The following is a 115,343-nucleotide window of genomic DNA, read 5'->3' as shown; positions in this document are numbered from 1 at the left end:
ACTGGTTCAGAAGAGCATATGGAAATTTACACCGATTAAAAATAAGTTATATAAAACACAGTGAATCAACAGCGGTTTGGTCTTGGTTTGTTCCTATTCTTTTTCTTTTCCGTCCTGTTCAAATTATGAATGAGATTTGGACAGAAACTCAAGAAAAAATAAAAAAATATAATTCTTCTTATGTTTTAAAAAGTGGTGGTCTAATAATCGGACTATGGTGGACATTTTTTATCTTTTCAAATTTTATAGGAAAGTATGTATTAAAAACCGCGTTTAAAGACAGTACAATTGATCAATTAATTGAAGGGGCTCAAGCATTAATAATATCGGATATTATGCAAATACCAGAAGCTTTACTAGTTATATTGATCGTATATAAACTTTCGGAAATGGAAACAAAACTAGCTACAGAAGTAAAAAAATCTGGCGGGAATATTGTATTTAAATAAACCTATGGAAAATTATTAATTCATACTTTAATCTGAAAATATTTATTTTACGGTTTTACCTTACTTTTTTTACGGTTTTTTATTCTTTTATTTATTAAACTCTAAGTAATTTCGCATCACTTAAGAGACGTCTTAAGTTCTTTTTCATAGCAATTTCCCACTCAATCTTTGAGTGGGTTCTTTTTTATTATTCGTACTACTGTTTTTCTTTATTTTACTTTTAACTATCATTTTGTTAATATTATCTTAAATAAATGTTAATCAATTAGGGTAAACTCATCATAACTAGTTAAACAAACGTGTACCCCTTGAATTAAATAAAATAGAGGGTGTTTATTTTAAGCACTCTTTATTTTTAAAACACATTTTCAGAAAATTCAGTTTTTAATAGTTAGTGAAAAAATGCTCCTGAAGGAGCATTTTTTATTACACTTATTTTAATATATATATCCTTAAATTTTTGACCTAAAAAACAACACTTATTAGATGTTGATCTGTGGTAGATAATATTTTAATTCTAACATTTAGTATAAGATGTCATAGCCAACCCGAAAGGTTCAATATATATTTTATACCATATGTATTACTTGTTAAATATTTAGCCATACCTCTTTTTCTATTTTCACCTCCAATTTCAAAGAGAACATAATTTTGTTGTTATCAAAATTCCTAATAGATTGATTTTTATTTTCTCCTTTGGTATTTGAAAAATACACATACTAAGCTTTCTCATCCCATGAAACATATCCCAAAACTGGGCTAGCATCTACTAATTCTTCTACATTACTTCCGTCTGGATTCATTAGGTATATTTTTTTAGTATCTCCAAAAGCAATTTTATATCCTTTCATATTAGATGATACACCTGTTTGAAGAATTAGGTCTTTTTACAACTATAAAGAAATAAAAAAACAATACTCATTAATAGTTCATATTTATAAGTCATCAAAATTATTATTTTTAATAAACAGTTTAAATCAATAATTATTCTAATGATTTTAGTTAAACAAGGTGAAACCTTACTTTTATTACGGTTTTTTTTAACTCTTTTTTTTTATTTATCTCTAAGTTTGAGAAACTTAAAAATTTATATCATGTTAAAGAACATTTCAAACTTAGGTTCAACTTTAAACAAAACTGAACAACAATCGATTAATGGTGGTGGAGACCCTGCTGTTAATGAATTATGTGTTCCATTACCAAGAGAAGCAACTATTTGTCTTTTACCTATTAATCCTCACTGCTGTGGTTTATGGGATTAAATTTTTAAAATGCGAGCTTCGGTTCGCTTTTTTATTTTACACTTGTTTTAATATTCGTTTTCTAAATTTTTAATATAAAATTCAATACTCATTAGCAGTTAACTTATTGTAAACAACACATAATTAGTATACTTTTTTTTTATTTTAAGGATCAATAACTTGTAATGAAAAGGCAATCTAGATCCTCAAAAATACAAGTTTTCTCATCTTATTTAAATTTTACGGCTTATCCTTACTTTTTTTACGGTTTTTTACCTCTCTTATTCTTCAGTAGTATATATTTTTGCACCCCTCATATTTTATTTGAAAAATTACAATAACGATTTTATCGTTATGAAAAATTTAATTCCCTTTTTTATCAGCTCCTTCGGGAGCTTTTATTTTAACTACACTTATTTTAAGTTTATAGCTTTATTAAAACTTTTAATGTTATGAAAAGAACTTTAATTTTTCTTTCCTTAATATTCTTACTAATCAGCAACAATGACCCTGTGTTCTTTTTTTATATAAAAAAACAAAACGTTTAAAATATTGGATTAGAATAGTACTAGTATTTAGTCATTATTTGAGTAAATAAAAAATTTATATTATGTTAAAGAATATTTCTCTCTTAATTCAACATTAAACATAAAAAACAACAATCTATAAATGGTAGTGCCAACTATTTTATTAAACTTAAATACTATTATTTTTTAATAAATTTTGTAAGTCACAAATAATTTCTCGTCTAAAGTTTAAGAACAGAAATAGATTTGCTGGGGGGCATTTCTTTTACATTTTGAAGGGAGCATAATTATGCTCCTTTTTTTCTATACTTATTTGTTTATTATACTTAAGTAAGGTTTTACTTTTCTTATGTTTTCACCCCTTAATTACTTTTCTAATATCTTTAATTTTCTGTTTTTATTTAATGATTTAAAAAAAACAAAAACATTTACCAAATCTAGTCTACTTATAAAAACTCTTCTAGATTTTTTAGTTGGTTTTGTATTTATTAAATTAGATGTTTTAACTCCTTGTTCTATATTTTTAAAACAACTAAAAGAGAAACAAATCTGGTTCGTATAATTATGACTAGTAAGAAAGAAATAATATCAAAAAGGTTCTTTAAAATTAAAGCATTATATTTTTTATTTATAATTTTTTTAGTTCCCGTCATTTCTTGTAATGGGCAAAATAAGTCAAATACAAAATCTATCGATTCAACAAAAAAAAGAGCTCAGCTAAATAACGAAAATTTTAGAGCTCCTTTTCTGAATACTAATAATGAACAAATAAATAGAGTTATTCGTAAAGTATTTCAAGACAGTAAAGGAAATCTTTGGTTTGGAACTGAAAAGGGAGCATATCGCTATAATAAAAAATCACTTGATTTTTTCAACAATATTAAAAACTACAAAGGTCAAGGCGTTACTATAAAAGATATTACAGAAGATAAATATGGTAACATTTGGCTTGGTCATACAGGAGGGCTTAGTAAATACGATGGAAAAACAATAACAAACTATTATGAAAGTGACGGTTTAATAAACAATGATGTTTGGAGTATAGCTACTGACCATAATGGAATAGTATGGATAGGAACTTTACAAGGTGTTTGTTTCTTTAATGAAAATAAATTTGTTCCTTTCACTATTCCTGAATCTAAACCTGATAATACAAGAGGTGTTACTAGTTCCAAGATAGTACATTGTATTATTAAAGATAGTAAAGAGAGAATTTGGTTTGCTACTAATGGAGGTGCGTATATCTACGATGGAAAATTACTTTCGAATATCTCCGAGAAAGATGGTTTGAATGACAATAATGTGATTAGAATTTTAGAAGACAATAAGGGTAATATATGGTTTGGCACTGCACATAAAGGCTTGTGTCGTTTTGATGGTAAAACATTTATCAATGTTAGTCAATTAAACAGTTTAAATGGTAAAGAAGTTTGGGATGTTTATCAAGATAATTCGGACAATATTTGGTTTGCTGTTAAAGGTTTTGGAGTGTATCGATACGATGGAAAATCATATGTTAATTTTAATGAAGAAAATGGCATTCAAAGTCACGTTATCATGAGTATTTTTCAAGATAAAGAAAGTCGTCTTTGGTTTGGAGGCTTGAATGGACTTTCTCGTTTTGATGGTAAATCATTTATTACTGTTGGAAAGAATGGCCCTTGGACTAAATAAAAAAGAAGCTATAATGAATGAAACGAGACAAGAGTATCTTAAACGAGTTAATTTCGTCTTGGATTATATTGAAAATAATCTTGATTTTGAGCTATCTCTTGAATGTTTATCTCAAAAAGCTAATTATTCTCCTTACCATTTTCATAGAGTATTTTTAATTGTAGTAAATGAAAGATTAAACGAATTTATTAATCGAAAACGGATGGAAAGGATTGCTTCAATTTTACTCGTTAAATCAAATATTTCTTTAAAAGATTTAGTTTACAAATATGGTTTTAATAGTGACAGTTCATTTTCAAGAACTTTTAAAAAACACTATGGTGTAAGTCCTACCAAATTTAAATCTGAAGGTAAAAAAATACTTAGCAAGATTGGTATAGAATCTTTTTTACCTGAAAAATACATTTGTTCTATTAATAACACTAAACAATGGATTAGAATGAATGCACAAATAGCAATAAAAGACCTTCCTGAACTTAAACTTGCAAGTATATCGCATATTGGAGAATTTGAAAATTCTGGTAATATGTTTCAAAGGTTAATAGAATGGGGACATCTAAAAAAAGTATTAGACTCTTCTAATTTCAAAGCTATCACTGTTTATCATGACAACCCTAATGTTACTCTAACTTCAAAACTACGGTTTAGTACTTGCGTAACAATCAACAAGAATATAAATACTGATGGAGATATTAGGCAAATAACCTTACAGAAGGGGATTTATTTAGTGGGTAGTTTTGAAATTAAGGCTGAAGAAATTTCAAAAGCATGGAAAGCTATGTGCATTTGGGTCATCGAAAACGGATATGAATTTAGAGATGGAGATTATTTTGAAACATATCACAATGACCATAATAATCACCCTGAGCAAAAGTTTATATTAGACATTTGTATTCCTCTTGAAAAAACTAACAATATTAAGATCGATAAAATAAACAATGTAAGTTTTATAGAGAATGTCGAAAAAAATAATCTATCTGAAAAAAAAATGGATTATCATCAATTGATAAATTACATGAAAAATTTAAGGGCTTTTTTTCATAAAGAATATGAAGCTTCCCTTAAACTAGGTAGTATTTATAAAGAAAATCCCAACTACTCTTATTTTTCTTTAACTACTGATAAATTAAAACAACAAAAACTTAAATTTGTTATTGTCCTAAATCACAAAACGTTGTGTTTTTCTATTTGTTTATCTGGTCAAAATAAAGATGTTAGAAAAAAATATTGGGAAATATTTAGAAACAGTGATTGGAATAAATATCATTTGGCTGAATCGATTAATAAAAGTTTGTCTATTGTTGACCGAGTTATTGTAGAGAAACCTAATTTTAAAAGCAAAGAAAAATTAACAGAACTGATTGAAAGGGAATCATTAAAATTTATAAACGAAATTAAAAGTTTACTCGAATAACAAGACCTAACAAAAATACTTTCTAAGTACTAAAAATAAAAGCCAGTATTTAAATACTGGCTTTCTTTTAATATGCTTTTACTAATCGTATAAATTCTTTCCTATACCCCTCTTTATCATTAACACTTCCTAAACTCGCCAATTTTAATACATCTTTCTTTTTACTTCTATTTTTAAATTTAGATTTTTGTAACTGCATTCCAAATAATGCTACCGAAGCTGCAAAATTCATATCTGCTGATGCTTCTTTTGTTTCATCTTTCACTACTTTAATAATTTCTTTACTAACGCTACTTGAAGGCTTTTTATATCTAAACTTCACCGTAAATAGTTCTTCGCTATACTTTTCTAGGCTTTGATTTTTCACATATTTTAATTTTGGTAAATTCTTTAAATACTTACTTTTTACTCCTATAGGAATTACTTCATATAAAGCGGTAACCGTATGTCCACTACCTAATTCTCCTGCATCTTTAGTATCATCCACAAAATCTTCAGCATTCAGTAAACGATTTTCATAGCCTATTAAACGATAACCTTGTACTTTTTTTGGATTAAATTCTACTTGAATTTTCACATCTTTTGCTATGGTATATAAAGTTCCTCCAAACTCTTTTCCAAAAACTTTTTGAGCTTCTTGCATGGTATCTATATATGCATGGTTTCCATTTCCTTTATCTGCCAATATTTCTAATTTATCATCTTGATAATTTCCATAACCAAAACCTAAAACCGATAAAAACACTCCTGATTTTCTTTTTTCTTCTATTAATTTTTCCATAGCATCATTATCTGAAGCTCCTACATTAAAATCTCCATCGGTTGCTAAAATCACTCTATTATTACCATTTTTAACAAAATTCTTTTCAGCTAATTTATAGGCTAATTCTATACCTTCTCCCCCTGCTGTTGATCCTCCAGCTTCTAAATTATTTAATGCTGTAATTATTTTCTCTTTATATGTACCAGATGTAGGCTCCAACACTACCCCTGCTGCTGCTGCATATACTACAATTGCTACTTTATCTTTTTCTCTTAATTGATTTGTAAGTAATTTAAATGCTTTTTTTAACAATGGTAACTTATTTGATTCTCCCATAGAACCTGAAACATCTATTAAAAAAGTTAAATTAGATGCTGGTAATTTATCTTGTTTATACTCTTTCCCTTTTAAACCAATTCTTACTAATTTAGTTTTTACATTCCATGGAGTTCCTACTACATCTGTAGTTATAGAAAATGGATGTTTCCCTTTTGGTTGTGGGTAATCGTAATCAAAATAGTTAATCATCTCTTCAATCTTCACAGCATCTTTTGGCACTTTACTTCCTGCATTAATTAATCTTCTTATATTACTATACGCAGCTTTATCTACATCTATAGAAAAAGTTGAAAGTGGACTTCCTTGAACTCTTTTAAAAATATTTTCGTTTCTCTTTCCATAGGAGTCTCTATTTTCAACTGTAACTTTATTTCTACTTCTTATTCTCGTTGCAGAACTTGTTGAATAAAATTTCTTTTTTGATACTCCATATGAAACAACCACAACTTCATCTAATACATTATCATTTTCTAATATTACATTAATAGTAGTTATATCTCCTACTTTTTTCTCAACAGTTTTCATACCTACAAATGAAAATACTAAAACCGCTCCTTTAGCTACTTTTATAGAATATTTTCCATCAAAATTTGTTTCTGTTCCGTTTGTAGTTCCCTTTTCTAAAATTGTAACTCCAGGTAAAACGTCTGAATCATCAGAAACAATACCTGTGATAGTTTTCATTTGCCCTTGCATTAAAAATGCACTAAAGAATAAAATTGTTAAAGTTATTTTTTTAAACATAGCTCATAGTTTTAAAGTTTAAAACAAACCTAATTGTTACTATGTAGCTTTAAAACTTAAAATGAGTGAAATCGCTTTCTATACGAGTAAACCTTTACTCTTATTGAGTAAGCGCTTTTTAGAATGCATTGTTTCTCTAAATATCATTTAATAATTATAGAAAAACCGTATTAAAATTACGGTTTTTCCTTTTTTCTTTTTTTTTCAATATCCTATTTTTGAAAAGTTTAAAAAAATATTTTCTTATTATGAAATATCAAATTGGTGAACAGTTAGGTTATGATTCTAATACCAATAAAAACCCTTTTGAAACTGAAACAGATGTAGTTGTTATTCTTCAAACTAAAAACAATTTTCAAAAAGAAAACAATAAACTAAAAGGTAATTATGATTATTATGTACAATCGCTTATAAATAACAATGAGTTTTTTTGTGTAGAAAGTGAACTTAGTTTCCTGCCTCAGTTTTAAAAATAAATGTGCCTTGCTTTCTTCTCTTAATTATTAATATATAAATTCTTAAGAGTTCTTTTTCTTCTAATAAATTATAACACTAATATTCATTAAAATAACACCTAAACTTATTACCATTGGATACTAAAACTGTATGCTGAAATAAAATAAAAACCCACTCAATAGAATTGAGTGGGAAAATTGCTATGAAAAAGAAGTCTTATGACGTCTCAATAAGACTAATACAATATACAATTTATTTTGTTAAAAACAATATTTTTTTCAATAAATCTACTTTTTTATAAAAACTGTTTTACAGTCCTTATCTATTTTCACTTTACTATCTGTACAGTTCCTTTCATCTATACATTAATTCACTTCGTCTAATTTTATAAATATCAACCTTATTTCAATACTATCTTTGAAGTATAATTAAAGGTTTTGTTTTTCCATTAAAAGTATATTGATTAGTTAGTTTTTAGAAAAGAAGTGTCTGGATGTGATAACTTCTTTTCTTTTTTATTTATTTTAAATTTATTTGTGACCTATCATAAAACACTGTGTCTTAATTATGTAAAATTGTGACACCCCTTTTTTTCATGGCTCCCCCGGGAGCTTTTTTTTATTTCTGTGACTATCCTTTATTTATTGTGTCTTACCTATATGCTTACTTAGTGTTATGGGGATATTACTAATAAGTTTTATTTAACTATTAAAGGAGTTCTATATAGAACTCCTTTTTATTTTTACAATACAATCTTAACTTAAAAAGTATGGTATCTCCTTACTTTTATTACGGTTTTATTTCAGCTCGATTATTTGTTTATCTCTAATTTTGAGAAACTTAAAAACTAATTATCATGCTAAAAAACATTTCAAATTTAGGTTCAGTCTTAAAGAAAGTAGAACAACAAGCTATTAATGGTGGGCTTTCAAGCATATGTCCTAGAGAAGGACTTAGATGCAATGCTTTATTTCCTAGTCCAGTTCATTGTATTACTATTTTTCCATATTGTTGTATGAATGGTGTTTTTGAAAAATGTTAGTTTAAAATCGAGTAAACCGCATTTTAATATTTTGCATAAAAAATCAGCACTTAATAAGTGTTGATTTCAAATAAATCTTATTTTATCTTTTATTAATTTTTCTTCTCAATCAGTTTTTTTACTAGATATTTTAATTCTTCTATTTCTTTTTCTTGCTTCTCTAATTTAGAATTTTGTTTCTCCAAAACTGTAATTTTCTTCTCTTGCTCAATAGTATACAACGTTAACTCTTCTATCTTTTGCAATAGTTTAGCATCCATTTCTCCAAGGTAAAACCCATTTTTTTCTACGTCTTTAGCACTAGGTATATCTTTTAAATGTCCCTTTTCTTTAATGTGGTTTTCAACTTCCATTAAACTTGGTAACTTATAGTCATTGTAAAACACAAAATCTGACCATCCTGTTGCCTCTACTTTAATTTCTCTCGCTCCTATTGAACCTTCTACTGCCAATCTATGACTTCCTGTAGAAGTTGTTCCGATACCAACTTTTCCTCCCGAATCAATAGCCATTGCTGTTTTTGATCCAACTGCATATGAATTTGTTGTTGAAAAATACATTTTTGTTCCATATCCACCATCACTACGTACGTAAATTCCTGCTTGGGCTGTTTCTCCTGCATTTGAATCAGAAGCTCCAAATGTTATTGCATTTCCAAAATTATTGCTTGCGTTTTCTGGATCTAAATGAATTGTACCTAAAGCATGTCCTTGACTTAATTCATTCCAATCACTTGAACCTCCTGTAATATGCAGTTGAGATTTTGGATTAAAAGCTCCTAATCCAATTCCTACCTTACCATCAGCATCAATAGCCATCGCTGTTTTTGATCCAACGGCGTATGAATTTGTTGTTGAAAAATACATTTTTGTTCCATATCCACCATCACTACGTACATAAATCCCAGCTTGAGCTGTTTCTCCATCACTTGAATCAGAAGCTCCAAATGTTATTGCATTTCCATAATTATCACTAGTGTTTTCTGGATCTAAATGAATTGTACCCAAAGCATGCCCTTGATTAAAATCATTCCAATCATTTGAACCTCCAGAAATATAAAATTGTGATTTCGGATCTGATGTTCCAATCCCTACATAACCTCTTGGAGATATTGTCATTCTATCTTTAACTTGATCAAGTGTTGATGTATTTCTATTTTGAAGTGAAAAAACCATTTTTGGATTTACATATCCTGGATTTGAATTTGTATTTTCTATTCTTATACCTCCTGAATAACTATCTGAATTTAACTCTCCAAAAATTAATTCAGCTTTATCTCCTTGTGTTCTTGCATTACCTGACTTTAAAATTTTAATATTATTAAGTACTGTCAACTTTTTATCAGGAGTTGTTGTACCAATTCCTACTTTCCCTTCTTTATAAACAAAATCTGCCTTATCTCCATTTTCTGTAGTAACTTTTTCTTGAGCATTTAGTACCAAACTCATTCCCATTACAGCTAATGCTGCAATTTTAAATCTCTTTTTCATAATAATTTATTTTTAAATTTTAGAATGTAAAAATATACTTTTCTATTAATCGTAATTTATCTACATCCATTTTTATTTTATTTAAACAAGAGTGCACTTCATCTATATCTTTATACATCTAATCGAATTTTGAAATTATTTACTTACTTCTAATACTATCTTTACTATATAAATTAGAATTAAAAGTTTCATTATAGTTTGTTTATTTGATTAGTTAGTTTTTAGAAAAGAAGTATCCTCTACAATGGATTACTTCTTTTCTTTTTATGCTAATTTTCACTCCTTTTAATATTTTTTTCTTTTTAATGAAAAACATATAGTTTTTTCATTATATTTATCTGGCAATGAGGCACTGATAAATTAAATTTGGTCCCCTGATTAAATTAAAATTTTAAAGCTTTTATATTTTATTTTTTCTAATGAAAACGTAATTTTATATAAGCTTCGTAAAAATTCTTTATTGAGTTTTTATGAAAATTATCGTTTAGGTGAATAACTTCACAGAGTTTTAAGGGAATAAAAATGAGAATTCACCTAAAACAAGATAGTTATCAATATGCCTCATTGCTTTTTCTTTAATTCAAATTTTTTAATTTTCGCTTATACACTCTCTTCTTGCTTTTTTGAATTGGTTTCATTTTATCTTTATTCATTATATAATTTTGATAAAATTTAAAATTATATAATATGTTAAAAAACATTTCAAACTTAGGAACTACCCTAGGCAAATCTGAACAAAAATCTATTAATGGAGGATTTACTTTTCATGAATGTGCTTTTAGTGCTGATTCTAGCACAGATTGGTGCTGTCATTTACCTCAAGGTTGCCCTCAATAATACTTACTCGTATTAAAAAGATTTTAAGCGGGATAACCCCGCTTTTTATGTTAGTATCTAATAAAATAATTAACTAGTTATCAAAGTCTATTATTCTTTTAATTATAGTAAAATACTTTTCACCTATACTTTAATTCACTTCATCTAAAACTTCAAAAATTAACTTTATTACTCTACTATCTTTGAAGTATAAATTAAGATTTTTCATTTTTAATAGTTTGATTGATTAGTTAATTAGGAAAAGAAGTATTCCGGGGGGACAGCTTCTTTTCCTTTTTGTTATTTCTACAATTTATATTTATAAAAAATAAGGAAAAACCTTACTTATATTATGGTTTTTTAGCAATAAATTTACTTTTAACTACTTAGATTTGAGAAACTTAAAAAAAACTAACCATGTTAAAAAACATTTCAAACTTAGGTATTACCTTAAACAAAAAAGAACAAAAATCTATTAATGGAGGTGCTGGTTGGCAACAATGTGGACCTTCAACTTGTTGTCGTACATTACCTAATGGATACGTATTAAGAGAACCTTGCAGATGCTATGCTTGGGGTGGATGTATTTTATTATAAAAATAAGATATCACATTATTGAGTAGGGTATTTATACAATTAATTGTTTATATAATAGTGTATTACACTTTCCTCTTTATTTAAAAAGAAGGTTCTTAATGGAACCTTCTTTTTTATTTAATTTACCCTATAAACTCTATTAATTAAATTTTAATAAACACTCCTAAACCTAGGGTAAAACCTTACTTTTATTACGGTTTTTAAACTCAATTTATTTTTCTTTTTATATAAGTTTGAAGAAATTAAATATCATGTTAAAAAACATTTCAAACTTAGGTTCACCTTTAAACAAGTCTGAACAAAAATCTATTAACGGAGGTAAAGCTTCAGGATGTAACTTAAATTACTTATGGTGCCCTCCAGGATGTGAATGTCATGTAGATCAAGTACTTTGCGAGCTTGTTCAAGTATGTGGAGGTAGTAATTCTTCTTTCTAAAGTTTTATAAAAGTGGGCTTGTCCCACTTTTATTTTTTACGAGTCTTCAACAATAAATAGTAATTATTTCCCCTACTCTTCCTTTATATTTTTTTTATAACATTCTGTTTATTAACATATTTTTTTAATCATTTATTTTAAAGTTCATACCTTTGTAATCTATTATGAAGCATATAAGTCATAAAATAGTATCTTTTTTAATGGCAATTGTAGTCTTATTTTCTACAATGTCATTTAGCATTGATATGCATTTTTGTGGCGATACGTTGATTGATACAGCTATTTTTAGTTCAGCTACAACTTGTGGTATGGAAATGCAAAAACCTAGCCCTAAAGAATGTTCTATTACTAAGAAAAATTGCTGTAATGACAAACAAATTAGTATTGAAGGCCAAGATGAACTAAAAACATCTTTTGATTCTCTTACTAAAGATCAACAATTATTTACGCTATCATTTATATATACTTATTCTAATCTTTTTGAAGAAGTTAATGAAAATACTACTTCATATAAAGATTATGTACCTCCTTTAGTCGTCAAGGAAATTTACAAACTTGACGAGACTTATTTAATCTGATTTTTAAACTGTAGACTGTATTATTCTAATGAATCTTAACTCATTGGGATAATTTCTTGTATTCGATGTTTTGTAACATCTATTAACTAACATGTTTAAAATTCATATACAATGCTAAATAAAAGCATCAAATTTCTAATAGAAAATAAACTCATTGCCGTTTTATTATTTCTTCTTTTTATTGGATGGGGAACTGTAAATGCTCCTTTTAATTGGAACACTGGCTTTTTACCAAGTAATCCGGTAGCTGTGGATGCAATACCAGATATTGGAGAAAATCAACAAATTATATTCACAAAATGGAATGGTCGTTCTCCCCAAGACATTGAAGATCAAATTACTTACCCTTTAACTACTTCTTTACTTGGAATTCCTGGAGTGAAAACCATTCGTAGTTCTTCTATGTTTGGATTTTCAAGCATCTATATCATTTTTGAAGAAGATATCGAATTTTATTGGTCTAGAAGTCGAATTCTTGAAAAACTAAATTCCTTACCAAGTGGTTTATTACCCGTAGGAGTTAATCCTACTTTAGGTCCTGATGCTACTGGCTTAGGTCAAATATATTGGTATACACTTGAAGGACGAGATAAAGATGGAAATGTTACTGGTGGTTGGGATTTACACGAACTACGAAGCATTCAAGATTACTATGTAAAATATGCCTTATCTGCTGCGAGTGGTGTTTCAGAAGTAGCGTCAATTGGTGGTTATGTTCAAGAGTATCAAGTTGATGTAAATCCAGAATTAATGCGTCAATACAGTATTAATTTACATCAGGTTGTAAAAGCAATTAAAGAGAGTAATAAAGATATTGGTGCACAAACCTTAGAAATAAATCAGGTAGAATATTTAGTACGTGGGTTAGGTTATATAAAATCTATTGCTGACATAGAAAATGCAGTAGTTACGTCACAAGATTATACAGCTATTAAAATAAAGGATATCGCAAAAGTATCTTTAGGACCAGCAACTAGAAGAGGTATTTTAGATAAAGAAGGAGCCGAAGTTGTTGGAGGTGTAATCGTAGCAAGATATGGTGCAAACCCAATGGAAGTTATTACCAATGTAAAAGAAAAAATTAGTAAATTAAGTACAGGGTTACCTTCCAAAGTCTTAGCAGATGGAAGAATATCGCAAATTACCATTGTTCCTTTTTATGACAGAACTGAACTTATTCAAGAAACTTTAGGTACGCTTAATGAAGCTTTAACTTTAGAAATACTTATTACCATTTTAGTAATTATTGTAATGGTTTTTAATTTACGTGCTTCTATTTTAATTTCTGGTTTATTACCTGTAGCTGTTTTAATGGTTTTTATAGCTATGAAATTATTCAATGTAGATGCGAATATTGTTGCTTTGTCAGGTATTGCCATTGCCATTGGTACTATGGTAGATGTTGGCGTTATACTCTCCGAGAATGTAATCCGACATTTAGATGAAGATCAAAAAAAATTACCCATAAATACTTTAGTTTATAATGCTACTTCTGAAGTTTCTGGGGCTATTGTTACTGCTGTAATGACAACTATTATAAGTTTTGTTCCAGTATTTACAATGATTGGTGCAGAAGGAAAACTATTTAGACCCTTAGCATTTACAAAAACCTTTGCCTTAATTGCTGCATTGATAATTGCTTTGTTTTTAATTCCACCTTTTGCAGCCTATTTATTCAGAAAAAGAAATATTAGAAAAACATCTAAATATATTATTGGTGGGCTTTTAATCGCATTAGGAATTAGTACTGTTATCTATGGAAATTGGTTAGGGTTAGTAATATTAGGGTTCGGTATAACATCCTTAATAAAACAAGAATCGTTTCTTTTAAAACTTTCATCTTTTCAATTTTCACTTTCCAAAAATGTTATTAATATTATTATTTCCGTAATAGCAATTGTATTTCTTTTAGCAACTTATTGGAGGCCTTTAGGAGTTGATAAAAGTGTCTTTTTAAACCTTGTTTTTGTTTCAATTATTTGTTTCGGTTTGTTGGGAATCTTTACTGTATTTCAGAATTATTATACACAAATTTTAAAATGGGCATTGCAAAACAAACTACTGTTTTTAACCATTCCAACTGCAATTGTGCTTTTCGGATTCTATATTATGAAAAACACAGGAAAGGAATTTATGCCCTCTTTAAACGAAGGTTCTTTCTTACTTATGCCAACCTCAATGCCGCATTCTGGAATAGAAGAAAACAAACGTGTGTTGCAACAATTAGATATGGCTGTAGCTAGTATTCCAGAAATTAAAACTGTAGTTGGTAAAGCTGGTAGAACAGCATCTGCTTTAGATCCAGCTCCATTATCAATGTATGAAAACATGATTCAGTATAAACCAGAATATATGCTGAATACACATGGAAAACGACAACGCTATAAAGTTAATAGTAATGGTTTATTTGAACTAAAAGATGGAAGTTTTGCCACAAATCCTAATAATACAAATGATACTTCAATATTGAATCCTGAAATAAATAGCATACAATTAATTGAAGATAATGACGGTGAGTTTTATCGTAATTGGCGACCTGAAATCAAAACTCCTAATGATATTTGGAAAGAGATTGTAAGAGTAACCAAATTACCAGGTGTTACATCTGCCCCTAAATTACAACCCATAGAAACACGTTTGGTTATGCTGCAAACTGGTATGAGAGCACCAATGGGTATTAAAATAAAAGGGCAAGATTTAAAACAAATTGAAGCTTTTGGTGTACAACTAGAAAACATTTTAAAACAAGTAAAAGGTGTAAAGAAAGAAGCTGTTTTTGCTGACCGAATTGTTGGTAAACCTTATTTATTAATTGATATAAACAGGGAGAAAATAGCTCGTTATGGTATTTCAATTGCCACTGTTCAGAATGTTTTAAAAGTAGCAGTTGGCGGAATGCAAATTACTCAAACCGTTGAAGGACGCGAACGCTATGGTATTCGTGTGCGTTACCCAAGAGAATTAAGAGCAAATCCAACCGATTTAGAACAAATTTATATACCTGTTGAAAAAGGAAGTCCTGTGCCTTTAAGTGAATTTGCAACTATTCGTTATGAACAAGGACCACAAGTTATTAAAAGTGAAGACACTTTTTTAGTAGGTTATGTATTGTTTGATAAGTTAGATGGTTTTGCAGAAGTAAATGTTGTTGAAAATGCTCAAACATTAATTCAACAAAAAATAGACTCTGGAGAATTAACTGTACCTAAAGGGATTAATTACCAATTTACTGGAACATACGAAAATCAATTACGAGCTGAGAAAACATTAACCATAGTAGTTCCGTTGGCGTTGCTCATCATTTTTTTAATCCTTTATTTTCAATTTCGTTCTGTAGCAACCTCTTTAATGATTTTTACAGGAATTACCGTTGCATTTGCAGGTGGTTTTATAATGATATGGTTATACGGACAAGACTGGTTTTTAAACTTCAACTTTTTTGGAGAAAATATTAGAGAGCTTTTTAATATGAAAACCATCAATTTAAGTGTTGCTGTTTGGGTAGGTTTTATTGCTCTTTTTGGTATTGCTACAGACGATGGTGTGGTAATGGCAACTTATTTAACCCAAGTCTTTGATAAAAAACAGCCAACGGATAAAAAAACAATTCGGTTAGCAACTATAGAAGCCGCAGGTAAACGCATTAGGCCTTGTTTAATGACAACCGTTACTACAATTCTGGCATTATTACCTGTATTAACATCAACAGGAAGAGGTAGTGATATAATGATTCCAATGGCAATTCCAATTTTTGGGGGAATGATAATCGATATTACCTCCTATTTTATTGTTCCTGTTTTATATAGCTGGAAAAATGAACTGACCATAAAAACAAGAATAAAAGAACTAAATAGTCTTACAGATGAAAAATAATAATTTATATAAGAAAGCAATTTTGACTTCTGGAGCTATTTTCTTAAGTCTGTTTGTAAATGCCCAGCAACTAACAAAATTAATTGATGAAGCATTAGCTAATAATCCTGAAGTTCAAAAATTTGAACTGAAATATAAGATAGCATCTGAAAAAGTACATGAAGTAAATACGCTTCCTAATACTGAAATTGGAGTCGGTTATTTTGTAAGCGAACCAGAAACACGAACAGGTGCACAACGTTTTAAAGTATCAGCAAAACAAATGTTACCTTGGTTTGGAACTATAACAGCACGTGAAAACTATGTGAGTTCGTTAGCCAATGCTCAATATGAAGATATTACGATAGCTAAACGAAAATTAATTGCTTCGGTAACAAAATCTTACTATAATCTATATACCTATAAAGCAAAACAAGAAGTCTTATCTAAAAACATAGTATTACTTAAAACCTATGAAATCTTGGCTCTAACTTCTATTGAAGTTGGTAAAGCTTCAGCTGTAGATGTATTACGATTGCAAATTCGTAAAAATGAATTAAAACAATTGAGTCAGGTTTTAAAACAACAATATTTAGCAGAACAAACCACATTTAATAAACTTTTAAACAGAGATAAAAAAGTGGTAATTGATATTTCAAATGAATTAATTATTCCAGTAAAAACGGAATTAATACATACTGAAAATTTAGAAGTACATCCAGAATTAACAAAATATGATAAACTTTATCAATCAGTAAAACAATCAGAATTGTTAAACCAAAAAGAAAGCAGTCCAATGTTTGGTTTTGGTTTAGATTATATAGCTGTTTCTGAACGTCCTAATTTAAATTTTAATGATAATGGGAAAGATATTCTTATGCCAATGGTTTCGTTATCGATTCCTATTTTCAATAAAAAACACAAATCAAAAACAAAACAAAACGAGTTAAAACAACAAGAAATTATTTTTCAAAAACAAGAGCGACTTAATACTTTAGAAACTCTATTAGATAAAGCTATTAACAAACGTATTTCTACAAGAATTAGTTATAATACTCAAACTAAAAACTTGAAGCAAGCTAAAAATGCTGAAAATATTTTAATGAGAAGTTATGAAACTGGTACAATTGATTTTAAAGATGTGTTGGATATTCAAGAACTACAATTAAAATTTCAAATTAACCAAATAGAATCAATTAAAAATTATTATCTGCAAACAACAATAATAAATTACTTAACAAAATAAAGCAATTATTTAATTAACATAAAAATAGATTTAAGATGAAAACAGTGAAAACAATTATTAAAATTTTAGTAGTCGGATTATTATTAACTACAACATCATGTAAAAATAATCAAAAAGAAAATTCACCAACCAAAACAGAACAAACAAAAAACAAAGGCAAAGAATATACCTCTGCATATGTATGTCCTATGCATTGTAAAGATAGTGGTAGCGATAAAGAAGGTAAATGCCCTACTTGTGGTATGGATTATGTAAAAAATAAAGATTTTAAGAAAGAAACTAAAAAAGATTAATAAGTCAACTTAAAAGTGTAGCAGCATTAAAACTATATACATTAATGTTGCTTAGCTTTTAAGATTTTTTACAGCATCTTAAACCTATACATGTTAATAATAATTTATACAAATTAATTTAAGTGGTCTTTTACATTATAATAAATTCTAAAACATAATAAAATGAAAAAATACGTCATTTATGTTATCATATTGGCTATTGGACTTCTATTAGGTAGTCTTATTTTCAATAATGAAAATAAAAAATATATGCATAATCATAATGCTATAACAACATCTAAACAATTTTGGACTTGCTCAATGCACCCGCAAATTATGCAATCTGAACCAGGTGATTGTCCTATTTGTGGTATGGATTTAATTCCTGCTGAAGTTGGTGCTGATGGCTTAGCTGTAGATCAGTTTAAATTGACTAAAAATGCAATGGCATTAGCAAATATTCTAACCTCAATTGTTGGTAATGGAGAAACTGAAAATAATAGTATTAAACTTTCAGGAAAAATTAGCGCTAACGAAGAAGAAAATGCAATTCAAGTAAGCTATTTTTCTGGTAGAATAGAACAGTTAAACATCAATTTTACTGGAGAAAAGGTGCGTAAGGGACAATTATTAGCTACCATATATTCACCGGAGTTATTTGCTGCTCAGCAAGAATTATTAACAGCTTCATCATTAAAAGGATCTCAGCCTGCATTGTATAAAGCTGTTCGTAATAAATTAAAGTTATGGAAATTATCAGAAAATCAAATAAATCAGATTGAAACTTCAAAAATAGTCAAGCAAAACTTTCCAATTTACGCAACGATTTCTGGAACAGTAAGTGAAAAACTAGTAGAACTAGGTCAATCTATAAAACAAGGTCAGCCATTATTTAAAATAGCAAATTTAAATACGGTTTGGGCGAATTTTGATGTTTATGAAAACCAAATTAGCTTATTTAAAAAAGGTCAAAAAATTTCTGTAATATCCAATGCATATCCAAATAAAAAAATTGAAGCAAAAATTTCATTTATAGATCCAGTTTTAAACACACAAACTAGAACTACTACTTTAAGAGCTGTTTTAAAAAACGAAAAAGATATGTTTAAACCAGGAATGTTTATAGAAGGAACTGTTGAAAATATTATCTCTAATAAAAAGCAAATATTGAATATCCCTTCTTCTGCTATTTTATGGACAGGAAAAAAATCTGTGGTGTATTTAAAACCTAATCCAAGCGAGCCAATTTTTGAAATGAAGGAAATAAAATTAGGCAATTCATTAGGGAAAAACTATGAGGTGTTAGCAGGTTTAAAACTAGGTGATGAAATTGTAACTAATGGAGCTTTTACTGTTGATGCAGCTGCTCAACTACAAGGTAAAAAATCGATGATGAATAAAACTGGAAGCCAAACAATGACAGGACATCAAGAACATTTTGGTATAAAAGCGCCAAATAATAAAATGGATAGTCATTTGAAAATGAAGAAAAGAATAAAAGTTTCTCCAAAATTTCAAAACCAGTTAAAAATAGTATTTAATGATTATATAAATTTAAAAGATGTATTAATTACTGATGATTCAGATAATGTAATAAACAGCGCAAAGAAATTATTAGCAAATCTGAATTTAATGGACATGAAATTATTACCTCGCGATAATTCTGAAAAATGGATTAAATTGAAAAAAGAAATTATATCATCTACAAATTCAATTATAAAAACCAGAAATCTAAACGAACAAAAGAAGCACTTTAAGCATTTATCTTCTCAATTAATAATAATGATTCAAGTATTTGGCATTAATCAAAAAATATATAGCCAGTTTTGCCCAATGGCTGATGATAACTCAGGAGCTTTTTGGTTAAGTATAAAAGAAAATGTAGTTAATCCTTATTTTGGAGGAACCATGTTAACTTGCGGTAGCGTTAAAGAAATTATAGAATAATTAATTGTTCTATAATTTAAATAAAAAATAAAAACTTATTGTTATTTGATAAATAAGTATTATATTTGCACCACTTAAGAGACGTCTTAAGTTCTTTTTCATAGCAATTTTCCCACTCAATTTTATTGAGTGGGTTCTTTTTTTTATAACAGTTTTGAAAACTCTTACGACCAATAATTATCTTCAACTATAAAGATTTGCTTCTCACCTATACTTTAATTCTCTTTACCTAATTATAAAAAAACAGACTCTTTCTTATAGTTACTTTTACTGTATAATTAAAACATTGATATAAATAAAATATTAAAATATATATTTTGGGGGAGTGAATAGAAAAGAAGTGTCTGAAATGATAACTTCTTTTCTCTTTTTTAATAATCTCTAACTTCAAATTAAATAAGGATTTACCTTACTTATATTACGGTTTTATGAAGCTATTCTTACTCTTTTTTACATAAGTTTGAGGAACTTAAAATTTCTCATTATGTTAAAAAATATTTCAAACTTAGGTTCTATTTTAAATAAATCAGAACAAAAAACTATTAAAGGTGGCTTTTGGCCAACAAATGAAGAAGAGTGTCTTAGATGTGGAGGTGAATGGGGAGGTATCTTATGTGCACTTCCAATGGATTCTGTCTGTCTATAAAAATAAAAGCGAACCTAGGTTCGCTTTTATTTTTAATTATACGTTATATAGCCTTTGTTTATAATGTTTTCTTAAATAAAAACAAATCTAATAGTGATGACATTAACCTTCATTTTTAAGATGATGACGATCGTGATGACTTTTTTTATTTTGATTAACTCTTTTTATTCTTAATTCCCCTTTTACTTGAAGTAACTTACATTTCATCTAAACCTTCTTTCAATTCACCTAATTATTATCTCAATAAATCTAATATCCTATTACCTTTATCTACGTATAGAGTTTGAGGGGCTCTATATAAAGTTTAAAACGATTATTGAAAAGAAGTATCTTTGGGGAGAGATTACTTCTTTTCTTTATATATACTATTATTTATAACAGGTAAAATACATTTATATTTTCTACTTTATCATAAGTTTCTTCCCGTTCACCTAGTCTAAAAAACCCTTTAACTAACATTTCTTTTTTCTAATCAAATTCTCTCTAAATTTAAATTATAAGTTTGGTTTTATTATTCCCTTGTGTATGGGCTCCTTAGGGAGCCTTTTATTATGTGTAGTATTTTTGAATATAAAATTTATGCTCAAAATAGCTACTTCACTTACACTTCATTCTACATTTTATTTAATCTACATCATACATTTGTATAGTAATTAATTCACCCCTTAAATAGTTAATTATAATATAGATTATCGAATTGTAAACTTACCCCCGGCTAAAATTTTGATAATTTATTTTATTTTCCATAATTGGATGTGTGCTCCTTCGGGAGCTTTTTTTTACTTCGTTTGTAAAAAAATGTATTTCATCTTTACGAATGCTTTACTCATCTAATTAAAAAAAATCACATTCTAATCTATAGTATCTTTGATTTATAATTAAAAGTTTTTTCTTTTTTATTATAAACAATTTGATTGATTAGTTAGTTATAAGAAGAGGAGTTTTCAAAATGATAACTTCTTTTCTTTTTTCTAAAAATTAAAAGTTTTTTAGCTTTGAAATCAGTTTACTTTAAAGCCTTAAGTAGTATGCTTACTGTTTTCTTTCGTTGAATTTTTTTTGTTTCTGTTTCTATAAACTTATCTATAAAATAGATTTCCTTCGGTATTTCATATTTAGAAAATTCTTTTACATTATCAAGAGTAATTTTTTTCTTTTTACCTTCAATAATTAAAATTAATTTCTCTCCTAAAATTGTATCCGATACCCCAGTTACAAAAAAACGCTCTTGAATTATTTTTGATAACTTCTCCTCTATTCTTTCTGGATGTAATTTTATCCCACCAGAATTAATTACATTATCAAAACGTCCCAACCATTCAAATTCTGTATTAGATTCTAGTTTAACTACATCGTTTGTTATTATTATCTCGTCTGTTACTCTTGATGCTTCAATTACCAAACAGTTACGTGAATCTTGCGTGAATTTTACATTTGGAAGTGCCTTGTATATAGAACTTTCAACTTTACTTGAAGTGTTACTAATTTGATTGAGTTTTTTTACTGCTACATGTGTAATAGTTTCAGTCATTCCATAAGTAGCATATATTTTTGTAGGCTTCTTTTGAATAATATTAACTAAATCATTTGAAACCACTCCTCCTCCAACAATTAAGGTATCTATTTTTGACAACTCTTTTAAAGAATTTCTTAATTGAAGTGGAACCATCGCTGAAAAATCATATTCCTTTTTTAACTCCTCTAAAGGATTTGAAACTGGTAACACTACATCTATTTCCCAACCCAATGTTAAAGCTCTTATCAACATCATTTTCCCTGCTATATAATCGGTTGATAAACATAATAATGCTGTGGCACCTTCTTTTAACTTAAAAAATGCTCCTGTAGCTATCGCTGAGTTCTTCATAAACTCTTTTTTAAGCTTGATAGGTTTTGGTGTTCCTGTAGACCCTGATGTTTGTACTATTACATAATCATTGGTATTAAACCAATCGTTTAAAAAACGATATAATGATTCTGAGATTTCTTTTGAATAAACTAGCAAATCATTTTCTTCAGAAAACGATTTTCCATTTAATTTAAAACTGCTATGAAAACTAGTATTCTTCAATAGCTAATGGTTTTCTATTTTACCAAACAATTTTTCTTTCCAGTTTCCCCAACCATATTTCTTTGAAAACAACACTAACATTAATGGATACAACACAAAAACTGGTAAAAACATTTCTATTCCTACCGATGGTTCTGAAGTATCTATAAACAAAGCATCAGTTTGAAAAACAGTCCAGTCTGTAGTTACTAAAAAAGCTGCTACAATATTATTTATAGCATGTAAGCCTAAAGCGAGTTCGGTTCCTTCATCCATTAAAGTGGTTATTCCAAAAAAGAACCCTGTTCCTATATAAAATACCATTGAAATATACCCTAATTTTTCAACTTCTGGATTTGCTCCATGTAATAAACCAAACGCTACTGATGTGATTATTAAAGGCATCCATCTATTTTTAAACCAAGTTCCAATTCCTTGCATCAAGTAACCTCTAAACAATAATTCTTCAAAGCTTGTTTGCAATGGTAAAAACAAAAAAGATACTGCTACTAAAGTAAAAAATGGTATTGGTTTAAAATTCCAAGTATAACTTTCTGGTTCTAAAAAAACACCTAATGATATTACTATTACTGCAACTATTCCCCAAGTAATAAATCCGAACCAAAAACGTTTCCAATCAATTTTATCTCTACTTGTAACAAGTGTTTTAATTGCTCTCTTATGTATATATTTTACGGCATATAATAAGGATACCAAACCTATTGCAAACATTACGATCATCATAAATAAAAACAAGTTTTTATTTATTCCTAAACTCATAAAATTATCATTAGCTGCACTGGCAAACTCACTCATATTTTCAGCATGCAATACTGCTGTTATAGCCAAAGGTATTACCCCTATAAATTGCCAACAAAACAATACTAAAAATAGTACTGCTAAGTAATAAAACCAATCATTTCTTCCTTTATAAGCTTGTTGTATAAAATTCATCTTTATAAATTAAATTTCCATTCTTTTTTACTATTGTATCCTAAACTTCCATTTATTACTTCCAATGGACTTTCAAAATTATTAGTAAATAAACTTCCTGTTCCTAATCCTTGTGGTAATTTATTTTGTAAAATATACGTCCATTGTGCTATTGCGTTTAAACCTATATTACTTTCTAATGCTGATGTTATCCAATTATCTGCATTGTATTTTTTTGTTATTGAAATCCATTCTTCACTTCCTTTAAAGCCTCCTACTAAACTAGGCTTTAAAATAATATACTGTGGCTGTATTGTTTCAATACATTTTTCTTTTTCTTCTTTTGAAAAAACTCCAATTAACTCTTCATCTAACGCTATTGCTAAGGGTGTTTTTTCACACAAGTTTGCCATTTCTTGCCATTGTCCTTGCTTTATAGGTTGTTCTATAGAATGCATTTCTAATTCTGACAATTGTTTTAATTTCTCTAATGCATTATTTGGACTAAAAGCTCCATTTGCATCCACTCGTAATTCTATTTCTTCTGATGAAAATTCTTTTCTTATCGATTTCAACAATTCTATTTCTGTGTTAAAATCAATAGCTCCAATTTTCATTTTAATTGTTGTAAAACCTCGCTGTAACTTCTCTTTTATTTGTTGTTGCATAAAAGTTTTATCTCCCATCCAAATTAATCCATTTATAGAAATATTTTCTTTTCCTTGGCTAAATTTTGATGGAAATAATTCAAATGGATTACTTCCTTTTAATGATAAAAATGCTTGCTCTAACCCAAATTGAATTGATGGAAAGTTTGTCATTTCAACCAATAAAGATTCTAAGCCTAAATGAATGTTTTTACAAACCCATTGGAGTTTTTCTTCATAATCTGGTCTGTCATCTATACTTAAGCCTCTAAACAGACCACATTCGCCAATTCCTTTTTTTTCTCCTTCTGATACTATTAAGAACCATGTTTCTTTGGTTCTTAAAATTCCTCGTGAAGTTCCACTAGCTTGCTTAAAATTCAGAATATATTTATGGTACGTTGCTGTTATCAATTTTTCTCCACTTCTTTTTTAAATCGGTTCATATAACTTAAACTTAAATCTTTAAGTGATCCTTTAAAATAAGGAAATAAACACCCCATAATATATGACTTACTGTTTACAGTACAATTTTGCACCATTTTTGTAGTGTTACCATTTGCTATAAAGTTATAATCATCAATTTTAATCATTTGATCTGAATCAAATTGAAAAGTCATTTTTTTATTCTGAACAAAATCAGTTATTTTTTCTATCATCACAATTTCTTGCCCTTGATTAGTAACTACCATTTTATAGGTACTACCAATAACCCCTTCTTTTACTTCAATTGGCTCTATAGATTTAATTTCTGGCAACCATTTTTTCATCAACTCCACATTCTGAAAATCTTCAAAAACCTTTTCTATAGGTTTTTCAATTTCAATCTCTGCTGTATATTTTACGTCTGTAACTATTAATCCTGTTAATAAAAACACGATTATTAACGTGGTTACAACTCCTAAAACTATTTTTACTGCTTTCATATTTCTCATAAAGTCAATGATTTTCCTATTTCTAAAATAGTTAATTCTTTATTTGCTTTTGCAAACTTATTTTTAGCTTCTTCGGTGTTTATTTCAATTGGCGGAAACGTATTAAAATGACACCCTATAATTTTGTTACACTCTACTAAATTACTTGCAATTATAGCATCTTCTACTCCCATTGTAAAGTTATCTCCGATTGGGAAAATTGCAGCTGATAACTTTGTAGTCATGGGTATTAGTTTCATATCCATAGTAACTGCTGTATCTCCTGCTATGTATAATGATTTTTCTTCATTAGATATTACAAAACCACCTGGTTGCCCTCCATAACTCCCATCTGGGAAAGATGATGTATGCACTGCATTTACATATTTTGCTGAAAAAGTCTCAGTTTTAAATGTACCTCCATGGTTTACTGGGTGTCCTTTTAAATTCTTAGCTCCGTAATGCATTACAATTTCATAATTAGATACAATGATTGCTCCGGTACGTTCTGCTATTACTTCAACATCTAATATATGATCTTGATGTGCATGCGTAAGTAAAATATAATCGGCTTTTAGATCCTCTATATTAATATGCGATGCTAATGGATTTCCAGTTATAAATGGGTCTACTAATACATGTGTTCCGTTGATTTCTATTCCAAAACATGCATGTCCGTAAAATATAATATTCATAATAATATTCTGAAGTTAGTTTATAGGCAATTTACAAAACTTGACCTAGTCCGAAAAGTATTGAAAATAAAAAAGTGCTTAGTGCTACCTTTTTTAATTCTCCATCTAATAATGCTTCTTCTTTATTTTTATACACAAAAAACACATGTTTTAGTATTGGTAAATATGCTATAATGAATAAAAATTGAAATGATGATTGATATTTTAATAATACATATACTACTGCAAACAAAAATGATCCAAAAATTAAAAAATAATGATAGTTTTTTGCTACACTAGCTCCCATCTTTACTACTAAAGTATTTTTTCCTGATTTTGCATCGTTTACTCTATCTCGCATATTATTTAAGTTCAATACTGCTGTACTTAGCAAACCTACTGTAAATGCTGGTAAAAAAATTGTAAAATTAAGTTCTTTAGTATATAAAAAATAGGTTCCTACAACGGCAAGTAAGCCAAAAAAAACAAACACAAAAATGTCTCCTAAACCACTATAACCATAAGCAGATTTACCTACTGTATATTTTATAGCTGCTACTATTGAAGCTATCCCTAGCCCTAAGAAAATTGTTGAAAATAAAAAATTATCTTTTCCAAAAGCTTCATAAATAAGCAACAAGGCAATTACTAATGTTATGGATCCAGTTACAATCATTGCCATTTTCATTTGTTTTGGTGTAATAGCTCCTGATGATACCATACGTGCTTCTCCTTCTCTATTATCATCCGTTCCTTTTATTCCATCGCCATAATCATTTGCAAAATTGGATAATACTTGAAAACCTATGGTTGTTAAAATGGCTAGCCAGAAAACTGAACTTGTAATTACAGGGAAATACATTCTAAGCCCCCCTAATGACAAATGATAATCATAATTTCCTAAAGAAGCTCCTACAATAATACCTGATACTGATAATGGTAAAGTTCTTAAACGTGCTGCTTTTATATAGTTTTTAATCATTCTTTAAAAATAAGATTCCCGCTTTCGCGGGAATAACTATTTAAATATATTTTGTTTTATAAATTATTTGCTTCTGCTATTAATTCTGCAATATCTTTCACTACAACCTGGTCTTCTTTTAGCTTAAATTTTACTCCATCTGTCATCATTGTATTACAATACGGGCAGCCTGTAGCAATAATTTGTGGATTTGTTTCTAAAGCATCCTCTGTTCGTAACACATTAATATCCATAGCACCTTTTTCTGGTTCCTTGAACATTTGTGCTCCTCCAGCTCCACAACATAAGGCAGTAGATTTATGGCGCTTCATTTCTGTCATTTTAACTCCTAACTTACGAATTAACTCTCTTGGGCTTTCGTATACATCATTCGCTCTTCCTAAGTAGCAAGGATCATGGTATGTTAAGCGTTTTCCTTTTAAATTAGCATCGTCTATAGATAAACGTCCTTCTTGTATTAATTTACTAATATATTGTGTGTGATGATATACTTCGTAATTTCCTCCTAATCCTGGATATTCGTTTTTTAACGTATTGAATGAATGAGGATCGCAAGTAACTATTGTTTTTACTTCGTATGCATTTAATACTTCGATATTGGTTACTGCTTGCATTTGGAATAGAAACTCATTTCCTGCTCGCTTTGCAGCATCTCCTGTAGAGCTTTCTTCAGTACCCAACACAGCAAAATCAACATTTGCCTTTTCCAATATTTTTACAAACGCTTTGGATATTTTTTTTGCTCTATCATCATAACTTCCTGCTGCTCCAACCCAAAATAATACTTCTGGTTGTTTTCCTTGAGCCATCATATCTGCCATTGTTGGTACGTTCATAATTTTATATTGTTTTATTGTTGATATGCTTCTTTTTGTTTCCTTTTTAATAGATTAATCTATTCGTCTTTCCAGTTTAATCTATCTTGTTGACTATACTGCCAAGGTGCTCCGTTATTTTCAATATTCGTCATCATCATATTTAACTCTTGTGGAGCTGCTGATTCTTCCATTACCAAATAACGACGCATTTCCATAATAATTGATAACGGATCTATTCCTATTGGACATTCTTGCACACATGCATTACAACTTGTACATGCCCATAACTCTTCTGGAGAAATATAATCGTTTAATAATTGTTTACCATCGTCTTTAAACTCTCCTCCGTTTTCATCGATATTCTTTCCTACTTCTTCTAAACGGTCACGTGTATCCATCATTATCTTACGAGGCGATAATTCTTTTCCTGTTAAATTTGCTGGACATGATGATGTACAACGACCACATTCTGTACATGTATACGCATTCATTAACTGCACCCAGTTTAAATCTGTTACATCAGATGCCCCAAATTTTGCTGGTTCTTCATCTTCTGCTCCTTCTTCTGGCATTGCATATGGATCTGCATCTGGATCCATCATCATTTTTACCTCCTTTGTAACTGCTTCTAAATTATTAAACTGCCCTTTAGGCTTTAAGTTTGCATAAAATGTATTAGGAAATGCTAATAAAATGTGTAAATGCTTTGAGTAATATAAATAATTTAAGAAAATTAATATTCCTACTATATGTACCCACCAAGCTGTTTTTTCAATGGTATGTAAAGTTTCATGAGAATATCCATCAAACCAAGGTGCTATAAACTGAGATATTACGTTTCCTGCTCCTGCTTCTTGAAAATTAACATCTGTTGCATTCATTATTAAAAATAATGACATTAAAACCATTTCAAAATACAAAATAATATTACCATCGTTTTTAGGCCAACCTGTCATTTCTTTGCTCCAAAAACGCTTCACTTTTTCTATATTTCTTCGCAACCAAAAAATAACTACTGCTACAAATACTAAAGCTGCTAACACTTCAAAATTACCGATTAAAAAACCATAAATTGCATCTCCTAAAATTGGTTGAAAAACACGATGTGTTCCAAACAATCCGTCGATAACAATTTCTAACATTTCTATATTGATTAAAATAAAACCAACATAAACTACTATATGTAATATCCCTGATAGTGGGCGACGTACCATTTTATATTGACCTAAAGCTATTTTTGCCATATTTTTCCAACGCTCAGGCTTTCGATCTGTTCTATCAATATCTTTTCCTAATTTAATGTTTCGGATAAGCTTTCTAACATTCATTACAAAATATCCTAATCCCGCTATTAAAATAAGTGCAAAAAAGATGTTTGGTACGTAATTTTCCATTTGTTTAGTTAATTGATTTTATTGATGACTCCAGTTTTCTTCTTCTTCTGAATTATTTGGTGATAATCCTAAAATATCTCCTTCTGTTGAAACTCCTAATCCTAAAACGGTTCTATTAGCATAGTTAAAGTAACTTACTACTTGATTTATTTCTAATACTTCTCCGTCTGTTAATCCTTTTTCTGTAAGTTTTTCTATATCTAACTTTGTTAACTTATGTGCTTCTTTGGTTAACTTTTCAGCATATTTAAGTCCTTCAGAAAACTTCTCTATTAAATTAGATCCGTATTTTTTGGCTATTAACGATTCTTTTATTTCACTTGCCTTTGCATCATTATCTAACAGCCTTTTTAAACCCTCGTAATGATGATCGACACAGTAATCGCAGTTGTTTAAAAAACTAACAAATACGCCTATTGTTTCTAAATACCATTTTGGTAATGTATTATTACTATTATGCAATACATTTTTATACAAAGACATATGCCCTGTCATTGTATGTGGCCGTAAACCATGTACCATCATAATGTTATCTACATTATTACTTGGTCCTGTAACTTTTTGGTAAAGTCTTTTTAACTTACCTTGAGCTTCATTAAAAGGAATAATTTTAATCCAACTCATTATTTAGAACTTACACTTTTTGTATTACTTTCTTCCTTGTATGGTTTTGGCTTTTTACCAAATAATGAAAAATGTACAAATCGTTTAGGATTCAACTTCATTTCTCTTAATAACTCTTCCATTTCCTTAGATGCATTGGTTAAGTTTGTATACATCTTATCATCTGTCATTAATTTCCCTAGAGTACCCTTACCTGCCTTCATATTAGCTAGAAGACCATTTACGTTCATTAATGTAGTTTCTAGTTTTTTTACAGTCTCTCCTAAATTAGCCTTAACTAAACCTTCTGAAACTTTTGAAAAATTACTTGTAATTTTTTTAGCGTTGATTAAAGTAGAATCTAGATTAACTTTATTATCTGCTAATAAATTATTTACTGATAACAATGTTTTTCTAACATCAGAAATAGTCCCCTCTAATCCAAGAATACTACGATTTAAACTTTTACGTGATTTTTGATCAAGAACTTGATTCATCCCTATCAATAATGAATCTGCACCTACTAATACATTTTCTAATTTTGCTTGAATCGGATTTAGCTTCTCTCCTACTGAAGAAAAAATATCTGACTCTACTTCTCCTTTTAAATAATCTCCAGAAACTGCTGTTTCTCCATCATATTTAGGTACAATTGCTAAGTTTTGCCCTCCCATTAAGCTAGCCGAATATATTTTAGCTACACTGTTTTTTGAAAATTTAAAATCGTTTTCTAAAGATATTTTTACAATTAAATTACCTTTTTTATTAGATTTTGAATTAAATGAGATTTCATCAACTTTACCTACTTTCAAGCCATTAATGGTAACTAAACTTGCAGTATTAAGTCCATTAATATTTTTATATTCTACAAAAAAGTGCCTACTATTTGCACTGAATAAATCTTGCCCCTTTAAAAAATTATATCCCCATATAAATAAAGCTATAATTATTACTGTAACAATTCCTGTTTTAAGTTCCTTAGACATATATAGTATAATTATACCAGCGAAAATACTAATTATTTTGAGAGTATATAGCTAGATTTCCTCTAAATTACTGGTTTTTCAAAGCCTCTTTAATAGATATCCTTTTTCCATTTTTAAAAGCTACTACCCAAGCATCTTTATATCCAGCTTCTCTTGCCTTAGCTAAATATTTTTTTATTTCAACCAGACTGCTCGCGTTACCATAATAGTATTTATAATAATCATCTATAATTAAATACTTTACAACTTCTAAATTCTTAAAACTTTTTTCTGATATGAATTTTCTTGAAGCTGCTATTTGAACTTTAAACTCAACTTTTGATGATGGTTTTTTAGCAATTATTTTCTTCGCAGATTTTTTTACAGGCTTTTTTTCAACCTTTTTAGCAATTACCTTTTTTGAATCTATTTTCGTATTTTTCTTTACTGCTTTTGGTTTTGGGGCTACTTTTTTCGGTTCTTTCTTTTTTGGTGTACTAACAACTGGATTAGTAATATTATCTCTAACAGTATTTAATTTTAAACTATTAATATACTTTTTAATTGCATTTGCAATTGCTTTTGCCATTTTTATTTGACCAGGTCTTGTATTTAAAAACTTACCTTCTTTTTTATTTGTTAAGAAACCTAGTTCTATTAAAACACTAGGCATAACCGTTTCTCTTAACACTAAAAAGTTAGCCTGTTTTACCCTTCTATTATTTCTCTTTAGTGAAACAAAATTACTCTGAATCATACCAGCTATACCTAGACTGTTATCTAAATTATCTTCTTGTAACACTGACAATCCAATAACTGATTCTGGAGAATTAGGATCATAGTCATAATTTTGTTTATAATTATCCTCTAATAAAATTACAGAGTTTTCTCGCTTAGATATTTCGAGATTTTCTTTATTTCCATTTAATCCTAAAACAAAAGTACTCGCTCCATTTGGTTCAGATTTATGAAATGCATCACAATGTATCGATACAAATAAGTCTGCTTTTATATCATTTGCTTTTTTTGCTCTATTATGTAACTCAACAAAAACATCTTTCTTTCTTGTATATAAAACATTAACATCTTTAGCTGTTAATAATTCTTTACCTACATCTAAAGCAACTCTTAAAGCTACTTTAGCTTCTCTATAACCGTTTCCTATATTACCTGAGTCTTTTCCTCCATGCCCAGCATCTAATACTACTGTATATTTTTTTTGAGCATAAGACGCAGTTGTATAGCTTAACGAAACAAAGAGAATCGTTAAAAATAAAAAAGTTTTTTTTCTGAAATTATATTTAGGGAATTTTAAGAATTGCATCAATAAAATTTAACTATTTTTGGTTTCTAAAATATAGGCATTCAAATAATACGCCAAAGTTTTTAAATATAACACAAAAATAGTATTTATAAAATTGCGAACAAATCTAACTTACATACTTTTAACTTTCTATCTTTTTTGTTTTCAAATAGGTAATGCTCAAGATTTTGGAGATAAGGGTGTTCCGACTCAAAAAACTAAAAAAAAGCCAGTTTTAAATATTTCAAAAGATTCTTTGATTAATTTAAAAACTAGAAAAGATTTAGGAATAAAAAAAGACACTATTGCTAATGATTCTATTAAACCTAAAGAAGTTATAGATGGAATTATAACGCATGATGCTGAAGATTACACCATTCAAAATGCTAAAAACAAAACTGTAACCTTATATAACAAGGCACAAGTAACTTATACTGATATTGATTTAAAAGCCGGTATTATAATTTTAGATTATAAAAACAATACTGTTTATGCTAAAGGAATTAAAGATAGCTTAGGTTATCATCAAAGACCCGTTTTTAAACAAGGAGGTCAAGAGTCTGAGCAAGATTCTATTTTATTTAACTTTAAAACCAAAAAAGCTTTAGTATATGGTGTAAAAACTAATCAGGGAGGAATTATAACTTATGCTCAAAAAACAAAACGCGTAAATGATTCTACCATTTATATGCGTAGATTACGTTTTACTACTTCTAAAAAGAAAATCCCAGATTATTACATACAAACTAATAAAGCTAAGTTAGTTCCTGGTAAAAAAATAATTGTAGGTGGTAGTAATTTAGTCTTAGCTGATGTTCCTACTCCAGTGTTTTTACCTTTTGCCTACTTTCCTTTAACAGATAAAAGAACTTCTGGTTTTGTTATTCCTTCATGGGGAGATAGTAATAGTCGAGGTTTTTTTTTAACAGATGGTGGATATTATTTTGCTTTAAATGATTATTTTGACTTAACCTTATTAGGAGATGTTTATACAAATGGAAGTTGGGGTTTAAGAGCTGATTCTAATTATTATGTTCGTTATAAATTTAGCGGAAGTTTTAGTGTCCGTTTTGAAAACATTATACAAGGAATTAGAGGTTTAAGTGATTTTAGTAACTCTACCAATTTTAATATTCGTTGGAGTCATAGTCAAGATTCTAAATCAAGTCCAAATTCACGTTTTTCTGCTTCTGTAAACTTAGGTAGTAGTACATATTATAGACAATCTTTAAATCAATTTAATAGCTCACAGTTTCTAAACAACACATTAAGTTCATCAATTTCATATTACAAAAAATTTGTTGGTACACCTTTCAATATAAATGTTACTGCAACACATTCTCAAAACACCAATACAGAATCCATTACAATGACACTTCCGTCATTACAATTAAACATGGATCGTATTTATCCTTTTGCTGGAAAAGGTGGAGTCAAAAAGAATCCTATTCAAAAAATGGGATTGAATTATAGCATGCAGGGAGAATATAGAATAAATACTACCGATGATGAGTTTTTTACTCCAAAGATGTTTAAAACTGCTAAAAAGGGTGTCCAACATAATTTAAGTGCTAGTACAAGTTTAAAAGCTTTTAAACATTTTACTTTATCTCCAAGTGTTAATTATAAAGATGTTTGGTATTTTGATAAAATTAATAAAAGATACGACCCTACCGCAACAAACTCTAGTGGTAATTTAGGAGCTGTAATTAATGATACTATCAGTGGTTATAATCGTTTTAATGAATACAATTTGGGGCTTTCTTTATCAACTAACATTTATGGAACTTTTAATTTTAAAAAAGGTCGCTTAAAAGCCATTCGACATACAATTAGACCTTCTATTTCTTACGGTTATAGACCTAATTTTGCTCAAAGTCATGATTTACAAGTACAGCAAAGTTCCAACCCTACAGATTTACTTACCTACTCTCCTTTTGAAGGAGGTATTTACGGAACCCCTGGAAGTGGTATTACAAATTCTATAGGTATTTCTGTTAACAATGTTTTAGAAGCTAAAGTTGCACCTAAAGACCCTGATAGCGATGAGGAAGATAAAAAAATAACTATTCTTAATAATCTAAATTTTAGTACCAGTTATAATATTGCTGCAGATAGTTTACGTTGGAGCCCTGTTAGTGCTAATGCCGGTACGCGTCTCTTTAAAGACAAACTTGCTTTAAATGTAAATGCTACATTTGACCCATATCAAGTAAACAGTAAAGGACAAAGAATAAATCAATTTAACGCAAATATTTTAAGGTTAACTAATTTTGGTGTAACTGCTAATTACTCATTATCTAGTAAAGATTTTCAAAAGAAGGAAGAAGGTGAAAAAGAAGATAATAATGGTAATGGGGCGCAAGACACTCCAGATGTATTTGGCCAAAATATACTTCCTACAAATGGTTTTCCAAATAACCCAGATAATAAACAAAACAAAAATCAAGATACAACTAAAGAAACTGAACTATATAGACTAAAAATTCCTTGGACATTAAATTTAGCATATGCCATGAATTATTCAAATAACGGATTAACTAGTAGTATTGGTAGTAATTCGTTAATGTTTAGTGGAGATGTAGAAGTATCTCCTAAATGGAATGTTAATTTTTCTTCTGGATATGATATTAAAAATAATGCTTTCACCTATACCAGGCTTGGTTTTTCTAGAGATTTAGATAGTTGGCGTTTAAATTTCAACTGGACTCCCTTTGGAACTAATTCTTCATATTTCTTTTTCATAGGAGTAAAATCTTCTATGTTAAGCGATTTAAAATGGGATAAAAATAAACCACCTGATAGAGTTTTATTCTAATCTTGATTAACTAAACAATATTAAAAATAATGAAAAAAATAATTACAACTAAAAATGCTCCTGCACCAATTGGTCCATATAATCAAGCTGTATTAAGTGGTAATACTTTATATACATCTGGTCAAATTGCAATTAATCCGAATACAGGTGAATTAGTTCAAGGCTCTATTAAAGATGAAACAAAACAGGTAATGGAAAATATGAAAGAAGTTTTAGCTGCTGCTGAAATGACTTTTGAAAACGTTGTAAAAACTTCTATTTTTATTTCTGACATGCATAACTTTTCAGAAATTAATACTGTTTATGCAGAATACTTTGATGAAGCAACTGCTCCCGCAAGAGAAACTGTTGAAGTTGCTAACTTACCTAAGTTTGTAAATGTAGAAATTAGTATGATTGCTATTAAATAGCAAAAAATAATATTATAAAAACAAAAACCACTTTTTAAAAAGTGGTTTTTGTTTTTATAATGCTTTCATTAATAACTCTGCAGTTGCCGGATTTGTTGCTAACGGCACATCGTGTACATCGCACAAACGCAAGAGCATAGAAATGTCTGGTTCATGAGGATGTTTTTCATGAGGATCTCTAAAAAACAACACCATATTGCATTTACCTTCCGCTACTCTACTTGCTATCTGTGCATCACCTCCATAAGGGCCAGACAAGTATTTTGTCACTTTAAAACCTGCTTTTTCCGCTTTTGTACCTGTTGTACCTGTTGAAATTAATTCAATATTTTTTTGATGTAAAACTACTTCATGCTCATTTAAAAACTGAACCATTTCTGCTTTTTTACCATCATGTGCTATAATTGCTATTTCCATATAATTGATATTAAATAAAAATTCCCGCATAAAGAAGCGGGAATACAATTTACAAATTATTTTTTCTTTTTATAATGATGCTGAGTATTCTAATAAATCAACAATTTTTGTTGCATAACCAAATTCATTATCATACCAAGATATTACTTTAAAGAAATTTTTATTTAGCTCTAAACTTGCGTCTGCATCGATTACAGAAGTTCTCGTTTCCGACACAAAATCTTGCGACACAACCTCATCTTCCGTATACCCTATGATTCCTTTAAAATCGTTTTCTGAAGCCGATTTTAAAGTTGCTAAAATTTCTTTTAACGAAGTTTCTTTTTCTGTTTTAAATGTTAAATCAACTAAAGATACATCAGCCACAGGAACTCTTACAGCCATTCCTGTTAACTTACCTAACATTTCTGGAATTACTTTAGTTACTGCTTTTGCTGCTCCTGTAGAAGTTGGAATAATATTATTTACTACAGAACGTCCTCTACGCCATTTTTTATTTGGTCCGTCAACTGTATTTTGAGTAGATGTAGCTGCATGAACGGTTGTCATTAACCCCTCAGTCATTCCGTAAGCATCATTAATTACTTTTACTAATGGTGCTAAACAATTTGTAGTACATGATGCATTCGAAATAATAGTTTCATCAACAGTCATTTCTGTATGGTTTACTCCCATTACATACATTTTAGCATCTTTTGATGGCGCTGATATAATTACCTTCTTAGCTCCTCCTTTTATATGCAATGCTGCTTTTTCTTTATCTGTAAAAAAACCTGTTGACTCAATTATATATTCAGCTCCAACTTCATCCCACTTTAAGCTTTCAGGATTTCTATCTGCTGTTACACGAATAACTTTATTATTTACTATTAAATTTCCGTCTTTTACTTCAATACTTCCATTGAAACGTCCATGTACAGAATCATATTTTAATAAATATGCTAGATACTCCACATCTAACAAATCATTAATTCCAACTATCTCTATATTATCTCTATTAATTGCCGAACGGAAAGCTAATCTACCAATTCTTCCAAACCCGTTAATTCCTATTTTAATCATTTCTTTCTATTTTTGTATCCTACTTTGTCGTTTTCTTTAAATTTCTAACGACTTTTACTTAATAAAGTAAGCCTACAAATATAAAACTTATCCGAATAAAAAAACCTGATAGTTATAAAAACTATCAGGTCAATCTATTCAAATTAACAATTATTTACAAAGATGCTGAATATTCTAATAAGTCAACAATTTTTGTTGCATAACCAAATTCATTATCATACCAAGATATAACTTTAAAAAAGTTACTATTTAATTCTAAACTAGCTTCTCCATCTACAATTGATGTTCTTGCATCAGAAACAAAATCTTGCGATACAACTTTATCTTCAGTATATCCTAAAATTCCTTTTAATTCTCCTTCAGATGCTTCTTTTAAAGCTTTTTTCACCTCCTCTAAAGAAGTTGCTTTTTCTGTTCTGAATGTTAAATCTACTAAAGAAACATCTGCTACAGGAACTCTCACTGCCATTCCTGTTAATTTTCCTTCTAAAGAAGGTATAACTTTTGTTACTGCCTTAGCTGCTCCTGTTGAAGCTGGTATTAAATTATTTAAAACAGAACGTCCTCTTCTCCAATCTTTACTAGGACTATCAACTACTCCTTGACCTGAAGTTGCAGCATGCACTGTTGTCATTAATCCTTCAACAATTCCAAACTTTTCATTTAACACTTTTGATAATGGCGCTAAACAATTTGTTGTACATGATGCATTAGACATAACGGTTTCATCAGCTTTCATTTCTGAATGATTTACTCCCATTACATACATTTTTGCATCTTTAGAAGGTGCAGAAATGAATACTTTCTTAGCTCCTCCTTTTATATGTAAACTCGCTGCTTCTTTTGTTAAGAAAAAACCTGTAGATTCGATTACGTGTTCAGCTCCTGCTTCATCCCATTTTAAATTTTCTGGGTTTCTTTCTGCTGTAACTCTTATTTGCTTTCCGTTTACAACTAATTGACCGTCTTTAACCTCAACATCTCCATCAAAACGTCCATGAACAGAATCATACTTCAATAAATATGCTAAATAATCTACATCTAATAAATCGTTTATTGCAACTACTTCAACATTGTCTCTATTTACTGCTGCTCTAAAAGCGATTCTTCCTATCCTACCAAATCCATTAATTCCTATTTTAATCATATTTACTATTTTAATTACTATGTTTTTATGTGGTCATAATATCAGAAACCCTTAAAAGTTCCCTATTAATTTCATTCTGACCTTTTATTGCTTTTTCTAAATCTATGGTTTCAATTTCGTTATTATTCAACCCAACCATTAAGTTTGTTTTACCATCAATTAGCAATTCTACAGCTTTTACTCCCATTCTACTTGCTAAAACTCTATCAAAACACGATGGCGTTCCTCCCCTTTGCATATGTCCTAAAACAGAAACTCTTACTTCGTAATCTTCTAAGTTTTCTTCAACATAATCTGCTAATTCAAAAACGTTTTTACCTGTTTTATCTCCCTCAGAAACTACAACAATACTTGATGACTTACCTGCTCTTCTACTTTTCTTTAAAGATTCCAATAATCTGTCTAATCCTAAATCTTCTTCTGGTATCAATATTTCTTCAGCCCCTGCTCCTACACCTGCGTTTAACGCTATAAAACCAGCATCACGTCCCATTACCTCAACAAAGAATAGTCTATTATGTGAAGACGCCGTATCTCTAATTTTATCTATAGCATCTACAGCTGTATTTAAAGCTGTATCATACCCTAAAGTATGGGTAGTTCCAAAAATATCATTATCAATAGTTCCAGGAATTCCTATTATTGGAAAATCATATTCATTATTAAATACAACACCTCCCGTAAAAGACCCATCTCCACCTATTACTACAAGAGCATCAATATTATTTTCTTGTAAGTTCTCATAAGCTTTCTTACGCCCTTCTTCTGTTCTAAAATCTTTAGATCTTGCCGACTTTAATATGGTTCCTCCTTTGTGAACTATGTTATTTACACTTCTCGCTGTTAAAGGAATCATATCTCCTTCAATCATTCCTTGATATCCTCTATATATCCCTATACATTCTGTTCTGTAATAAGCACAAGCTCTAACAACTGATCTAATTGCTGCATTCATTCCTGGAGCATCTCCTCCAGAAGTCATTACTGCTATTTTTTTTATTTTTCTCATAAATTTCAGTTTCAAAATTAATTAAATATACTACTTCTCTAACAAAAAACTGCGAAATCGTTTTCGGTTTTAATTACAATTTAACGTTTGAAAATATTTAATTACATTTAGCCAATAAACCAAAAAATTATGACTTTAACCACTATTGATTATATAATCATTATAGGATTTTTTATAATCTCATTACTTATAGGAGTTTGGGCTTCTAAATCTGCTGGAAAAAACAGCTCTGAATTTTTCTTATCAGGAAGAAACATGCCTTGGTGGTTATTGGGGGTTTCTATGGTTGCTACAACTTTTGCTGCAGATACTCCTGGTTTAGTTACTGAATTAGTTCGTAAAAATGGAGTTTCTGGTAATTGGGTTTGGTGGGCTATGCTATTAACTGGTATGCTTACTGTATTCTTTTATGCTAAACTTTGGCGAAAATCTGGAATCACTACCGATTTAGAATTTTATGAGTTACGGTATTCTGGTAAAATGGCTAGTTTCTTAAGAGGCTTTAGAGCTATTTACTTAGGTGTTATTTTTAATATAATTACCATGGCTGGAGTGTGTTTAGCTGGTGCTAAAATTGCAAATATTTTATTAGGTATTTCTCAAGGAGAAATGCTTTTATACTCCTCTATTATTGTTGTAATTTATTCTTCTTTAGGAGGTTTAAAAGGCGTTTTACTTACTGATTTTGTTCAATTTTTAATAGCAATGGTTGGTTCTGTTTGGGCTACTATTTATATTGTAAATCTTCCAGAAATAAATGGATTATCTAATTTATTATCGCATCCTAATGTAAGTAACAAATTAGCTATGTTCCCTGATTTTTCTAATACGGAAGCTTTAATTACCTTATTTATTATTCCTTTTGCTGTACAATGGTGGAGTACTTGGTATCCTGGTGCAGAACCTGGTGGTGGTGGATATATTGCGCAACGAATGTTAGCGGCTAAAGATGAAAAAAATGCTACATGGGCGACTCTGTTTTTTAATTTTGCTCATTATGCTTTACGTCCTTGGCCTTGGATTATAGTTGGATTAGCTTCTTTAGTTATATTCCCTTCGTTAGAGAGTATGAATCAAGCTTTTCCTAGTTTAACTACCGACATGCAAGGTCATGATGTAGGATATGCTGCAATGATGACTTATTTACCTGCTGGTTTATTAGGTATTGTATTAACATCGTTAATAGCTGCTTTTATGAGTACTATTTCTACACAATTAAACTGGGGTAGTTCTTATTTAGTTAACGACTTTTATAGTAGATTCATTAATAAAAGTGCTTCTGAAAAACAAAAAGTTGTTGTTGGTAGAATATCTACAGCTTTATTAATGTTATTGGCTGCCTTATTTTCTTTTTATTTACAGTCCGCTAAAGATGTATTTGATTTATTATTACAAATTGGAGCTGGTACCGGATTATTATTTATCTTAAGATGGTTTTGGAGTAGAATAAACCCATATAGTGAAATAGCTGCAATGGTTATCTCCTTTTTTATTGCTGTTTTCTTTTTTATTAATGGAAAAATGGACAATCCACTAATTGAAATAGCTGGCTATTGGCAATTAATAATTGGTGTATTAATTACAACTATAGGATGGATTATAGTAACTCTTTTAACTCAGCCTACTGACAAAAACACTGTAAACAAATTTAATAACCTAATTTTTGATGGTGAAGATAAATTTAAAAATGTAGGAGCAAAAATTGTTGGATTTGTAACTGGTACTATTGGTGTATATAGTTTCTTATTTGCTACAGGTAATTGGATTTATGGAAAAACCATGTTAGCAGTTATACTCTCTATTTTAACCTTAGTATGTATTTTAATTTTACGTAAAATTTGGAAACACATTTCTTAATTAAAAAAATAAACCTCCTAATTAATTAGGAGGTTTATTTTTTTTATTGAATAGCCTTATTATATTTTGATATAATTTTCTGCACTCTTTCTTTTTCATAAACTGAAGGATACAATTCTTTTATAATTGAATGATATTCATAATCAATAGCTAATGCATTTTTTAAATGTGTTAAACTATACTCTTCTTTATCGAGAATCATAAACAAACCACATAAACGATATTCTACTTCTGCAAACTCTTTGTATATTTTTTTAGCTTTTATTAATATTTTTAAGGCATCATTAAATTCTCCTAAAAACAGTAATAAATCAGTTAAAGCTATAAATAACTCTATTTCTTGATCTCCTAATTCTATACAAGTATAAAAAGCTTTAACAGCTTCTTCATAAAAGTTTAGTTTTAAATTGATATCTCCATACCTTCTCCAATACAACGCATTTGCTTCATCAATTTGTATTGCTTTATTTATATAATAGAGTGCTTTTTGATAGTTTTTATTACTATAACAAGCATTAGTTAACAATATCCAACCTCTATCTAAAAGAGGGTCTTCATGAACAGCTTTCTTATAAAAATGAATTGCAGTATGAATATTATTTAATTGTTCGTAACACTCCCCTATTCTTACATATGCAAAAGCTGTCGGATCGTCTAATTCTAAAGTTATCAAATAATTTTCAATTGCTTCTTCATATCTATTTAACTCCTCTAAGGTTTTAGCTTTCTCTAAGTATCCTCCAATAAAGCTCTCATCTATTAATACAGAATAGTCAAATGAAGTAAGTGCCTCTTTAAACATTCCTATTTCAAAATATTGTCTTCCTAATTGATGCCAAGCAACTTCACAATAAGGATTTTTGTCTAAATAAGAATTTAAAAACTTAATTGCTTCTTCATGATTCTCTTCCATATCAAAACAATACACAATATGATATAACGATGAATAATCTTCATAATCAACATCAATACATTTAGCAAAGTTTAAACGAGCATTTTCAAAATCATCTAAATACAAATACTCCATCCCCATCATAGACCATATATCGGCTGGGTCTTCAATGTATTGTAAAGATTCTTTTAATATTGAAATAGCATCTATATGCTTTTTCTTTTTTGATAAAATAACAGCTTTCTGAATATAAACCTCATCATTATGAGGTTCTACAGCTTCAACGTTTGTTAACATTTTTACAGCTTCTTCTAATTCATCTTCAAAAATTAAGATTTCAACCTTCATTAATTTAAGTTGAATTGAAGTAGGATGCTGTTCTAACCCCAGCTGTACAGCTTTTTTAGCCAACGAATGTTTACCTATATTTAAATAATGCTCGATAATTGTTTCAAATTCAACAGCATCAAAAAAATATACATCATTGGTTTTCAACATTGATTCAAATTTTGATAATGACATAGGCAACAGATTTGAATTTATATAAATTTACTACAAGAACAGTGCCTTTTTACTTATACCTGTTTTTGTTTTCAACAATTTAATTAACAATTTTAATAGATTACCACTTATCTTTTTTTGCTATTTGAAAGAACAAATTATTTTTCTATATTTGAAAGGATTAAAGAAATCTACAAAAAATTAAAATCTAATTTTAAACAAAAAATCATGAGTAAATTTGACGAAAAAGTAGAATTGTATAAAAAATTCATGGACGATAGAGATCTTCGTTCTAATACTGATTTATTAAAAGCTGTAACAAAAGGTTTAGGTCCATCTATTTATAAAAAAGATGCTGAAACTGTTTCAGGTACAGACCCTAAGGAATTAGAAACTGTTAAGAAAAACTTCTTAATGAAAAAATTAGGTTTAGCTGATAGCCCAGAATTAGACAAAGCTATTGATGACGTTATGGAAAGAATTGGAAGATCTGAAAGAAATAAATATCGTGCAGTAGTATATTACATGTTAGCAAAGAAATTCGACAAAGAGTCTGTTTACGGAATGTAAGATTCTTTTATTTAAATAAAAAACAAAGTCCTGTATTCGTTAAATACAGGACTTTGTCTATTTTAGCCGTCAATAAACAACCTATATTATGTCGCAATTTATTAGTGTTTTTGATATGCTAAAAATTGGTGTTGGTCCCTCTAGTTCTCATACTTTAGGACCATGGAGAGCCGCCCAACAATGGATTAAAAAATTAAAAGACAATGAGCTTTTTAATACAGTTGATGGAATAAGAATTGACCTATATGGTTCTTTATCTTTAACTGGTAAAGGGCATGCAACTGATTTATCTGTTTTATTAGGATTAAGTGGTACAGATCCAGAGTATATTCCCGTAGCAGATATAGATACTATCATTAGTGAAATAAACACCACTACTCGCTTACATTTTAATGCAGAAAAAATGATTGTTTTTTCTCCTGAAAATGTTGTTTTCAATAAAGATTTTCTACCTTTTCATTCCAACGGTTTAACCTTTAAAGGATTTCATAAAGGAAAAGAAATTTCTACAGAAACCTATTACTCTATAGGGGGTGGTTTTGTTGTTCAAGAAGAGATAAATGAGACTGCTAATATTCAAATAAATAAAAAGAATTTTCCTTTCCCCATAAATAGAGCTACTGAATTAGAGGAATATTGTGAAAATGAAAACAAAAATATTTCTGATATTGTTTATCAAAATGAATTAATTCTAAAACCTGCTAAACTTATAGATTCGGAATTACAACGTATTTGGGACACCATGCTTGAATGTATGTATATTGGTTGTCATACAAAAGGGATTTTACCTGGAGGTTTAAATGTTAAACGAAGAGCCTTTGAAACTCATAAAAAACTAATAAAAGAAGCTACTTATTCAACCAAAGAAGAATGGCTAACTGCAATTAGAGGTACAGAAGTAAAATTTAGAGAAATACTTAAATGGGTTAGCTGTTTAGCTTTATCTGTAAACGAAGTAAACGCTTCTTTGGGTAGAGTGGTCACAGCACCAACTAATGGTAGTGCTGGTGTAATCCCAGCAGTTTTAATGTATTATTTAGTAATTGAAAACCATGAAGCTAACTTTGAGCATATTAAAAAGTTTTTACTAGTCGCGGGAGAGATTGGTAGTATTTTTAAAAAAAATGCAACAATTTCAGCTGCTATGGGTGGATGCCAAGCTGAAATAGGTGTATCTTCTGCAATGGCTGCAGCTGCTTTAACTGAATTATTAGGCGGAACACCAGGACAGTGTTTAGTTGCTGCTGAAATAGCCATGGAACATCACTTAGGTCTTACTTGTGATCCTATTGGTGGTCTGGTACAAGTACCTTGTATTGAACGTAATGCAATGGGAGCTATAAAAGCTATCAATGCTGCTGAAATGGCATTAGAAACCAATCCTAAAGAATCTTTAGTGCCTTTAGATAAAGTTATTGATACTATGTGGGAAACTGCTAAAGATATGAATCGTAACTATAAAGAAACTTCTGAAGGTGGTTTAGCAGTTACTGTAGGTTTAGCTGATTGTTAAACATCAGGCTATTTTAAAGATTGAAATTAAGAAATAATATCTTTTACTATATAAAGAGTATACATTTTATACAAATCCCATTACTTAGGTTTTGGGATTTTTCTTATTTATTTATAAGTACCTAAATAAAACAAATAGTAACTTTGTAAAATGAAAAAATCAATAGCTATTATTGGTGGCGGACCTTCTGCTCTTTTTACTGCCGCTTTCTTAGATTCTAAAAAATTTGATATCACCATTTATGAGAAAAAGAAATCATTAGGTCGAAAGTTTTTAGTAGCTGGTGATGGAGGATTTAATCTTAGTCATGGAGAAGCTATTGATGATATGATAACCAGATACACTCCTAGCTCTTTTCTCAAAAATGCTTTGTCAAACTTTACCAACGAAGACTTGCGTTCTTGGTTACTTACTATAGAAATACCAACATTTATTGGTAGTAGTAATAGAATATACCCTGAAAAAGGAATTAAACCTATAAGTGTTCTCAATAAAATAAAACAAGTTTTAATAGATAATAACGTCCGTATAATACACAATTACGAATGGATTGGTTGGAACTCTACCAATGAATTGATTTTTAATAACAATATAAAATTAGCTACAGATTACACTATTTTCTCACTAGGAGGCGCTAGTTGGGAAATTACAGGTTCTGATGGCAGTTGGTTGCCTCTTTTTAATAATAAAGGAATTAATACACTTCCTTTTCTTCCTGCTAATTGTGCTTATAAAATTGAATGGCCTCAAGAATTTATTTCTAAAAATGAAGGACTTCCTTTAAAAAACATTGCGCTTTCTTGTTTAAATAAAAAACAAAAAGGAGAACTTGTTATCACTAAATTTGGTTTAGAAGGTAATGCTATTTATGCGTTAAGCTCTGAGATACAACCTTCTCTTTCTTTAAAAGAAACTGTTACTATTTTTTTAGACTTAAAACCTTCATTAAACACAACTGATATTCTAAAAAAAATTAACTCTTCAAATTTAAAGCTTACAGAAACTCTTAAAAGGAAATTAAAATTAAGCCAACCCCAAATTCATCTTTTAAAAGCTACATTAACAAAAGAAGAATTCACAAATAAAACCATCCTTTCAAAAAAAATAAAAGCTTTACCACTTGTTGTTCATGATGCAGCTCCAATAAATGAGGCTATATCAACAACCGGTGGAATTCCTTTAAACGAGGTAAATGAAAATTTTGAACTGAACAAACTAAAGAACAGTTTTTGTATTGGTGAAATGCTTGACTGGAATGCTCCAACTGGAGGGTACCTATTACAAGCTTGTTTTAGTATGGGCGTATATATAGCAAAACATTTAAATAACAAAAATTAAAAAAATCTTAACTTATTTTAAATCGTTACGCATGTTTATTAAATGACTTTTAAAGCCTACTTTCTCATAAGCTCTAATAGCTCCATGATTTTCTGCATACACATCTAAACGAACTTCAAATACATTATTAGATTTTACCCAGCTATACAAAGCATCCACAACAAATTTGTTAACTCCTTTACCTCTATGAGAAGATTTCACATACATAAAACCTAAATATGCAAATTTATCAAATTTAAAGTATGTTTTTGGAATTACAATTCGAGCATATCCTGAGCCTATTATTTCATTATCCTGAACAGCGACAATGACTTCAACATCTTTTGCTAGAATCATAGCTTTAATATCATAATACGATATCTTCCCTTCTTTTAAAGTTTCATCAAAAGGACGTTCAGCTTTAATTAACTTTTGTTCAAAATCAAGTAAAATGGGTAAATCTTCTAAAACAGCTTTTCTAGTTGTTATCATTACTTATCTTCTTTTGCATTTACAAACCCAAGGTAAATAAATAAAATTATCAAATAAATTACATGAAGTATACTTAATGGACTTTCATTAAATAAATCATAAACAACTTTTAAAATCCCTATTGAAATAAGTAATAAAGTAATTTTGCTTTTCTTATTTATTGATTTAAATACAGATACTAATGAAAAATATAATACTAAAATACATCCAATAAAATTTAGCCATAAATAACTTACTACTGGCTGTAAACCTTTTTCTTCTAATTTAAAAATACCAAAATAATATATCAAACAAATTATAATTTGAGTCAACAAAGCTCCTCCAAAAACAGAATTACCTTTAACTTTTTTAAAGAAAAAAGCCAATAAAAACACTCCTAATACATTTCCATAAAAGATAGACCCAATTATATTAACTAACTGAATTAAATTATCAAATAAATTGGCTACACAGGCAACTAGAATAGCTAATACCCCCCATCCTAATGTAAACCATTTTGACATTTTCACATAATGCTCATCACTATGCTCTTTTGTTACATTACGTTTGTATAAATCAATCGCTGTAGTAGATGCTAAGGCATTTAACTCAGAAGCTGTAGACGACATGGCTGCTGATAAAATTACAGCCAATAACAATCCTATTAAACCTTTAGGTAAATTATGTAATATAAAATGAATAAACACATAGTCCTTATCATTCGTCTCAACTTCAGCATCGGCTTTTTTAATTATTGCTTTTGAATCAGCTTTTAAATTCTTGTCTTGCTCATTTAACTCTTGAAGTTGTTTTTTATTTTCATCAGTTAATCCTTCAAAAATTAAAGTCTTTTTAGTATTTTCTATTTCAATATGTTTCTCTTGCAACTGTTTATATTCTGTTGCGTATTGAGATTTTTCTATTGCCTCATTTGCTTTCGGGTTAAAATTTAAAGGAGACGCATTAAACTGGTAAAAAACAAATACCATTACCCCTACCAATAAAATAAAAAACTGCATTGGTACTTTTAACAAACCATTAAAAATTAAACCTAATTGGCTTTCTCTTACCGATTTTCCTGATAAATAACGTTGTACTTGGCTTTGATCTGTTCCAAAATATGAAAGCATTAAAAATGTTCCTCCCAAAATACCAGTCCAAACTGTATAGCGATTATTTAAATCCCATGAAAAATCGAGTACTTTCATTTTATCAGAAGCGCCAGCAATTTCTAATGCTTTTGTAAACGTAATTCCGTCTGGTAAATATTGTAAGATTATGTAAAAAGCAATAAACATACCTGCAAAAATCACTGCCATTTGTTGCTTTTGCGTAACACTTACCGCTTTTGTTCCTCCAGAAACAGTATAAATAATTACTAAAAAACCGATAATTATATTTAACGATATTAAATCCCAACCTAAAACTGCCGATAAAATAATAGCAGGTGCAAAAATGGTTATTCCAGCAGCTAAACCTCTTTGAATTAAAAATAAAATTGCTGTAAGCGTTCGTGTTTTTTTATCAAAACGACCTTCAAGGTATTCATAAGCCGTATACACTTTTAATCGATGATAAATAGGGATAAAAACTAAGCAAATAATAACCATGGCAATAGGCAATCCAAAATAGAATTGTACAAACCCCATTCCGCTATGAAATGCTTGCCCTGGAGTAGATAAAAAAGTAATGGCACTCGCTTGAGTTGCCATTACAGATAAACCTATGGTCCACCATTTACTGTCGTTTCCTCCTTTAATATACTCTTCTACATTTTTACTTCCTCTTGTTTTCCATGCTCCATAAAAAACAATAAACAATAATGTTAAAGAGAGTACAACCCAATCTATAATTTGCATAGTTAACTAGTATATAAATTTGTAATAATATAGAATATTGTTATATAAAGTAAATTTGCAAATAGTACTAGTGTGTACTCTTTTTTCCAAGTATATTTTTGTTTATTCATTTATTTGTTTGGTTTGTCAAAAAAGCTAGTAGCTAATGATGCTTGACTTAATAATGGTAATTTAAATTCAATTGGTTCTCCCGCAGGTTCTGTAGGGGTACCCTCTTCATTTTTCTGGTACCAAGTTATAGATTTTGGTAATAAAAAACCGTTAACATTTTCCCAATCATTATACCTAATAATATTAAACTTATCAGATGGCTTCTTACTAAAATACGTAACAGAATACTCTAACCAACTCATTTCTTTTGTTATTGGATCATAATATATAAAATAATTATCGTCAGGAGAACTCCCTATAGCACCTTTGTATGATATTTTAATTCCTGGATATTTTTTCCCTTCGAACTCTAATGCTTTTGCTTCTGAATAAACAATTCCATCATCAGCAAGTACAAAAGGCATTGCATAGAAGTAAAAATATAAATTATAATAAAACTTAGGGTCTTTTTTATAAGCAGTAGTATCTGAAACCCAAATATCTTTTCCATTATAGCCTAAAGAGTATTCTGACGAATTTATTACTGTTTTTCTTGAATGTAAATCAATTGTATGCTCTTCTTTATTTAAGCTATATGACAACGTTTTCATCTTATTCCATTGCTCAATTCCACCATGCTTATCAAAAACCTCAGCTAATCCTTCTGGATATTGTTTAACTTTTACTTCTGCTTGTGAAGTTGCTACTTTTTGAATTTCTTTTTTTGATTCATTTTTACATGCTATAGAAATTACAGCAATAACTATTAGTAAAACTAGTCTTTTCATCTTAAATAATGTTTATGTTGATGCAACATATGTCGTATATTGGAGGTAAACTTACATAAGATTATTTATATAAAAAACAAAAAACGTCCAATTAGACGTTTTTGTGACATGCATTTTAGTTTTTTACTTTGGTTAGAGTAAAACACTCATTTTGTTTTCTTTTTTCATAAAATTTTCCCTGACGACTCGATACAAACCCCCGTTTATATCTAACCCATTTAAGAGCTTAATTTTTAACCAATACAAAGATATTTCATATGTTTCATAATCTAGTAAGTGTTTCACTTACTAAAAGTAAGTGAAACACTTACTTTTTACTTAATCAATAAAAATAACCTTGATTTCACTACAATGGTGTTTCAAAAATTAGCATTTCTTTAACATTTCAAAAAATAATGTATATTTGCTCTATTATGATGAAAATAAATTTACATATAACTAAAGGGCTAATGGAGCCAACTTGCAGTTTTCGTGAAGTTGCTGATGGGCAATTTTCCAAAAACGGACGTAGTATGTTTATTTTAACCAGTTTTCGAATATGATTTAACAATAAAAATTAACACTATATAAAGCGTCCAAGTAAATTGGACGCTTTTTTTTATACTTTTTTAAAAAAATATGACATTTTAATTTAAATATATAAAAAACACCCTTTGACTCTTAAACAACTGAATAACAAACTGTTGCTAAACTCTTAAATCTAGATAACTTCTGGACAGGGCTTCCTTATCTTAAAAACAACACAACTACTTGGTAATCAATTAATTAAATTGATATTTTTCTTGTTTTTATTTAAAATATTCGTATATTTGTACCGTAATCATTTGAATAGTTTTTAAATGATTATTTAACAAATTAATATTTAAAAATTATGACACTAATTTATTTAAACCCAATCATCGAAATACTATTTGTAAGTGGTGATGGCAGTAATATAAAAATGAATAAGGATGTTTATTGTAAAAAGCAATATTTAATGAAGAGTTAACAACAAATCAATAATATAGTATATACAGAAGGCGCCTTTAAAAGGGCGCCTTTTTTTATGGAATAATAACAACGAATACAGCACAGAAAAGCATGAAAAAATTTGGATAATTCGTTATTTTTCACTATCTTAATTGGATGAAACAGAAAGCTATGAAAACATTAAAATTGCGTAAACTAAATGAAAAAGGACGTTTACTCACTAAACAACAACGCTTACTAAAATTGTGTTCGTTTACACAAACTATGTCACTATTTTAGTATGACAATCAACTAGCGTTCATTAAAAATTGCAAAAACGCTTCCTTTATTTATGACTAAGTAGAATTCCTGAAGTCTGTTGTACTCAATAGGCCTTAGCAGTAATGAGTCTTCACGTGTTGATGTTCCATATCAACTTGATTCTACTAACTACCCAAAATTACTTGGGCTAGATGACTATTGCCTTGATTTAACCAAGGCTTAAAAAAAATCGAAATAACCAATTCGATGCTATAACAGCTGCATATGCGGCCTAGAAAACTAATGTCAAATATTAAAATTGAAAATTATGAAAACTTTAAAAACTACTTTACTAATCAGCATGCTAACTCTTTTAACAATAAGTTGTACAGACTTAAACACTGAAGACTTAGTGCCTGAGACTAAAAAACAAAATACAGAATTAGTTACTGGATTTAATACTAATGATGATGATGATACCTCTGGAGGATTTGTAGATACCGGTGGTGATGATGGAGATGATGGTGCTGATGGAACTAAAGGAAATTAATTCTTTTTATAAACACAAGCCTTTAACAAATGTTAAGGGCTTTTTTTTTAGCTTTGCTTAAAATCATCAACTATTGAAGCCTCTTAATAAAACTATAGTTTTTATATTCCTTATATATATAGGGAATTTAATCTGTTTTTCTTCCTCTAAATATTATAGATTCCAAAACGATAGTCTTAAAACATGGATAAAAAAAGCAAAAAATAAAAAGTTAGATAGCACTTCTAGATCTAAAATTTTACTAAAATCCTATAATTACATCTTAAATAATAATAAACAACTACCTCTAGAACTTAGCTCTATTGCTTATGAATTTCATGTATTAAAAGACACTGTTTCTTTTTTAAAAGTAAATAAAAGAGCTTTAAATTCTGCAATCAAAAATAAACATAGCTATGCTATTGGAGATGCTCACTGGAATTATGCTGGTCATTATATAAAATTAGAACTATATGATAAAGCCTATTATTATTTTAATAAAGCCTATGAAAATTTTATCAAAGAGAACAATAAAAAAGAAGCCTCACAAATTTTATATGGTATGGCTAGAATTAAAGGTCGCTATAGAGATTATATAGGTAGTGAAATATTAAGCGTCAAAGCAATAAAGTTATTTAAAGATCTAAATAATAATACAGATTTATATCGTGCATATAATCATTTAGGCTTGCTACAAATAGATATTAAAGAATACAATAAGGCTTTAGATTACTATAGTAAAGCTTTATTCTATTTAAATAAAACTAAATATAAAAACAAATATTATGAAATATTGTTAAATAACATTGGAAGAGTACATTTTAAGAATAAAAAATACAATAAAGCTTTAGAATATTATAATAAGGCTCTTAAAATTAATAAACAAAAACAACACTTGGCAAGATTATTAAATAATAAAGCTTATTGTAAATTGTTAATGAATGATACTATTAATATTAAAAAAGAATTATTTCTAGCTTTGTCTATTAGAGATAGCTTAAAGGATAAAACTAATATTATTTCTTCAAATAAAAATATATCTGACTATTACAAATATATAAAAGATACTATAAATGCTTTAAAATACGCTAAAGAGGCTAATACATTAGCTAAACAAATAAAAAATGGAGGCTACTATCTAACTACTTTAAAGCAATTAGCCGATTTAGACATACAAAATTCTAAAAAATACTTAGATCGTTATATTGTTTTTAACGATAGTTTAATTAGTGCTGAACGAAAAGTCCAAAATAAGTTTACTCGTATTGAATTTGAAACCGATGAATATATTGAAGAAACCAAACGTTTAAACCAACAACGTATTTGGATACTCATTACCAGTATTGGTGGTATTCTTATTTTAAGTTTACTCTACTTTTTACGTGTACAAAAAGTAAAAAACGAAAAACTTAGCTTGGAAGCCGAACAACAAAAAGCGAATGAAGAAGTATATGTTTTAACCCTACAACAACAAGCCAAACTTGAAGAAGAAAAAGTAAAAGAACGCAATAGAATTTCAGAAGAATTACACGATGGTATTCTTGGGAAACTTTTTGGTACTCGTTTTGGTCTTGGTTTTTTACCCATTAAAGGTGATGATGATTTGTTAGAAAAACACCAATCCTTTTTAAATGAATTACAGGAAATAGAAAAAGAAATTAGAGATGTTTCTCATAAACTGAGCGATAATTTTGATAGTTCTAATATTAATTTTACTTCTATTATAGAACAATTGTTAAAAGATAAAAGTACCATAGGTAACTTTACCTATAATTTTTCTTTTGATAAAAATATCTCATGGAAAGACATTAATGAAGTAACAAAAGCCAATGTATATAGAATTGTACAAGAAGCGTTACAAAACATTATAAAGCACGCCAAAGCAAAAAATGTTACTTTAGTATTTTCTAACGAAAACCAAAACCTTATTGTTAATTTAAAAGACGACGGTGTTGGCTTTAATACTAAAAAAGGTAAAAAAGGTATTGGTTTAAAAAATATAAAATCGAGAGTAGAAAAATTAAATGGTACTGTACAATTTATATCAGAAGTAAATAAAGGTACCACCTTAGTAATTAAATCCCCTTATACAATGAATAATGAACAATAAAAAATACACTGCTTTAATTATTGACGATCATCCGTTAATTTCTGAAGCTTACAAAAGTGCGTTCAATTATATTGATCAGCAAAACGAACATATTTCATTTGAAATACATGTTGCTCACAATTGCGATACCGCATATGAACTTATAAAAATACACGCAGATGCATCTAAAAAAGTAGACATTATTTTTTTAGACATGCGATTGCCTGCTTCCTCTGATGGAACTATTTTATCTGGTGAAGATTTAGGTTTAAAAATAAACGCCATGTTGCCTGAAGCTAGAATAATTGTCTCCACAACTTTTAACGACAATTTTAGAGTGCATAGTATTTTTAAAAATATCAATCCTGATGGCTTTTTAGTAAAAAACGATATCACACCTCAAGAATTGGTTACTGCTATACAAGAAGTCTTAAATGACCCTCCCTACTACAGCAAAACCATTACAAAACTTCTTAGAAACGAAGTTACTAGTGAATATTTAATTGACGACCTAGATAGAAAAATGTTATATGAGCTTTCTATTGGTACTAAAATGAAAGATTTACCTAATATTATTCCGCTTTCTTTTCCTGGTATTGAAAAGAGAAAACGTCAAATAAAACAAATGTTTGGTGTTACTAGCTCAGACGATAAAGATCTTATCTTAATGGCTAGAGACAAAGGTTTTATTTAAGCTTTATTATTTTTAGCTTATCCAATGCTTTCATTATACAATACGTAACATCTACCTCATGCCATCTTACTCCACCGAAATTGGCGCGTCCCCCATGAGCATGATGATTATTATGATAGCCTTCTCCCATCATTAAAAAATCAAATGGTAATAAGTTTTTAGAAGTATCTTTTACATCAAAATTTACATAACCATAAATATGAGCAAACCAATTAATTATTACCCCGTGTATTGGTGCCATTAAAAATGCTACTGGTAAAAATAACCACTGCCACCAAGCTGTTGCAAATACTATAAAAAACAACGTATATAAAGCACACCAAGTTAATCTTGAAGTTTTTGAACTTGCAAAATCATCAAAACGTTTCCATTGTGGTACATTTTTAGTAAACTTTTCTGCTACCGTTATTCTTTCGTTATTTATATCTTGATATATATTTTTAGTACGCCACATCATCTTAAATAAGTTTTCATCATATTTTGGTGAGTGTGGATCTTTTTCTGTATCAGCGTACGCATGATGTAATCTATGCATAACCCCATACCCATAGGCACTTAAATAATTAGAACCTTGAAAAACCCATGTTAATACAAAACATACTTTTTCTGCAAACCTCGACATTGTAAAAGTTTGATGTGCTGCATATCTATGTAGAAAAAAGGTTTGAAAAAACAATCCTGAATACCATAAAAAAATCATGAAAATTATTACCGTCATTCTTGTAAGTTTAGCTTGCAAAGAACCAAACTTAGAACGGTATAAAAAATGAACCTGAGTTAAGAAATTCGCTTCCGAATTCTACTTAATGCCTGTGCTGTTACCCCTATATAAGATGCTATATATTTTAACGGTATTTCTTTAATTAGCTTAGGACGTTCGTCAAATAAATTTAAATAACGTTCTTCTGCTGTTTCATTTAATAACGATTGTTCTCTTTTAGATTTTATTAAGTACAATCGTTCTGAAGATAATCTTCCTAATGTGTTTCCTATTTTTGTTTTCTTATAAACCTCTTGTAGATCCTTATAAGAAATACTCCACATTTCTGTATTGGTAAGTGCTTCTAGTGCATACAATGATGAACTTCGAGTTAAAAAAGAATCATAAGCACTTACAAATTCATCTTTAAAACAAAATCCAAATGTAATTTCTTTCTCCTTTTCTTCTTTTGGTATAAAAAAACGTACAACTCCTTTTGTTATAAAAGAAATATAATTTTCTACCTCCCCTACTTTTAAAAGTTGTGTACGTTTTTTTACTTTTCTTAGCACTAATTTAGATGTAAAAAAATTCCAATCACTATCATCAATAGTAAGTGTTTGTTCTAAATAAGTTCTAATATTTACAATACTCATAATTACCTATAACCGTTCATCAATTATACTTTGAACAACTTCTGGATTTAATAATGTTGATACATCTCCTAAATTATCCAACTCGTTATGCGCTATTTTTCGTAAAATACGTCGCATAATTTTACCCGAACGTGTTTTTGGTAACCCAATTGTAAACTGAATTTTATTCAACTTTGCTATTGGCCCTATATGTTCTGTTATTATTTGATTTATTTCTTTTCGTAGATTATCATGATTCCTTCCTTCTCCAACATCTTTTAAAATTACATAACCATACAATGCATTTCCTTTTACATCATGCGGAAACCCTACTATAGCGCTCTCTGCTACTGCTGGATGCTCATTTATTGCATCTTCAATTGGTGCTGTTCCTAAATTATGTCCAGAAACAATAATTACATCGTCTACCCTACCTGTAATTCTATAATACCCTACTTCATCACGTAATGCTCCGTCTCCAGTAAAGTATTTGTTTTCAAAAGCTGAAAAATAAGTATCCTTATATCGTTGGTGATTTCCCCAAATTGTTCTTGCCATTGATGGCCATGGATACTTAACACATAAACGTCCATCTACTTGATTTCCTTTTATTTCTTCTCCATTTTCATCCATTAATGCTAATTGTACTCCTGGTAATGGCAAAGTTGCATAGGTTGGTTTTGTTGGCGTTATATAAGGCATTGGAGAAATCATCATTCCTCCTGTTTCTGTTTGCCACCAAGTATCTACAATAGGACTCTTCTTTTTACCCACATTATCATTATACCAATGCCATGCCTCTTCATTTATGGGCTCTCCTACTGTTCCTAAAACTTTTAATGATGATAAATCGTATTTATCTACAAATTCTAATTTTTCTTTTGCTAATGCTCTAATAGCTGTTGGTGCTGTATAAAACTGATTTATTTTATGTTTTTCTACTATTTCCCAAAAACGCCCAAAATCTGGGTAACTAGGTACTCCTTCAAACATTACTGTGGTTGCTCCGTTGGCTAAGGGTCCGTAAACAATATAACTATGTCCTGTAATCCAACCTATATCAGCTGTACACCAATACACATCGTTTTCTTTATAATTAAATACGTTTTTAAATGTATATGCAGTATATATCATATATCCAGCTGTTGTATGTAGCATTCCTTTTGGACTCCCTGTTGAACCTGAAGTGTATAAAATAAATAGTGGATCTTCAGCATCTACTATTTCTGGTTCACAAATATCTGATGCTTCATCCAACAACGGTTGTAGCCATTTATCACGCCCTTCTTTCATTTCAATACTAGAATGAATTCTTTTCGCTACTAATACCGCTTCAATACATTCACAATCGTGTAAAGCTTCATCAACTATTCCTTTTAAATCGATGGTTTTTGCTCCTCGAAATGAACCATCGGAAGTAATCACCATTTTTGCTTCACAATCGTTTATTCTTGTTGATAATGCTGTTGAAGAAAACCCAGCAAATACTACTGAATGTACTGCTCCTATTCTTGCACAAGCTAATACTGAAACTGCTAACTCAGGAATCATTGGTAAGTAAATACAAACTCTATCTCCCTTTTTTATACCATTTTCTTTTAAAACGTTTGCAAACTTACAAACTCTCTTATGTAGTTCTTTATAGGTTATATGTTCAGCTTCTTCATCTGGATTATTAGGCTCAAACAATATTGCTGTTTTATCTCCTCTTATCTGTAAATGACGATCAATACAGTTTTCTGTTATATTTAATTTTGCTCCTTCAAACCACTTTACTTCTGGTTTTGAAAAATCGTAATTTAAAACAGTATCCCACTTTTTTCTCCAAACAAAGTGCTCTTCAGCTATTTCTTCCCAAAACAATTTAGGATTTCGTACTGACTTTCTATAAACCTGAAAATACTCTTCTAAAGTTTTTACGTGATAGTTACTCATTGTTTGCTTTTTATTTAAGCGAACTAATCTACAATTTTTTAAAAATTTATAATAGTTTTTTACCTAAAAAAGCTTTTAAGAATAGCTATTTTACTATTTTCGATTTTCTATGGATTTTCTCATACTCACATTTTTACAAAACTGGCATATTGTTTTGTTATTTTTTATAGTTGCCGTATTATACTCGTCTGTAGGATTTGGCGGAGGATCTAGTTATTTGGCTATTTTAGCACTTACAGGTTTAGCTTTTTCTCAAATTAGAGCTACTGCTTTATTTTGTAATATAATGGTGGTTTCTGGTAATGTATTTTTATACATCCAAAACAAAAAGTATAATTGGAAAAAAGTTATTCCTTTAGTTTTATTTAGTGTTCCTATGGCTTTTATTGGTGGGTATTTGCGTATTAACCAAACCTTCTTTTTTATTCTTTTAGGATTTACTTTACTATTCGCTGCCATTACTATGTGGGTTTCTAAAAAAAATGTTTCTTCAGATATACAAACCCAACATTTAAGCTTACCAAAAAATGCTAGTTACGGAGGTATCATTGGATTCATTTCAGGAATGGTGGGAATTGGTGGTGGTATTTTCCTAGCTCCTTTACTTCATCTAACCAATTGGGAACGTCCTAAAAAAATTGCTGCTACTGCTAGTTTTTTTATTCTTGTTAATTCTATTGCCGGCTTAGTTGGACAGTATACAAATCCTGAATTTACTATTGATTGGAATTTAACCTCTATTTTATTAGTTACCGTTTTTATTGGTGGTCAAATTGGTAGCAGAATGAGTACTAAATTATTTACTCCTATTCAATTAAAAAAAGCAACCGCTTTATTAATTGCCTTTGTTAGTATTCGTATTTTAATTAAATATTTAAGTTCTCTATAACCTTGTTCTTATTCTTCAAAAGAATGCGCTTATGGATATTTTTTTAATTACACACCTTTCTATTTATAGTTTTACGTATAACTATTTTTCTAATTATATAAATTAAACTATTATGAATTTTAAAATCTATCCGTCAATAGGGATTGCTCGAATGGGTAACGGTCCTGCCACAAAAGAAGATGTTGTTTTTAGTCCAGAAGTACCTTGGGCTAATTTATATGAAACAGATAAAGAATATCATACTGCAGATGGTGCCTTAAAAAAACAAGCACAACGCTTTTATATTTATGAATGCGACGATCAAGGTAATCCTATTCGTAAAATAGATCCTAACATTAGTCAAGTTGAATGGACTGTAGAAGTAGCTAATAAAAAACCATTTTGGTATGATTTTAATAATAGTTTAGACCTTTCTGTAAATACTGATAATGAAAACTTAAGCTCTGCATTTTATACAGATAAAATTGCTCCAGGAATTAGCACTTCTCGTAGAAATCCTAACGTATTAAACGAAAAATCAATTAACTCGAATGATCAAAATTATAGAAAAGAGTTAGTCAATAGTCCAGCACCTGTAAGTGTTTCTTCTAGTAATCAGAAGCAAAAAATTGGAGGTCAATTTCCTTTTCCATTACAACCTCAAGGAAAAAGTAAAATTGCTAAAGCAATGCACATGGAAAGTAAAAGTGTAAATTTAGGAACTGTTGAGCATGACAATGGTACTTTAATTTTTTATCCAGGTGATGGAGTTTCTGCTGCTTTAAATCCTTCAGATTTAAATACTGATTTTGCTGATAATTCTAATTGGTACGATGATATTTGCGACGGAAGAGTTACTGCTAAAATAACAATAGAAGGAGAAACCTATGAAATTAATGATCCTAAATCTGCCGCTTGGATAGCTACCGCTCCACCTGATTATGCGCCTCAAATACAACCATTAGCTACAATGTATGATCTTATTTGTGGTGCTTCTAATGACACATACGCTACAGATTTTAGCTTAGTTTTTCCTATTTTATATAGATTATATAGAATGCAATGGGTAAATGCAAGTGATTTCTTAGCTCCGTCGTTTAGAGAAGTTATAGATCAATTAACTACTCAGGAATTTGAATATTTATATAATAACTCTGATGAAGCACAACCGCTAAGAGAAAAAATATTCAGTTTATTTAGAAACCCAGCTTATACTTACAATAACGAACCTGCTATACCTAGTAAAAGCACAACAGACATTACAAATATTGGTAGTGGAACAGAAGAATTAAAATATCCTTTTTATCCTGGTGATGGGATTAACTATCCAGGAAGCCCAGCACAATGGTTTGCTATACCTCCTATTTTATACCAACAACTTGAAAGTTGGAGAGATGGAAATTTTGAAAGTTTAGATATTGAATTCACAAATATGGATGAAATTGGTCTTTATTATCAAAATATATACACACAAGCTTCAAAAGATGAAACAAAAAGTGCTCTATTAATGACACGTGCAGTTTTAGAAACTTTATATGGTGGTGGTTTCCACCCGGGAGTAGAACTTACCTGGCCAATGCGTCATGAACAAATGTATTCAGCAAATAATTTAACCTTTAAAAATGTTACTGAAGGAGCTTCTTTTTTTGGATTACGTGAAATACGTATTGCTTCTGCTACAAAAAGCGAACAATCTGATATATTTTATAACGATTTTGGTTTTCAAATGAATTCAGATGATGTAAAAGCTTCTTTAAATCCTTCAAATAAAGAAAACTGGTTATGGAAAACAACTCCTGGAGATTTAACTAAATGGATGGGAATTCCATGGCAATCAGATGCTGGTAGTTGTCAAAAAGTTTTTCTTGATAGTCAATATCCTATACCTGCTTGGTGGGCTGCAAACTTACCTGTTGATGTATTAACTGAAGAGAGTTTAGTTAAAATGCAAGACACTACTTTAGGCAATGAAACTAAACAATATATTTATGCAAATAGAGTCCCTTGGTTAATGACAAGTGATACAGGTTATGTTGGTTATCATGCTGAAGGAGGCTACTTAAATGGTTTAATTAATATGGTTTATAAATGGAAAGATGTAGGTGTAGTAGCTGGTCGTAATTCTAATGTAAATGGAGTTCCTGAAATAGTTTATGTAGCTTCTGACAGTAAAAATGTTAAAGATAAACTAGTTATATTTTTAGGTAAAGAAATAAAACCTAGACCTGTAAAGTTAACCCCTCCTAGCATTTTTTATTCAAATGTGAGAGAAATGGTTTGGCTTCCTTCTGATAAAAAAATGTTCTTATCCTCAACTAAAGATGGTACAGGAGAGGTTTCTGTCGATGACGTTTTAGAGCTTAAAATTAATGGAAACATTGTGTTAAATGAAGATTTTAGTAATGGTTGTAGTGGTAAAATAACACCGCTTCCTCCTATGGATATTACAAATAATTTAAAACCATACAGCAATAACTTTGTTACCATAGAAATTAGTTATATGGATAAGTGTGGTGGATATGAATCTGCTACAAATATGTACCTAATTATTAAATAATTATGAATCCTGAGACACATTTAAAAACAAAAATACTGATTGTTGGTAAAGGAGTCTCAGGACTCCTTTTATCCTATTTATTAGAAAAAAAAGGAATTGAGTGCATACTACTAAATAAAGAAGTAACTGCATCTGCTACAATACTTGCTGAAACAATACCACCTTCAACACTTAGTCTTTTAAAAGACATTGACATGCTTACTCTATTTGAGAAATGCGCTACCAAAACCTATGGGTACCAATCAATATGGAATGGTATTTTTAAAAATGAAGATTTCTTTTCTCATAATCCATTTAAATATGGATTAAAGCTAAACAAAAGGAAAGTGATATTTGAATTAGAAAAAAAAGTAGCGTCAAGAATAATAAACTACAACCAGTTAAAAAATATAACATCAAAAACATCAGAAGTAACAACTATTATTAAGTCTAATAACACCAAATATGTTATTGAAAGCTCTCTAATTATTGACGCTACTGGACGTAATCGAGCTGTTTTAAACTCTTTAAATACACCAATAATATCACATGACAATAACATAGCTTTTATAGGTTATTTACCAAAAACGAAAACATCTCTTAAATATGGTTTTTTTACTGAAACTTTTGAAAATGGATGGGGAACCATATCTGATTTAAATGAAACAACAAGAATCATGACGCTTTATTCATCAAAAAATGATGCTTTCCATAAAAAATTAAAAGTTTTTTCAAATTGGGATGAAATATTAATCAATACACAAGTATTAAAAAAACATTTGCCTCCTGGAGATTTTAAAGTTATTGGAAGATTAGCTAACTCTTCAATTCCACAAAAAATTGTAGGTAAAAATTGGTTATCTGTTGGTGATGCCGCTATGGCTTTTGACCCTATTTCATCACATGGTATTTCTAATGCTATATATTGCGCTATAAAAGCAAGTAATAGTATTAATGATTTTATTACTAAAAACAATTTAACCTCTTTTAATAAGTATCAAGAAACGATAATTAAAATTTTTAATCAATACTATCAAATAAAAGAAAGATTGTATTCATAAAGTAAAAAAGGCAACCGTTTTATTGATTGCCTTTGTTAGTCTTTATATTTTAATTGTGTTCTTCCTTTAATTATTTCTTAGGTGCTTTCATGGCTCTTCCTCCTTGATTTAAAGTTAGTGCATTAACTATTCCTTTAGCGTCTTTATGAAATTCTACACTTGCTTTCACCACTTTTAAAAAGAATTTAGTGTCTGATTCTGCATATAACTCAAATTCTGGCTGCCCTGTTGCTTGTGCATATATTTTACCATCTCTTGTTCTTACAGTAATTATAAAATTTGGTTGTAACTCATAAGCTCCTTCATATTTCTTTAAAATTTCTGCAGCAACTTTAATTTCTTTTTTCTCTTTTGGCGCTTTCTTATTTACCCAGTTTCCTTTTACTTTATTAATCCTATTCTTAAAAAATGCTTCTTTTTCACCTCCTTTATTTGAAAATTCATACGAAATAAAGCCATCTTCAAACGAAAAATTAGTTGATGAGGTTGGGTGAATTTTAAACTCTTGCTGACTCCCTTCTCTTTTGCTGTATAATTGATTTCCTTTTAAAGTAATATACCTTACAGCACCATTATCAAACTCATATGTTCCAACCCATTTTTTTAATTCTTCTATTGATAATTTAATTGTATTACTTTTTTCAAACTTTGGTTTTCCCATTGCTAAAGCCGCTATCTCTAAAGCTGTATTTGTTGGTGATTTACATCCACAATTTGAAAATACAATTACATATACATCCTTACTTGGAATAAAGACTCCCATTGATTTATATCCTGGAATTGATCCTCCATGTTCAATAGTAGGAACATTATTTATTTCATTAATACTCCAACCATATCCATAATTTATTTTTTCTCCATTATTCAACGTATAATTTTTAAAAGCTTTATCAATTGTAGCTTCTTTTACAAATACATCCGTTGTTACTGCTGTTTGCCATTTTAACATATCATCTACGTTAGACATTATTGAGCCAGCAGCATAGGGTAAGGTTAAACTAATATATTGTGCATTAGAAAATTCCCCTCCTCGTTTACTATAACCAGAAGCCCTGTTTTTTATTATTTCTGAATGATTTCCGTAATAAGAATTTTTCATACCTATTTTATCAAAAATTCGTTCTTTTATGAATTTCGAATACGACATTCCACTTACTTTTTCAATAACATACCCTAATAGAAAATATCCAGAATTGTTATATTTATATTTTTCACCTGGATTAAAATCCATAGGTTCATTTTTAAAGAAATCAATAAACTCTAAAGGAGATTTATCAAGAGTCATGACTTTTCCAAAACCTTTCATTGAAGTATAACTTTTAATCCCTGAAGTATGTGTTAATAAATGATGAATAGTTATTTTCTTTCCATGTGTTGGATAATCTGGAATGAACTTAGTGATGTCATCTTCTAAACTTATTTTGCCTTCTTCCAATAACATTAAAATTCCAACAGATGTAAATTGTTTAGTTATAGATCCCACTTCAAAAACATTTTCTGAAGTCATATTAACATCCAATTCTAAATTAGCTTTTCCAAATGCTTTACGATAGACAACTTTTCCTTTTTTTGCTACCAAAGCTGAAACACCAGTTTCATTACTTTTAAATTGTTTATTTAAAATTGCATCTATTTTTGATTCTAAACTTTGTGCTGATATTACATTGGCTAACAAAAATAAAAGAGTAAAAACTTTAAGTTTAATTATTTTTTTCATCGGTTGGTTGTTTTTAATTATACTCATAGGACGAAAGTTAAAAAAAATAGTTACAATTTTTAGTATAAACAAAAAGCAACGTAAATACGTTGCTTTTTTTCTCTCCTTTTTATTTATGACTAAACTCCTTTATCCTAACCAAGCATTCATCATCCATAATGTTTTTTCTTGCTCTGAAATAAAATCACTCATCATAGAATTTGTACCTTCATCATCTGCTTCGTCTGCTAATTCTAATATTGATCGCTCTATTTTTAGTAATTCTGACAATGAGTTTACAACTAAATTTACAGCTTCTTCATCATTTGATATGTTTTTACCTACTTGTACTTTTGATAACGCTGAATAATCATTAAAAGTATGCAAAGGAGTTCCTTGTAATGTTAATATTCTTTCAGCAATTAAATCAACTTTCTCTTGTGCATCTGTGTAAAACTCCTCAAATTTAACATGCAATTCGAAAAAATTTTTCCCTTTAATATTCCAATGTAGGCCTCTTACATTTTGATAATACACTTGAAAATTTGCTAGTAAAGTATTTAATTCCTTAACTAATTCTTCTGTTTTATTCTTATCTAAACCTAAAACTGTTGTGTTCATATTATATTTTGTTTTTCTTAATTTTCTACATCAAAATTACCGCAACTTTTATTTAAAAAACTATAAGATCTATTGATAGTTTTAATATCTTTATCAAAAATTTTTATACATGACAATTACACAACTTAAATATACCCTTGCTGTTGCTGAATACAAAAACTTTACCATAGCAGCAGAGCATTGTTTTGTTACACAACCCACTTTAAGTATGCAAATTCAAAAATTGGAAGATGAATTAGACGCTAAAATATTTAACCGCTCTAAAAAACCAATTGAATTAACCGAAGTAGGTAAAAAAATAGTTGAACAAGCTAAAGTTATTGTTGATGAAAGTAATCGTATCCTTGACATTGTACATCAACAAAAAGGTTATGTTGGAGGTGAATTTAAACTTGGAATAATTCCTACTATTATGCCTACCTTATTACCAATGTTTTTAAAAACATTTAGTAGAAGTTATCCTAAGGTTCAATTAATAATAGAAGAATTAACTACAGAAGAAATTGTTAGGAAACTAATGGACGGTCATATCGATGCTGCCTTGGCTGCTACTCCATTAGAAAATGAAGCCATAAAAGAACGTGTTTTATATTACGAACCTTTTGTTGGTTTAATACCTAGCGAACATCGTTTATTTGAAAAAAAGAAAATAGAAGTTGACGATTTAGAAGTTGATGATATACTATTGTTAGAGGACGGGCATTGTTTTAAAGACAGTGTTATTAATTTATGTAGAACAACTAAAAGAAGCTCTACAAATCATTTTCAATTAGAAAGTGGAAGCTTTGATACTTTAATAAAACTATCAAAAGATGGCTTAGGTATGACTTTATTACCATACTTAAACACTTTAGATTTAAACGAAAAAGATAGAGAGCATTTAAGAGAGTTTGAAACGCCACCTCCTGCAAGAGAAGTCAGTTTAATTTACCACAAGTCTCAATTAAAAATGCAATTAATTGAAGCGTTAAAGAGCACAATTGATGGTGTAATTAGAGGAGCAATAGCTTTTAGTGATGTAGAAATAATTAGTCCTTTAAACAAAAATTAAACAATAAAAAATCCCGCAAATTGCGGGATTTTTTATTTAAAATTTATATTCTGATAAAGGTTTAGGAAAATCTTCAGGATTTGCAGCTAAATGATAACGAGGATCATCTACCGCTTCTTCAATTACTCCTGTAAAAATAGGACTTGCCTTATATAGTAATACTTTACAATCTTCACTTAAATGTTTTAATGTAACTTTTTTACCAGCTGCTTCATATTTTTCTACCAACCCAAAAATAGCTTCAATTGCAGAATGATCTGCAACTCTTGATTCAACAAAATCAATTTCTACATTTTCTGGATCATTTTTAATATCAAATTTTGCGTTAAAATCTGTAATACTTCCAAAGAATAATGGACCCCAAATTTCATATACCTTGGTTCCATCTTCTTTTAATCGTTTTCTTGCTCTAATTTTCTTAGCACTTGACCAAGCAAAAGATAATGCTGAGATGATAACACCAACAAATACTGCAATTGCTAAATCAAAAATTACTGTTACTGCTGATACTATAATTAAAACAAATACATCTGACTTCGGAATTTTATTCATAATTCTAAAACTAGACCATGCAAAAGTTTCAATAACCATCATAAACATAACACCTACTAAAGCTGCAATAGGAACTTGCTCTATGTATTTATCAGCAAAAAGAATAAAAGTTAATAAGGTTAACGACATCATTACTCCCGATAATCTTCCTCTACCACCTGCATTAATATTGATTACAGTCTGTCCAATCATACCACAACCACCAGTACCACCAAATAAACCGCTTACCATATTTCCTGCTCCTTGTGCCACACACTCTTTATTTCCATTCCCTCTAGTATCAGTTAATTCATCAACCAAATTCATCGTCATTAACGTTTCTATTAAACCAACAGAAGCAGCTAAGAAAGCATAAGGTGCTATAAACTTTAAGGTATCTAAATTAAAAGGTAGGTTGCTCCAAAGTTCAAGTAAATTAAGTTTTTTAGAAATTTCATCAATCCCATTTAAACCAGCTCCTCCTCCATCTCTAATGAAATCTCCAACATTAATTGAGCTTAAACCACTAAAAATTGAAATTAAGGTAACTATTAAAATAGCAGTTAATGCTGCAGGTATTTTTGTAGTTAATTTTGGTAAACCCCATACAATAAGCATTGTTAATAAAACCAAGCCTATCATAATATAAAGCTTTTCTCCTTGCATTGTAGATTTTACTACCCCACTATCTTTTACAGAGTAAAAACCATTATCTTTTATATTAAAAACAACTTTTTTCGTTATTGGATCAAAAACCTGACCTTCAGAAATTACAAATACTTCTTTATTTGTTTGATTATTTACAACTGACTTTTCTTTTATTGAATATAAAACAGTTCCTGATAATACATCTTTTACTTCATTATTACTTACGTTATAAACTAACTCTTTCTCAATAGTTTTACGCTTGTTCTGTCCATAAAAATCTTTTGAATTTTCTGTAAACATTCCCAATTGAGCCATAAAAATAACTATAGCTAATCCGTTTACAAATCCCATCATTACAGGATGCGGTATTAATCTTACAAATTTACCTAACTTTAAAACTCCTGCTAGTACTTGTATAATCCCCATTAAAACAACAGCAGCTAACAAATAAAAGTACCCCATATTTTCTACAGGATTGTCAAATAAAAGTCCTTTCGCATGTCCTTCTTGAATCATATGAACAAAAATAACAGCTACAGCACCAGCTGCACCTGAAATAAGCCCTGGTCTACCTCCAAAAATTGCTGAGATTATTCCTACTACAAAAGCTCCAAATAATGCTACTATTGGGCTAATTTGTGCTACGAAAGCAAAAGCTACCACTTCTGGTATCATAGCTAAAGAAACTGTAATACCCGCTAAAGTATCATCTTTAACGTTAATCTTCTTACTCTTAATGTATTTCATCATAATATCAACAGGTATATTCTAAAAGTTGGCAAATGTAAAGATAATTTTATTCATATAGTTTTATGTTTCATTAACTTTAATTTTGTGGACGCATTTTTTTGCTTTATTTTTGAACGTTGAACTATCAAGCCAATTTGATAGCAACCAATGAGCAGAAAAACATTACTTACATCAAAAGAAATTCAAATCATTCTGCATCGATTAGCCTGTCAGTTAATCGAAAACCATAACAATTTCTCTAATACTGTACTGATAGGACTTCAACCTAGAGGAACATACTTAGCAAAACGCTTAGCTAAATTGTTAACGGATGATTATGGAATACAAAATCTTCAATTGGGTTTATTAGATATTACTTTTTATCGAGATGATTTTCGTAGAAGAGATGAACCTTTAGAAGCTACATCAACTCAAATTGACTTTTTAATTGAAGGTAAAAAAGTTGTTATTATTGATGATGTATTGTATTCTGGAAGAAGTGTACGAAGTGCTTTAACAGCAATTCAATCCTATGGAAGACCTGAAAACATTGAATTATTAGTGTTAATTGACCGTCGTTTTAGCCGTCACCTTCCAATTCAGCCAAATTATAGAGGAAGACAAGTTGATGCTATAAATAACGAGAAGGTTGTTGTTAATTGGCAAGAAACTCATAAAGAAGATACTATTTACCTTGAACCCAAGCAAGCTAAGCTTGACTAGTTATGATTATAAAAATAAACTAAAATGAAGCAGTTAAGCGTTGAACATTTATTAGGTATTAAATACCTTAACAAAACAGACTTAGAGCTTATTTTTGAAACTGCTTCTCATTTTAAAGAAGTTATTAACCGCCCTATTAAAAAAGTTCCTTCTTTACGTGATATTACCATTGCTAATTTATTTTTTGAAAATAGTACTCGTACTAAGTTATCGTTTGAATTAGCTGAAAAACGTTTATCGGCAGATGTAATTAATTTTTCTGCTGGACAATCATCCGTAAAAAAAGGAGAAACCTTAATCGATACTGTTAACAATATTTTATCAATGAAAGTTGATATTGTTGTCATGCGTCATGCAAATGTAGGTGCTGGTATTTTCTTATCTAAACATGTAGATGCTAAAATTATTAATGCTGGTGACGGTACGCATGAGCATCCAACACAAGCATTACTAGACAGTTTCTCAATGCGTGAAGCTTTAAACAGTAATTTAAAAGGAAAAAAAATAGTTATTGTTGGAGATGTTTTACATTCTCGTGTAGCATTATCAAATATTTTCGCATTACAATTACAAGGTGCAAAAGTTAAAGTTTGTGGCCCAACAACTTTAATTCCAAGGTATATTTCTAGTTTAGGTGTTGAGGTGGAAACTAATTTAAAGAAAGCTTTAGACTGGTGTGATGTTGCAAATGTTTTACGTGTTCAACATGAACGAATGGATATTAAATACTTTCCTTCTACTAGAGAATACACTCAATTATTTGGTATTAATAAAGAGATATTAGATAATCTTGGTAAGAAAATTGTTATTATGCATCCTGGACCTATAAACAGAGGAGTTGAATTAACAAGCGATGTTGCCGATAGCGATCAATCTATTATTTTAAATCAAGTAGAAAACGGAGTTGCTACACGTATGGCTGTTATATATTTGTTAGCCCAACAGATAAAAAGATAATAATGATAATAGAAAATAAAAAGGAATATATTTTAATACATTCTGATGACAATACTTTCTCTGATTTTTTATTAAAATTTGAAAAAGAGCATGTTAATCTTAAGGAAAAACACCTAGTTATTAAAATTTCAGAAAAAAATAACACTTCTATAGAGAATATTTTATTATTTTTGAAATACGCTCACATGCATCAAATAAATGGCACATCTTTTGTAATCATAGTAAAGGATGTGAATATTGATGAATTTCCAGAGTCATTAAACATTGTTCCAACACTAGTTGAAGCAGAAGATATTATTGAAATGGAAAATATTCAGCGTGATTTAGGTTTTTAACCTAATTATTCAAATCCCCTAAAAACGAGTAACCTATGGTAAAAAAAATACTTTTATTATTTTTATTCTCAATAACATTATCTAGTTTTTCTCAAGAAAAACAGGTAGATAAGTTAGTTGCTTCACCTAATCCCTTTACCAATAACACAACTATTTCTTTTAATTCTAAAAGCGAACAAGTTGTTATTTTTACTGTTAGAAATGTGTTAGGCAAAACAGTGTATAAAAAAGAATTAAATATTTCTAAAGGACGTAACTCTTATCCTTTTAATCGTGATGATTTAAAATCTGGCATGTATATTTATGCAATACAAAGTAATAAGAACATTATTTCTAAACGTTTTGTTATAAAATAAATGAGTTTGCATTTAACTATTTTAGGATGCCACTCTGCTACCCCTAGAGTTAATGCACACCCTACATCTCAGTATTTAGAAATTAATAATCGCCATTTTTTAATCGATTGTGGAGAAGGCACTCAAAGACAAATGAGAAAATATAAGATTGGTTTTTCTAAAATCAATCACATATTTATCTCTCATTTACATGGAGATCATTTTTTTGGATTAATTGGCTTAATATCTACATTTGGAATACTTAACCGAGAAAAAGACTTACATATTTATGGTCCTAAAGGAATTAAAGAAGTTACAGTACTTCAGTTAAAAATTTCTAAATCTTGGACCAGATACAATATTGTTTTTCATGAATTAGATTCAAAAGAAAGTGAATTAATTTTTGAAGATGATAAAATATCTGTTCACACCATTCCCTTAGACCATAGAGTATATACTAATGGTTTTTTATTTAAAGAAAAATCAAAACCAAGAAAATTGCATATTGAAAATATTCAGCAATATGATGAAATAGATACTTGTGATTTTCATAATATAAAAGCTGGGAAAGACTTTATATTATCTACAGGAGAAATTGTTCCTAATAGTGAATTAACAATTGACCCTCCAAAACCAAAAAGTTATGCTTTTTGTAGTGATACTGCTTTTAAACCTGGTATAATACCTATTATTAAAGATGTTAACCTATTGTATCATGAAGCTACTTTTTTAAAAGACAGAGAAGATTTGTGTGAAAAAACCAAACATTCAACAGCTGAACAAGCTGCTACTATTGCTAACGAAGCAAATGTAGGTAAGTTAATTATTGGACATTATTCTAGTAGGTATTCGAATTTAAAAGACTTTAAAAAAGAAGCACAAACAGTTTTTAATAATGTTGAATTAGCCGAAGCTGGCAAACAATACTCTACAAACTCTTTCCCTATAGAAATTTTAAATTAATATTGATTGGTTGATAATAAAACCAAAGTACAAGCTACTTCAGCCTTAATTCCTTTTTCCTTTAACATTTTTGAGAACTCAAAATTTTCAGTACCAGGATTAAAAATTACTCTTCTAGGATTTAATTTTAATATATAATTATAATATTCTTCTTGTCTTTTCGGATTCAAATATAAAGTAACGGTATCAATATTTTCAAACACTATTTTTTCAGTTATAATATCAATATTATTTACTTTTCCTTTTCTCAAACCTATAGCTAGAATTTTGATTGCTCTCTCACTCAATCTTTTAAGAGCAATGTTAGAATACTTATTTGGATTTAAAGATGCTCCGAGAACTAAAGTTATTGCTTTCATAGTTGTTAATAATACGTTAAACTCTGTTAAATGAAGTAACAAAAGTAATCAATAAGTAGTCTATTAGGCATCAAAACAATTCAAAAACAAACAAAATGAGAAACATATTACTAATACTTTTAACAGCATTCAGTGTAAATTTATTTGCTCAAATGCCTAAAAGTAACTTACCAAAACCTGGTTCCATATCCGGTAAAGTCATTGACCAAACAACTAAAGAACCACTACCTTACGTTAACATTATAATCAAAGATACTGCTAATAAAATTTTAACTGGTGGTATTACTAACGACAATGGTACTTTTTCAATAAAAAATATTCCTGAAGGTAAAAATATGGTTGAGGTTCAATTTATTGGATATAAAACTGTAACGAAACCAATAATTATAAATAATAAAAGAAGAAAAATTAACCTAGGAACTATTTCTTTAACAGAAGATTCTACCACTCTTGAAGAGGTTGAGGTAAGAGCGGAAACATCTTCTGTAACTCAAAAAGTTGATAGAAAAGTAATTAATGTTGGTAAAGATTTAACTTCTGCAGGTGCAACTGCATCTGAATTATTAAACAATGTGCAATCTGTAAGCGTAGATAGTCAATCTGGTAATATTAGCTTAAGAGGTAATGAAAACGTACGTGTATTAGTTGATGGAAAACCTACAAATATTCCTGCTGCTCAACTATTAAAACAAATTCCATCAACTTCAATTAAAAGTGTTGAATTAATTACCAATCCTTCAGCAAAATATAACCCAGAAGGAATGAGTGGTATTATTAATATTGTTTTAAATAAAAATGCTAACATGGGCTTTAACGGTTCTGTTAATACTGGACTTGAAGTTGGACATTATGTACGTTACAATGCATCTACCAACATGAACTATAAAACTGGAAAAGTTAACTTTTTTGGGAATTATGGATTTAATGGTGGAGACCGTTACAACTTTGGTTATGTTAATAGACCAGGTGTAAACAATCAAGATTTTATTTTTAAGAATGATAATCAATCACATCTTTTCAAATTTGGAGCAGATATTTATTTAAACGATAAAAATACTTTATCTTTTTATACAACTCAAAATTGGTTTGATAGTAAAGCTAGTGGACGTGCTAAAATTTTTGACGGAGCTGGCACCTTGACTGCACACTCACCTAATACTCAAACATCTGATAGTCATAACCAAACTTATAACGTTAACTTTAAGCATGATTTTGAAAAGAAAGGTCATAATATAGAACTTGAAGCAACTTATTCTAAAAACGAATCTCCTAATTTATTAGATAATGACTTTTTATTAAACACTCAACAAGACTATATTAATGATATTAATAATAATAGAAACAATACATTAATTAACTTAGACTACACAAATCCAGTATCTAAAAATGGTAAATTAGAATTAGGGTTTGAATATAGAGTTAATAAAACTGATAATACTAACTTAACTACTCAAGTTGGATTTAGCAATTCTTCATTTACTTATGATAGAGATATTTTCTCTGGGTATGTAAATTATGGTCACAAATTCGGTAAAGTAACCATGCAATTAGGTGCTCGTTTAGAAAACTATGAAATTGAAGGGGTTTTTAACCAAGTAGGGCAACCATCGGCAACAGTTACAGATAAAATATTCTCAGTATATCCTTCAGCATTTTTCACTTATAACCCAACGGATAAAAATCAATTTCAATTAAGTTATAGTAGAAGAGTTGATAGACCTGGAATTGGACAATTAAACCCAATTAGAGAATGGAGTACACCATTAATTACATCAGTAGGTAATCCTAATTTAGTTCCTCAATTTACAAACTCTCTTGAGATTAATTATACTAGAAGAATTAAAGGTGGTTCAGTTACATTTGGAACTTTCTATAGAAATATTAATGATGTAATTAATAGAGCAACATATGAAGATCCTAGTGATCCAAACAGACAAATTTTAACACATGCTAATTTTGATGATACTGATGCATATGGTTTAGAATTCTCTACAAATTACAGAATAGCAAAATGGTGGAGAGCTAATGCTAGTATGGATTTTTACTCTCAAAAACAATTTGGGACGAATGATATTAGTAACCCAACTGCTCCAAGAAGAGAAGTAAAAACTGAAATTTTTAATGCTAGAATTAGTAATAGTTTTACGGTTTCAAAGAAATTACGTTTACAATTATTCGCTATGTATAGAGGGCCAAGAAAAGACATCCAATGGGATGTAGATCCAATGACAATGGTTAACTTAGGCGCTAACTATAGTGTCTTAAAAGGAAAAGGAAATTTTACTTTTAGAGTAAATGATATTTTTAACACTATGCGTTTTAAATTTAACTCAACAAATCCTTTTGTACAAAACGGACGTTTTAAATGGGAAAGTAGAACTACTTATTTAGGATTCAACTATAGATTTGGTGGAGGGAAAAACAAAGCTAAACGTAGAAGAAATAGAGATAATAATGAAAAAAGTGGTGGCGGTGGCTTTATGTAAGAGTCCTACTACTTAAAAACAAAAAAACCGAAGTTTATGACTTCGGTTTTTTTGTTTTTAATTTAATAATTAATTACCAACGAATCACAACTGACCCCCAAGTAAATCCGCTACCAAAAGCAGCTAATACTACTAAATCATTATCTTTTATTTTTCCTTTCTCCCAAGCTTCAGTTAATGCTATAATAACAGAAGCTGCAGTAGTATTACCGTACTTCATAATATTATTATATACTTTATCATCAGAAAGTTGAAATTTCTTTTGAATAAACTGTGCGATACGTAAATTTGCTTGATGTGGTATTAACATATCAATATCGTCTTTCTCTAATCCATTCGCTTGTAATCCTTCAATAATTGCTTCAGAAAAACGCCCTATTGCATGTTTAAATACAAATTGTCCGTTCATATATGGGTAATAAGAAACATCATCTGGATCATTCTTTTCTAATATTTCCGGTACCCAACGACTTGTTGACGGGCCTTCTAAAACCAGCTCTTTTGCATGCTTTCCTTCTGAGTGCAAATGAGAAGATAAAATACCTTTTCCTTTTTCTTCAGAACGAGAAAGTACAGCAGCTCCCGCTCCATCTCCAAAAATTACAGTTACACCTCTTCCTCTAGTAGATTTCTCCAATCCTCCAGAATGATTCTCAGCTCCAATTACTAAAATGTTTTTATACATTCCTGTTTTAATAAACTGATCTGCTACTGACATAGCATATATAAAACCTGAACACTGATTACGTACATCTAATGCTCCAATAGTTGGCATATCTAACATTTCTTGTACTTGTACCCCACCCCCAGGAAAATACATATCAGGACTTAGAGTTGCAAAAACAATAAAATCTATATCGTCTTTAGTTAAGCCAGCTCTTTCAATTGCAATTCTAGATGCTTTTGCCCCCATAACAGCAGTTGTATCTCCTGTTTTTGGATCAATCCATCTACGCTCTTTAATTCCTGTTCTTTCTTGAATCCATTCATCAGAAGTATCCATAAACTCTTTTAAGTCATTATTAGTAACCACATTATCTGGCACATAATAACCTAATCCTGTTATTTTTGAATTATACATATTTTAATGTTGATTTTTTTGATTTTTCTACTCTCAAAAGTAGCAATTAATTTATAATGTAACAATGCTCTTAATATATTTGTATGCATAAATACATCTTTATATACCAAATACAAATCAATTATTGCAACTCACACAACTCTTTATTTAAAATTTGTCCATTTTAAAAAAAAGTATTTTCTTAGAGGTCTATGCCCCTTAAAAAAACATTCCAATTAATTTTATTTATTTTATCTGCTGAAATAATTTATGCGCTACCTTATGTATTCATAAGAATTTTTAGGCCTACTTTTTTATATGCTTTTGATATTTCAAATACTAATATAGGCTACTGCTATACTATATATGGTATTATTGCCTTAGTTTCTTATTTTTTCGGAGGAATTATAGCAGATAAATATCAACCTAAATACTTAATGAGTTTAGCTTTGTTTTTAACTGGCTTAGGAGGTTTTTTTTGGGTTCTTTTCCCATCGTTAACTACACTTTACATTTTATATGCTTATTGGGGTGTTACTACTATTCTACTATTTTGGTCTCCCTTAATAAAAGCTACACGCATATGGGGAGGTAATGATAAACAAATAACTGGTTTTGGTTTTTTAGAAGGAGGTAGAGGAATTGTAGCTGCAATTATAGGTACTTTAGGCGTTTTTCTTTTTTCTTATACTATTCCAGAAACAAATCTATCGAAGATCCAATTACAAACAGCAATGAATAAAGTATACCTTATTATTTCTATTTTAAGTATACTTTTAGCTGGTCTATTTTTATTACTCCCAAATTATAGTAATGAAGAAAAAAGTAAAATAATAACAACTAAAAGTTATAAATATAACATTTTAGAATCTTTTAAATATCCTGTCATATGGATATTAATGTTAATTATTTTATCCGCTTATACCGGTTTTAGAATTGGGGATATTTTCACACAATATGTCAGTGAAATATATAATTACAATGAAAAAGAATCAGCTTCTTTAGGGGTTGCTTTTGCTTATTTAAGACCCTTAATTTGTTTAGTTGTAATTTTTTTAGCTAAAGATAAAACTCCTACAAAATGGCTAATTATAGGTTTTACTATTATGGCAATTGGTAGCTTATTTTTAACATTAAGTCTTAATTTATCAATAACATATATTGCTGGTTTAACTTCTTTAGTTAGTACCCTAATTGGAGTTTATGTTATAAGAGTTGTGTATTTTACTATTTTAGAAGAAACAAATATTCCTTTAACCATTACAGGAACAGTTATAGGTCTAATATCTATATTTTGCTTTCTTCCGGATATTTTCACGGGACCTTTAATTGGATATTATTTAGATGAAATTGGAGGTGAAGTTGGTTATCAATATTTATTTATTTTCCTTTTAGCGAACTCTATAATTGGTTTACTAGCTTCAATATTTTTACATAAGACGATGAAACTAAGAAGATAATTCTGTCATCTTGTCACAAAACTTTATTTGGTATTTTTTTTGACTACTCTATCATCAGAAAATAATATCAAACAAAATATATAATTATGAGTAAAGGAAACATTAATGTATCGGTAGAAAATATATTTCCACTGATTAAAAAATTCTTGTATTCTGATCACGAAATCTTTTTACGTGAGTTAATTTCAAACGGAACAGATGCTACCACAAAGTTAAAACACCTTATTTCAATTGGTGAAGCTAAAACTGAATTAGGTAATGCTAAGATTGAAATTAGCATTAATAAAGATGCAAAAACTTTAACTATTAAAGATCAAGGTTTAGGTATGACAGCTGATGAGGTTGAAAAATACATTAACCAAATTGCCTTTTCTGGAGCTGAAGAGTTTTTAGATAAATATAAAGATGATAAAAACGAAACTGGTGTAATTGGTCACTTTGGTTTAGGTTTTTATTCGGCTTTTATGGTAGCTGATAAGGTTGAATTAATTACAAAATCTTTTAAAGATGAGCCAGCAGCTCATTGGACATGTGATGGTTCTCCAGAATTTACTTTAGAAGCTCATGATAAAGCTGATAGAGGAACTGAAATCGTTTTACACATTGCTGAAGATTCTTTAGAGTTTTTAGAAGAAAGCAAGATTTCTGGTTTATTAAATAAATACAATCGTTTTAACCAAGTGCCAATTAAATTTGGAACTAAAAAAGTAAACGATCCTGATTTTACGCCTCAAACTACAACGGATGCTGAAGGTAAAGAAACAACAGAGCCTCATAAACAAATTGAAGTTGACGCAATTATCAACAATACAAATCCTGCTTGGACAAAAGCTCCAGCTGATTTAAATGATGAAGATTACACAAACTTTTATAGAGAGTTGTATCCAATGCAATTCGAAGAATCTTTATTTCATATTCACTTAAATGTAGATTACCCATTTAACTTAACTGGAATTTTATTCTTCCCTAAGTTATCTCAGAATTTAGACATGCAAAAGGATAAAATCCAATTGTATCAAAACCAAGTTTTTGTAACTGATAACGTTGAAGGAATTGTACCTGACTTTTTACAGATGTTAAAAGGTGTTATCGATTCTCCAGACATTCCATTAAATGTTTCTCGTTCTGGTTTACAAGCAGATGGAGCAGTAAAGAAAATCTCTGGTTATATCACTAAAAAAGTAGCTGACAAACTAAGCTCTTTATTCAAAAAAGATCGTGAAGATTTTGAGAAAAAATGGAACGATATCAAAGTTATTATTGAATACGGAATGTTATCGGAAGATAAATTCTTTGACAAGGCTAAGAAATTTGCTTTATATCCAACAGTAAACGATACGTTTTTTACATTTGAGGAATTAGTTGAAAAAACTAAAGACATACAAACTGACAAAGATGGTAATCACGTAATTTTATACGCTTCCAACAAAGATGCACAACACAGTTATATTCAAGATGCAACAGCTAAAGGATATGAAGTATTAGTGTTAGATTCTCCAATTGTATCGCATTTAATGCAAAAACTAGAAACTTCTGGTGAAACTAAAGTTCAATTTACACGTGTAGATGCTGACCATATTGATAATTTAATTAAGAAAGATGATACTGTTATTTCGAAGCTTTCTGACGAAGAAAAAGAGAAGTTAAAACCAGTTATCGAAGGAGCAGTTAATAACACTAATTATACAGTTCAATTAGAATCTATGGATTCTTCTAGCTCTCCTTTCTTAATCACTGTTCCAGAATTTATGCGTCGTATGAAAGAAATGCAAGCTTCTGGTGGTGGAGGTGGAATGATGGGAATGGGTAATTTACCAGAAATGTACAATTTAGTAGTAAATACCAATCACCCTTTAGTTTCTGAAATTTTAAATGCAAACGAAGATGATCAAAAGCGTTTAACAACGCAAGCATTTGACTTAGCTAAATTATCTCAAAACTTATTACATGGTGAAGAATTAACAAACTTTATCAAGCGTAGCTACGAATTAATAAAATAGTAAAATTACTATTTTATGTTTGCAACAAATCATAAATTTAAAGCCTCTTTGTTTAATTCAAAAGAGGCTTTTATTATTTCTAAAAAATGAAACCAAAGCTAGAAAAAGGGTTAATTAAAATTATAGAAAGTGACAAATGGATGATTACTATTCTGAAAACTGTTAGAGATTTAAATTTGAATGACTCTTGGATAGGCGCTGGATTTATTAGAAATAAAATTTGGGATGAAAAACACAGGAATCAACGAACAAAGTTGAACGATATTGATGTAATATATTTTGACAAAAACAAGTCTTCTAAAAAACATGACTTATTAATTGAAAACAAACTAAAACTTATAGACCCTATATTAAATTGGTCGGTAAAAAACCAATTCAGAATGAATATTAGAAATGGTCATGAGCCATATTCTAATTGTGAAAAAGCAATTTCTTTTTGGCCAGAAACTGCTACTGCTATAGCCATAAGAATAACACAAAAAAACAAAATTGAATATATAGCGCCTTATGGTTTAGAAGATCTTTTTAATCTTATGGTTATTCCAACCCCCAAATTTAATCTTACTATATACAATAACAGAATCAAAAAGAAAATGTGGAGTGAAAAATGGCCTAAACTATCTATAAAACTTAAATATGAAAGTTAATTTCTTATTTTATTAATTAGAGTTAATACTTCTTTTTAATCAAATTCTAAAACAATAGAAGTAAGCTAAAAAATTAAGTTTTCTTTAACGTAAAGAACAATTTCATCTCTAATAATTTCTAATACATTTGTTGCATATTTTATATAGTAGAGTATAATGTATAATAGGTTGGGGAACTTATTATTTAATATAAAAGAATCCTAGAATCTAGGGTTCTTTTTTTTTATTATTTATTTTAAAGATTTGTGTTTAATCTTATATTTTTAAAAGAATATTTCTCTCCTAAAAAGCTTTAAATTTAAATATCTTTGTAATTTATAAATTAATCATAAGAATGCTAAAAAGAATTCCTAATTATATTAAGTTCCTTTCCTTAAATACATTTTTTTTACTCTTGTATATCTTTACTTTTAGAGTACTTTTTTTTAATTTCTTTACAGGTTTAAGTAAAGCCTCCTCTTCTGAAGTATACAAGGCTTTTTTATTAGGTTTACGATTTGACATTAAATTAGCTTCAATTAGCTTTCTTCCCTTAGCTATTTTACTATTCATTGTTAATCATCGTTTTTTTAAATACCGCTTTTATAAAATATTTAGTTCAATATATATAATAACCGTTTACTTAATTATTACCTTATTTCATCTTTTTGATTTTGGCTATTACGATTATTTAAACATTCGTTTAGATGCTGCTTCTTTGCGGTTTTTAAGTAATTTAAAAATATCTACTCAAGTACTTTTTGAAAGTTATCCTGTTTTTAAAGGTCTATTTGCTTTTATCATACTTACATTCATATTGTATAAGTTCTCAAACTGGTTATACAATATATTTACTTTTAATAACGAAAATAGTTCTAAAAAAAAGAAAGCTTTTTTTATAATAATTCCATTTCTTTTATTCGCCTTTGGAATTTATAACAGTTTCACTCACTATCCTTTACGATGGAGCCAAGCTTTTTTCTCAAAAAACACAGCCGTAAATCAATTTGCATTAAATCCTGTTTTGTATTTTTTTGATAGTTTTAAATTTAGAAATGAAGGTTTTGATATTGAAAAAACAAAAAAGTATTACCCTTCTATTGCTAAAGAGTTAGGTTTACCAAAAGACAACTTGTCTTTTGAAAGAAAAAATATTAAAAATGATACTTTAACAAATAAACCAAATGTGGTTATTGTTATGTTAGAATCTCTAGGTGTTGTTCCAATGAGTTATTATGGAAATCCAATAAATACAACTCCTAAAATAGATAGCTTACTAAATAAAAGTGTTAGTTTTTCTAACTTTTATGTTCATAAATCTGGTACAGCAGCAAGTGTTTTTGCTAGTATTACAGGTTTACCCGATATAGATGGTATTAGAACAGCATCAAGAAACCCAAGAATAATAGATCAAAGGATTGTCTTTGATCAGTTTAAAGGTTATGAAAAGTTATATTTCTTGGGAGGGAGTGCCAATTGGGCAAACATTAGAGGTGTTTTTCAATCAAATATAAATGGATTAAAAATATTTGAAGAAGGGAGTTTTAAAACTGAAAAAAGAGCAGATGTTTGGGGTATTGATGATTATGAACTTTTTAAAGAGTCTGATTTAGAACTTCGAGAACTACATAAAAAAGAAAAACCTTTTATTGCGTATATTCAAACAGCAACCAATCATATGCCTTTTACTGTTCCTGAACAAAAAGAGAGCTATAAACCCTTAAAAGAAAATGAAATACCTCCTTCTTTACTTAAAGAAGCTGGCTTTGATGGTATTAAGCGTTTAAATGCCTTACGTTATTTAGATTTTAATGTAAACAAGTTTTTAAAACGCGCTAAAAAATCTGGATATTATGATAATACAATTTTTCTGTTTTTTGGAGACCATAACACATCTATGAGTCATGTAAATAAATTTAAAAAATTATATGACTATAAATTAAACCTTCATAATGTACCTTTTTTTATACATGCTCCTAAATATATTAAACCAAGTAAAATTAAGAAGTACACAAACTTAATTGATATACTACCTACAGCTGCCAGCTTAGCTAATATTGAATATACAAATTATACTTTAGGAAGTAATGCCCTTGATAAAAATAGTAACGCAAACTTTGCCTTTCTTTATCAAAAAATAAAAGGAGAACCTGCAATAACTCTTTTAAAAGATTCATTACAATATTCTAAAACTATACATAGTAATTATAGTCATTTATATAATATGAATACTGATAAAGAAAAAGTGGATATCAAAAAAAACTATCCAAATTTGTATAAAAAAATGGATAGTTTAACGAATGCTATTTATTATAGTACAAAATATTTATACTATAACAACAAAAAAAATTAATTGAATATTTTTAAATTCAAATATTTATATAAATGATATGATAAACAACCTATTATTGTACCGTTTATAAAACCAAATAATATATCTAAAGGAAAATGTACTCCTAAATACAATCTACTATAAGCAAAGATCAAAGGAAAAAATGCTAATAGTTTAATATAGTTTGTATACTCTTTTAAAAGCATAATTATAAAGATAGCTACTACTGTAGATGTTGTTGCATGTCCAGATGTAAAGCTATAACTCTGAGGCTTTATTAATGTTCTTAAAACCTCTTTAATCTCTGGGTCATTATTGGGTCTCAATCTTTCAAAAACTCCTCTAATTACATTAGTAATTTGGTCTGAAAAAGTAATTAGTAAAGCTATAAATACAACTGTAAAAATCCCTTTTTTTAATCCTAAAAATTTAAATACTAAAAAGAGTATTAATATAAATAACGGTGTCCAAGAAAATTGGTTGGTTATTGTTAACCAAATTCCATCCCATTGCTCATTCCCTAAACTATTTAAGAAAATTAAAAGCTCTTTATCTTTTTGAATTATATAATCTAACAAACCTATTTACCTACTTTTAATACTTCTATTTCAAAAATTAAATCAGATTTAGAAGGAATAGGCCCCAATTCTCTTTCTCCGTAACCTAAATAATAAGGAATAAAAAATCTTTTTTTGTCTCCTTCTCTCATTCCTTTTACACCTTCTTTCCATCCTGCTATTAGAGGTAAATTAGGGTCATCAATAGTAAATGTAAATGGCTTGGCTTTATCCAAACTAGAATCAATCTTCTTTCCATTTTGCAAATATAATGTATAGTGCACCGTAGTAGGAATAGCTGAATTTACTTTCTTACCATTTCCTTTTTGGATTTCTAAGACTTTTAACCCAGAATCTGTTGTTTTAGATTTATAATAACCTTTCTCTTCTAAAAATTTTCTTTTCTTTTCTTTAATAGCTCTTTCTCTTTCTTTTTTTCTTTCTTCTACATTTGCTATTTCGCTTTCAAAAACAATAGGAGCATCAAATTTCTTAGCTTCTCCTCCAACACGTATAATTTCAACTTTATTAATATAATCGTTTTGCTTAATAGTATCAACTATATTTTGCCCCTTTTGTACTATTCCAAAAATTGTATGTTTACCATTTAACCAAGGTGTTTCTTTATGCGTAATAAAAAACTGACTTGAATTAGATGCTGGTCCAGAATTAGCCATAGATAATACTCCTGGCCCATCATGTTTATATATTAATTTTGCATCTTGATCTAAAGGAAATTCATCATCAAACTTGTACCCCGTGTCACCTGCTCCAGTTCCAGTTATATCTCCACCTTGAATCATAAAGTCTTTAATTACTCTGTGAAATTTTGTTCCATCATAATAAGGTTTTCCTTTTAATGAATCTGTTATTTTAGGATTACTACCTTCTGCTAACGACACAAAATTAGCAACTGTCATAGGAACTTCCTTTTCATGTAACTTAATCAAAATATCTCCGCGGTTTGTTTGTATATCAGCATATATTCCATTTTCTAAATCAGGATATTTTATTGATTTACAAGCCGAAAATAGCACAACAACTGCTATTAAAATTTTAAATAATTTCATTTATTTTATTTTAGGTTTCTCTTATAAACAATCAATTAGGTTAGTAACACATACTAACCTAATTGATTTTCACTTATTTATATTTTTTATTACTTAGATTCAAGTAATTCTACTTCAAAAACTAAAGCTGAAAAAGGTTTAATTTTTGCCCCTCTTTGTTGAGGTCCATATGCTAACTCTTGAGGAATAAAGAATTTGTATTTAGCTCCAGGTTTCATTAACTGTAAACCTTCTGTCCACCCTTTAATAACTTGGTTTACTCCAAACTCACTTGGTTGTCCTCTATCTACAGAACTATCAAAAACAGTTCCGTCGGTTAATGTTCCGTGATAATGTACTTTTACACGTGAAGTTGCAGTAGGAGCCTCTCCTTTTCCTTCTTTTAACACTATATATTGTAAACCACTATTTGTAGTTTTAACCCCTTCTTTTGTTTTATTTTCAGCTAAGAACTTTTCACCTTCTTTTTTATATTCTCCAAAGTCTTTTTCAGCTTTTTTAGCTTGCTCTTCTTGTTGTTTCTTCATTTTTTCTTGTTGTTTCTTTTGAAAAAATGATTGTAAAATAAAATTGATATCTTTTGATTCAACTAAAAGATTGGTAGAATCAATTCCATTTTTAAATCCTTGAACAAATAAATCTTGATTCATTTCATCGAAACTTGTCTTAATTTTATTTGCCATATCTAATCCAAGAGCGTAACTAACAGAATCAACTTCTGTTGCTAATGAATTACTAGATTTAAACTGGCTAGTATTATTACTACATGAAACAATTGATAAACCTACAACTGTAACTGCTAAAATTTTGGTTAATTTCATTTTTTATTTATTTGATTTTATATCTATTAATGTTACTGTACTTTTTATTGGCTGATTAACAGCTATCTTATTTCCATCTCCTGTAACTCCAAAAGCACTATATGATGGAATCACAAATGTAATAGTTTCTCCTTTTTTCATCAACTTTATTCCTTCTTGTAAAGCTGGAATAAAATCTTCTTTATCAATTTTATAACTTTTTTGTTCTTTTTCATATATAATAGTACCATTCAAATCAGTAATATCATAAGAAATTAAAACATGATCTTCAAAAGCTGGTTTTATAGTATTTACTGAATCTTTATTATTATAAGTATACCAAAAACCTTGAGAAGCTATTTCATATTTATTAATTGTATCTTTTAAAATCCAATTTTCAATATATTTTTTCTCTAAAGCGTTTAATTTTTTATTCTTCTCTATAATTTCCTTGTAAAAATCATTAGTCCCTTGCTTTTTAGGCCTCCTTGCCTCCGGTTTCTTACAAGAAACTATTCCTAAGACCAACAAAGAAAAAAAAATAATTCTAAACTTCATAAGATGTTTCTAATTCGTTTTTATATTTAGGTAACAACGCTGTAAACATAGTAATAGTATCTTCCATAGATTCTAAACTTTTTCCTCCTGCTGCATTATCATGCCCTCCTCCATTAAAATAATTTCTAGCAAACTGATTTACAGAAAACTTACCTTTACTACGAAGCGACATTTTTATTATTCCTTGCTCTTTATCTTCAATAAAAATAGCTGCAAATACAATCCCTTTCAAAGATAATGCATAATTAACAACTCCTTCGGTATCACCTTTCTCGTAATTAAATCGTTTCTTTTCTTCTTCTGATAAGGTTATAAATGCTGTTTTATAATCAGGCAAAACTTTCATATTACTTAATGCCTGACCTAACAACAATAATCTGTTATAAGAGTTTGCATCGTGTACATTACTATGAATTTTATCGTTTTCAGCACCTTTATCTATTAAGTCTGCAATAATACGGTGCGTAGTACTTGTTGTAGACCTAAATCGGAAAGAACCCGTATCTGTCATTATTCCAGTATACAAACAAGTAGCAATGTTTTTATCAATCAAATTAACATCTCCCATCATTTCTATAAAATTATAGACCATTTGACAGGTTGATGACATTGTCGTATCTGAATACATATATTCAAAATCATCTGGTTGTTGATGATGATCGATTAATGCAAAGTTGTTTTTATACTTCTCTAAAGTATTTTGCATATCGCCTCCTACCCTATGAAAAGCATTAAAATCTAGCAAAAAAATAATTTCAGATTTGTCTAAAGCTTTTACACTCTGCGTATTTTGACGATCGAAACGCTTAACAGTTTCCGAGCCTGGAATCCAGTGTAAAAAATCTGGATATTCATTAGGCATTAACACCTGAGTAGTATGTCCTTTTTTATCAAAATAGTGCTTCAATCCTAAGGTAGATCCTACTGCATCACCATCTGGATTTCTATGACCTATTATCACAATATTTTTAGGTTCTGATAAAAATTCTTGTAGTTCTTTAAAGTGTTTTAAAATCATAAGTGGCGAAGATACAATTAAATTAAAAAAATTATGTAATTTCGCGCCGATTTGTGCGAAGTTCGCACTTACATTTTTTATTTACTTTATTTATAGAAACTTATAATAATGGCAACAAATAGAACTTTTACAATGATTAAACCAGATGGTGTTGAAAACGGACATACTGGTGCAATTTTAGACAAAATTAATGCTGCAGGTTTTAGAATCGTAGCAATGAAAAAAACTCAAATGACGAAGCGTGATGCTGAAGCTTTTTATGCTGTGCACAACGAGCGTCCTTTCTTTGGTGAATTAGTTGAGTTTATGACTCGTGGACCAATTATCGCTGCGATCTTAGAAAAAGATAACGCTGTTGAAGACTTTAGAACTTTAATTGGTGCTACTAATCCAGCTGAAGCTGCTGAAGGAACTATTCGTAAAATGTTTGCTACTTCTATTGGAGAAAATGCAGTACACGGTTCTGATTCTGATGAAAATGCAGCTATCGAAGGTGCTTTCCATTTTTCTGGTAGAGAAATGTTTTAAGGAAAACACTTTTTTAAATATATTTAAAACTCGTTACTTAATTGTGACGAGTTTTTTATTTTTAACTTATTATATAATAAATTCACCCGTATTTTACTGAATAAAAGAGATTCTATTTTATGCAAAAGAAAGATCAAATTATAAATCTATTAGACAATTTAATTGATTTACTGAAAGAAGAAGAACAAGAAAACTGGGTCTTATTTTTTTCAAAAATCAAATACGATTTAAATCAAAATAAAAATCTTAACACCTCTACTTCTGACATCCTTAATGTTTATGCTGGAATGGGATCTTTTAATGACGTATATTTAACAAAGAACTTAAATAATAATATTGATTTTTTAAACCTAAAAAATCAATTATGGAAATTAACTACTAGCTTAAAAATTGAATTAAGAAAAAACTAAACCAGCATCAATTTCTTAACCAAATCCTCTCCCATCTCTTCATTAATCATTCGTACAATTTTATCTTTCCCATAGCTTAACTCTTCTCGCAATACTGAAGACGACAAGCAAATAATTAAAGTTCCATTTTGTAATTTTACTTCAGTAGTATAAGATGCAACACCAGCTCCCATTAATTTCTCCCACGCCTCTTCAATATGAATTTTCTGAAAACCCTTATTTAATTTACCCTCTTTAATATAACTACCTAATAAATCTTTTATTGAAAAACTATCGCTTTCTCTTTTTGCCATTACTACTTGATAAAATATTTTTAATTTAATTTAAAAATTTGATACTCTTGATTACTCTGTTTAATTACATTCTCTGTACGTTCAAAATGCGTATCCGTTATAAAAATCTGACCAAAAGCATCGTTATTAACTAGATCAACAATTTGAGCTACTCTATTTTCATCAAGTTTATCAAAAATATCATCTAGTAACAAAATTGGTGTTACGTTCGACTGCTTTTTAATAAACTCAAACTGTGCTAATTTCAGCGCTATTAAATACGATTTTTGTTGTCCTTGAGAACCAAACTTTTTTATTGGATACTCTCCTATTTCAAAATTTAAATCGTCTTTATGTATTCCAGCGGAGGTGTATTGCAACATCCTATCTTTTTCTAAATTCTGAACAAGTAAATCTGCTAAAGGCAATTCATGTAACTGACTCTTATAACGTAAATTCACTTCCTCTTTAGCTCCTGATATAATTTGATGCTTCTCATTAAAAATAGGTACAAACTCTTCTAAAAAAGTTTTTCTCTTTGTATAAATAACGGTTCCGTACTCAACTAATTGCTCATCGTACACCTTTAAATTTAAGGCATCAAAAGTTCTATTCGCTGCGAAGTACTTTAACAACGCATTTCGTTGACTTACAGTTTTATTATATGAGATTAATGTTTGTAGATATTTTTTATCCTGTTGAGATATTACACCATCAATAAACTTCCTTCGTGTATCACTTCCTTCTACAATTAAATCTCTATCTGCAGGCGAAATAATAACTAGTGGTAATTGCCCAATATGCTCAGAAAACTTGTCGTACGCTTTTCCGTTACGTTTTAAAACTTTTTTCTGCCCTCTTTTTAAAGAACAAACAATTTTCTCATTTCTATCATTTAATAAATAATCACCTTCTATCATAAAAAATTCTTGACCATGTCGAATATTCTGACCAGCAACAGAATTAAAATAACTTTTTGCAAATGATAAATAATAAATAGCGTCTAAAACATTGGTTTTCCCAATACCATTGTTCCCTACAAAGCAATTTATTTTCTTTTGAAAATCAAAAGTTTGAGTTTCAATGTTCTTAAAATTGACCAAAGATATTTTTTGCAAATACATGAATGATTGTTATTATCAGAAAAGAAAGCGCAAATTATTGAAAATTTTACGAATATTCGGTTTTTAAAATCCAATTAAAAAAACTATTTTTGCGACCACTAATTTTTAAGCAATTATGGCTACATACAAGAAAAGAGGTTACAAACCTAAGAAAGAAAAGGTTGTACAAGAAGTAGAAGAAAATTTTGACGAATCGCAAAGTACTACAGCAGAAGTATTTAACACTTTAGATGAGACTGCGAATAAATCAGAAGAATGGATTGAGAAAAATAGCAAGCCATTATTTTACGGATTGGTAACTATCGCAGCTTTAATCTTAATCTACTTAGCTTATACTAAATTTGTTGCAGAACCAACAGAAAGAGATGCTTCTAATAATTTAGCTTATCCAAGAGTTTTATTTGAAAAAGCAAGTACATCTGCAGGTGTAAAAGCTGATTCTTTATACAACTTAGCTCTTGTTGGAGGTGTTGATGGTAAATATGGTTTTACTGATATTGCTTCAATGTACGGTGGAACTAAAGCTGGAAACTTAGCGAACTACTATGCTGGTATTTCTTATTTAAAAATGAAGAAGTATGAAAAAGCTATTGAATATTTAAGTGACTTTAGTTCTGATGATGAATTATTAGGTCCTACTGCTTTAGGTGCTATTGGTGATGCTTTCGCTGATATTAACCAACCTAAAGATGCTTTAGTATATTACGAAAAAGCAGCTAACAAAAAAGACAATCAATTTACTTCTCCTTTATTCTTATTCAAAGCAGCTCAAATTGCAATGGATTTAAAAGAGTATAGTAAAGCTGAAAAATTATATACAACCATTAAAGAAAAATACGCTAATACCGATCAAGGTAGAGATATTGAAAAATATATCAATAGCGCAAAATATGCTCAATAATGGCTACAACAAATTTATCTTATTACGATAAAGCTTCAATCCCAAATGCGAAATCTTTTCGATTTGGGATTGTTGTTTCAGAATGGAATCCTGAAATTACTGGTAATATGCACAAAGGTGCTATAGAAACTTTAATAGACTGTGGTGCTGATGAGAATAATATTATTTCTTGGGATGTACCTGGTAGTTTCGAATTAGTTTATGGTTGTAAAAAAATGGTAGAAACTCAAAAAGTAGATGCCATTATTGCCATTGGAAACGTAATTCAAGGAGAAACGAAACATTTCGATTTTGTATGTGATGGTGTTACGCAAGGAATTGTAGATTTAAACATTAAATATGATGTTCCTGTAATTTTCTGTGTATTAACCGATAATATCAAACAACAATCTATAGATCGTTCTGGAGGAAAACTAGGAAATAAAGGTATTGAATGTGCTGTAGCAGCTATTAAAATGGCAGCAATTAAAAATCAAGATAGAAAACCAAATTCTTTAGGTTTTTAAAACACATTCTTATTAAATTATATTTTAAAAAAAAGAGTCAATACATCTAAAGTATTGACTCTTTTTAACTTTAATTTAGCTATAATTTTTGACCACCTCTCTATAATTCAGTAACTTTGATTTTCGTCTTAATTTGGTGTGGTTTTTGCTACACTAAAGCATTCAAAAGAAGCATTATTTTATGGGATTCATCAAAAGAGAAAATAAAAAATTCGATTATAAGCCTCGCTACTATAAGGGCGACGGAAATCCATACCAAGTAAAACATAAATTCGATGAATATCGATCTACAGTAGGTAAAAGAAAAGGCTTAAAGAAGAAATTTATTCAAGCCTTAGATGAATTTAAAAACTCTGAACACGGAGGTTTTAACAAAACTATTATTATCATAATAATAATTTTAGTTTTATTATTCTTATTCATTATTGATTTTGATCTTTCAATCTTTTTACCAAAAAACAACTAATGTCAGATATTATACAATTACTTCCTGATCATGTTGCAAATCAAATTGCTGCTGGTGAAGTAGTACAACGCCCTGCTTCTGTAGTAAAAGAATTAATAGAAAACTCTATTGATGCTGGTGCCACTTCTATTAAATTATTATTAAAAGATGCTGGTAAAACTTTAATTCAGGTAATTGACAACGGTAAAGGAATGAGCGCTACCGATGCTCGTTTAAGTTTTGAACGTCATGCTACTTCTAAAATTAAAGATGCACAAGATTTATTTAATTTAAATACTAAAGGTTTTCGTGGTGAAGCTTTAGCTTCTATTGCCGCTATTGCTCATGTTGAACTGAAAACCAAACAAGAAAACGAAGAATTAGGTTCTCAAATAAAAATTGAGGGAAGTAAAATAACTTCTCAAGAAGCAATTTCTACATCAAAAGGAACAAGCTTAGCTGTTAAAAATTTATTTTATAACATTCCTGCTCGTCGAAATTTTTTAAAATCAGATACTATTGAAACCCGTCATATTGTTGATGAATTTCAAAGAGTAGCCTTAGCACATCCTGATATTTCATTCTTATTACACCATAATAACAATGAAATTTACCATTTAAAAAAAAGCAACTTACGTAAAAGAATTGTGGCTATTTTTGGTACTAAAATGAATGAAAAGCTGGTTCCAATTTCTGAGCAAACTGATATTATTTCTATAAATGGATTTGTTGCTAAACCTGAATTTTCAAAGAAAAAACGTGGTGAACAATTCTTTTTTGTAAACAATCGTTTTATTAAGAGTTCGTATTTAAACCATGCCGTTGTTAATGCTTTTGAAGGTTTATTAGAACACGGTTCACATCCTTCATATTTCTTATACTTAGATGTACCACCGAATAGTATTGATATTAACATACATCCAACAAAAACAGAAATTAAGTTCGATAATGAAAAAGCTTTATATGCTATTTTACGAGCAACTGTTAAACATAGTTTAGGTCAATACAATGTGAGTCCAGTATTAGACTTTGATAGAGATGCTACTTTAGATACACCTTATGATTATAGTAAGAAAAGTTCATCTTCGTCTCCTGCATCTATTCCACCAATTACTGTAGACCCTACATTCAATCCATTTAAAACAGAAACAAGCTACCAGTCAGAATCTAATCCAAATAGATCGAACAATTCTAATTCCGTAAGTTATCAATCTAATTTTAAAAAAGATACTGGAAATTGGGAAGCTTTATATACAAATACTGAACCTTTAACAGCGAGCAAACAAGAACAACTTTTCGAAGGTCAACAAGAAACTGAAACTGGAAAAACTTTTCAAATTCAGAAAAAATATTTATTAAGTTCTATAAAATCTGGTGTAGTTTTAATTAATCAATCATTAGCACACCAACGTATTTTATATGAAGAGTTTTTAGAAAACATTACGGTAAAGGAAGCAAGTAGTCAACAGTTATTATTTCCTGTAAGTATTTCATTTTCTTCAGCGGATATTGAAATGATTTATACAATAAAATCTGATTTAGAAAGTGCTGGTTTTATGTTTGATGAGTTTACAAAAGAAAGTGTTGTTATTGGAGGAATACCAACTTCAATAAGCGAAAGTCAAATAACATTGATTTTAGAACAATTATTAGATGATATAAAACTAGAGGTTCCAGATACTAGTTTCAGTCATTTTGACGTTATGGCTAAGTCTTTTGCTAAATCTTTAGCTATAAAAACGGGAACTATTTTATCTATAAAAGAACAAGAAAATTTAGTGAATGATTTATTTTCTTGTAAAGAACCTAATACATCACCATTTGGTAGACCAACGTTTAAAACATTGACTTTAAACGAAATTGACACCATTTTTAATAAATAATATATGGGAAAATTAACCGACGCAATAAAGCATTTAATAATCATTAACGTGATTTTGTATTTTGCTCCTCAATTCCTGAATATAGATTTGACTAATATTCTAGCGCTACATTACCCTAAAAATGAACATTTTGGTGCTTGGCAATATATTACACACATGTTTATGCATGGGAGTCCTACACATTTATTATTTAATATGTATGCTTTGTGGGCTTTTGGTACTCCGTTAGAACAAATGTGGGGAAGAAATAAATTTCTGTTTTTCTACTTTTCAGCAGGTATAGGCGCAGGACTTATTTATACTTTGGCCAATTATTATCAATTTAATGGGATTTACGAACAGTTAGTATCTATGGGAATTTCTCCTTCAGAAATCCAAAATATTTTAAGTACAGGTAAATATAATGATAGTTTAATAACACTTTCTAATAAAACTATGAGTGAATTTTACAGCCTCTATCATACACCTGCTGTTGGTGCATCTGGAGCTGTTTATGGTATTTTAGTGGCCTATGGATTAGCCTTTCCTAATTCAAAACTAGCTTTAATCTTTTTACCAGTTCCTATTGCTGCTAAATATTTTATTCCGTTAATGATTCTTGGTGATTTATTTTTTGGAGTAACTAAATATTCTATAGGAAATATTGCACATTTTGCGCATATAGGTGGAGCTATTATTGGTTTTATAATTGCTTGGTATTGGAAAAAAAATCAATTTAAATTTCGTTAAATTAGTATATTGGATTTCTATTAAGAAAAAGAGAGCATAAATAATGAATGTATTAGAAAACTTAAAATATCGATTTAAAAACGCAGGTATCGTTGAACAACTTATCTATGCGAATCTTGCTGTTTTTTTACTTGTTTTATTTGTTAATAGTTTTGGTAAATTATTTCAATTTGACACCAATTTAATGGTTGATTGGTTTGCTTTACCTGCAAACTTTAATGATTTCCTGTCAAAACCATGGACTATAATAACTTATGGATTTCTTCATGCAAGTTTTATACATATATTATTCAACTTAATTATTCTTTTTTTTGTTGGAAATTTATTTGTGGACTATTTTACAAAAAAACAATTATTAAATTTTTATTTATTAGGTACCTTTTTTGGTGGTATTATCTTTATAGCTAGCTATAATTTCTTTCCTCTTTTTACAGAAGACATTAACACTAATGTTTTATTAGGTGCTTCAGCTGGAACATCAGCTATATTAATTGGTATAGCTACTTACATACCTAATTATTCCTTTAAAGTTCGTTTAATTGGTTACATAAAACTTTGGCATATTGCTATATTTTTTTTAATACTAGATATCATTCAAATATCTGGAAATAATGCAGGAGGTCATCTAGCACATATAGGTGGTGCTCTTTTTGGTTTTTTATATGTAAGCAGTGCTAGTAATAAAGAATTAGAAATTTTCAAACTCTTTAAAAATTTATTTAAGAAAAAAGACAAGCCTTTAAAAACCGTTTATAAATCTGGTAAAAAAGCATCAAAATTCACTAATAATAAATCAAACAATCAACAAGAAATAGATAGTATTCTTGATAAAATTGGAAAATCAGGTTACGACACTTTAACCAAAGACGAAAAGGAATTTTTATTTAAACAAGGAAAAAAATAAATGAAGAAATATTCGATTCTAAATAAACTCTTATTTTTTATCAATTCAGTTTTAGCAGCTGTTTTGTTATTTTCTTATGCTCTTCCTTTTATTTCTCCAAAAACAATTCCGGCAGTTGCAGTTTTTAGTTTGTTTGTTCCTTTATTAGTGATTCTAAATATTGCCTTTTTTGTGTATTGGCTTCTTAAACTTCATAAAAATGCATTAGTATCATTATTAATATTATTAATTGGTTGGTTTGCTTCTCCTCCACTTATTAAATTCTCAAACAAAGAGATTATTCTGAATAACGATTTAAAAGTAATGAGTTATAATGTTCGTTTGTTTAATCATTACAAGCATGAAGATGACATAACTACTGAACAACAGATTTACGAGTTTATTAATAACGAAAGTCCTGATGTAATTGCGATGCAAGAGTTTTATGAATCAGAATTATTAGATATTAAACTCCCATACAAATACATAAAAACAAAATCGAAAACCAATCAATTCGGATTGGCTATTTACTCTAAATATCCTATTGTAAATTCGGGTTCTTTAAACTTTAAAAACAGTGCTAACAATACTATTTTTATTGATTTAGTTAAAAATAAAGATACCATACGTGTTTATAATGTGCATTTAGAATCGCTAAAAATAAATCCCAAAAAAGAGAATTTTGGCGAAAAAAACTCAGAACGTTTGTTTAAACGTTTAGCCAATGGTTTTGAAAAACAAGTAGATCAAACTGAACTTATTTTACAACATGAATATTCTTGGAAAGGTAAAAAAATAGTTTGTGGCGATTTTAATAACACGGCCTATTCATGGGTTTACAATAAATTATCTAAGAACAAAAAAGATGCTTTTATTACTTCTGGAATTGGCTTAGGAAAATCATTTCGATACATATATCCAATGCGTATTGATTTTATTTTTGCAGACAATACAGCAACTATAAATCAGTATAAAACTTATAGTAATATAAAACTATCTGACCACTATCCTATTATGTCACGTTTGCATTGGTAATTTATATGGTTTTATTTAATAAAAACTGTATTTTTACCCGAAATCAAACATAAAATCTATGAAACATTACGATGTTGCAATTATTGGTAGTGGTCCTTCTGGAGCCTCAACCGCATTTCATTTAGCTAAACAAGGTATTTCTGCCGTTATTATAGAAAAAGAAACTTTACCTCGTTATAAAACTTGTGGAGGTGGTTTTGTTTTTAGAGGTCGTAAAGATCTACCTTTTGACATTACTGAGGTTGTTGAAAAAGAGTTTCATACTGTAGATATTTATTTAGGTGAAAAACTTCATTTTAAAACGTATAGAGAACAACCTACTATCTCTATGATAATGCGTGATTCTTTTGATAATTTGATTACCAAAAAAGCAAAAGAATTTGGAGCTACTTTATTAGAAAACCATAAATTAAAAGGATTGTCTTTTAATAACGATATTATCACTTTAGAAACTTCACAAGGAAACCTAACAGCAAATTTTGTAATTGCTGCTGATGGAGCATTAAGTCCAACAGCTAAATTAGCGGGATGGAAAGAAGATACTCGTAAATTAATTCCAGCTTTAGAATATGAAGTAGAAGTTTCTGAAGAAGATTTTGAGCGTTTATCTAAAGAAGTTCGTTTTGATATTGATGCAATTCCATATGGATATGCCTGGAGTTTCCCAAAAAAGAATCATTTATCTATTGGTGTTGCTTCAGCAAGAAGAACAAAAATAAATTTAAAAAAATTCTACCAAGATTACATGCAAACCTTAGGGATTACCAATGTAATTAGCGAGTCACAACACGGATTTCAAATCCCTGTATCTCCTCGTACTGATGGTTTTGTAAAAAACAATGTATTTCTAATTGGTGATGCTGCTGGTTTTGCCGATCCTATTACTGCAGAAGGTATTTCAAATGCAATATACAGTGGTAAATTAGCTGCTGAAGCTATTATTGAAAGTAATAAGGATTCTGAATTAGCAGAAAAATTATACATAGAAAAACTAGAGGAACGTTTACTTCCTGAAATTACTACTGGTTTATGGCTTTCTAAATGGTTTTACGAGCAAAAAACAATTCGTAATCTACTATTAAAGAAATTTGGACAGCGTTTTAGCGAAGCTATGGCTGATGTTTTTCATGGAGACAGAAGTTACCCTAAAGACATTAAAGCTACCATAAAACAAAAGATTAAAAATTTAGTTTCTTAGGAAGCTTTTTATACTTATAAAATGAAAGTTTACCATCTTTTCTTTATACTTTTTCTTATTTCTTGTTCTCAAAAAAAAGGTTCGACTACCACAACCGTTTTAAATACTACTGTTAATAAAATAGATAGTATAAAAAACACCTCGATAGTTATACTTGGAACTATACAAGATGCTGGATCTCCGCAAATAGGATGTAACAAAAAATGTTGTGTAAACCTTTTCGAAAATCCAGATAATAATAGACAAGTTATATCACTCGGAGTTGTTGATACTCCGAATGATAAAACTTATTTATTTGAAGCTACTCCTGATATAGGAAAGCAAATGAAAAAGCTTACCAATTTCAAAACTGGCGATAGAACCGAATTTGTTGATGGTATATTTTTAACTCATGCACATATTGGTCATTATGCAGGACTTATGTTTCTTGGTAAGGAAGCTACAAATGCCACAAATATTCCTGTATTTGCTATGCCACGCATGAAAGAGTATTTAATCAATAATGGTCCTTGGAGCCAATTAATTACTAGAAAAAACATAGTTTTAAATGAAATGAAAGATGAAAAGACTATTCATCTTTCTAATACGCTTAAAGTAACACCTTTTTTAGTACCACATAGAGATGAATATTCAGAAACTGTAGGCTATAAAATTACAGGTCCAAATAAGAGTGCTCTATTTATTCCAGATATTGACAAATGGAATAAGTGGAATAAAAATATTATTGATGAAATTAAAAAAGTAGACTATGCCTTTTTAGATGCTACCTTTTATAGTGGAAAAGAAATTAATAATAGAGATATTACACAAATTCCACATCCTTTTATAATTGAAAGTCTTGAAAAATTTAAAGACATAAATGAAACTGAAAAAAACAAAATTGTATTTATTCATTTCAATCACACAAATCCAGTAATTAATCCAAATAGCGATGAAGCTAAAATGGTTAAAAAACAAGGATTTAGAATTGGTGAAATTTATGATACTTTCGAATTATAAAACTACTGTTTACTAACCTTTTTTAAATTCAATAAATCAATAGGATTAATACCTAAGCCTTGTACATTTTTTTGAGAAAAACGAATAACTTCATCATAATATAAAGGAACAACTGGAGCTTCACTTATTATAATACTATCCATTTTCTGGTATAATTTATAACGTTTTTCAATTGCTACTTCTTTAATTGACTGCTCATATAACTCATCAAACTTCTCATTCTTAAAATGCGTATAATTAGGCCCGTTAGGTGTAAAGTTTTTACTATAAAATAAAGACACATAATTTTCGGCATCAGGATAATCTGCAATCCAACTTGCTCTAAAAATTGGTAACTTACCACTCGCCTTTCCTTGTCGTAGTGCTGAAGGAGGAATTACATCTACTTTAGTTTGTAATCCTATTTTTTGTAACTCTCTTTGTATAAACTCGCATAAATCTAAATAATTACTGTTGGTTGTAATAGCTATTTGTGGTGAATTATTTCCTGTTTCTACTTTATATCGTTCTACTAATGCTTTTGCCTTTTCTGGCTGGTAAGAATATCCTTTTTGATTGTTAAACGATGGTAATCCTTTTGGTATAAATCCACTTGTTGCAGGTGTTCCTATTCCATTTCTTAAAAAAGTAATCATTTTTTCACGATCAAATCCGTAATTAATGGCTTGTCTTATTAACTTCGATTGCGTTGGTAAACTTTTTTCTCCATCTAAATAAATTCCTAAATACTCAGTATTTAAATAAGCTCCTGTTTGCATCGTTATTTTATTAACATACTTTTCTTTTAAAGTACCATCAGTATTTAAAATATCGTCTTTATAAGAAGCGTCTAAACTCTTCATGAAATCTAAATTCCCTTGAATAAATTGTAAAAACTCACTCTGTTTGTCTGGTAAAAAAGTAACTGCTACTGCTTCTAAATAAGGTAATTGTTTTCCTTCAAGGTCTTTTTCAAAATATAATGGGTTTTTTCGCAATACCAATTTGGTGTTTTCTACCCATAATTTAAACTGAAAAGGTCCTGTACCAATAGGATTTGCTCTAAAAGTATTTCCAAAATATTCAACAGCTTCTTTTGATACTACCGAACAATATTTCATTGCTAACAATCCTAAAAATGGAGGAAAAGATTGCTTTAATTTTACTGTAAAAGTAGAATCGTTTTCTGCTTTAAAACTATCTACATTTTGTAATACCCAACCTCCTGGAGAAACTACATTTTTATCTAACAATCTATTGAACGAATATTCAAAATCACTAGCATTTACTGTTCTTGTTGAATCTTTTCCAAATAGTTGATGTTTATGAAACTGAACATTATCTCTTAAGGTAAATTTATATGTTTTTCCATCTTCAGAGATTGTCCAACTTTTAGCTATAGCAGGCTTTACATGTAAACTATCGTCTAATTCAACCAATCCGTTATATAATTGATTTACTGCCCAAATATTACGTTGATCTTTCGCAAAAGCTGGATCTAACGAAGTAATATTTGAATGTTCATTATAACGAAAAACTTGTGTATCGCTATACTTACTTTCTTTTTTAGCACAAGAATAAGCACCTAGTAAAAGCAATACTAAAACAAGAAAATTATTTTTTCTTTCTTTTATTTTTATAATAATTTTTATCAGCAATGTATATGATTTTAGATACTTCTGCATATATAATTGAAGCATCTTTATTAGTGATTTTAATTTTTTTTTTTAAATCTATTTCTTTTTCTTCTAGTACTCGCTCTTTTATTTTTACAATTTCTTCTTTTGTAAAAATAAAATCTACATATGAATTCTCTTTTGCAGGTCTTTTAAATTTTATTTCAGCACTTTTATCCCAAACTACATAATCATTTCCTAAAATATTCATTAATTGAATCATAAAAACTGGGTCAGTAGCCGAAAATAGACTGCCTCCGAAAATAGAACCTACATAATTTTTATTCTTATAACTAATAGGAATTTTAACTTTAGCTTCTAGTAAATCTTCTGATACTTCAATAATTTTCCCTGTAGATCTACGGTACATGGGTGAAATATTAAAACCGTGTTTAAAAATAGTATTCTGTTTAAAAAACTTACTTAATATTTTTGAAATTACTGCGTACATTTAATTAACTCTATTGTTCAAATCCATATTCACGTTCCACTTTACATATTCGCAATCGATACTTCTTATACCACTTTTCTCTTCCTATTTCTCTAGCTTCAGTATGCTCTATATTATTTTTCCAAACTGTAATAGCTTCTAAACTTTTCCAGTATGAAACTGTAATACCTATTTCTGCCCTAGCAGATTCTATTCCCAAATAACCTTCTTGTTGTTTTGCTAAAATTTCCATTTTTTCTGCCATTTCTGCATAACCTTCTATATCATCAGATAAAACTGTGCTAAAAACAACTGCATAATATGGTGGTGTTAGTGAATCTTCTATCATAATACTAATTCATATTTAGTTTCAGGTAAACCAATATCATCGCTAACAAATTTCTCCACTTCTTTAAAGTTAAAACGTTCTAATATTTTTGCGGAGGCAATATTCTCGTCAACTACGCAACCAATAAGTTTTTTCATTCCTATTGACTTACAATAGTTTATTAAAGCTTCACAAATTTCAGTAGCATATCCGTTACCCCAATATTCTTGAATAAATCTATAACCTATTTCATCATTTCCTTCATCATCTTTTACCAATGCTACAGTACCTAAAAACTCATTATTTAACTTATGTTCAATAGTATAAATCCAAAAATCGTTATTCTCTTCATCATACTTCTCTATCAAATTTTTAAGCTCTTTTTCACATTCCAAAAGAGTTTTTACATCACCAGTAGCATATTGTAATACCAATGGATTACTTTCTAATTTAAAAAAGCCTTCTAAATCAAGTAATTCCAATTTTCTAATGACTAATCTTTGGGTTTCAAAAATCATGAATATTATCGTATTTTTGCAAATTATAAAATTGTCTTATGGCAGTTTAAGTAACATAAACTATACGAACTTCTAAAAAATTAAAGACTTACACAAGGTTTTTGTTTTTTATTAAGGATTGAGAAAAGAATGAATGCAGATAAAAGAGTAGCTTTTTATACTTTAGGTTGTAAATTAAATTTTTCGGAAACTTCTACTATTGCTAGAAACTTTGTTAATGAAGGTTTTGATCGTGTTGAATTTGAAGAAAAAGCAGATGTATATGTAATTAACACATGTTCGGTTACCGATAATGCCGATAAACGTTTTAAAAGCATTGTAAAATCTGCTTTAAAGAAAAATGAGGAAGCTTTTGTTATTGGAGTTGGGTGTTATGCACAGTTAAAACCTGAAGAATTAGCTGCTGTTGATGGAGTTGACTTAGTTTTAGGTGCTACCGAAAAATTTAACGTTACTAGTTATATAAACGACTTAACTAAAAATGACATTGGTGAAGTACATTCTTGTGAAATTGAAGAAGCTGATTCTTATGTAGGCGCATACTCAATTGGAGATCGTACCCGTGCTTTTTTAAAAGTACAAGATGGTTGCGACTATAAATGTACCTATTGCACTATTCCTTTAGCTCGTGGTATTTCTCGTTCAGATACTGTAGAAAATGTTTTAAAAAATGCCAAAGAAATTTCAGAAAGAGGAATTAAAGAAATTGTTTTAACTGGAGTAAATATTGGTGATTATGGTAAAGGTGAATTTGGTAATAAAAAACATGAACACACCTTTTTAGAATTAGTTAAAGAATTAGATAACGTTGAAGGTATTCATCGTTTACGAATCTCTTCTATTGAGCCTAACTTATTAAAAGATGAAACCATAGACTTTGTTTCAAAATCTGATACGTTTGTTCCGCATTTTCATATTCCATTACAATCTGGTAGCGATTATTTATTAAAAAGAATGAAGCGTCGTTACTTAACAAAAACGTATACTAATAGAGTTTCTAAAATAAAAGAAGTAATGCCAAACGCTTGTATTGGTGTTGACGTAATTGTTGGTTTTCCAGGTGAAACTGATGAATTATTCTTAGAAACATACAATTATCTAAGCGAAATGAATATTTCATATTTACATGTTTTTACCTATTCTGAAAGACCAAATACAGAGGCTGTAAATATGGATGGTGTTGTACCTAAAAAAGTACGTGCTAAGCGAAGTAAAATGTTACGTGGTTTATCTGTAAAAAAACGTAGAGCTTTTTATGAAACTCAACTAGGAAATACCTTAACTGTATTATTTGAAAGTGAAAACAAAGAAGGTTATATCCATGGATTTACAGAAAATTATGTAAAAGTAAAAAGTCCTTGGAATCCTGAACTAATAAACACCTTACATACAGTTACTTTATCTAAAATTGATGAAGATGGTATAGTACGTTTTGACTTTGTAAATAAAGAAGTAATTGCTTAAATTGTGATTTATTATTAAAATCTTCAAATAAATTGAATTATGAAATATTTACTGTTATTATTCCTTGTTTTTACAATAGCTTGTAGTACACCTAAAAAGGACACAAAAAATAACGAAGTAAAGGATGAAGAAAAAGAAATCGTTATTAAAGAAGAAGTCAAAGTACCTGAAGTTATTGAAAACGAATTAATCCTTGTATTAAAAAATCCTAAAAATATTGACGATGTCAAAGCACTTGTTACTAACAGTGGGCTTTCTTGGAATAAAATAGTTTTTGATAAAAAAGATTTTAAAATTGCTTTAATTACTGTTCCTAAAGATAAAATTGATTTTTGGGCACAACGTTTAAAAGAATCTGGCTCTTTTGAAACTGTTGATAAAAATAAAGAACTTACCATAAATAATTTAAAAAAGGAATATGAAAATAGGTTACTATCTATTAGAAAAACTCCTTGTTTTGGTGATTGTCCTGTTTATGATCTGAATATTGATAAAGAAGGTAATGTAATTTATAACGGAATTCAATATGTTATTGAAGAAGGTAAACATGAGTTCAAACTTTCTGAAGAAGAATTAAAAAAACTAACAGAAATGCTTAATGCTGGTGATTTTGATAGTTTTAAAGATGAATACGACAATCCACGTATTACCGATTTAGCTAGTACATTTATAACTTATAACGGTAAGCAAATAAAGATTCGTTTATGGAATGATATTCCTGATGAATTAATTAATGTACATGAATATGTTGAAGGTATATTATTAGATAAGAAATTTTTTAACTAATGGCAAAAACTCATGTGTATTTTGTTCCTGGTTTAGCAGCCAATACAAAAATATTTGAGTACATTTCTTTACCCGATGAACATTTTGAGCTTCATTTTTTAAGTTGGTTACTACCTACTTCAATAAATGAAACTATTGAAGAATATGCACAACGGATGTGTGCCAATATTCAACATAAAAACCCTATATTAGTAGGAGTCTCTTTCGGAGGTGTTATGGTACAAGAAATGGGTAAGCTCATCGATTGTAAAAAAATTATTATTATATCTAGTATAAAATCTAATAAAGAATTCCCTAAACGTCTCAAAATAGCTCAAATAACAAGAGTTTATAAACTTTTCCCTTCAAAAATTATAGCAAATATTGAAAGCTATGAACATTACTTCTTTAATGATTATTTAAAGAAAAGAGCTGAATTATATAAAATATATTTATCAGTAAGAGATAAACAATATTTACAATGGGCTATTTATAACGTTTTGCATTGGCAACAAAATGAGCCTTTAAAAAATGTAATTCATATACATGGAAATAAAGATGAAGTATTTCCGACAAAACATATAGAAAATTATATTGAAGTTGATAACGGAACACACGTTATGATATTAAATAAAGCAAAAACTATCTCTAAAATTTTAGAAAAGGAATGCTTTTTGAGTACATAATACCAAAACAACTTCAACAAAAAAATAAAGAAAAATGAATAAATCTATACGATTCTTATCACTCACCACCGTAGTTTTTGTAGGTGTATTATTTACAAATACCATTAGTCAATCTAACGAACCAGAAATAAAAAATGTAGCGGAAACCTATGAAATTAGAGCTGTGAAAGTTCCTAGTCAGATGGAGTTGGCTGGTGAGCGCGTTCCCCTAGAAAGAGCAGACATTAAAGAACGTATGGATCGTGAATTGCTAGTAAACACCTATTGGCAATCAAACGGATTATTACTTATAAAACGAGCTAACAAGTTTTTTCCTATTATTGAACCTCTTTTAAAAGAATACGGATTACCTGATGATTTTAAATATTTGTGTGTAGCTGAAAGCGCTTTAATCAATATCCCTTCTTCTAAAGGAGCTGCAGGTTATTGGCATTTTATGCCTGCTACAGGTAGAGAATATGGCTTAGAAGTAAATAGAAATGTTGATGAGCGCTATAATTTAGAAAAATCGACAAGAGTTGCCGCTGAGTATTTAAAAAAGGCTAAGAGAAAATTAGGTTCTTGGACACTTGCAGCCGCGGCATATAATGCTGGAAATGGTAGAATTTCGCAACGGATGAAGCAACAACAAGTAAACGATTATTACGACTTACTTTTAAATACTGAAACTGGTAGGTATGTTTTTAGAATCTTAGCTTTAAAAGAAGTTATGTCTAATCCTAAGAAATATGGTTTCGTTTATGATCAGGATGATCTTTATACCTACCCTAATACCTATGAAGTTAAAGTAGATAGTGCCATAACAAATATTGCTAATTTTGCTAAAAACTGTGGAGTAACTTATAAAGATTTAAAGTTAGTAAACCCATGGTTGAGAGAAACAAAACTTAACAATAAAAGTCGAAAATCATACACACTTAAAATCCCTATTCACTAATGAAAAAAATATTACCTTTTTTATACATCGCTATTGGAATTTTTATTTTGGTAAATACATTCTCTCGATTTTTTCTAGATTTGGAGAGTTATAGAGTTATCCTAAATTTTAATACTGATAATAAATATCTATTTTTAATTATTCGATTATTATTCGCTAGCTGGTTTTTAATTGATGGTGTAAAAAAATTAAAAAAAAATAACGAAGAATAATTTTACTCTTAATTCTCAATTATATTCTTTACTCTTCCTACAATTCCTGATTCTAATTGGACTTTAATTCCGTGAGGGTGATTTGACGATTTCGTTAATATTCTTCCCACTACACCTAAAGTTAATTCTCCAGTTCTTTGATGGTTCTTTTGAACTACTTCTACCTCTATTCCAACTTTTATATCCTTTCTATTCTTTCCGTCTTTCACTTAATAATATTTTAAAATTTAAAAATAAGAAAGCCTATCAATTTTGATAGGCTTTTCTCATTAAAAAGTTTACTCTGGTAATAAATATATATTATAATACTCTTACGTTAACAGCGTTTAATCCTTTTCTTCCATCTTGTAATTCGAATTCAACTTCGTCGTTTTCACGAATCTCGTCGATTAATCCTGAAACATGTACAAAATGTTCTTTGTTTGATCCTTCTTCTGTGATAAATCCAAATCCTTTTGATTCGTTGAAGAATTTTACGGTACCTTTACTCATTATAAAAAATTATGTGTTGCTTGCTTAAGTGCTAACAACGTTTATTGTAATGCAAAGGTAATGCCAAATTTTTAATTTTAATGTAAAATATTGATTTTATTATAATTAATTTTTAATTTTCTTCTTTCCCCCTTTATTTTAAACTTAAAATACTGTTTATAATAGTAAGTTTTTCACTTTCTATTCTTATATAAAATAAAAAAGCCTATCAAAATTGATAGGCTTTCTCATTAAAAAGTTTACTCTGGTAATATATATATTATAATACTCTTACGTTAACAGCGTTTAATCCTTTTCTTCCATCTTGTAATTCGAATTCAACTTCGTCGTTTTCACGAACCTCGTCGATTAATCCTGAAACATGTACAAAATGTTCTTTGTTTGATCCTTCTTCTGTGATAAATCCAAATCCTTTTGATTCGTTGAAGAATTTTACAGTACCTTTATTCATTATAAAAAATTATGTGTTATTAGCTTAAGTGCTAACAACGTTTATTGTACTGCAAAGATAATACCAAAATTTTGAATTCTAAAAAAATAATTCTTTTTCATATCGTTATTTTATTTTCTGCAAACTTTTACAGGATTTAATACGAATATGCTTAAAATGTTCTTAGTTTACTATTGAATCCACTAGATAAATTGAATAATTTTATTACACTTTTCTTAACTTTAAAGAATTATACACCTATAAATCTTCTTAAGAAAGAAAAACTCTCAACTAAAAGGTGAGAGTTTTCAAAAATATGTATCAACTTATTTCTTAATGAAAATCAGTATTCAATTTTATATAATCTAAAAATTCACGTTTAGTTTCTTTGTTTTTAAACGCTCCTCCAAACTCAGCAGTTACTGTACTACTTTCAATATCTTTAATTCCTCTTGAGTTTACACATAAGTGTTTTGCATCAATAACACAAGCAACATCATCTGTTCCTAATGCTTCTTGCATAGCTTGTACAACTTGCATTGTTAAACGCTCTTGTACTTGCGGACGTTTTGCATAATACTCTACAATACGATTCATTTTAGATAAACCAATTACTTTTCCTTTTGAAATATAAGCCACGTGTGCTCTACCTATAATTGGTAATAAATGATGTTCGCAAGTAGAATACACAATTATATTCTTTTCCACTAACATTTCTCCATACTTATACGTATTATCAAAAGTAGAAGCAGCAGGTTTATTCTTTGGATTTAACCCCATGAACAATTCATTTACAAAAGCTTTAGCAACTCTTTTAGGAGTTCCTTGCATACTGTCATCAGTTAAATCCATTCCTAAAGTTTCTAGAATTTCTTTAACACTTTCCTGTATTTTTTCGATTTTTTCTGTATCCGAAATATCAAAAGCATCTGCTCTTAATGGGGTTTTTGCTGATGTACCCACATGATTCTCTCCTATCTCGTCTATTCTATCGTCATTCATTTTGTTGTTATTCACTTCAAACATTTCTTTCTATTATTATGGCGTAAATTTACAATATATGTAGTTAATTTACTGTAGTTTGTTAATCAATTCGTTAACAGTAATTATTTCTTGCTCACCTGTCTTCATATTTTTAACAACAAGCGTACCATTTTCTACTGTTGTTACTACAATGTCAATTTCTCTATTAGTAACATATTTCCATTGTTTTTTTTGTTGCTTGTTACTTGTTGCAACATCTGGATATAATTCAGATTTTATATTATTATTCCTTAGCTCTTTAATTGCCTTTATCTTAGATAAAACCTGACTTTCATCAAAATTTATAAACAATACTTTTGGTTTTGGTAATTCTACAACTTCAAATAAACCTAGCTCTTCCATTACTAAATAAATGCGATCCAAGCCAAAAGAAATCCCTACTCCACTAACATCTTTTAGTCCAAAAATCCCTGTCAAATCGTCATAACGACCTCCTCCACCAATAGAGCCCATTTTTACACCTTCTGGTGCAGCTACTTCATAAATAGCTCCTGTGTAATAATTTAATCCACGTGCTAAAGTTACATCCAACTCTAAGAATGCTGACGTTAAGCCTAATTCTTCAATCATGTTTACAACAGTACGTAAATCATTTACTCCTGCTATTCCTTCTTCCGACTCTTTTAACATCGCTTCTAACGATGCTAATTTATCTTGATTAGATCCTGAAAAGTTAAATAGTGGATCTACTTTTTCTATGGCTTCTTCTGAAATTCCTTTTTCAAGCATTTCTTTTACCACGCCTTCTTTCCCTATTTTATCTAACTTATCTAAAGCTACCGTAAAATCAATTAATTTATCTGATGCTCCTATTACTTCTGCAATACCAGACAATACTTTTCTGTTATTGATTTTGATAGTCGTACCGTTTAATCCTAACTTACTAAAAACGGTATCATATAACTGCACAAACTCTACTTCTTGTACTAACGACTTACTTCCTACTACATCAGCATCACATTGATAAAATTCTCTAAAACGTCCTTTTTGTGGGCGATCTGCTCTCCAAACTGGTTGAATTTGATAACGTTTAAATGGAAAAGTTATATCATTTTGGTGCTGTACTACGTAACGTGCAAATGGCACTGTTAAGTCATAACGAAGCGCTTTTTCTGAGATTTTTGATATTATTTTTTGACTATTTTTTTCTGTCAATAAATTTTCATCTACTTTCTTTAAATAATCTCCTGAATTTAAAATCTTAAAAATTAAACGATCTCCTTCTTCACCATACTTTCCCATTAAAGTAGAAGAATTTTCAAAACTTGGTGTTTCTATTGGTTGAAATCCAAAGTTTTCAAACGAATGTCTTATTATATTAAAAATATAATTTCTTTTCGCTACTTCACTTGATGAAAAATCTCTTGTTCCTTTTGGTATGCTTGGTTTCATATTAATTATGAATTCTAAATTAGGTGTTACTTTTTAACAGATAAAAACTTCGTTTTTCTTCTGCAAGCGCAAATATCTGAATTTATAGGCGAATTATGAAGTTTTATTTCTTCGTTTTAATCGGTAAATAGAAGCATTTAATTCAAAACCTAAAAGGAGTATGATTGCATTTAACCATACAAATAACATTAAGACTAACAAAGTTCCTATTGATCCATATAACTTATTGTAGGTTGCGAACTTTACTACATATATTCCAAATAAGTAAAATGTAAATAATGATAATATAGTGGTTAAAATTGCTCCTGGTGAAAAGAACTTCACCTCTTTTCCTTGTTTTGTTCCAAATCGAAATAATAACGATACAATCGTAAAAATCATTAATAAGAATAACAATCCTCGTCCCCAATAAAACAAGTCTAAATCTGCTGTATCTAACCAACCTGCTTTATCTATTCTAGCTAATGCTAATTGATAAAAAATAATTAGTACTACGGTTACAATTAAGAAAAGTGACATTAACAACGATACTCCTAATGAGACAAAGTACGCTCTAAAAACACTTCTAAATTCCTTTACATGGTATGAATATTCAAATCCCCCAAAAATAGCATTAACTCCATTTGTCATTAAAAAAATAGAAGCCAAAAAACCAAATGATAACAAACCGCTATATTGATTGTTAACAATATCTTTTAGTACTACGTCTACTGCATCGAATGTTTTGGGTGGTAACATTTCTTGAATTAATCCGAAAAGATTGTCTTGAAATCCTTCTATAGGGATGTAAGGTATTAATGATAATATAAATAACATAAACGGAAATATTGCCATAAAAAAACTAAACGCAATTCCTCCTGCTCTTGTTGTTAAAGCTCCTTTTACAATACCAATTACGTACATCTCTAATACATCGTATAGAGACATTCCTTCTAATCCTGGGATTTTAATTTTTTTCCCAAAGGCTACCAATAAATTTATTACTGGTACTTTATTTAACTTATCTTCTATTGACCTAGTCATTCAATAACTATATTATACTTCTGTAATAAACCAACACTATTTTCTTTCGAGAACTTTGCTCCTTTTAACCGATTATTTTCTGGATCGATTGCAAAGTTTGTTGCTGATCTAAAATCTACTTTTTCTATAACTGTTTTTTCAAATATTGTTCCATTTAAATTGCAACTTTCAAAGGTTGATTGATTTATATTGGCTTCTGTAAAATCTACCTCTTGTAAATTACAATTTACAAATTTTGTTTTTGGAACTTTTAATTGATAAAATGATGAAAAATTTAATTGGCAATTTTTAAAACTAAATTCTAATAAAAACGGATCGCATTCATTAAACTTTATTCCTATCATTTTACAATTAACAAAAGACACTTCTTTAAAGGAAGTGTCTTTTATAATAGTATTACTAAAATTACATTCGATAAATTCACATTCTATAAACTGAATGTTAGACGCATGTATGGCTTCAAAGTTACAGTTTTCGAACGTACAATTGTCATATTCTCCTTTTTTGATTTTTATTGTACTGAAATCAATTTTAGAAAATGTTTCGCTATCGAAATAATTATTCATTTATTTTAATCCTCTTGCTTTTAACATTGGTGCTGCTTTAGGGTCTCTTCCTGCAAATGTATTATACATTTTTGCATAATCCATCGTATTCCCCTTCGATAAGATTTGCTCACGGAATTTTTGTCCATTCTCACGTGTTAATAACCCGTTATTTTTAAACCAATCGTATGCATCATGACTTAACATTTCTGTCCATAAGTATGAATAATATCCTGCTGCATATCCTCCACTAAAAATATGTGCAAAATATGTTGAACGGTATCTTGGTGGCACTTCAGACACCTTTAATTTCATTTTATTCAACGCTTCTTCTTCAAACTTTGCTACATCTTCTATTTTATCATCTGTAGATACTGTATGCCATTGCATATCTAAATTTGACGAACATAAGTTTTCTATCATTGAATACCCTTGGTTAAATGTTCCTGCATCTTTTATCTTCTTTAATAATGATGCTGGAATTACTTCTCCTGTCTTATAATGTATTGCATAATTGTTTAATACCTCTGGATGTGTTGCCCAATTTTCATTAAACTGTGATGGAAATTCTACAAAATCTCTTGATGTACTAGTTCCTGATATTGAAGCATATTTTTGGTTTCCGAACAGTCCATGTAAGGCATGACCAAATTCATGAAACATTGTTCCTACCCCATCAAAACTTATTAATGCTGGTTCTCCTTCTGCTGGTTTTGGTGAATTACAAACATTATATATTACTGGCTTTTGACCTCTTAATTTTGATTGTTTTACAAAAGCACTCATCCATGCTCCTCCTCTTTTACTGTCTCTTGCAAAGAAATCTCCATAATACAATCCTAGTGGACTTCCATCTTCTTCAAATATCTCATAAACCACTACATCTGGATGGTATGTTGGAATATCTGTACGTTTTTTAAAGGTAATTCCATATAGTTTTGTAGCTGCATAAAAAACTCCTTTTTCTAATACATTTGTTACTTCAAAATATGGTTTTACTTCTTCTTCATTTAAATTATACTTTGATTTACGAACCTTCTCTGCATAATGATTCCAATCGTATGGTGTTAATTTAAAATCTCCTCCTTCTTTATTTATTTCTGCTTGAATTTCTTTTGTTTCTGATGCTGCCTTTTCTAATGATCCTGGAATTAATCCATTAAACATTTCAAAAACTTTAGCTGGTCTACCTGCCATAGTTCCTTGTAAACTCCAACTTGCATAATTATCAAAACCTAAGATTTGTGCTTTTTTTGCTCTTAGAGCCACCATTTTCTTTACTAAATCACTAGTATTATATTCACCTGCATCTGTTCTATGAATTGATTTTTCAAACAACTCTTTACGAACCTCTCTATTTTCTAATGTTTGTAACGATGGTTGTTGTGTTGTATTTATTAACTGAATTTCATACTTACCATCTTTTTCTAATGATTTAATTTTTTCTTCTGAAAATCCTTTTAACTTTTCTTTATCTGTAACTACAACTCCTCCTTTTTTACTTGCATCTAATAACTTTTTACCAAAATCGTTTGATAAACTAGCTATTTCTGAATTGATTTCTTTTAATTTTTCCTTTTTCTCCTCAGGTAAATTTGCTCCTGCTTTTACAAAATTCTTATAGTATTCTTTTACTAAATGCTTAGATTCTTCATCTAATTCTAAAGTTTCTAATGAATTATAAACTGACTTTATTTTTGCAAATAATGCTGTGTTTAATAAAATATCATCATTATGTTTAGAAAACTTTGGAGCTAATTCCTTTTGATTTTCTTTTATAACATCATTTGTATTGGCTCCTGCTAATGCATAAAAAACTGCAGTTACATTATCTAATGTTTTACTACTTTCTTCTAATGCTAAAATGGTATTATTAAAAGTAGACGCTTCTTTGTTTTCTACTATTTCTGCTATTGCTTCATTTTGCACTTTCATTCCCTCTAAAATAGCTGGCATAAAATGCTCGTCTTTAATTTTAGTAAAATCTGGTGCGCCGTAATCTAATGTGCTCTTTACCAATAAAGGGTTTTCTTTTATGGTTACACTCATATCAGTATCTTCTTTAGTTTCCTTTTTTGCTTCCTTAGTATTACAACTTGCCATAAAAGCAAGTGTTGCAACAATAATTATATGTTTTTTCATTATACTTATTTTCAATTAAAATCGAATTATTTATTAACTTTTTGGAAAGATCTTTTGAATGTTAAGCAACCTTACATATTACAAAACAATTATGCTTTTTAAAAAATTATGGTTCAATTAAATACTTTACTGAATAATCCATGTATTTTTTTCTATTCCCCACCCATTTATCAATAATAATTCCTTCCTTATTAATTATAAAGAAAGTAGGATATTGTTTTATTTTGTAAATCTTTTTTATCTTCTCTTTATCTTCTACTTTCCATATAGTTGCACTTTTAAAATTCACTTTTAAACGTTTTGCAATTTTATACCAAAGATCTTTTGTTTCATCTCCATGTATAGAAATTACTTTTAAATCAGAAGGATATTTTTGCTGTAGTTTATCCATATGTGGATACGTTTTCCAACAAGGACTACAATAGGTTGCTGTAAAGTTTAACAGTACATTTTTTTTATTTTTATACTGAGACAGTTTAATGTACTTTTTTGATTTTACATCATATCCTTTAATATCAACTGCTGCAGAACCTATATCTATATTTTGGCTAACTAATTGAAGGCAGGAACCAAACATAAATAAACATTTTAATAATATTATTACTTTTTTCTTCATTGGGAATAAGGGGATTTTTATATTAATTTATATTTAGCAAACATATTAAAACTCAACCATAATAAATAATTACATATTATATTTGAGTTTTTAACTCTATTTTTCAAAAATACAAACCTTTCTTAATTTTATAATACAATTAACATTTGATTCATTAATCAACAGCTTTTAAACTTAGATCTAAATTGTATACTGAATGTGTTAAAGCTCCTGATGAAATAAAATCTACTCCACATTCTGCATACTCACGAATTGTTTTCTCATTAATTCCTCCTGAAGACTCTGTTAAACAAGTATCTCCTATTAAGGCTACTGCTTTACGTGTATCTTCATAGTTAAAATTATCAATTAAAATTCTATACACTCCTTCATTAGATAAAATTTCTTTAATTTCTTCTAAACTACGTGCTTCTACAATAATTTTAATATCTAAGTCTTTTTCCGCTAAATACTTTTTGGTTTTTGTAATGGCTTGAGTTATTCCTCCTGCAAAATCTATATGATTATCTTTAATCATCACCATATCATATAAAGCAAATCGATGATTTTCTCCTCCTCCAATTTTAACTGCCCATTTTTCTAATGCGCGAATACCTGGCGTTGTTTTACGGGTATCTAATACTTTTGTTTTTGTTCCTTCTAATAAATTTGCGAAAAACTTTGTTTTTGTTGCAATGGCACTCATACGCTGCATTGCATTTAACACTAAGCGTTCTGCCATTAAAATAGATTGTGATTTTCCTGAAACATAAAAAACAATGTCTCCATATGCTACTTCATCTCCATCATTAATTAAAGTTTCTACTTGTAAACTAGCATCTACATAATTAAAAACCATTTTTGCAAACTCTACTCCTGCAATAATACCTTTATCTTTTACTAATAATTTAGCCTTACCCGTAGCTTCTGAAGGTATACAAGATAACGAGGTATGATCTCCATCTCCTATATCTTCTCTAATTGCATTTGTTATAATTAAATCTAACTCTTTATTAAATTGTTCTTTTGAAATCATAGTACTATTATTCTTGACGTAAAAATAGTGTTTTCATCAAGAATTAAACAATACTATATAAAAAGTTCTGATAGTGAATTCTAATTATAAAAAATCATTACCAAAATAATGAATTGTTATACTTACCAATCTTTTGGCTTTTGCTATTCTATTATTCATAGCGTACCAATGAGCCACGTCCATTAAAAATTTCACGATGAAATTATTTGAGTGTTTTTTTCTTAATTTATAAATATAATATGGTATTCTTAAGTCTTCTTTTTCATAAGAGGTTTTAGTATATTCTTGTAACTCTTCTAAATGTAAAAATCTATGTTCTTTAGTTGGTTCAATCTGTGTTCCTTCTCCAAAATCATTCCATGTTGCTATTTGAATAAAATCTACAGAATGCCTCAATGATTCGTCAAATGATTCTTTAAATACATCAATTCCTCTCCCATCTAAACTCCAGTCTTCTTCCTCAGGTAATTTCCACCCTCCTTCTATATAAAAATCATCAAATCTGGGGTATGCTACACCACCTACAATATCTTTATTAAAATCTACATTATTTAAATAATAACCAGATAAAGTTGTTAAATGGTTTTTATCAATCCAAGCATATTCACCAGATGTATTAGTGCTTCCTAATAGGTTTGTTGCATTCCATAATGCCAATAAATTAACATTTGTGCTTATTGAATTTAATATAGTACTCCAATCCGTAGCATTATCTATATAACTAGGCCCAAAAATCATTAACAAAGGATTGCTCTCTATTTGAATATAGCAGTCTTTTGACAAATACTTTTGTTCAATATACTTTAAGTCTCCTATGGCTTGGTTAATTTGTAATTGAGTTAAACTTCTTGCTTGTTCTTTCACCACACGATCTTCATACATTACTGAAAATTCCAAGCTGGTTTTTTCTAATTCTGAAACAAAGCTTTCCATACCTTGTTTTATTTCTTCAAAATCTAAAATATCTCTTTTCCCATACCAATCAAAAATTACACCATCAACCCCAGATAATTTCATTAATAATAAATGGTATTGCTGTAAATATTTATCTTTTGTAGAATAAGGTCCTATTAATGGATAATAATGCGAAGCTATTTCTCTTTTTTCTTCTGAATTAATTACATCAGGATTTTTATTAGTCATTGTCCAATGTTGTCCCCAAGCTCCATCTATTTCTTTAGATCTAAACCATGGCATATAGTGTACAAAAATTGGTTTTTCTAATGTTCTTTTTTCTCTTTTTACTGCCTTAACACTACGATTTAGCATATTTTTCTCCTCTTCTTCTAGTATTTTATTTAGATCATAGCCTTCTAAATTTTTTATCCACTTTTTATAATAATCATTTTTTTTAGGAGGATCTTGTAAACTTTTATTTTCTTCAACTAGGTTTTCATTGCTACAAGCAGAGACGAATAAAATCGCCAAAGCAAGTAACGTTTTTTTTAATAAACGCTCTTTCATTTTTCTTTAACTTTTTAATTAACAAACAATTAGCTAACATAAATATAAATTAAAAAAGTTTTTAATTACTATAATAAATTGACTTTTTTTAATTTAATTTTGTCTTTCGAAATAGTTAAAATGAAAATAAAATTACTAGCAATTGGTAAAACTGATGATAAAAACCTAATTCAGTTAATTGATAATTATCAAAATAGGTTAAAGCACTATATTAAATTTGAATTGGAAATTATTCCTGATATTAAAAATGTAAAAAACCTTAGCGAAGCTCAACAAAAAGAGAAAGAAGGTACTTTAATTTTATCAAAGCTTCAAAATACAGATCAATTAATTCTATTAGACGACAAAGGAAAACATTTTAGTTCTATTGAGTTTTCTCAATATCTTCAAAAGAAAATGAACTCAGGCATCAAACAATTGGTTTTAGTAATTGGTGGACCTTATGGTTTTTCTGACGCCATTTATAAAAAATCACAAGGAAAAATATCATTATCTAAAATGACTTTTTCTCATCAAATGATTCGCTTATTTATAATTGAGCAAATTTATCGCGGATATACTATTTTACGAAATGAGCCATATCACCATGAATAATTTGTTTTCTCAAATAAATTCACTTATTTTATTGTATAGTAAAAAACCTTCTTTTTTTTAATCAAAATACATCATTAAAAAAAGATAATTTTCTTTATTAATAAACTGTTTTATATCATAAAAAGGTATATTTTTGTCGCCCCTTAAAAAACATCTAAAAATTACAATAAACAATTAAAAATGAAAAATTTAAAACTTTTAGTAACTTCTATTATTTTTATGAGTTTTATAAGTTTACAGCAAATAAATGCTCAAAACGATATTAAAAACTTAAAAACTGAAATTAAAAATAAGGAAAATCAAGTAAGTGCTAATGAAGAAATCTTAATTAGTGGTGTTAAAGCTTTAAAACGTGTAAAAGCAAACTTAGAGGACTTTAAGAAAAGTAAAAAAGCTACTAGGAAAGATGTTAATAGAAAAGAAAGAATTATTGCAAACATGCAAACTAGATTGAGTAAACTAAATGCTCAAATAGAAAACCAAAAGAAAGGTTTAGCTTCACTTAACAAGAAACTTGCTAGAAAAGTAAAGAAAAATTCTGCTAAGAAAAGCTCTAAAGATGAAGAAGTTGTTAGTTCTGAAAGTAAAACTAATGACAATCAAGATGGTTTAGCAGCACGTAAGCAAAAACTTGAAGCTGCTCGTAAAAAATTAGAAGAGAATCGTAAAGCTAAAGAGATTGCTTATTTAAAACAACAAGAAGAATTACGTTTAGAAGCTGAAAAATTAAAGCAATTAGATAATCAAATTAAAGCTGAAGAAAAATCTATTATTAAAGAAAAAAGTACTTTAATTAGTGACTTAGAAGATGACATTAGTATTAATGAAGAAATTCTAACTAGTGGTAAGGATGGATTAGCTAAAATGAAATTAAAATTAGAAGCTGCTAAAAAAGATTCAGCTACATCTAAAGAAAGCATTACTCGTAAAGAAGCTATTATTCTTAAAATCGAAAAGCGTTTGAATAAAATTCAAAACGAAATAGATGCTAAAAAATTAGAATTAAATAAATTAAAAGCTTAATAAAGTATTTAAATTTATTTTTTATAATAAACGAAGCTTAGATAACTCTAAGCTTCGTTTTTATTTTTCTCATATTTTAAAATACGTTTATTTTCTAGCTAACTTATATATTACTATAATCTCTACAATTACAGTAGGTATTAATATGAAAGCCCCTAACGTTGCCAAAATTACTGTAGCCAAACAAGCTCCTGTTGTAATTTCTAGAACTCCATTTACCTGAATTAATGTACCTAATTTATCCTTTAATTGTAGTAGACTTAATCCAAAAATTATTTGAATAGCTCCAAAAATAATTAACTGAGCTATTCCTGATATAATTATTATTTCATTCGATGAGTTTATCAAAAATATATCATATAATTCAACAATAACATAAGCACTCATAAAAACATAAACAACTATCTCTAATAGTTTATGCCCATATAGTTTTGCTATTTTTAAGAAACCTGTAAAAAATAACACAAATGCGACTGAAGAGATCACTTTAATCGTAGTGTAAATTATTTTATTAAAAATAGATACATCTTGAGTAAACTGATATACATCCGCTATGGTTTCTATAAAACCAATAACAAAATATATAATTCCAAAAATCCAAGCTAAATTTAACCCCTTTCTATCTTGATCTGTTATTTCTATTTCATTCGTAAAATTATTTACATCAATATCTGTATCTAAAGCTTTTAGTATTGTTTTAATTGTAAAGCTTCTTGGTGTTGTTTCCCCTGCTTCAATTCGTTGAATAGTTCTTACATTTATATTACACTTTTCAACTAACTCCTCTTGAGTTAACCCTTTTTGTTTCCTTAATTCTAAAATCTTTTTTCCTAATGCTGGCTGTTTCATGGTAAGTAAATTTTTATTTTTCATACAATGTTACTTTTGATTTTCTTTTTGATGAAACATTTCAGTTGATTTTAACCCGACATTCATACGGCTTTCCTTTATTCTCAATACTTCCAGAGTTTTTACTTTTTTTATAAAAACAATAAATATTAATTACAAAGATGATAAAAAATGATACATTTGTTAACACAAATTATGTATAAATGAAACTTGTTTTCGCTACTAACAATTTAAATAAGTTAGCTGAAGTACAAAAAATGCTTCCTAATTCTATCGAATTACTTTCTTTGAAAGATATCAGCTGTTTTGATGATATTGAAGAAACTGCAACTACTTTAGAAGGTAATGCTAAAATAAAAGCTAATTATATTACACAAAAGTATAAACTTAATTGTTTTGCTGATGATACAGGATTAGAAGTTAATAGTTTAAATGGAGCTCCAGGAGTATATTCTGCACGTTATTCTGGTGAACCTTCAAATGCAGAAAATAATATGCAAAAATTATTAACCGAATTGAAAAACAAAGATGATAGGTCTGCTCAGTTTAGAACGTCAATTTGTTTGAATTTAAATGGTGAACAATATTTATTTAATGGTATTTGTAAAGGCGAAATCTTAAAACACAAACAAGGCGAAAAAGGTTTTGGCTATGACCCTATTTTTCAACCAGATGATTTTGAAAAATCATTTGCTCAAATGACTTCAGAAGAAAAAAACAAGATTAGTCATCGTGGTTTAGCTATTCAAGACTTAGTTAATTTTTTAAAAGATAAGTCATAAAAATATATAAAGCTGTTGTTTTCAAAAAATGATAAAAAATAAAAAAACATACACAAAATACTTTTTACTACTATTTGTTTTACTTATTGTTTTTTTGTTTTTAAACATTAGCTTAGGTTCTGTATCAATCCCATTTAAAGATATTTTTAACTCACTTACAGGAGGTATTGCTTCTAAAGATAGTTGGCAAACTATAATTCTAAATTTTCGATTACCTAAAGCTGTAACAGCAATTATGGTTGGCTCTGGTTTATCTATTTGTGGGTTACTTATGCAAACATTATTTAGAAACCCTTTAGCCGGACCTTTTGTTTTAGGT

111 protein-coding genes (2 of these 111 running past the window's edge) are annotated in these 115,343 nt (G+C 29.0%); 58 read left to right on the top strand and 53 right to left on the bottom strand.

Translation table 11 applies throughout. The features are described 5' to 3' along the window. Positions 1-449: the 3' portion of a DUF4328 domain-containing protein gene (locus tag Q0881_RS04750; protein ID WP_299157330.1), read on the top strand. The gene continues 280 nt to the left of window position 1, outside the view; 449 of the gene's 729 nt are visible here — the last part of the coding sequence; its start codon lies beyond the left edge, outside the window; its stop codon occupies positions 447-449. A 719-nt stretch (positions 450-1,168) separates the two neighbouring features. Here the strand turns inward: Q0881_RS04750 and Q0881_RS04745 are convergent. After that, on the bottom strand, positions 1,169-1,300 hold the full coding sequence (locus Q0881_RS04745) for a hypothetical protein (protein ID WP_299157328.1): 132 nt from the start codon (positions 1,298-1,300) through the stop codon (positions 1,169-1,171). Positions 1,301-1,543: 243 nt separating this feature from the next. On the opposite strand from Q0881_RS04745, the gene Q0881_RS04740 reads away from it, so the two are divergent. The 3 genes from Q0881_RS04740 to Q0881_RS04730 all read left to right on the top strand — a co-directional run bounded on the left by Q0881_RS04740 (position 1,544) and on the right by Q0881_RS04730 (position 5,305). Then, complete coding sequence (locus Q0881_RS04740) at positions 1,544-1,711, top strand: hypothetical protein (protein ID WP_299157327.1); 168 nt, start codon at positions 1,544-1,546, stop codon at positions 1,709-1,711. 1,070 nt (positions 1,712-2,781) lie between these two features. Further along, positions 2,782-3,891, top strand: a complete 1,110-nt coding sequence (locus Q0881_RS04735) for a two-component regulator propeller domain-containing protein (protein WP_299157326.1) — start codon at positions 2,782-2,784, stop codon at positions 3,889-3,891. After that, positions 3,872-5,305, top strand: a complete 1,434-nt coding sequence (locus Q0881_RS04730; protein WP_299158128.1) for an AraC family transcriptional regulator — start codon at positions 3,872-3,874, stop codon at positions 5,303-5,305. Before Q0881_RS04735 ends, Q0881_RS04730 begins: the two co-directional genes overlap by 20 nt. 67 nt (positions 5,306-5,372) lie before the next feature. Here Q0881_RS04730 and Q0881_RS04725 read toward each other — a convergent pair whose 3' ends face one another. After that, a complete protein-coding gene (locus Q0881_RS04725) occupies positions 5,373-7,151 on the bottom strand; it encodes a von Willebrand factor type A domain-containing protein (protein ID WP_299157325.1) in 1,779 nt (592 codons plus the stop codon). Positions 7,152-7,399: 248 nt separating this feature from the next. Here Q0881_RS04725 and Q0881_RS04720 point away from each other — a divergent pair, with 248 nt between their 5' ends. Then, the gene (locus Q0881_RS04720; RefSeq protein ID WP_299157324.1) at positions 7,400-7,621 is read left to right on the top strand and encodes a hypothetical protein; all 222 of its coding nucleotides are present in this window, start codon (positions 7,400-7,402) and stop codon (positions 7,619-7,621) included. Between the two features lie 842 nt (positions 7,622-8,463). Further along, positions 8,464-8,649 carry a hypothetical protein gene (locus tag Q0881_RS04715; RefSeq protein WP_299157322.1) on the top strand — a complete coding sequence of 62 codons (186 nt, stop codon included), beginning with the start codon at positions 8,464-8,466 and terminating at the stop codon, positions 8,647-8,649. Between the two features lie 92 nt (positions 8,650-8,741). Here the strand turns inward: Q0881_RS04715 and Q0881_RS04710 are convergent, their stop codons facing one another. Continuing rightward, positions 8,742-10,139: a hypothetical protein gene (locus Q0881_RS04710; RefSeq protein WP_299157320.1), complete on the bottom strand. Its 1,398-nt coding sequence runs from the start codon at positions 10,137-10,139 to the stop codon at positions 8,742-8,744. Between the two features lie 687 nt (positions 10,140-10,826). Here Q0881_RS04710 and Q0881_RS04705 point away from each other — a divergent pair. The 9 genes from Q0881_RS04705 to Q0881_RS04665 all read left to right on the top strand — a co-directional run bounded on the left by Q0881_RS04705 (position 10,827) and on the right by Q0881_RS04665 (position 20,530). Further along, on the top strand, positions 10,827-10,976 hold the full coding sequence (locus Q0881_RS04705; RefSeq protein ID WP_299157319.1) for a hypothetical protein: 150 nt from the start codon (positions 10,827-10,829) through the stop codon (positions 10,974-10,976). Positions 10,977-11,372: 396 nt separating this feature from the next. Continuing rightward, positions 11,373-11,552, top strand: coding sequence for a hypothetical protein (locus tag Q0881_RS04700; RefSeq protein WP_299157318.1), 180 nt, complete (start codon positions 11,373-11,375; stop codon positions 11,550-11,552). A gap of 251 nt (positions 11,553-11,803) precedes the next feature. Next, entirely contained in the window at positions 11,804-11,989 is a 186-nt protein-coding gene (locus Q0881_RS04695; RefSeq protein ID WP_299157316.1) for a hypothetical protein, read from the top strand. A gap of 164 nt (positions 11,990-12,153) precedes the next feature. After that, positions 12,154-12,567: a hypothetical protein gene (locus Q0881_RS04690; protein ID WP_299157314.1), complete on the top strand. Its 414-nt coding sequence runs from the start codon at positions 12,154-12,156 to the stop codon at positions 12,565-12,567. Between the two features lie 111 nt (positions 12,568-12,678). Then, positions 12,679-16,440, top strand: a complete 3,762-nt coding sequence (locus Q0881_RS04685; protein WP_299157311.1) for an efflux RND transporter permease subunit — start codon at positions 12,679-12,681, stop codon at positions 16,438-16,440. Then, positions 16,430-17,665: a TolC family protein gene (locus tag Q0881_RS04680; RefSeq protein WP_299157309.1), complete on the top strand. Its 1,236-nt coding sequence runs from the start codon at positions 16,430-16,432 to the stop codon at positions 17,663-17,665. Before Q0881_RS04685 ends, Q0881_RS04680 begins: the two co-directional genes overlap by 11 nt. 35 nt (positions 17,666-17,700) lie before the next feature. Next, positions 17,701-17,958 carry a heavy metal-binding domain-containing protein gene (locus tag Q0881_RS04675; RefSeq protein ID WP_299157307.1) on the top strand — a complete coding sequence of 86 codons (258 nt, stop codon included), beginning with the start codon at positions 17,701-17,703 and terminating at the stop codon, positions 17,956-17,958. Positions 17,959-18,120: 162 nt separating this feature from the next. Beyond that, positions 18,121-19,884 carry an efflux RND transporter periplasmic adaptor subunit gene (locus Q0881_RS04670; protein ID WP_299157305.1) on the top strand — a complete coding sequence of 588 codons (1,764 nt, stop codon included), beginning with the start codon at positions 18,121-18,123 and terminating at the stop codon, positions 19,882-19,884. A 484-nt stretch (positions 19,885-20,368) separates the two neighbouring features. Continuing rightward, positions 20,369-20,530 (top strand): hypothetical protein, encoded by a 162-nt coding sequence (locus tag Q0881_RS04665; protein WP_299157304.1) that lies wholly within the window; start codon positions 20,369-20,371, stop codon positions 20,528-20,530. Positions 20,531-21,536: 1,006 nt separating this feature from the next. On the opposite strand, the gene Q0881_RS04660 is transcribed toward Q0881_RS04665, so the two are convergent. The 11 genes from Q0881_RS04660 to Q0881_RS04610 form a co-directional block, all read right to left on the bottom strand. Next, positions 21,537-22,601 (bottom strand): AMP-binding protein, encoded by a 1,065-nt coding sequence (locus Q0881_RS04660; protein ID WP_299157303.1) that lies wholly within the window; start codon positions 22,599-22,601, stop codon positions 21,537-21,539. A 3-nt stretch (positions 22,602-22,604) separates the two neighbouring features. Next, the gene (locus Q0881_RS04655) at positions 22,605-23,534 is read right to left on the bottom strand and encodes a CPBP family intramembrane glutamic endopeptidase (protein WP_299157302.1); all 930 of its coding nucleotides are present in this window, start codon (positions 23,532-23,534) and stop codon (positions 22,605-22,607) included. Between the two features lie 2 nt (positions 23,535-23,536). Next, on the bottom strand, positions 23,537-24,574 hold the full coding sequence (locus Q0881_RS04650; RefSeq protein WP_299157301.1) for an o-succinylbenzoate synthase: 1,038 nt from the start codon (positions 24,572-24,574) through the stop codon (positions 23,537-23,539). Continuing rightward, entirely contained in the window at positions 24,571-25,095 is a 525-nt protein-coding gene (locus Q0881_RS04645) for an SRPBCC family protein (protein WP_299157300.1), read from the bottom strand. Before Q0881_RS04645 ends, Q0881_RS04650 begins: the two co-directional genes overlap by 4 nt. Next, positions 25,092-25,769, bottom strand: a complete 678-nt coding sequence (locus Q0881_RS04640; protein ID WP_299157299.1) for a metal-dependent hydrolase — start codon at positions 25,767-25,769, stop codon at positions 25,092-25,094. Before Q0881_RS04640 ends, Q0881_RS04645 begins: the two co-directional genes overlap by 4 nt. Positions 25,770-25,800: 31 nt before the next feature. After that, a complete protein-coding gene (menA, locus tag Q0881_RS04635) occupies positions 25,801-26,730 on the bottom strand; it encodes a 1,4-dihydroxy-2-naphthoate octaprenyltransferase (protein WP_299157298.1) in 930 nt (309 codons plus the stop codon). Between the two features lie 56 nt (positions 26,731-26,786). Then, positions 26,787-27,566 (bottom strand): (Fe-S)-binding protein, encoded by a 780-nt coding sequence (locus tag Q0881_RS04630; RefSeq protein WP_299157297.1) that lies wholly within the window; start codon positions 27,564-27,566, stop codon positions 26,787-26,789. Between the two features lie 59 nt (positions 27,567-27,625). Then, the gene (locus tag Q0881_RS04625; protein ID WP_299157296.1) at positions 27,626-28,942 is read right to left on the bottom strand and encodes a 4Fe-4S dicluster domain-containing protein; all 1,317 of its coding nucleotides are present in this window, start codon (positions 28,940-28,942) and stop codon (positions 27,626-27,628) included. A gap of 18 nt (positions 28,943-28,960) precedes the next feature. Next, positions 28,961-29,566 carry a peroxidase-related enzyme gene (locus Q0881_RS04620; RefSeq protein ID WP_299157295.1) on the bottom strand — a complete coding sequence of 202 codons (606 nt, stop codon included), beginning with the start codon at positions 29,564-29,566 and terminating at the stop codon, positions 28,961-28,963. Beyond that, entirely contained in the window at positions 29,566-30,531 is a 966-nt protein-coding gene (locus tag Q0881_RS04615) for an MlaD family protein (RefSeq protein ID WP_299157294.1), read from the bottom strand. The genes Q0881_RS04620 and Q0881_RS04615 overlap by 1 nt, the downstream gene beginning before the upstream one ends. A gap of 67 nt (positions 30,532-30,598) precedes the next feature. After that, entirely contained in the window at positions 30,599-31,834 is a 1,236-nt protein-coding gene (locus Q0881_RS04610; protein ID WP_299157293.1) for an N-acetylmuramoyl-L-alanine amidase, read from the bottom strand. A 94-nt stretch (positions 31,835-31,928) separates the two neighbouring features. On the opposite strand from Q0881_RS04610, the gene Q0881_RS04605 reads away from it, so the two are divergent. Continuing rightward, positions 31,929-34,631, top strand: a complete 2,703-nt coding sequence (locus tag Q0881_RS04605) for a putative LPS assembly protein LptD (RefSeq protein WP_299157292.1) — start codon at positions 31,929-31,931, stop codon at positions 34,629-34,631. A 29-nt stretch (positions 34,632-34,660) separates the two neighbouring features. Further along, a complete protein-coding gene (locus Q0881_RS04600) occupies positions 34,661-35,041 on the top strand; it encodes a RidA family protein (RefSeq protein WP_299157291.1) in 381 nt (126 codons plus the stop codon). Between the two features lie 54 nt (positions 35,042-35,095). Here the strand turns inward: Q0881_RS04600 and Q0881_RS04595 are convergent, their stop codons facing one another. The 4 genes from Q0881_RS04595 to pfkA all read right to left on the bottom strand — a co-directional run bounded on the left by Q0881_RS04595 (position 35,096) and on the right by pfkA (position 38,676). Further along, positions 35,096-35,458 carry a methylglyoxal synthase gene (locus Q0881_RS04595; protein WP_299157290.1) on the bottom strand — a complete coding sequence of 121 codons (363 nt, stop codon included), beginning with the start codon at positions 35,456-35,458 and terminating at the stop codon, positions 35,096-35,098. Between the two features lie 69 nt (positions 35,459-35,527). Further along, complete coding sequence (gene gap, locus Q0881_RS04590) at positions 35,528-36,520, bottom strand: type I glyceraldehyde-3-phosphate dehydrogenase (protein ID WP_299157289.1); 993 nt, start codon at positions 36,518-36,520, stop codon at positions 35,528-35,530. A gap of 154 nt (positions 36,521-36,674) precedes the next feature. After that, on the bottom strand, positions 36,675-37,667 hold the full coding sequence (gene gap / locus Q0881_RS04585) for a type I glyceraldehyde-3-phosphate dehydrogenase (RefSeq protein ID WP_299157288.1): 993 nt from the start codon (positions 37,665-37,667) through the stop codon (positions 36,675-36,677). Positions 37,668-37,692: 25 nt separating this feature from the next. Next, complete coding sequence (pfkA, locus tag Q0881_RS04580; RefSeq protein ID WP_299157287.1) at positions 37,693-38,676, bottom strand: 6-phosphofructokinase; 984 nt, start codon at positions 38,674-38,676, stop codon at positions 37,693-37,695. A gap of 129 nt (positions 38,677-38,805) precedes the next feature. On the opposite strand from pfkA, the gene Q0881_RS04575 reads away from it, so the two are divergent. Further along, positions 38,806-40,533: a sodium:solute symporter family protein gene (locus Q0881_RS04575; RefSeq protein WP_299157286.1), complete on the top strand. Its 1,728-nt coding sequence runs from the start codon at positions 38,806-38,808 to the stop codon at positions 40,531-40,533. Positions 40,534-40,576: 43 nt separating this feature from the next. Here Q0881_RS04575 and Q0881_RS04570 read toward each other — a convergent pair whose 3' ends face one another. Next, entirely contained in the window at positions 40,577-41,947 is a 1,371-nt protein-coding gene (locus tag Q0881_RS04570; RefSeq protein ID WP_299157285.1) for a tetratricopeptide repeat protein, read from the bottom strand. Positions 41,948-42,154: 207 nt separating this feature from the next. On the opposite strand from Q0881_RS04570, the gene Q0881_RS04565 reads away from it, so the two are divergent. From Q0881_RS04565 to Q0881_RS04555, 3 genes are all read left to right on the top strand, one after another. Beyond that, positions 42,155-42,496, top strand: coding sequence for a DUF2853 family protein (locus Q0881_RS04565; protein WP_299157284.1), 342 nt, complete (start codon positions 42,155-42,157; stop codon positions 42,494-42,496). A gap of 88 nt (positions 42,497-42,584) precedes the next feature. After that, positions 42,585-44,009, top strand: coding sequence for an L-serine ammonia-lyase (locus Q0881_RS04560; protein WP_299157283.1), 1,425 nt, complete (start codon positions 42,585-42,587; stop codon positions 44,007-44,009). Between the two features lie 150 nt (positions 44,010-44,159). Next, the gene (locus tag Q0881_RS04555; protein WP_299157282.1) at positions 44,160-45,347 is read left to right on the top strand and encodes an NAD(P)-dependent oxidoreductase; all 1,188 of its coding nucleotides are present in this window, start codon (positions 44,160-44,162) and stop codon (positions 45,345-45,347) included. Positions 45,348-45,359: 12 nt separating this feature from the next. On the opposite strand, the gene Q0881_RS04550 is transcribed toward Q0881_RS04555, so the two are convergent. The 3 genes from Q0881_RS04550 to Q0881_RS04540 all read right to left on the bottom strand — a co-directional run bounded on the left by Q0881_RS04550 (position 45,360) and on the right by Q0881_RS04540 (position 48,534). Continuing rightward, positions 45,360-45,818 (bottom strand): GNAT family N-acetyltransferase, encoded by a 459-nt coding sequence (locus tag Q0881_RS04550; protein ID WP_299157281.1) that lies wholly within the window; start codon positions 45,816-45,818, stop codon positions 45,360-45,362. Further along, positions 45,818-47,656: a sodium:solute symporter gene (locus tag Q0881_RS04545; RefSeq protein WP_299157280.1), complete on the bottom strand. Its 1,839-nt coding sequence runs from the start codon at positions 47,654-47,656 to the stop codon at positions 45,818-45,820. Before Q0881_RS04545 ends, Q0881_RS04550 begins: the two co-directional genes overlap by 1 nt. Positions 47,657-47,766: 110 nt before the next feature. Further along, positions 47,767-48,534: a DUF6503 family protein gene (locus tag Q0881_RS04540; RefSeq protein WP_299157279.1), complete on the bottom strand. Its 768-nt coding sequence runs from the start codon at positions 48,532-48,534 to the stop codon at positions 47,767-47,769. Between the two features lie 1,537 nt (positions 48,535-50,071). On the opposite strand from Q0881_RS04540, the gene Q0881_RS04535 reads away from it, so the two are divergent. The 3 genes from Q0881_RS04535 to Q0881_RS04525 all read left to right on the top strand — a co-directional run bounded on the left by Q0881_RS04535 (position 50,072) and on the right by Q0881_RS04525 (position 53,055). After that, positions 50,072-50,293, top strand: coding sequence for a hypothetical protein (locus tag Q0881_RS04535; protein ID WP_299157278.1), 222 nt, complete (start codon positions 50,072-50,074; stop codon positions 50,291-50,293). Positions 50,294-50,366: 73 nt separating this feature from the next. After that, positions 50,367-52,382 (top strand): tetratricopeptide repeat-containing sensor histidine kinase, encoded by a 2,016-nt coding sequence (locus tag Q0881_RS04530; RefSeq protein WP_299157277.1) that lies wholly within the window; start codon positions 50,367-50,369, stop codon positions 52,380-52,382. Further along, on the top strand, positions 52,372-53,055 hold the full coding sequence (locus Q0881_RS04525; RefSeq protein ID WP_299157276.1) for a response regulator: 684 nt from the start codon (positions 52,372-52,374) through the stop codon (positions 53,053-53,055). Before Q0881_RS04530 ends, Q0881_RS04525 begins: the two co-directional genes overlap by 11 nt. Here Q0881_RS04525 and Q0881_RS04520 read toward each other — a convergent pair. From Q0881_RS04520 to acs, 3 genes are read right to left on the bottom strand one after another with little or no spacing between them, the layout of a single operon-like run. Continuing rightward, positions 53,048-53,773 (bottom strand): acyl-CoA desaturase, encoded by a 726-nt coding sequence (locus Q0881_RS04520; RefSeq protein ID WP_299157275.1) that lies wholly within the window; start codon positions 53,771-53,773, stop codon positions 53,048-53,050. The two genes, Q0881_RS04525 and Q0881_RS04520, sit on opposite strands and share 8 nt — an antisense overlap. A 59-nt stretch (positions 53,774-53,832) precedes the next feature. Then, positions 53,833-54,405 (bottom strand): Crp/Fnr family transcriptional regulator, encoded by a 573-nt coding sequence (locus Q0881_RS04515; protein WP_299158126.1) that lies wholly within the window; start codon positions 54,403-54,405, stop codon positions 53,833-53,835. A 12-nt stretch (positions 54,406-54,417) separates the two neighbouring features. Next, on the bottom strand, positions 54,418-56,325 hold the full coding sequence (gene acs, locus Q0881_RS04510) for an acetate--CoA ligase (protein WP_299157274.1): 1,908 nt from the start codon (positions 56,323-56,325) through the stop codon (positions 54,418-54,420). Positions 56,326-56,434: 109 nt separating this feature from the next. On the opposite strand from acs, the gene Q0881_RS04505 reads away from it, so the two are divergent. From Q0881_RS04505 to Q0881_RS04495, 3 genes are all read left to right on the top strand, one after another. Next, on the top strand, positions 56,435-57,214 hold the full coding sequence (locus Q0881_RS04505; RefSeq protein WP_299157273.1) for a sulfite exporter TauE/SafE family protein: 780 nt from the start codon (positions 56,435-56,437) through the stop codon (positions 57,212-57,214). Between the two features lie 112 nt (positions 57,215-57,326). Beyond that, entirely contained in the window at positions 57,327-59,750 is a 2,424-nt protein-coding gene (locus Q0881_RS04500) for a LodA/GoxA family CTQ-dependent oxidase (RefSeq protein ID WP_299157272.1), read from the top strand. 2 nt (positions 59,751-59,752) lie between these two features. After that, the gene (locus tag Q0881_RS04495) at positions 59,753-60,790 is read left to right on the top strand and encodes an FAD-dependent monooxygenase (RefSeq protein WP_299157271.1); all 1,038 of its coding nucleotides are present in this window, start codon (positions 59,753-59,755) and stop codon (positions 60,788-60,790) included. 70 nt (positions 60,791-60,860) lie between these two features. On the opposite strand, the gene Q0881_RS04490 is transcribed toward Q0881_RS04495, so the two are convergent. Together Q0881_RS04490 and Q0881_RS04485 are read right to left on the bottom strand one after the other, a co-directional pair. Continuing rightward, a complete protein-coding gene (locus Q0881_RS04490; protein ID WP_299157270.1) occupies positions 60,861-62,507 on the bottom strand; it encodes a serine hydrolase in 1,647 nt (548 codons plus the stop codon). A 129-nt stretch (positions 62,508-62,636) separates the two neighbouring features. Further along, positions 62,637-63,107 carry a Dps family protein gene (locus Q0881_RS04485; protein ID WP_299157269.1) on the bottom strand — a complete coding sequence of 157 codons (471 nt, stop codon included), beginning with the start codon at positions 63,105-63,107 and terminating at the stop codon, positions 62,637-62,639. A gap of 109 nt (positions 63,108-63,216) precedes the next feature. On the opposite strand from Q0881_RS04485, the gene Q0881_RS04480 reads away from it, so the two are divergent. Continuing rightward, positions 63,217-64,158 (top strand): hydrogen peroxide-inducible genes activator, encoded by a 942-nt coding sequence (locus Q0881_RS04480; RefSeq protein WP_299157268.1) that lies wholly within the window; start codon positions 63,217-63,219, stop codon positions 64,156-64,158. Positions 64,159-64,194: 36 nt separating this feature from the next. Here the strand turns inward: Q0881_RS04480 and Q0881_RS04475 are convergent, their stop codons facing one another. Then, positions 64,195-66,087: a SulP family inorganic anion transporter gene (locus Q0881_RS04475; RefSeq protein WP_299157267.1), complete on the bottom strand. Its 1,893-nt coding sequence runs from the start codon at positions 66,085-66,087 to the stop codon at positions 64,195-64,197. A 147-nt stretch (positions 66,088-66,234) separates the two neighbouring features. Here Q0881_RS04475 and pyrR point away from each other — a divergent pair, with 147 nt between their 5' ends. The 5 genes from pyrR to Q0881_RS04450 are packed head-to-tail and all read left to right on the top strand — an operon-like array spanning position 66,235 to position 69,379. After that, positions 66,235-66,789 carry a bifunctional pyr operon transcriptional regulator/uracil phosphoribosyltransferase PyrR gene (gene pyrR / locus Q0881_RS04470; RefSeq protein ID WP_299157266.1) on the top strand — a complete coding sequence of 185 codons (555 nt, stop codon included), beginning with the start codon at positions 66,235-66,237 and terminating at the stop codon, positions 66,787-66,789. A gap of 24 nt (positions 66,790-66,813) precedes the next feature. Then, positions 66,814-67,746 carry an aspartate carbamoyltransferase catalytic subunit gene (locus Q0881_RS04465; protein ID WP_299157265.1) on the top strand — a complete coding sequence of 311 codons (933 nt, stop codon included), beginning with the start codon at positions 66,814-66,816 and terminating at the stop codon, positions 67,744-67,746. Between the two features lie 2 nt (positions 67,747-67,748). Further along, entirely contained in the window at positions 67,749-68,081 is a 333-nt protein-coding gene (locus tag Q0881_RS04460; RefSeq protein WP_299157264.1) for a hypothetical protein, read from the top strand. Between the two features lie 35 nt (positions 68,082-68,116). Beyond that, complete coding sequence (locus tag Q0881_RS04455) at positions 68,117-68,437, top strand: T9SS type A sorting domain-containing protein (RefSeq protein WP_299157263.1); 321 nt, start codon at positions 68,117-68,119, stop codon at positions 68,435-68,437. Then, positions 68,438-69,379: a ribonuclease Z gene (locus Q0881_RS04450; RefSeq protein ID WP_299157262.1), complete on the top strand. Its 942-nt coding sequence runs from the start codon at positions 68,438-68,440 to the stop codon at positions 69,377-69,379. On the opposite strand, the gene Q0881_RS04445 is transcribed toward Q0881_RS04450, so the two are convergent. Then, a complete protein-coding gene (locus Q0881_RS04445) occupies positions 69,376-69,738 on the bottom strand; it encodes a CoA-binding protein (protein ID WP_299157261.1) in 363 nt (120 codons plus the stop codon). The genes Q0881_RS04450 and Q0881_RS04445 overlap by 4 nt on opposite strands. Positions 69,739-69,833: 95 nt before the next feature. Here Q0881_RS04445 and Q0881_RS04440 point away from each other — a divergent pair, with 95 nt between their 5' ends. Then, entirely contained in the window at positions 69,834-72,224 is a 2,391-nt protein-coding gene (locus Q0881_RS04440; RefSeq protein ID WP_299157260.1) for a TonB-dependent receptor, read from the top strand. Positions 72,225-72,297: 73 nt separating this feature from the next. On the opposite strand, the gene Q0881_RS04435 is transcribed toward Q0881_RS04440, so the two are convergent. Continuing rightward, entirely contained in the window at positions 72,298-73,305 is a 1,008-nt protein-coding gene (locus tag Q0881_RS04435) for a beta-ketoacyl-ACP synthase III (RefSeq protein WP_299157259.1), read from the bottom strand. A gap of 191 nt (positions 73,306-73,496) precedes the next feature. Here Q0881_RS04435 and Q0881_RS04430 point away from each other — a divergent pair, with 191 nt between their 5' ends. The 4 genes from Q0881_RS04430 (at position 73,497) to Q0881_RS04415 (ending at position 79,723) form a co-directional block, all read left to right on the top strand. Further along, positions 73,497-74,744, top strand: a complete 1,248-nt coding sequence (locus Q0881_RS04430; RefSeq protein ID WP_299157258.1) for an MFS transporter — start codon at positions 73,497-73,499, stop codon at positions 74,742-74,744. 86 nt (positions 74,745-74,830) lie between these two features. Then, entirely contained in the window at positions 74,831-76,744 is a 1,914-nt protein-coding gene (gene htpG / locus Q0881_RS04425) for a molecular chaperone HtpG (protein WP_299157257.1), read from the top strand. Positions 76,745-76,830: 86 nt separating this feature from the next. After that, positions 76,831-77,391, top strand: coding sequence for a nucleotidyltransferase family protein (locus Q0881_RS04420; protein WP_299157256.1), 561 nt, complete (start codon positions 76,831-76,833; stop codon positions 77,389-77,391). Between the two features lie 334 nt (positions 77,392-77,725). Continuing rightward, positions 77,726-79,723, top strand: coding sequence for an LTA synthase family protein (locus Q0881_RS04415; RefSeq protein ID WP_299157255.1), 1,998 nt, complete (start codon positions 77,726-77,728; stop codon positions 79,721-79,723). Here Q0881_RS04415 and Q0881_RS04410 read toward each other — a convergent pair. The 5 genes from Q0881_RS04410 to Q0881_RS04390 all read right to left on the bottom strand — a co-directional run bounded on the left by Q0881_RS04410 (position 79,720) and on the right by Q0881_RS04390 (position 83,705). Next, positions 79,720-80,280 carry a phosphatase PAP2 family protein gene (locus tag Q0881_RS04410; protein WP_299157254.1) on the bottom strand — a complete coding sequence of 187 codons (561 nt, stop codon included), beginning with the start codon at positions 80,278-80,280 and terminating at the stop codon, positions 79,720-79,722. The two genes, Q0881_RS04415 and Q0881_RS04410, sit on opposite strands and share 4 nt — an antisense overlap. A 2-nt stretch (positions 80,281-80,282) precedes the next feature. Continuing rightward, complete coding sequence (locus Q0881_RS04405) at positions 80,283-81,329, bottom strand: peptidylprolyl isomerase (RefSeq protein WP_299157253.1); 1,047 nt, start codon at positions 81,327-81,329, stop codon at positions 80,283-80,285. Between the two features lie 89 nt (positions 81,330-81,418). Continuing rightward, a complete protein-coding gene (locus tag Q0881_RS04400) occupies positions 81,419-82,150 on the bottom strand; it encodes an FKBP-type peptidyl-prolyl cis-trans isomerase (protein ID WP_299157252.1) in 732 nt (243 codons plus the stop codon). Between the two features lie 3 nt (positions 82,151-82,153). Beyond that, positions 82,154-82,687, bottom strand: coding sequence for a gliding motility-associated peptidyl-prolyl isomerase GldI (gene gldI / locus Q0881_RS04395; protein ID WP_299157251.1), 534 nt, complete (start codon positions 82,685-82,687; stop codon positions 82,154-82,156). Further along, positions 82,677-83,705 carry a bifunctional oligoribonuclease/PAP phosphatase NrnA gene (locus Q0881_RS04390; protein WP_299157250.1) on the bottom strand — a complete coding sequence of 343 codons (1,029 nt, stop codon included), beginning with the start codon at positions 83,703-83,705 and terminating at the stop codon, positions 82,677-82,679. The genes gldI and Q0881_RS04390 overlap by 11 nt, the downstream gene beginning before the upstream one ends. 108 nt (positions 83,706-83,813) lie before the next feature. On the opposite strand from Q0881_RS04390, the gene Q0881_RS04385 reads away from it, so the two are divergent. Further along, positions 83,814-84,233: a nucleoside-diphosphate kinase gene (locus tag Q0881_RS04385; protein WP_068703581.1), complete on the top strand. Its 420-nt coding sequence runs from the start codon at positions 83,814-83,816 to the stop codon at positions 84,231-84,233. A gap of 119 nt (positions 84,234-84,352) precedes the next feature. After that, positions 84,353-84,643, top strand: coding sequence for a hypothetical protein (locus tag Q0881_RS04380; RefSeq protein ID WP_299157249.1), 291 nt, complete (start codon positions 84,353-84,355; stop codon positions 84,641-84,643). Here the strand turns inward: Q0881_RS04380 and Q0881_RS04375 are convergent. Further along, entirely contained in the window at positions 84,640-84,936 is a 297-nt protein-coding gene (locus Q0881_RS04375) for a DUF721 domain-containing protein (RefSeq protein ID WP_299157248.1), read from the bottom strand. The genes Q0881_RS04380 and Q0881_RS04375 overlap by 4 nt on opposite strands. 20 nt (positions 84,937-84,956) lie before the next feature. Then, positions 84,957-86,039: a DNA replication/repair protein RecF gene (locus Q0881_RS04370; RefSeq protein WP_299157247.1), complete on the bottom strand. Its 1,083-nt coding sequence runs from the start codon at positions 86,037-86,039 to the stop codon at positions 84,957-84,959. A 115-nt stretch (positions 86,040-86,154) separates the two neighbouring features. Between Q0881_RS04370 and Q0881_RS04365 the strand changes: the two genes are divergently transcribed. From Q0881_RS04365 to Q0881_RS04325, 9 genes are all read left to right on the top strand, one after another. Next, positions 86,155-86,940 (top strand): tetratricopeptide repeat protein, encoded by a 786-nt coding sequence (locus Q0881_RS04365; RefSeq protein WP_299157246.1) that lies wholly within the window; start codon positions 86,155-86,157, stop codon positions 86,938-86,940. Further along, positions 86,940-87,446, top strand: coding sequence for a 6,7-dimethyl-8-ribityllumazine synthase (ribH, locus tag Q0881_RS04360; RefSeq protein ID WP_299157245.1), 507 nt, complete (start codon positions 86,940-86,942; stop codon positions 87,444-87,446). The genes Q0881_RS04365 and ribH overlap by 1 nt, the downstream gene beginning before the upstream one ends. 181 nt (positions 87,447-87,627) lie before the next feature. Beyond that, a complete protein-coding gene (locus Q0881_RS04355; RefSeq protein WP_299157244.1) occupies positions 87,628-87,912 on the top strand; it encodes a riboflavin synthase subunit beta in 285 nt (94 codons plus the stop codon). Further along, complete coding sequence (gene mutL, locus Q0881_RS04350) at positions 87,912-89,774, top strand: DNA mismatch repair endonuclease MutL (RefSeq protein ID WP_299157243.1); 1,863 nt, start codon at positions 87,912-87,914, stop codon at positions 89,772-89,774. Before Q0881_RS04355 ends, mutL begins: the two co-directional genes overlap by 1 nt. A 3-nt stretch (positions 89,775-89,777) precedes the next feature. Beyond that, positions 89,778-90,503 (top strand): rhomboid family intramembrane serine protease, encoded by a 726-nt coding sequence (locus Q0881_RS04345; RefSeq protein ID WP_299157242.1) that lies wholly within the window; start codon positions 89,778-89,780, stop codon positions 90,501-90,503. 43 nt (positions 90,504-90,546) lie between these two features. Further along, on the top strand, positions 90,547-91,407 hold the full coding sequence (locus tag Q0881_RS04340) for a rhomboid family intramembrane serine protease (RefSeq protein ID WP_299157241.1): 861 nt from the start codon (positions 90,547-90,549) through the stop codon (positions 91,405-91,407). After that, positions 91,408-92,421, top strand: a complete 1,014-nt coding sequence (locus Q0881_RS04335) for an endonuclease/exonuclease/phosphatase family protein (RefSeq protein WP_299157240.1) — start codon at positions 91,408-91,410, stop codon at positions 92,419-92,421. A 58-nt stretch (positions 92,422-92,479) separates the two neighbouring features. Further along, positions 92,480-93,619, top strand: coding sequence for a geranylgeranyl reductase family protein (locus Q0881_RS04330; protein WP_299157239.1), 1,140 nt, complete (start codon positions 92,480-92,482; stop codon positions 93,617-93,619). 21 nt (positions 93,620-93,640) lie between these two features. Then, entirely contained in the window at positions 93,641-94,618 is a 978-nt protein-coding gene (locus Q0881_RS04325) for an MBL fold metallo-hydrolase (protein ID WP_299157238.1), read from the top strand. A gap of 2 nt (positions 94,619-94,620) precedes the next feature. Here the strand turns inward: Q0881_RS04325 and Q0881_RS04320 are convergent, their stop codons facing one another. Genes Q0881_RS04320 through Q0881_RS04305 form a run of 4 tightly spaced genes read right to left on the bottom strand, consistent with a single transcriptional unit; the run spans position 94,621 to position 97,549 of the window. Next, positions 94,621-96,252, bottom strand: coding sequence for an ABC transporter substrate-binding protein (locus tag Q0881_RS04320; RefSeq protein ID WP_299158124.1), 1,632 nt, complete (start codon positions 96,250-96,252; stop codon positions 94,621-94,623). Next, on the bottom strand, positions 96,212-96,724 hold the full coding sequence (locus tag Q0881_RS04315) for a DUF4442 domain-containing protein (protein WP_299157237.1): 513 nt from the start codon (positions 96,722-96,724) through the stop codon (positions 96,212-96,214). The genes Q0881_RS04320 and Q0881_RS04315 overlap by 41 nt, the downstream gene beginning before the upstream one ends. A gap of 10 nt (positions 96,725-96,734) precedes the next feature. Beyond that, entirely contained in the window at positions 96,735-97,052 is a 318-nt protein-coding gene (locus Q0881_RS04310; RefSeq protein WP_299157236.1) for an antibiotic biosynthesis monooxygenase, read from the bottom strand. Beyond that, the gene (locus Q0881_RS04305) at positions 97,049-97,549 is read right to left on the bottom strand and encodes a GNAT family N-acetyltransferase (RefSeq protein ID WP_299157235.1); all 501 of its coding nucleotides are present in this window, start codon (positions 97,547-97,549) and stop codon (positions 97,049-97,051) included. Before Q0881_RS04305 ends, Q0881_RS04310 begins: the two co-directional genes overlap by 4 nt. Before the next feature lie 129 nt (positions 97,550-97,678). Between Q0881_RS04305 and mtaB the strand changes: the two genes are divergently transcribed. The 5 genes from mtaB to Q0881_RS04280 are packed head-to-tail and all read left to right on the top strand — an operon-like array spanning position 97,679 to position 101,613. After that, a complete protein-coding gene (mtaB, locus tag Q0881_RS04300; protein ID WP_299157234.1) occupies positions 97,679-99,013 on the top strand; it encodes a tRNA (N(6)-L-threonylcarbamoyladenosine(37)-C(2))-methylthiotransferase MtaB in 1,335 nt (444 codons plus the stop codon). A 39-nt stretch (positions 99,014-99,052) separates the two neighbouring features. After that, positions 99,053-99,799: a DUF6438 domain-containing protein gene (locus tag Q0881_RS04295; RefSeq protein ID WP_299157233.1), complete on the top strand. Its 747-nt coding sequence runs from the start codon at positions 99,053-99,055 to the stop codon at positions 99,797-99,799. Next, positions 99,799-100,464, top strand: coding sequence for an alpha/beta hydrolase (locus Q0881_RS04290; protein WP_299157232.1), 666 nt, complete (start codon positions 99,799-99,801; stop codon positions 100,462-100,464). The genes Q0881_RS04295 and Q0881_RS04290 overlap by 1 nt, the downstream gene beginning before the upstream one ends. Before the next feature lie 34 nt (positions 100,465-100,498). Then, entirely contained in the window at positions 100,499-101,401 is a 903-nt protein-coding gene (locus tag Q0881_RS04285) for a lytic transglycosylase domain-containing protein (RefSeq protein ID WP_299157231.1), read from the top strand. Further along, positions 101,401-101,613: a hypothetical protein gene (locus Q0881_RS04280; protein WP_299157230.1), complete on the top strand. Its 213-nt coding sequence runs from the start codon at positions 101,401-101,403 to the stop codon at positions 101,611-101,613. The genes Q0881_RS04285 and Q0881_RS04280 overlap by 1 nt, the downstream gene beginning before the upstream one ends. Before the next feature lie 8 nt (positions 101,614-101,621). On the opposite strand, the gene Q0881_RS04275 is transcribed toward Q0881_RS04280, so the two are convergent. From Q0881_RS04275 to Q0881_RS04225, 11 genes are all read right to left on the bottom strand, one after another. Next, positions 101,622-101,822: a YwbE family protein gene (locus tag Q0881_RS04275; RefSeq protein ID WP_299157229.1), complete on the bottom strand. Its 201-nt coding sequence runs from the start codon at positions 101,820-101,822 to the stop codon at positions 101,622-101,624. Positions 101,823-101,913: 91 nt separating this feature from the next. Beyond that, the gene (locus Q0881_RS04270; RefSeq protein ID WP_299157228.1) at positions 101,914-102,105 is read right to left on the bottom strand and encodes a cold shock domain-containing protein; all 192 of its coding nucleotides are present in this window, start codon (positions 102,103-102,105) and stop codon (positions 101,914-101,916) included. A 259-nt stretch (positions 102,106-102,364) separates the two neighbouring features. Next, complete coding sequence (locus Q0881_RS04265) at positions 102,365-102,556, bottom strand: cold shock domain-containing protein (RefSeq protein ID WP_299157227.1); 192 nt, start codon at positions 102,554-102,556, stop codon at positions 102,365-102,367. A gap of 312 nt (positions 102,557-102,868) precedes the next feature. Then, complete coding sequence (gene folE / locus Q0881_RS04260; protein ID WP_299157226.1) at positions 102,869-103,561, bottom strand: GTP cyclohydrolase I FolE; 693 nt, start codon at positions 103,559-103,561, stop codon at positions 102,869-102,871. 45 nt (positions 103,562-103,606) lie between these two features. Next, positions 103,607-104,971 carry a histidine--tRNA ligase gene (gene hisS / locus Q0881_RS04255; protein ID WP_299157225.1) on the bottom strand — a complete coding sequence of 455 codons (1,365 nt, stop codon included), beginning with the start codon at positions 104,969-104,971 and terminating at the stop codon, positions 103,607-103,609. Positions 104,972-105,064: 93 nt separating this feature from the next. Beyond that, positions 105,065-105,994: a YihY/virulence factor BrkB family protein gene (locus tag Q0881_RS04250; RefSeq protein ID WP_299157224.1), complete on the bottom strand. Its 930-nt coding sequence runs from the start codon at positions 105,992-105,994 to the stop codon at positions 105,065-105,067. After that, positions 105,991-106,560 (bottom strand): pentapeptide repeat-containing protein, encoded by a 570-nt coding sequence (locus Q0881_RS04245; RefSeq protein WP_299157223.1) that lies wholly within the window; start codon positions 106,558-106,560, stop codon positions 105,991-105,993. The genes Q0881_RS04250 and Q0881_RS04245 overlap by 4 nt, the downstream gene beginning before the upstream one ends. Continuing rightward, complete coding sequence (locus Q0881_RS04240) at positions 106,561-108,588, bottom strand: M3 family metallopeptidase (RefSeq protein ID WP_299158122.1); 2,028 nt, start codon at positions 108,586-108,588, stop codon at positions 106,561-106,563. 199 nt (positions 108,589-108,787) lie between these two features. Next, a complete protein-coding gene (locus Q0881_RS04235) occupies positions 108,788-109,297 on the bottom strand; it encodes a TlpA disulfide reductase family protein (RefSeq protein ID WP_299157222.1) in 510 nt (169 codons plus the stop codon). 154 nt (positions 109,298-109,451) lie between these two features. Then, positions 109,452-110,312 carry a carboxylating nicotinate-nucleotide diphosphorylase gene (nadC, locus tag Q0881_RS04230; protein ID WP_299157221.1) on the bottom strand — a complete coding sequence of 287 codons (861 nt, stop codon included), beginning with the start codon at positions 110,310-110,312 and terminating at the stop codon, positions 109,452-109,454. A gap of 84 nt (positions 110,313-110,396) precedes the next feature. Beyond that, positions 110,397-111,776 carry a glycoside hydrolase family 71/99-like protein gene (locus Q0881_RS04225; RefSeq protein ID WP_299157220.1) on the bottom strand — a complete coding sequence of 460 codons (1,380 nt, stop codon included), beginning with the start codon at positions 111,774-111,776 and terminating at the stop codon, positions 110,397-110,399. Between the two features lie 120 nt (positions 111,777-111,896). Here Q0881_RS04225 and rlmH point away from each other — a divergent pair, with 120 nt between their 5' ends. Together rlmH and Q0881_RS04215 are read left to right on the top strand one after the other, a co-directional pair. Next, positions 111,897-112,370 carry a 23S rRNA (pseudouridine(1915)-N(3))-methyltransferase RlmH gene (gene rlmH, locus Q0881_RS04220; protein ID WP_299157219.1) on the top strand — a complete coding sequence of 158 codons (474 nt, stop codon included), beginning with the start codon at positions 111,897-111,899 and terminating at the stop codon, positions 112,368-112,370. Between the two features lie 180 nt (positions 112,371-112,550). Then, positions 112,551-113,393 (top strand): hypothetical protein, encoded by an 843-nt coding sequence (locus Q0881_RS04215; protein WP_299157218.1) that lies wholly within the window; start codon positions 112,551-112,553, stop codon positions 113,391-113,393. Positions 113,394-113,480: 87 nt separating this feature from the next. On the opposite strand, the gene Q0881_RS04210 is transcribed toward Q0881_RS04215, so the two are convergent. Further along, complete coding sequence (locus tag Q0881_RS04210; RefSeq protein WP_299157217.1) at positions 113,481-114,266, bottom strand: helix-turn-helix transcriptional regulator; 786 nt, start codon at positions 114,264-114,266, stop codon at positions 113,481-113,483. Between the two features lie 179 nt (positions 114,267-114,445). Between Q0881_RS04210 and Q0881_RS04205 the strand changes: the two genes are divergently transcribed. Together Q0881_RS04205 and Q0881_RS04200 are read left to right on the top strand one after the other, a co-directional pair. Further along, positions 114,446-115,024 carry a non-canonical purine NTP diphosphatase gene (locus Q0881_RS04205; protein ID WP_299157216.1) on the top strand — a complete coding sequence of 193 codons (579 nt, stop codon included), beginning with the start codon at positions 114,446-114,448 and terminating at the stop codon, positions 115,022-115,024. Positions 115,025-115,052: 28 nt separating this feature from the next. Further along, positions 115,053-115,343, top strand: partial view of an iron ABC transporter permease gene (locus tag Q0881_RS04200; protein WP_299157215.1) — the start only. Its footprint extends 744 nt past the window's final position; only the first 291 of its 1,035 coding nucleotides appear in the window; the start codon lies at positions 115,053-115,055; its stop codon lies off the right edge, out of view.

The sequence above is a fragment of the uncultured Tenacibaculum sp. genome (genome assembly GCF_947494125.1).
GTDB lineage: Bacteria > Bacteroidota > Bacteroidia > Flavobacteriales > Flavobacteriaceae > Polaribacter.
The sequence above is the reverse complement of the archived record's forward strand: the minus strand, read 5'-3'. Positions and strand labels throughout refer to the sequence as shown.

Excerpts from the sequence above, each read along its gene's own strand:
- Q0881_RS04745 (WP_299157328.1), bottom strand. The coding sequence starts at position 1,300 with ATGAAAGGATATAAAATTGCTTTTGGAGATACTAAAAAAATATACCTA.
- Q0881_RS04740 (WP_299157327.1), top strand. The coding sequence starts at position 1,544 with ATGTTAAAGAACATTTCAAACTTAGGTTCAACTTTAAACAAAACTGAA.
- Q0881_RS04735 (WP_299157326.1), top strand. The coding sequence starts at position 2,782 with ATGACTAGTAAGAAAGAAATAATATCAAAAAGGTTCTTTAAAATTAAA.
- Q0881_RS04730 (WP_299158128.1), top strand. The coding sequence starts at position 3,872 with ATGGCCCTTGGACTAAATAAAAAAGAAGCTATAATGAATGAAACGAGA.
- Q0881_RS04725 (WP_299157325.1), bottom strand. The coding sequence starts at position 7,151 with ATGTTTAAAAAAATAACTTTAACAATTTTATTCTTTAGTGCATTTTTA.
- Q0881_RS04720 (WP_299157324.1), top strand. The coding sequence starts at position 7,400 with ATGAAATATCAAATTGGTGAACAGTTAGGTTATGATTCTAATACCAAT.
- Q0881_RS04715 (WP_299157322.1), top strand. The coding sequence starts at position 8,464 with ATGCTAAAAAACATTTCAAATTTAGGTTCAGTCTTAAAGAAAGTAGAA.
- Q0881_RS04710 (WP_299157320.1), bottom strand. The coding sequence starts at position 10,139 with ATGAAAAAGAGATTTAAAATTGCAGCATTAGCTGTAATGGGAATGAGT.
- Q0881_RS04705 (WP_299157319.1), top strand. The coding sequence starts at position 10,827 with ATGTTAAAAAACATTTCAAACTTAGGAACTACCCTAGGCAAATCTGAA.
- Q0881_RS04700 (WP_299157318.1), top strand. The coding sequence starts at position 11,373 with ATGTTAAAAAACATTTCAAACTTAGGTATTACCTTAAACAAAAAAGAA.
- Q0881_RS04695 (WP_299157316.1), top strand. The coding sequence starts at position 11,804 with ATGTTAAAAAACATTTCAAACTTAGGTTCACCTTTAAACAAGTCTGAA.
- Q0881_RS04690 (WP_299157314.1), top strand. The coding sequence starts at position 12,154 with ATGAAGCATATAAGTCATAAAATAGTATCTTTTTTAATGGCAATTGTA.
- Q0881_RS04685 (WP_299157311.1), top strand. The coding sequence starts at position 12,679 with ATGCTAAATAAAAGCATCAAATTTCTAATAGAAAATAAACTCATTGCC.
- Q0881_RS04680 (WP_299157309.1), top strand. The coding sequence starts at position 16,430 with ATGAAAAATAATAATTTATATAAGAAAGCAATTTTGACTTCTGGAGCT.
- Q0881_RS04675 (WP_299157307.1), top strand. The coding sequence starts at position 17,701 with ATGAAAACAGTGAAAACAATTATTAAAATTTTAGTAGTCGGATTATTA.
- Q0881_RS04670 (WP_299157305.1), top strand. The coding sequence starts at position 18,121 with ATGAAAAAATACGTCATTTATGTTATCATATTGGCTATTGGACTTCTA.
- Q0881_RS04665 (WP_299157304.1), top strand. The coding sequence starts at position 20,369 with ATGTTAAAAAATATTTCAAACTTAGGTTCTATTTTAAATAAATCAGAA.
- Q0881_RS04655 (WP_299157302.1), bottom strand. The coding sequence starts at position 23,534 with ATGAATTTTATACAACAAGCTTATAAAGGAAGAAATGATTGGTTTTAT.
- Q0881_RS04645 (WP_299157300.1), bottom strand. The coding sequence starts at position 25,095 with ATGAGAAATATGAAAGCAGTAAAAATAGTTTTAGGAGTTGTAACCACG.
- Q0881_RS04640 (WP_299157299.1), bottom strand. The coding sequence starts at position 25,769 with ATGAATATTATATTTTACGGACATGCATGTTTTGGAATAGAAATCAAC.
- menA (WP_299157298.1), bottom strand. The coding sequence starts at position 26,730 with ATGATTAAAAACTATATAAAAGCAGCACGTTTAAGAACTTTACCATTA.
- Q0881_RS04630 (WP_299157297.1), bottom strand. The coding sequence starts at position 27,566 with ATGAACGTACCAACAATGGCAGATATGATGGCTCAAGGAAAACAACCA.
- Q0881_RS04625 (WP_299157296.1), bottom strand. The coding sequence starts at position 28,942 with ATGGAAAATTACGTACCAAACATCTTTTTTGCACTTATTTTAATAGCG.
- Q0881_RS04620 (WP_299157295.1), bottom strand. The coding sequence starts at position 29,566 with ATGAGTTGGATTAAAATTATTCCTTTTAATGAAGCTCAAGGTAAGTTA.
- Q0881_RS04615 (WP_299157294.1), bottom strand. The coding sequence starts at position 30,531 with ATGTCTAAGGAACTTAAAACAGGAATTGTTACAGTAATAATTATAGCT.
- Q0881_RS04610 (WP_299157293.1), bottom strand. The coding sequence starts at position 31,834 with ATGCAATTCTTAAAATTCCCTAAATATAATTTCAGAAAAAAAACTTTT.
- Q0881_RS04600 (WP_299157291.1), top strand. The coding sequence starts at position 34,661 with ATGAAAAAAATAATTACAACTAAAAATGCTCCTGCACCAATTGGTCCA.
- Q0881_RS04595 (WP_299157290.1), bottom strand. The coding sequence starts at position 35,458 with ATGGAAATAGCAATTATAGCACATGATGGTAAAAAAGCAGAAATGGTT.
- gap (WP_299157289.1), bottom strand. The coding sequence starts at position 36,520 with ATGATTAAAATAGGAATTAACGGGTTTGGAAGAATTGGTAGATTAGCT.
- gap (WP_299157288.1), bottom strand. The coding sequence starts at position 37,667 with ATGATTAAAATAGGAATTAATGGATTTGGTAGGATAGGAAGAATCGCT.
- pfkA (WP_299157287.1), bottom strand. The coding sequence starts at position 38,676 with ATGAGAAAAATAAAAAAAATAGCAGTAATGACTTCTGGAGGAGATGCT.
- Q0881_RS04575 (WP_299157286.1), top strand. The coding sequence starts at position 38,806 with ATGACTTTAACCACTATTGATTATATAATCATTATAGGATTTTTTATA.
- Q0881_RS04570 (WP_299157285.1), bottom strand. The coding sequence starts at position 41,947 with ATGTCATTATCAAAATTTGAATCAATGTTGAAAACCAATGATGTATAT.
- Q0881_RS04565 (WP_299157284.1), top strand. The coding sequence starts at position 42,155 with ATGAGTAAATTTGACGAAAAAGTAGAATTGTATAAAAAATTCATGGAC.
- Q0881_RS04560 (WP_299157283.1), top strand. The coding sequence starts at position 42,585 with ATGTCGCAATTTATTAGTGTTTTTGATATGCTAAAAATTGGTGTTGGT.
- Q0881_RS04555 (WP_299157282.1), top strand. The coding sequence starts at position 44,160 with ATGAAAAAATCAATAGCTATTATTGGTGGCGGACCTTCTGCTCTTTTT.
- Q0881_RS04550 (WP_299157281.1), bottom strand. The coding sequence starts at position 45,818 with ATGATAACAACTAGAAAAGCTGTTTTAGAAGATTTACCCATTTTACTT.
- Q0881_RS04545 (WP_299157280.1), bottom strand. The coding sequence starts at position 47,656 with ATGCAAATTATAGATTGGGTTGTACTCTCTTTAACATTATTGTTTATT.
- Q0881_RS04540 (WP_299157279.1), bottom strand. The coding sequence starts at position 48,534 with ATGAAAAGACTAGTTTTACTAATAGTTATTGCTGTAATTTCTATAGCA.
- Q0881_RS04535 (WP_299157278.1), top strand. The coding sequence starts at position 50,072 with ATGAAAACTTTAAAAACTACTTTACTAATCAGCATGCTAACTCTTTTA.
- Q0881_RS04525 (WP_299157276.1), top strand. The coding sequence starts at position 52,372 with ATGAACAATAAAAAATACACTGCTTTAATTATTGACGATCATCCGTTA.
- Q0881_RS04520 (WP_299157275.1), bottom strand. The coding sequence starts at position 53,773 with ATGACGGTAATAATTTTCATGATTTTTTTATGGTATTCAGGATTGTTT.
- acs (WP_299157274.1), bottom strand. The coding sequence starts at position 56,325 with ATGAGTAACTATCACGTAAAAACTTTAGAAGAGTATTTTCAGGTTTAT.
- Q0881_RS04505 (WP_299157273.1), top strand. The coding sequence starts at position 56,435 with ATGGATTTTCTCATACTCACATTTTTACAAAACTGGCATATTGTTTTG.
- Q0881_RS04500 (WP_299157272.1), top strand. The coding sequence starts at position 57,327 with ATGAATTTTAAAATCTATCCGTCAATAGGGATTGCTCGAATGGGTAAC.
- Q0881_RS04495 (WP_299157271.1), top strand. The coding sequence starts at position 59,753 with ATGAATCCTGAGACACATTTAAAAACAAAAATACTGATTGTTGGTAAA.
- Q0881_RS04490 (WP_299157270.1), bottom strand. The coding sequence starts at position 62,507 with ATGAAAAAAATAATTAAACTTAAAGTTTTTACTCTTTTATTTTTGTTA.
- Q0881_RS04485 (WP_299157269.1), bottom strand. The coding sequence starts at position 63,107 with ATGAACACAACAGTTTTAGGTTTAGATAAGAATAAAACAGAAGAATTA.
- Q0881_RS04480 (WP_299157268.1), top strand. The coding sequence starts at position 63,217 with ATGACAATTACACAACTTAAATATACCCTTGCTGTTGCTGAATACAAA.
- Q0881_RS04475 (WP_299157267.1), bottom strand. The coding sequence starts at position 66,087 with ATGATGAAATACATTAAGAGTAAGAAGATTAACGTTAAAGATGATACT.
- pyrR (WP_299157266.1), top strand. The coding sequence starts at position 66,235 with ATGAGCAGAAAAACATTACTTACATCAAAAGAAATTCAAATCATTCTG.
- Q0881_RS04465 (WP_299157265.1), top strand. The coding sequence starts at position 66,814 with ATGAAGCAGTTAAGCGTTGAACATTTATTAGGTATTAAATACCTTAAC.
- Q0881_RS04460 (WP_299157264.1), top strand. The coding sequence starts at position 67,749 with ATGATAATAGAAAATAAAAAGGAATATATTTTAATACATTCTGATGAC.
- Q0881_RS04455 (WP_299157263.1), top strand. The coding sequence starts at position 68,117 with ATGGTAAAAAAAATACTTTTATTATTTTTATTCTCAATAACATTATCT.
- Q0881_RS04450 (WP_299157262.1), top strand. The coding sequence starts at position 68,438 with ATGAGTTTGCATTTAACTATTTTAGGATGCCACTCTGCTACCCCTAGA.
- Q0881_RS04445 (WP_299157261.1), bottom strand. The coding sequence starts at position 69,738 with ATGAAAGCAATAACTTTAGTTCTCGGAGCATCTTTAAATCCAAATAAG.
- Q0881_RS04440 (WP_299157260.1), top strand. The coding sequence starts at position 69,834 with ATGAGAAACATATTACTAATACTTTTAACAGCATTCAGTGTAAATTTA.
- Q0881_RS04435 (WP_299157259.1), bottom strand. The coding sequence starts at position 73,305 with ATGTATAATTCAAAAATAACAGGATTAGGTTATTATGTGCCAGATAAT.
- Q0881_RS04430 (WP_299157258.1), top strand. The coding sequence starts at position 73,497 with ATGCCCCTTAAAAAAACATTCCAATTAATTTTATTTATTTTATCTGCT.
- htpG (WP_299157257.1), top strand. The coding sequence starts at position 74,831 with ATGAGTAAAGGAAACATTAATGTATCGGTAGAAAATATATTTCCACTG.
- Q0881_RS04420 (WP_299157256.1), top strand. The coding sequence starts at position 76,831 with ATGAAACCAAAGCTAGAAAAAGGGTTAATTAAAATTATAGAAAGTGAC.
- Q0881_RS04415 (WP_299157255.1), top strand. The coding sequence starts at position 77,726 with ATGCTAAAAAGAATTCCTAATTATATTAAGTTCCTTTCCTTAAATACA.
- Q0881_RS04405 (WP_299157253.1), bottom strand. The coding sequence starts at position 81,329 with ATGAAATTATTTAAAATTTTAATAGCAGTTGTTGTGCTATTTTCGGCT.
- Q0881_RS04400 (WP_299157252.1), bottom strand. The coding sequence starts at position 82,150 with ATGAAATTAACCAAAATTTTAGCAGTTACAGTTGTAGGTTTATCAATT.
- gldI (WP_299157251.1), bottom strand. The coding sequence starts at position 82,687 with ATGAAGTTTAGAATTATTTTTTTTTCTTTGTTGGTCTTAGGAATAGTT.
- Q0881_RS04390 (WP_299157250.1), bottom strand. The coding sequence starts at position 83,705 with ATGATTTTAAAACACTTTAAAGAACTACAAGAATTTTTATCAGAACCT.
- Q0881_RS04385 (WP_068703581.1), top strand. The coding sequence starts at position 83,814 with ATGGCAACAAATAGAACTTTTACAATGATTAAACCAGATGGTGTTGAA.
- Q0881_RS04380 (WP_299157249.1), top strand. The coding sequence starts at position 84,353 with ATGCAAAAGAAAGATCAAATTATAAATCTATTAGACAATTTAATTGAT.
- Q0881_RS04375 (WP_299157248.1), bottom strand. The coding sequence starts at position 84,936 with ATGGCAAAAAGAGAAAGCGATAGTTTTTCAATAAAAGATTTATTAGGT.
- Q0881_RS04370 (WP_299157247.1), bottom strand. The coding sequence starts at position 86,039 with ATGTATTTGCAAAAAATATCTTTGGTCAATTTTAAGAACATTGAAACT.
- Q0881_RS04365 (WP_299157246.1), top strand. The coding sequence starts at position 86,155 with ATGGCTACATACAAGAAAAGAGGTTACAAACCTAAGAAAGAAAAGGTT.
- ribH (WP_299157245.1), top strand. The coding sequence starts at position 86,940 with ATGGCTACAACAAATTTATCTTATTACGATAAAGCTTCAATCCCAAAT.
- Q0881_RS04355 (WP_299157244.1), top strand. The coding sequence starts at position 87,628 with ATGGGATTCATCAAAAGAGAAAATAAAAAATTCGATTATAAGCCTCGC.
- mutL (WP_299157243.1), top strand. The coding sequence starts at position 87,912 with ATGTCAGATATTATACAATTACTTCCTGATCATGTTGCAAATCAAATT.
- Q0881_RS04345 (WP_299157242.1), top strand. The coding sequence starts at position 89,778 with ATGGGAAAATTAACCGACGCAATAAAGCATTTAATAATCATTAACGTG.
- Q0881_RS04340 (WP_299157241.1), top strand. The coding sequence starts at position 90,547 with ATGAATGTATTAGAAAACTTAAAATATCGATTTAAAAACGCAGGTATC.
- Q0881_RS04335 (WP_299157240.1), top strand. The coding sequence starts at position 91,408 with ATGAAGAAATATTCGATTCTAAATAAACTCTTATTTTTTATCAATTCA.
- Q0881_RS04330 (WP_299157239.1), top strand. The coding sequence starts at position 92,480 with ATGAAACATTACGATGTTGCAATTATTGGTAGTGGTCCTTCTGGAGCC.
- Q0881_RS04325 (WP_299157238.1), top strand. The coding sequence starts at position 93,641 with ATGAAAGTTTACCATCTTTTCTTTATACTTTTTCTTATTTCTTGTTCT.
- Q0881_RS04315 (WP_299157237.1), bottom strand. The coding sequence starts at position 96,724 with ATGTACGCAGTAATTTCAAAAATATTAAGTAAGTTTTTTAAACAGAAT.
- Q0881_RS04310 (WP_299157236.1), bottom strand. The coding sequence starts at position 97,052 with ATGATAGAAGATTCACTAACACCACCATATTATGCAGTTGTTTTTAGC.
- Q0881_RS04305 (WP_299157235.1), bottom strand. The coding sequence starts at position 97,549 with ATGATTTTTGAAACCCAAAGATTAGTCATTAGAAAATTGGAATTACTT.
- mtaB (WP_299157234.1), top strand. The coding sequence starts at position 97,679 with ATGAATGCAGATAAAAGAGTAGCTTTTTATACTTTAGGTTGTAAATTA.
- Q0881_RS04295 (WP_299157233.1), top strand. The coding sequence starts at position 99,053 with ATGAAATATTTACTGTTATTATTCCTTGTTTTTACAATAGCTTGTAGT.
- Q0881_RS04290 (WP_299157232.1), top strand. The coding sequence starts at position 99,799 with ATGGCAAAAACTCATGTGTATTTTGTTCCTGGTTTAGCAGCCAATACA.
- Q0881_RS04285 (WP_299157231.1), top strand. The coding sequence starts at position 100,499 with ATGAATAAATCTATACGATTCTTATCACTCACCACCGTAGTTTTTGTA.
- Q0881_RS04280 (WP_299157230.1), top strand. The coding sequence starts at position 101,401 with ATGAAAAAAATATTACCTTTTTTATACATCGCTATTGGAATTTTTATT.
- Q0881_RS04270 (WP_299157228.1), bottom strand. The coding sequence starts at position 102,105 with ATGAGTAAAGGTACCGTAAAATTCTTCAACGAATCAAAAGGATTTGGA.
- Q0881_RS04265 (WP_299157227.1), bottom strand. The coding sequence starts at position 102,556 with ATGAATAAAGGTACTGTAAAATTCTTCAACGAATCAAAAGGATTTGGA.
- folE (WP_299157226.1), bottom strand. The coding sequence starts at position 103,561 with ATGTTTGAAGTGAATAACAACAAAATGAATGACGATAGAATAGACGAG.
- hisS (WP_299157225.1), bottom strand. The coding sequence starts at position 104,971 with ATGAAACCAAGCATACCAAAAGGAACAAGAGATTTTTCATCAAGTGAA.
- Q0881_RS04250 (WP_299157224.1), bottom strand. The coding sequence starts at position 105,994 with ATGACTAGGTCAATAGAAGATAAGTTAAATAAAGTACCAGTAATAAAT.
- Q0881_RS04245 (WP_299157223.1), bottom strand. The coding sequence starts at position 106,560 with ATGAATAATTATTTCGATAGCGAAACATTTTCTAAAATTGATTTCAGT.
- Q0881_RS04240 (WP_299158122.1), bottom strand. The coding sequence starts at position 108,588 with ATGAGTGTAACCATAAAAGAAAACCCTTTATTGGTAAAGAGCACATTA.
- Q0881_RS04235 (WP_299157222.1), bottom strand. The coding sequence starts at position 109,297 with ATGAAGAAAAAAGTAATAATATTATTAAAATGTTTATTTATGTTTGGT.
- nadC (WP_299157221.1), bottom strand. The coding sequence starts at position 110,312 with ATGATTTCAAAAGAACAATTTAATAAAGAGTTAGATTTAATTATAACA.
- Q0881_RS04225 (WP_299157220.1), bottom strand. The coding sequence starts at position 111,776 with ATGAAAGAGCGTTTATTAAAAAAAACGTTACTTGCTTTGGCGATTTTA.
- rlmH (WP_299157219.1), top strand. The coding sequence starts at position 111,897 with ATGAAAATAAAATTACTAGCAATTGGTAAAACTGATGATAAAAACCTA.
- Q0881_RS04215 (WP_299157218.1), top strand. The coding sequence starts at position 112,551 with ATGAAAAATTTAAAACTTTTAGTAACTTCTATTATTTTTATGAGTTTT.
- Q0881_RS04210 (WP_299157217.1), bottom strand. The coding sequence starts at position 114,266 with ATGAAAAATAAAAATTTACTTACCATGAAACAGCCAGCATTAGGAAAA.
- Q0881_RS04205 (WP_299157216.1), top strand. The coding sequence starts at position 114,446 with ATGAAACTTGTTTTCGCTACTAACAATTTAAATAAGTTAGCTGAAGTA.